This window comes from Chryseobacterium sp. RU33C, from assembly GCF_900156015.1.
Taxonomy (GTDB): Bacteria; Bacteroidota; Bacteroidia; order Flavobacteriales; family Weeksellaceae; genus Chryseobacterium; species Chryseobacterium candidae.
The window spans coordinates 1-115,343 of record NZ_FTMT01000014.1 but is presented as its reverse complement, the minus strand read 5'-3'; the positions used below and the strand labels follow the sequence as shown (position 1 = coordinate 115,343).

At 35.6% G+C, this 115,343-nt stretch carries 94 protein-coding genes and 2 pseudogenes (1 of these 96 running past the window's edge); 58 read left to right on the top strand and 38 right to left on the bottom strand.

Annotation, left to right across the window (positions count from 1 at the left end; translation table 11 throughout):
- The 19 genes from BW946_RS13020 to BW946_RS12930 form a co-directional block, all read left to right on the top strand.
- Positions 1–1,123, top strand: partial view of a polysaccharide deacetylase family protein gene (locus tag BW946_RS13020; RefSeq protein WP_076596601.1) — the 3' portion only. It extends 257 nt beyond the left edge of the window; only the last 1,123 of its 1,380 coding nucleotides appear in the window; the start codon falls outside the window, past its left edge; the stop codon is at positions 1,121–1,123.
- Positions 1,120–2,190: an ATP-grasp domain-containing protein gene (locus BW946_RS13015; protein WP_076596600.1), complete on the top strand. Its 1,071-nt coding sequence runs from the start codon at positions 1,120–1,122 to the stop codon at positions 2,188–2,190. The genes BW946_RS13020 and BW946_RS13015 overlap by 4 nt, the downstream gene beginning before the upstream one ends.
- Before the next feature lies 1 nt (position 2,191).
- Positions 2,192–2,899, top strand: coding sequence for a PHP domain-containing protein (locus tag BW946_RS13010; RefSeq protein WP_076596599.1), 708 nt, complete (start codon positions 2,192–2,194; stop codon positions 2,897–2,899).
- Positions 2,896–4,077: a lipopolysaccharide biosynthesis protein gene (locus BW946_RS13005; protein WP_076596598.1), complete on the top strand. Its 1,182-nt coding sequence runs from the start codon at positions 2,896–2,898 to the stop codon at positions 4,075–4,077. Before BW946_RS13010 ends, BW946_RS13005 begins: the two co-directional genes overlap by 4 nt.
- 692 nt (positions 4,078–4,769) lie before the next feature.
- Entirely contained in the window at positions 4,770–5,351 is a 582-nt protein-coding gene (locus BW946_RS13000) for a hypothetical protein (RefSeq protein ID WP_139326005.1), read from the top strand.
- The gene (locus BW946_RS12995) at positions 5,344–6,495 is read left to right on the top strand and encodes a glycosyltransferase (RefSeq protein WP_076596596.1); all 1,152 of its coding nucleotides are present in this window, start codon (positions 5,344–5,346) and stop codon (positions 6,493–6,495) included. The genes BW946_RS13000 and BW946_RS12995 overlap by 8 nt, the downstream gene beginning before the upstream one ends.
- A 13-nt stretch (positions 6,496–6,508) precedes the next feature.
- The gene (locus BW946_RS12990) at positions 6,509–8,338 is read left to right on the top strand and encodes a glucosamine 6-phosphate synthetase (RefSeq protein ID WP_076596595.1); all 1,830 of its coding nucleotides are present in this window, start codon (positions 6,509–6,511) and stop codon (positions 8,336–8,338) included.
- 168 nt (positions 8,339–8,506) lie between these two features.
- Positions 8,507–9,613: a hypothetical protein gene (locus tag BW946_RS12985; RefSeq protein WP_139326004.1), complete on the top strand. Its 1,107-nt coding sequence runs from the start codon at positions 8,507–8,509 to the stop codon at positions 9,611–9,613.
- A 9-nt stretch (positions 9,614–9,622) separates the two neighbouring features.
- A complete protein-coding gene (locus tag BW946_RS12980; protein WP_076596593.1) occupies positions 9,623–10,855 on the top strand; it encodes a glycosyltransferase family 4 protein in 1,233 nt (410 codons plus the stop codon).
- Between the two features lie 35 nt (positions 10,856–10,890).
- Positions 10,891–12,072 (top strand): O-antigen ligase family protein, encoded by a 1,182-nt coding sequence (locus tag BW946_RS12975; RefSeq protein ID WP_076596592.1) that lies wholly within the window; start codon positions 10,891–10,893, stop codon positions 12,070–12,072.
- Positions 12,073–12,113: 41 nt separating this feature from the next.
- Complete coding sequence (locus BW946_RS12970; RefSeq protein WP_076596591.1) at positions 12,114–12,719, top strand: sugar transferase; 606 nt, start codon at positions 12,114–12,116, stop codon at positions 12,717–12,719.
- 2 nt (positions 12,720–12,721) lie between these two features.
- On the top strand, positions 12,722–13,363 hold the full coding sequence (locus BW946_RS12965; protein ID WP_076596590.1) for an acetyltransferase: 642 nt from the start codon (positions 12,722–12,724) through the stop codon (positions 13,361–13,363).
- Between the two features lies 1 nt (position 13,364).
- The gene (locus BW946_RS12960) at positions 13,365–14,501 is read left to right on the top strand and encodes an aminotransferase class I/II-fold pyridoxal phosphate-dependent enzyme (protein ID WP_076596589.1); all 1,137 of its coding nucleotides are present in this window, start codon (positions 13,365–13,367) and stop codon (positions 14,499–14,501) included.
- Positions 14,502–14,516: 15 nt separating this feature from the next.
- Positions 14,517–15,086, top strand: coding sequence for a sugar transferase (locus tag BW946_RS12955; protein WP_076596588.1), 570 nt, complete (start codon positions 14,517–14,519; stop codon positions 15,084–15,086).
- Between the two features lie 14 nt (positions 15,087–15,100).
- Positions 15,101–15,646 carry a dTDP-4-dehydrorhamnose 3,5-epimerase gene (gene rfbC, locus BW946_RS12950; protein ID WP_076596587.1) on the top strand — a complete coding sequence of 182 codons (546 nt, stop codon included), beginning with the start codon at positions 15,101–15,103 and terminating at the stop codon, positions 15,644–15,646.
- Positions 15,647–15,741: 95 nt separating this feature from the next.
- Positions 15,742–17,043, top strand: coding sequence for a 30S ribosomal protein S12 methylthiotransferase RimO (gene rimO, locus BW946_RS12945; RefSeq protein WP_076596586.1), 1,302 nt, complete (start codon positions 15,742–15,744; stop codon positions 17,041–17,043).
- Between the two features lie 398 nt (positions 17,044–17,441).
- Complete coding sequence (locus BW946_RS12940) at positions 17,442–18,029, top strand: hypothetical protein (RefSeq protein ID WP_139326003.1); 588 nt, start codon at positions 17,442–17,444, stop codon at positions 18,027–18,029.
- A 17-nt stretch (positions 18,030–18,046) separates the two neighbouring features.
- The gene (locus BW946_RS12935; RefSeq protein WP_076596584.1) at positions 18,047–18,754 is read left to right on the top strand and encodes a hypothetical protein; all 708 of its coding nucleotides are present in this window, start codon (positions 18,047–18,049) and stop codon (positions 18,752–18,754) included.
- Positions 18,755–19,286: 532 nt separating this feature from the next.
- Positions 19,287–19,664, top strand: coding sequence for a septal ring lytic transglycosylase RlpA family protein (locus BW946_RS12930; RefSeq protein WP_076596583.1), 378 nt, complete (start codon positions 19,287–19,289; stop codon positions 19,662–19,664).
- Between the two features lie 70 nt (positions 19,665–19,734).
- Here BW946_RS12930 and BW946_RS12925 read toward each other — a convergent pair whose 3' ends face one another.
- The 4 genes from BW946_RS12925 to BW946_RS12910 form a co-directional block, all read right to left on the bottom strand.
- Positions 19,735–20,499 (bottom strand): exodeoxyribonuclease III, encoded by a 765-nt coding sequence (locus BW946_RS12925; protein WP_076596582.1) that lies wholly within the window; start codon positions 20,497–20,499, stop codon positions 19,735–19,737.
- Positions 20,500–20,586: 87 nt separating this feature from the next.
- Positions 20,587–20,964, bottom strand: coding sequence for an MliC family protein (locus tag BW946_RS12920; RefSeq protein ID WP_076596581.1), 378 nt, complete (start codon positions 20,962–20,964; stop codon positions 20,587–20,589).
- Between the two features lie 121 nt (positions 20,965–21,085).
- The gene (locus tag BW946_RS12915) at positions 21,086–22,630 is read right to left on the bottom strand and encodes a T9SS response regulator signal transducer PorX (RefSeq protein WP_076596580.1); all 1,545 of its coding nucleotides are present in this window, start codon (positions 22,628–22,630) and stop codon (positions 21,086–21,088) included.
- 132 nt (positions 22,631–22,762) lie between these two features.
- Positions 22,763–24,346, bottom strand: coding sequence for a S41 family peptidase (locus BW946_RS12910; protein ID WP_170872085.1), 1,584 nt, complete (start codon positions 24,344–24,346; stop codon positions 22,763–22,765).
- Positions 24,347–24,639: 293 nt separating this feature from the next.
- On the opposite strand from BW946_RS12910, the gene BW946_RS12905 reads away from it, so the two are divergent.
- The 8 genes from BW946_RS12905 to BW946_RS12870 all read left to right on the top strand — a co-directional run bounded on the left by BW946_RS12905 (position 24,640) and on the right by BW946_RS12870 (position 32,428).
- Positions 24,640–25,866 (top strand): HD domain-containing protein, encoded by a 1,227-nt coding sequence (locus BW946_RS12905; protein WP_076596578.1) that lies wholly within the window; start codon positions 24,640–24,642, stop codon positions 25,864–25,866.
- A gap of 71 nt (positions 25,867–25,937) precedes the next feature.
- Positions 25,938–26,969 (top strand): UDP-3-O-(3-hydroxymyristoyl)glucosamine N-acyltransferase, encoded by a 1,032-nt coding sequence (gene lpxD, locus BW946_RS12900; RefSeq protein WP_076596577.1) that lies wholly within the window; start codon positions 25,938–25,940, stop codon positions 26,967–26,969.
- Entirely contained in the window at positions 26,962–28,359 is a 1,398-nt protein-coding gene (locus BW946_RS12895; protein ID WP_076596576.1) for a bifunctional UDP-3-O-[3-hydroxymyristoyl] N-acetylglucosamine deacetylase/3-hydroxyacyl-ACP dehydratase, read from the top strand. The genes lpxD and BW946_RS12895 overlap by 8 nt, the downstream gene beginning before the upstream one ends.
- Positions 28,360–29,154: an acyl-ACP--UDP-N-acetylglucosamine O-acyltransferase gene (gene lpxA, locus BW946_RS12890; protein WP_076596575.1), complete on the top strand. Its 795-nt coding sequence runs from the start codon at positions 28,360–28,362 to the stop codon at positions 29,152–29,154.
- Between the two features lie 85 nt (positions 29,155–29,239).
- Positions 29,240–29,806, top strand: coding sequence for an elongation factor P (efp, locus tag BW946_RS12885; protein WP_076596574.1), 567 nt, complete (start codon positions 29,240–29,242; stop codon positions 29,804–29,806).
- A 67-nt stretch (positions 29,807–29,873) separates the two neighbouring features.
- Positions 29,874–30,776, top strand: coding sequence for a UDP-3-O-(3-hydroxymyristoyl)glucosamine N-acyltransferase (locus BW946_RS12880; protein WP_076596573.1), 903 nt, complete (start codon positions 29,874–29,876; stop codon positions 30,774–30,776).
- Between the two features lie 90 nt (positions 30,777–30,866).
- Positions 30,867–31,739: a succinate--CoA ligase subunit alpha gene (gene sucD, locus BW946_RS12875; RefSeq protein ID WP_002977143.1), complete on the top strand. Its 873-nt coding sequence runs from the start codon at positions 30,867–30,869 to the stop codon at positions 31,737–31,739.
- 17 nt (positions 31,740–31,756) lie between these two features.
- Positions 31,757–32,428 carry a porin family protein gene (locus BW946_RS12870; RefSeq protein ID WP_076596572.1) on the top strand — a complete coding sequence of 224 codons (672 nt, stop codon included), beginning with the start codon at positions 31,757–31,759 and terminating at the stop codon, positions 32,426–32,428.
- A gap of 105 nt (positions 32,429–32,533) precedes the next feature.
- Here the strand turns inward: BW946_RS12870 and BW946_RS12865 are convergent, their stop codons facing one another.
- The 3 genes from BW946_RS12865 to BW946_RS12855 all read right to left on the bottom strand — a co-directional run bounded on the left by BW946_RS12865 (position 32,534) and on the right by BW946_RS12855 (position 35,219).
- Complete coding sequence (locus BW946_RS12865; RefSeq protein ID WP_076596571.1) at positions 32,534–33,844, bottom strand: ABC transporter permease; 1,311 nt, start codon at positions 33,842–33,844, stop codon at positions 32,534–32,536.
- Between the two features lie 4 nt (positions 33,845–33,848).
- On the bottom strand, positions 33,849–34,760 hold the full coding sequence (locus BW946_RS12860) for an ABC transporter ATP-binding protein (RefSeq protein ID WP_076596570.1): 912 nt from the start codon (positions 34,758–34,760) through the stop codon (positions 33,849–33,851).
- Between the two features lie 108 nt (positions 34,761–34,868).
- Positions 34,869–35,219, bottom strand: a complete 351-nt coding sequence (locus BW946_RS12855) for a T9SS type A sorting domain-containing protein (protein ID WP_076596569.1) — start codon at positions 35,217–35,219, stop codon at positions 34,869–34,871.
- 119 nt (positions 35,220–35,338) lie between these two features.
- Between BW946_RS12855 and hemB the strand changes: the two genes are divergently transcribed.
- Positions 35,339–36,328 (top strand): porphobilinogen synthase, encoded by a 990-nt coding sequence (gene hemB, locus BW946_RS12850; protein WP_076596568.1) that lies wholly within the window; start codon positions 35,339–35,341, stop codon positions 36,326–36,328.
- Positions 36,329–36,404: 76 nt separating this feature from the next.
- On the opposite strand, the gene BW946_RS12845 is transcribed toward hemB, so the two are convergent.
- A complete protein-coding gene (locus tag BW946_RS12845) occupies positions 36,405–36,698 on the bottom strand; it encodes a TM2 domain-containing protein (protein WP_076596567.1) in 294 nt (97 codons plus the stop codon).
- Between the two features lie 154 nt (positions 36,699–36,852).
- On the opposite strand from BW946_RS12845, the pseudogene lptB reads away from it, so the two are divergent.
- The 4 genes and pseudogenes from lptB to BW946_RS12825 form a co-directional block, all read left to right on the top strand.
- Positions 36,853–37,578, top strand: a pseudogene (gene lptB / locus BW946_RS12840) (LPS export ABC transporter ATP-binding protein); the annotation flags it as partial.
- A 336-nt stretch (positions 37,579–37,914) separates the two neighbouring features.
- Positions 37,915–38,166 (top strand): hypothetical protein, encoded by a 252-nt coding sequence (locus BW946_RS12835; protein WP_076596565.1) that lies wholly within the window; start codon positions 37,915–37,917, stop codon positions 38,164–38,166.
- 163 nt (positions 38,167–38,329) lie between these two features.
- Complete coding sequence (locus tag BW946_RS12830; RefSeq protein ID WP_076596618.1) at positions 38,330–40,051, top strand: ABC transporter ATP-binding protein; 1,722 nt, start codon at positions 38,330–38,332, stop codon at positions 40,049–40,051.
- Positions 40,052–40,107: 56 nt separating this feature from the next.
- On the top strand, positions 40,108–41,061 hold the full coding sequence (locus BW946_RS12825) for a helix-turn-helix transcriptional regulator (protein ID WP_076596564.1): 954 nt from the start codon (positions 40,108–40,110) through the stop codon (positions 41,059–41,061).
- A gap of 161 nt (positions 41,062–41,222) precedes the next feature.
- Here the strand turns inward: BW946_RS12825 and BW946_RS12820 are convergent, their stop codons facing one another.
- Positions 41,223–41,714: a DinB family protein gene (locus BW946_RS12820; RefSeq protein WP_076596563.1), complete on the bottom strand. Its 492-nt coding sequence runs from the start codon at positions 41,712–41,714 to the stop codon at positions 41,223–41,225.
- A gap of 171 nt (positions 41,715–41,885) precedes the next feature.
- On the opposite strand from BW946_RS12820, the gene BW946_RS12815 reads away from it, so the two are divergent.
- The 6 genes from BW946_RS12815 to BW946_RS12790 all read left to right on the top strand — a co-directional run bounded on the left by BW946_RS12815 (position 41,886) and on the right by BW946_RS12790 (position 49,378).
- Complete coding sequence (locus BW946_RS12815) at positions 41,886–42,470, top strand: hypothetical protein (protein WP_076596562.1); 585 nt, start codon at positions 41,886–41,888, stop codon at positions 42,468–42,470.
- Between the two features lie 336 nt (positions 42,471–42,806).
- Complete coding sequence (locus BW946_RS12810) at positions 42,807–45,227, top strand: TonB-dependent receptor plug domain-containing protein (RefSeq protein WP_076596561.1); 2,421 nt, start codon at positions 42,807–42,809, stop codon at positions 45,225–45,227.
- Positions 45,228–45,419: 192 nt separating this feature from the next.
- A complete protein-coding gene (locus BW946_RS12805) occupies positions 45,420–45,989 on the top strand; it encodes a cob(I)yrinic acid a,c-diamide adenosyltransferase (RefSeq protein WP_076596560.1) in 570 nt (189 codons plus the stop codon).
- The gene (locus tag BW946_RS12800; protein WP_076596559.1) at positions 45,979–46,626 is read left to right on the top strand and encodes a thiamine diphosphokinase; all 648 of its coding nucleotides are present in this window, start codon (positions 45,979–45,981) and stop codon (positions 46,624–46,626) included. Before BW946_RS12805 ends, BW946_RS12800 begins: the two co-directional genes overlap by 11 nt.
- A gap of 332 nt (positions 46,627–46,958) precedes the next feature.
- A complete protein-coding gene (locus tag BW946_RS12795; protein ID WP_228402579.1) occupies positions 46,959–47,864 on the top strand; it encodes a tyrosine-protein phosphatase in 906 nt (301 codons plus the stop codon).
- A 122-nt stretch (positions 47,865–47,986) separates the two neighbouring features.
- Positions 47,987–49,378 carry a type III PLP-dependent enzyme domain-containing protein gene (locus BW946_RS12790; protein ID WP_076596558.1) on the top strand — a complete coding sequence of 464 codons (1,392 nt, stop codon included), beginning with the start codon at positions 47,987–47,989 and terminating at the stop codon, positions 49,376–49,378.
- Between the two features lie 229 nt (positions 49,379–49,607).
- Here BW946_RS12790 and BW946_RS12785 read toward each other — a convergent pair whose 3' ends face one another.
- Positions 49,608–50,267 carry an HAD family hydrolase gene (locus BW946_RS12785; RefSeq protein WP_076596557.1) on the bottom strand — a complete coding sequence of 220 codons (660 nt, stop codon included), beginning with the start codon at positions 50,265–50,267 and terminating at the stop codon, positions 49,608–49,610.
- Between the two features lie 327 nt (positions 50,268–50,594).
- On the opposite strand from BW946_RS12785, the gene speB reads away from it, so the two are divergent.
- From speB to BW946_RS12770, 3 genes are all read left to right on the top strand, one after another.
- The gene (gene speB, locus BW946_RS12780; RefSeq protein WP_076596556.1) at positions 50,595–51,452 is read left to right on the top strand and encodes an agmatinase; all 858 of its coding nucleotides are present in this window, start codon (positions 50,595–50,597) and stop codon (positions 51,450–51,452) included.
- 67 nt (positions 51,453–51,519) lie between these two features.
- Complete coding sequence (locus BW946_RS12775) at positions 51,520–52,362, top strand: bifunctional helix-turn-helix domain-containing protein/methylated-DNA--[protein]-cysteine S-methyltransferase (RefSeq protein ID WP_076596555.1); 843 nt, start codon at positions 51,520–51,522, stop codon at positions 52,360–52,362.
- Positions 52,363–52,733: 371 nt separating this feature from the next.
- The gene (locus BW946_RS12770; RefSeq protein WP_076596616.1) at positions 52,734–53,342 is read left to right on the top strand and encodes an alpha-ketoglutarate-dependent dioxygenase AlkB family protein; all 609 of its coding nucleotides are present in this window, start codon (positions 52,734–52,736) and stop codon (positions 53,340–53,342) included.
- Positions 53,343–53,691: 349 nt separating this feature from the next.
- On the opposite strand, the gene BW946_RS12765 is transcribed toward BW946_RS12770, so the two are convergent.
- From BW946_RS12765 to BW946_RS12750, 4 genes are all read right to left on the bottom strand, one after another.
- Positions 53,692–55,551 (bottom strand): CocE/NonD family hydrolase, encoded by a 1,860-nt coding sequence (locus tag BW946_RS12765; RefSeq protein ID WP_076596554.1) that lies wholly within the window; start codon positions 55,549–55,551, stop codon positions 53,692–53,694.
- A 248-nt stretch (positions 55,552–55,799) separates the two neighbouring features.
- Positions 55,800–58,568: an outer membrane beta-barrel protein gene (locus BW946_RS12760; RefSeq protein WP_076596615.1), complete on the bottom strand. Its 2,769-nt coding sequence runs from the start codon at positions 58,566–58,568 to the stop codon at positions 55,800–55,802.
- 95 nt (positions 58,569–58,663) lie between these two features.
- Positions 58,664–59,083: an SH3 domain-containing protein gene (locus tag BW946_RS12755; protein ID WP_076596553.1), complete on the bottom strand. Its 420-nt coding sequence runs from the start codon at positions 59,081–59,083 to the stop codon at positions 58,664–58,666.
- Between the two features lie 6 nt (positions 59,084–59,089).
- The gene (locus BW946_RS12750) at positions 59,090–59,578 is read right to left on the bottom strand and encodes a BON domain-containing protein (protein WP_076596552.1); all 489 of its coding nucleotides are present in this window, start codon (positions 59,576–59,578) and stop codon (positions 59,090–59,092) included.
- A 220-nt stretch (positions 59,579–59,798) separates the two neighbouring features.
- Between BW946_RS12750 and BW946_RS12745 the strand changes: the two genes are divergently transcribed.
- Together BW946_RS12745 and BW946_RS12740 are read left to right on the top strand one after the other, a co-directional pair.
- Positions 59,799–61,049 carry a dicarboxylate/amino acid:cation symporter gene (locus BW946_RS12745; RefSeq protein WP_076596551.1) on the top strand — a complete coding sequence of 417 codons (1,251 nt, stop codon included), beginning with the start codon at positions 59,799–59,801 and terminating at the stop codon, positions 61,047–61,049.
- Between the two features lie 6 nt (positions 61,050–61,055).
- Positions 61,056–61,781, top strand: a pseudogene (locus BW946_RS12740) (phytanoyl-CoA dioxygenase family protein).
- A gap of 195 nt (positions 61,782–61,976) precedes the next feature.
- Here the strand turns inward: BW946_RS12740 and BW946_RS12735 are convergent.
- Positions 61,977–64,778, bottom strand: coding sequence for a GH92 family glycosyl hydrolase (locus BW946_RS12735; protein ID WP_076596550.1), 2,802 nt, complete (start codon positions 64,776–64,778; stop codon positions 61,977–61,979).
- 93 nt (positions 64,779–64,871) lie between these two features.
- Here BW946_RS12735 and BW946_RS12730 point away from each other — a divergent pair, with 93 nt between their 5' ends.
- The 3 genes from BW946_RS12730 (at position 64,872) to BW946_RS12720 (ending at position 68,949) form a co-directional block, all read left to right on the top strand.
- Positions 64,872–67,214 carry an outer membrane beta-barrel family protein gene (locus tag BW946_RS12730; protein WP_076596549.1) on the top strand — a complete coding sequence of 781 codons (2,343 nt, stop codon included), beginning with the start codon at positions 64,872–64,874 and terminating at the stop codon, positions 67,212–67,214.
- Positions 67,215–67,546: 332 nt separating this feature from the next.
- Positions 67,547–68,653: an Mrp/NBP35 family ATP-binding protein gene (locus tag BW946_RS12725; RefSeq protein ID WP_076596548.1), complete on the top strand. Its 1,107-nt coding sequence runs from the start codon at positions 67,547–67,549 to the stop codon at positions 68,651–68,653.
- Between the two features lie 47 nt (positions 68,654–68,700).
- Entirely contained in the window at positions 68,701–68,949 is a 249-nt protein-coding gene (locus BW946_RS12720) for a NifU family protein (RefSeq protein ID WP_076596547.1), read from the top strand.
- Positions 68,950–69,076: 127 nt separating this feature from the next.
- Here BW946_RS12720 and BW946_RS12715 read toward each other — a convergent pair whose 3' ends face one another.
- From BW946_RS12715 to BW946_RS12695, 6 genes are all read right to left on the bottom strand, one after another.
- The gene (locus BW946_RS12715; RefSeq protein WP_076596546.1) at positions 69,077–69,784 is read right to left on the bottom strand and encodes a barstar family protein; all 708 of its coding nucleotides are present in this window, start codon (positions 69,782–69,784) and stop codon (positions 69,077–69,079) included.
- 24 nt (positions 69,785–69,808) lie between these two features.
- A complete protein-coding gene (locus BW946_RS12710) occupies positions 69,809–70,201 on the bottom strand; it encodes a DUF3060 domain-containing protein (RefSeq protein WP_083688868.1) in 393 nt (130 codons plus the stop codon).
- Between the two features lie 174 nt (positions 70,202–70,375).
- Positions 70,376–73,414, bottom strand: a complete 3,039-nt coding sequence (locus BW946_RS12705; protein WP_076596545.1) for a choice-of-anchor I family protein — start codon at positions 73,412–73,414, stop codon at positions 70,376–70,378.
- Between the two features lie 140 nt (positions 73,415–73,554).
- Positions 73,555–73,704, bottom strand: coding sequence for a hypothetical protein (locus tag BW946_RS21430; protein WP_170872084.1), 150 nt, complete (start codon positions 73,702–73,704; stop codon positions 73,555–73,557).
- Positions 73,701–74,354, bottom strand: coding sequence for an NAD-dependent epimerase/dehydratase family protein (locus tag BW946_RS12700; protein ID WP_076596544.1), 654 nt, complete (start codon positions 74,352–74,354; stop codon positions 73,701–73,703). The genes BW946_RS21430 and BW946_RS12700 overlap by 4 nt, the downstream gene beginning before the upstream one ends.
- A 306-nt stretch (positions 74,355–74,660) precedes the next feature.
- The gene (locus BW946_RS12695) at positions 74,661–75,173 is read right to left on the bottom strand and encodes a thioredoxin family protein (protein WP_076596543.1); all 513 of its coding nucleotides are present in this window, start codon (positions 75,171–75,173) and stop codon (positions 74,661–74,663) included.
- A 580-nt stretch (positions 75,174–75,753) separates the two neighbouring features.
- Here BW946_RS12695 and BW946_RS21685 point away from each other — a divergent pair.
- Complete coding sequence (locus tag BW946_RS21685; RefSeq protein WP_228402577.1) at positions 75,754–76,086, top strand: hypothetical protein; 333 nt, start codon at positions 75,754–75,756, stop codon at positions 76,084–76,086.
- 18 nt (positions 76,087–76,104) lie between these two features.
- On the opposite strand, the gene BW946_RS12685 is transcribed toward BW946_RS21685, so the two are convergent.
- The 4 genes from BW946_RS12685 to BW946_RS12670 form a co-directional block, all read right to left on the bottom strand.
- Positions 76,105–77,214: a heparan-alpha-glucosaminide N-acetyltransferase domain-containing protein gene (locus BW946_RS12685; RefSeq protein ID WP_076596542.1), complete on the bottom strand. Its 1,110-nt coding sequence runs from the start codon at positions 77,212–77,214 to the stop codon at positions 76,105–76,107.
- 250 nt (positions 77,215–77,464) lie between these two features.
- Positions 77,465–78,226 carry an aspartate/glutamate racemase family protein gene (locus tag BW946_RS12680; RefSeq protein ID WP_083688867.1) on the bottom strand — a complete coding sequence of 254 codons (762 nt, stop codon included), beginning with the start codon at positions 78,224–78,226 and terminating at the stop codon, positions 77,465–77,467.
- 293 nt (positions 78,227–78,519) lie between these two features.
- The gene (locus tag BW946_RS12675) at positions 78,520–81,276 is read right to left on the bottom strand and encodes a beta strand repeat-containing protein (RefSeq protein WP_139326002.1); all 2,757 of its coding nucleotides are present in this window, start codon (positions 81,274–81,276) and stop codon (positions 78,520–78,522) included.
- Positions 81,277–82,011: 735 nt separating this feature from the next.
- Positions 82,012–83,439: a LuxR C-terminal-related transcriptional regulator gene (locus tag BW946_RS12670; protein ID WP_170872083.1), complete on the bottom strand. Its 1,428-nt coding sequence runs from the start codon at positions 83,437–83,439 to the stop codon at positions 82,012–82,014.
- A 1,036-nt stretch (positions 83,440–84,475) separates the two neighbouring features.
- Between BW946_RS12670 and BW946_RS12665 the strand changes: the two genes are divergently transcribed.
- The 3 genes from BW946_RS12665 (at position 84,476) to BW946_RS12655 (ending at position 91,894) form a co-directional block, all read left to right on the top strand.
- The gene (locus BW946_RS12665) at positions 84,476–86,425 is read left to right on the top strand and encodes a hypothetical protein (RefSeq protein ID WP_076596539.1); all 1,950 of its coding nucleotides are present in this window, start codon (positions 84,476–84,478) and stop codon (positions 86,423–86,425) included.
- 603 nt (positions 86,426–87,028) lie between these two features.
- Positions 87,029–88,573: a hypothetical protein gene (locus tag BW946_RS12660; protein ID WP_076596538.1), complete on the top strand. Its 1,545-nt coding sequence runs from the start codon at positions 87,029–87,031 to the stop codon at positions 88,571–88,573.
- Between the two features lie 1,062 nt (positions 88,574–89,635).
- Complete coding sequence (locus BW946_RS12655; RefSeq protein ID WP_076596537.1) at positions 89,636–91,894, top strand: beta strand repeat-containing protein; 2,259 nt, start codon at positions 89,636–89,638, stop codon at positions 91,892–91,894.
- A 375-nt stretch (positions 91,895–92,269) separates the two neighbouring features.
- Here the strand turns inward: BW946_RS12655 and BW946_RS12650 are convergent, their stop codons facing one another.
- Positions 92,270–93,748 (bottom strand): helix-turn-helix transcriptional regulator, encoded by a 1,479-nt coding sequence (locus BW946_RS12650; RefSeq protein ID WP_076596536.1) that lies wholly within the window; start codon positions 93,746–93,748, stop codon positions 92,270–92,272.
- Between the two features lie 282 nt (positions 93,749–94,030).
- Positions 94,031–95,929, bottom strand: a complete 1,899-nt coding sequence (dnaK, locus tag BW946_RS12645; RefSeq protein WP_076596535.1) for a molecular chaperone DnaK — start codon at positions 95,927–95,929, stop codon at positions 94,031–94,033.
- Between the two features lie 462 nt (positions 95,930–96,391).
- On the opposite strand from dnaK, the gene ppk1 reads away from it, so the two are divergent.
- The gene (ppk1, locus tag BW946_RS12640) at positions 96,392–98,464 is read left to right on the top strand and encodes a polyphosphate kinase 1 (RefSeq protein WP_076596534.1); all 2,073 of its coding nucleotides are present in this window, start codon (positions 96,392–96,394) and stop codon (positions 98,462–98,464) included.
- Positions 98,461–99,345: a Ppx/GppA phosphatase family protein gene (locus BW946_RS12635; protein WP_076596533.1), complete on the top strand. Its 885-nt coding sequence runs from the start codon at positions 98,461–98,463 to the stop codon at positions 99,343–99,345. Before ppk1 ends, BW946_RS12635 begins: the two co-directional genes overlap by 4 nt.
- Before the next feature lie 75 nt (positions 99,346–99,420).
- Here the strand turns inward: BW946_RS12635 and BW946_RS12630 are convergent, their stop codons facing one another.
- The 5 genes from BW946_RS12630 to BW946_RS12615 all read right to left on the bottom strand — a co-directional run bounded on the left by BW946_RS12630 (position 99,421) and on the right by BW946_RS12615 (position 101,351).
- Positions 99,421–100,023: a hypothetical protein gene (locus BW946_RS12630; protein ID WP_076596532.1), complete on the bottom strand. Its 603-nt coding sequence runs from the start codon at positions 100,021–100,023 to the stop codon at positions 99,421–99,423.
- Between the two features lie 134 nt (positions 100,024–100,157).
- On the bottom strand, positions 100,158–100,553 hold the full coding sequence (locus BW946_RS12625; protein WP_076596531.1) for a DUF7674 family protein: 396 nt from the start codon (positions 100,551–100,553) through the stop codon (positions 100,158–100,160).
- 51 nt (positions 100,554–100,604) lie between these two features.
- Entirely contained in the window at positions 100,605–100,736 is a 132-nt protein-coding gene (locus BW946_RS21800; protein WP_262484568.1) for a hypothetical protein, read from the bottom strand.
- Positions 100,737–100,818: 82 nt separating this feature from the next.
- The gene (locus BW946_RS12620; protein WP_076596530.1) at positions 100,819–101,175 is read right to left on the bottom strand and encodes a DUF7674 family protein; all 357 of its coding nucleotides are present in this window, start codon (positions 101,173–101,175) and stop codon (positions 100,819–100,821) included.
- Between the two features lie 11 nt (positions 101,176–101,186).
- Positions 101,187–101,351, bottom strand: a complete 165-nt coding sequence (locus BW946_RS12615; protein WP_228402575.1) for a hypothetical protein — start codon at positions 101,349–101,351, stop codon at positions 101,187–101,189.
- Between the two features lie 413 nt (positions 101,352–101,764).
- On the opposite strand from BW946_RS12615, the gene BW946_RS12610 reads away from it, so the two are divergent.
- The 3 genes from BW946_RS12610 (at position 101,765) to BW946_RS12605 (ending at position 103,660) form a co-directional block, all read left to right on the top strand.
- Positions 101,765–102,778: a nucleoid-associated protein gene (locus BW946_RS12610; protein ID WP_062674158.1), complete on the top strand. Its 1,014-nt coding sequence runs from the start codon at positions 101,765–101,767 to the stop codon at positions 102,776–102,778.
- Between the two features lie 108 nt (positions 102,779–102,886).
- Positions 102,887–103,114: a cyclase family protein gene (locus BW946_RS21680; protein ID WP_228402573.1), complete on the top strand. Its 228-nt coding sequence runs from the start codon at positions 102,887–102,889 to the stop codon at positions 103,112–103,114.
- 15 nt (positions 103,115–103,129) lie between these two features.
- A complete protein-coding gene (locus BW946_RS12605; protein ID WP_228402571.1) occupies positions 103,130–103,660 on the top strand; it encodes a cyclase family protein in 531 nt (176 codons plus the stop codon).
- A gap of 89 nt (positions 103,661–103,749) precedes the next feature.
- Here BW946_RS12605 and BW946_RS12600 read toward each other — a convergent pair whose 3' ends face one another.
- The 6 genes from BW946_RS12600 to BW946_RS12575 all read right to left on the bottom strand — a co-directional run bounded on the left by BW946_RS12600 (position 103,750) and on the right by BW946_RS12575 (position 110,933).
- Positions 103,750–104,502 (bottom strand): succinate dehydrogenase/fumarate reductase iron-sulfur subunit, encoded by a 753-nt coding sequence (locus BW946_RS12600; protein WP_076596529.1) that lies wholly within the window; start codon positions 104,500–104,502, stop codon positions 103,750–103,752.
- Between the two features lie 13 nt (positions 104,503–104,515).
- On the bottom strand, positions 104,516–106,432 hold the full coding sequence (locus BW946_RS12595; protein WP_076596528.1) for a fumarate reductase/succinate dehydrogenase flavoprotein subunit: 1,917 nt from the start codon (positions 106,430–106,432) through the stop codon (positions 104,516–104,518).
- Positions 106,433–106,443: 11 nt separating this feature from the next.
- Positions 106,444–107,100 carry a succinate dehydrogenase cytochrome b subunit gene (locus BW946_RS12590; protein ID WP_076596527.1) on the bottom strand — a complete coding sequence of 219 codons (657 nt, stop codon included), beginning with the start codon at positions 107,098–107,100 and terminating at the stop codon, positions 106,444–106,446.
- Positions 107,101–107,116: 16 nt separating this feature from the next.
- A complete protein-coding gene (locus BW946_RS12585) occupies positions 107,117–108,547 on the bottom strand; it encodes an anion permease (protein WP_076596526.1) in 1,431 nt (476 codons plus the stop codon).
- Between the two features lie 20 nt (positions 108,548–108,567).
- Positions 108,568–109,734, bottom strand: coding sequence for a porin (locus tag BW946_RS12580; protein WP_076596525.1), 1,167 nt, complete (start codon positions 109,732–109,734; stop codon positions 108,568–108,570).
- Positions 109,735–109,883: 149 nt separating this feature from the next.
- On the bottom strand, positions 109,884–110,933 hold the full coding sequence (locus BW946_RS12575; RefSeq protein WP_076596524.1) for a linear amide C-N hydrolase: 1,050 nt from the start codon (positions 110,931–110,933) through the stop codon (positions 109,884–109,886).
- Positions 110,934–111,317: 384 nt separating this feature from the next.
- Here BW946_RS12575 and BW946_RS12570 point away from each other — a divergent pair, with 384 nt between their 5' ends.
- The 3 genes from BW946_RS12570 to BW946_RS12560 all read left to right on the top strand — a co-directional run bounded on the left by BW946_RS12570 (position 111,318) and on the right by BW946_RS12560 (position 115,134).
- Entirely contained in the window at positions 111,318–113,516 is a 2,199-nt protein-coding gene (locus BW946_RS12570) for an ATP-binding protein (protein WP_076596523.1), read from the top strand.
- A 21-nt stretch (positions 113,517–113,537) separates the two neighbouring features.
- On the top strand, positions 113,538–114,089 hold the full coding sequence (locus BW946_RS12565) for a biliverdin-producing heme oxygenase (protein WP_076596522.1): 552 nt from the start codon (positions 113,538–113,540) through the stop codon (positions 114,087–114,089).
- Between the two features lie 118 nt (positions 114,090–114,207).
- Positions 114,208–115,134: a malate dehydrogenase gene (locus tag BW946_RS12560; RefSeq protein ID WP_076596521.1), complete on the top strand. Its 927-nt coding sequence runs from the start codon at positions 114,208–114,210 to the stop codon at positions 115,132–115,134.
- Positions 115,135–115,343: the final 209 nt, after the last annotated feature.

Here is a 115,343-nt window from a genome sequence, read left to right as displayed (position 1 = left end):
AATTCCAAATGAAAATTTAGTTTTATTTGGAGTTTCAGAAATAGATTGGTTTATCAGGAAAGAAAATAATACTTTTACAATAAATTATGACTTCGTATCCTATATGATATGGACCCTCAATAGATTAGAAGAATACGAAGTGAAATCTGAAGATAAACATTCCAGATTTGAGTTGAAAGATTCTCATTTATTTAAAGATGAATTATATTTGCGGCCAATAGTTGATGAGTGGGTTTATTTTATTGGGAATATACTTTTAGCCTCGGGCATTGATTGCAAACAAAATAAGTTTTCTTATGAAGTAAGCCACGATGTTGATAAGATATCAAGATATATAAGTGTTCCTAAAACTAAATTTATTACACTTTTTCTTATAGATTTATTGAAAAGACCCCAATTGGCTGTTTCTTATTTGACTAACAGGAAATTTTTTTTTGATAACGAGGCTTCAAATACATTTGATTGGCTTATGGATGTTTCAGAGAAGTATGGTATCATCAGTAAATTTTATTTTATTCCGGCCAGTACTTCTTTCAAATTTGATTTTAGATACAACTATACCAATTTTGTAAAACGTCTTATAAAAAAAATAGACAATAGAGGCCATGAAGTAGGTATTCATTATAGTTATAACGCATCATCAAAATTCCGTATTAAAACAGAATGGATGAAGCTCAGAAAAATTTTATCTGAACTGAATATTCCTACAGATCTTGGAGGGAGAATGCATTATTTAAGAATTAGTTTTCTTGAAACATTAAGGCAGCTTTCCACAGCCGGACAAAAATATGACAATACATTAACCTTTCATGAAACAGGTGGTTTTAGATGTGGGACATGTTTTCCATATAAACCGTTTGATATTTATAATAAATCAATACTGAATGTAGAAATAAGACCTTTAATTGTAATGGAAGGAAGTGTTTTATATTATTCTAAAATAAATATAGATGATGATAAAGCTCTTCATTACGTAAAAAAAATAGTTCTTCAGTGCTACAAAGTTGGAGGAAGATTTTCATTACTTTGGCATAATGATGAATTTGAGAGTGAAAAAAAGAAAGAACTATACTGTCAGATCCTTGAATTCTGTTCAACCTTGAATAATACAAAGCAAGTATGAGAATTTTGATAACAGATGCAAATTACAAGAACTCTATTGCAATACAGCGAGAATTGCATAGAGAAAATATACACGAAGTTTTTGCCACAGATAAGGAAACTGTTTTTTTTACTAAAAGGTTTGGCTATTGTAAAGATTATCTTGTGGGGAATTTAGAAGAATCCGTTAAGCAGACTCAACCTGAATTTATAATTCCCGTAGGAAGTGAAGCAGTAACTATATGTTCGGAAAAGTATAGGGAATTGTGTTTGCTGCCTCCCAAAGAAAGTCTTGAAATAGCATTGAATAAAGACAAAATGGTAGTTTTAAATTTTCTTCAGGATGTCCATTATCCAGAATGTAAATTATTTTCAAATCTTGAAGAATTGAGACAATATAGTAAAGATAAAAATTGTGTAGTTAAATCGAGTAATGAAAGTTTAGCTAAATTTGACCCAATATATGTAAAGTTAGCTTCTGAATCTGAATTTGATGAAATAGAAAAATATTTGTCGGGAGGAGTAAAATTATTAATGCAGGAAAGGGTATCAGGAGTAGGCAGAGGTTTCTTTTGTATTGCTAAAGAAGGTAAAATCATTAGTTACTATATGCATGAGCGTATTAGAGAAATACCCATTACTGGAGGATCTAGTACGGCTGCTAAGTCGGTTTTTTGTGATAAAATGTTTAGTATATCCAAACAGATTATTGAGTATTTAAAATGGTCAGGCCCTCTAATGATTGAATATAAATATGATGAGTCTAACCAAAAGTATCATTTGATAGAGTTAAATCCTAAATTTTGGGGTTCGCTGGATTTATCTTATGCATTAGGATTGAATTTTGGTAGAACTTTGATAGATGCCTATTCAAAGAATGTAAACGAAAACCTTGAAAAGAAATATGAAGTTGGGGAAAAATTTTTTTGGGTTTTAGATGGAGATCTTTTAGGCTTGTTTAAAACAGGAAAGCTGCATAAAATTAAAGAATATTTTCAAACAAATTCTCATACGAATTTATTTGAAAATTTTTCCATTGATTTGGTTAAATTAATGTGGACAATAAAGAAAATTTTCTCAAGTAATTAAAATGAAAAAAGGTATCTTTCATTTTCATAGTACCTATTCCTACGATGGAATTAATACGATTGAAAATATAATTAAAGTAATAAAGGATAAAAAGCTAGACTTTATTGTATTGACAGATCATGAAACTATAGAAGGAAGCCTGGAACTTCAGAAAAAAGTAAAAGAATACAATCTGGATGTAGAGATACCAACTGCTGCAGAATATAAGACAAATCAGGGAGATGTAATTGCATTAAATATAAAGAATGAAATTACAGATATGAAATGGGAAGAGTTTTATAAAAGTGCAAGAGAACAGAATGCGATGCTAATTTTACCTCATCCCTATGACGGACATACCCAAATAGAAAAATTGGCTCAGGCTGTTGACGTTATAGAAGTATTTAACGCCAGATCATCAGTTATTAATAATTATAAGTCTTATCTATTAGCTCTAAAATATAAAAAAACTATGATTTGGAGCTCCGATTCACATATTCCTCAATCTCTCTTAAATGTAGTGGTAGGATATGAAAAAAAAGATTTAAAGTTTCATGAAGCATTAACAAATGGTGAAATTGCTCCATTATTTATAAAAAAAAGCTCAGTGTTAGATATTTTTCTCTCGCAGCTCAAGAAAGCGTATGTGAACAAAAATTTTAAATTATTTATTTACATTGTATACAAAACTCTTTTTAAGAGAACTAAAGAAGATTATTTAAATTTATGAAAAGAAAAATAATATCTTTTTTAGGCAGCAATATATTATCTCAATTAATATTACTGATTGCGGTTCCATTAACCGGAAGAATTTATTCTGATTACGAAATTGGAGTACTGTCATTTATTTTGTCCATTTCCGCTCCATTATCCTATTTTTATACTTTGTCATACAACAAAGCAATTATGTTACCAGCCAAAAGCGAGGAATATAGTATGCTGTATGCTGTTTCTATTTTTTTAAGTATAACCATCTCATTAATTTCTTTTTTCGTTATACTTATTTCAATGTTATTTTTTGATATAGACTCCTATTTTTTACTTGTTCCATTGGTTGCATTTAGCCAGTCTTTATATAGTGCGTCAAAAGATATTCTTATTAAAAAAGGATTGTTGAATGTGGTGAGTAAATCAATGATACTTAACTCTGTGTTTGCCGTTATCATTATACTTTCCGGTTATTATATAAAATTATCATACGGTATTTTAGTATTATCTTATGTGCTACCTAATTTCTTGGCTACTATATTCATACTGTTTTATCTCAAACTCCAAAAAAGGAATATTGTTTACAGAGATTTTTACAATATAATAATAAAATATAAGTCTTTCCCATTGCATCAGATGCCAGCTTATTTTATTAATACTTTCAATGCAGAGCTGCCCAGTTTCTTTATAAAACATTATTTTGGAGAAGCTATTTTGGGAAACTACTTTATGGCTTCCAAAATTGTGAATAAACCACTAAGTCTAATATCTGAAAGTTTAAATGGATTAATATACAAGGATTTGTCAGAAACCAATAAAGTGAAGCTAAATAAAAAAATGAATACCTATGTTGGATTATTATTCTTGGTTTCCCTACTGTTTGCTATTGTATATTTAATTTTTGGTGAATATTTTTTCTCTTTATTTTTTGATATTAATAAATGGAGAAAAGCATTTGATATGAGTAAAATAATAATTTTCACAACTGTTATTTCATCGTCTTTTTCTCATTATTCAAGTGGTGTATTGGTTAAAAGGAAGAATAAAATTTTTCTTGTTTGGGAGGTAATTACTACTTTAGTTTTGCTGGTTTCATTTTTTTTAGGAAAAAGTTCTACCATCGATTTATTTATATGGATTTATGTGGGAGTAATTCTATTTAGATATTTATTACTTTCTTTACTATTTAATAAGTCTTGACGTTTATTGTTATGAAGTATTTTACATTATTAATATTTTCTATTATATATAAGTTATCTTTAGATTATCTCTATGTTAATTCAATATCTGTACATTACGGATATCTTGGTTATGTAAGAGAATTTAGTCATACCATTAATAATCTTTCTTACATTGTTATAATATTTTATACTTATTTTTTTAAAAAGATTCTAGAAAAAAATACACCAGCAAGCTTAATTCTTATGGTGACATATCTTTTATACTTTTTACCCAACCTAACTTTTTGTATATATACCAATAATTTTGAGTTTTTTTTATATAGTATTTTATATTGTGCGCTTCTCTTTTTGTTTTATATAAGATACGATAATGTGAAATATTTTAAAATTTTTGACAATTCCCAATCCATGATATTGTTTAAAATTTTATTATATACTGTGGTTTTAATGATGATTATTTTTTCCGTTATATATAATGGTTTTAATATTAAATTTGATTTTGAAGAGGTATATGAAATACGCGCAAAAGTCAGTGAGCTAAATATGCCTTCCTTCATTAATTATCTCCGGCCAATATCAAGTATGTTTATTACGATTTCTTTTATGTATTATCTGATACAAAAAAATGTTTTTCTTAGCTGTCTGTTTTTCTTCTTTGGCTTAATGATGTATTCTTTTGGAGCGCATAAGACAGATTTCGTATTATTGATCATGACGATACTTATTTATTTCTTTTATAAAAAAGAATATAATAAATACCTTCTGCACGCATTTATTGGTTTCAATAGTATTTTAATCTTTTTTGTCGTATTTGGAAGTGAGAATGTTCAGATCAGTATTGCAGGTCTTTATTCAAGAACCTTTTTCACACCTACATTATTAGCCTATTGTCATTATGATTACTTTTCAACTCATGAATTACTTTACCTTCGTGAGCATTTTGGACACTGGTTCGAAACAACAGTAAATCATAAAAACAATTCCCCTTATATAATAGCAGCAACTTATTTTAACGATCCGGAAATGTCTTCCAATACGGGTTTGATAGGAAGTGATTATGCACAATTTGGATGGGCTTCTTTACTTGTATTTCCTTTTGTAAGAGCTTTTTTCCTGAGAGTATTTGATATGTCAAGCTTTAAATTAGATGCAAGAATATATTTGATTTCCAGTTTTTCTTTTGGAATTCTATTTATTAATGGTGCTTTTTTTACAGCACTTATTTCAGGAGGATTTCTGGCAGTTTGCTTTTTACTTTACTTAATGCCTAGATATACTAAAAATAATGAATAAAAAGATACTTCATCTTTCACCCACAGATATCCGATACGACAGTAGGATTTTAAAGGAGCTGAAGGCAGTCCAAAAAATTGAAAACACAACTCTGGTAGCCTATGGAATTGATGACTCTGAAGGACATAAATATGAAACAGAGCAAATACCTTTTATCAGGGTATTTAATATTGCTACAAAAAATCTTAAATTTTTACCAAGACCTGTCAGATATTTTCTTAATCTTATAGAGGCATTTATCAGGATGGTTTTTCCAGGAATCAAATACAAACCGGATGTTATCCATTGTCATGATACACTGTATTTACCTATTGCAAAAATAATTAAATTATTTTGCCGTTCAAAACTCATTTATGACGCTCATGAACTGGAATCAGATAAGGCAGGCCAATCAAAAATACTATCAAAATATACACTTTTCATTGAAAAAATGTTATGGAAAGATATAGATATACTAATTAGTGTAAGCCCATCCATTATTGATTGGTATGATAAAAATCTTGGGAAAAAGAAAAGTCTATTGATATTAAACTCGCCATTGCTTGATACTTCTCCCAGAGAAAATAGTAAAAATAATTATCTCAGAGAAAAATTTAATATTCCTGAAGGGAAAAAAATATTTCTATATCTGGGAATAATAAGTGAAGTAGGAAGAGGTGTACATTTGTATTTGGATGTTTTTCAAAGAAAAGAAGTAGATTCACACATTGTTTTTATTGGCTATGGTGAGTATGTTGATCAAATAAAAAAAGCAGCGCTTAATAACGATAATATTCATTATCATCCGGCAGTTCCGCATCATCAGGTTGTAGAGGTGTCTACATCTGCAGATGTAGGGCTTTGTCTGGTAGAAGCTGTTTCTTTAAGTGATTATTATTGTCTTCCCAATAAATTATTTGAATATGCTTTTTCAGAATTATATATTTTAGCGTCAGATTTTCCGGATATTAGAAAAATTGTGGATGAATATGATTTAGGAAAATGTAGTAGCTTAAATGCTGAAAATTTATTTGAAATTGTAAAACAGGTTGAACATTCAGATTTGGACAATAGGCTCAAAACAGACCTTTACCCGCTTAGCTGGAACTTTCAGGAAAGTGAGTTATTAAAAATGTATAATAATATTTTAAAAAATAAAGAATAAATAATAAAGACAAATGTGTGGAATTTTTGGAGTCGTATCAAAGACTCATATCAACAAGCAGAAGTTTCAAACTCTGGTAAAACATTCCGAACAAAGAGGAGTGGATTCCAGTGGTTTGATCTATTATCAAAACAATAACTATAAAGTAAACAGAGCTGATTATAGTATTGAGAAATTACTGAACAAAGTACAGCCGTATAATAATAATGTTGTATTAGGTCATAGTAGATTGATTACTAATGGTTTGGGTGATAATCAGCCCGTGGTGAGAGGAAATATATGTGCTATCCACAACGGTATTATTGTCAATGAAGAAGAAGTTTGGAGCAAATTATCAGTAAGCAGGCAGCTTAAAATTGATTCTGAAGCTATTGTAGCTATTGCAGAAGAATTTCTTAGCAATAAGGAGAATAAAATTGAAGACCTTCCCAAAGAAATACTTTCTTTATGCAGAGGTGTTATTGCATGTGCTCTTGTACTGCCGGAAAAAGGAAAATTGCTTCTTTTTTCCAATAATGGAAGCCTATATGTAGGGTACAATGAAGATAAAACGTATTTTGCCTCAGAAAATTATGGCCTTAAAATTATCGGATGTGAGAATATCAGCCAGATAAAAGATGAAGCTATGATTATTGATATTCCTGTTTCAGAAGAAAAACTGACTATAATAGATGAGAAAAGCAGAGTAGAGAATTTAATTCCTGAATTTAAATTTAATACTATTGAAGAAGGTCTACTGGAATATAAAAAGATAAATATCAAGAGATGTACAAAATGTATACTACCGGAAACAATGCCCTTCATAAAATTTGATGAGGCTGGAGTATGTAATTATTGTAAAAATTATAAACCAAGAAATAATCCGAAACCAAAAGAAGAATTATTTAAATTGGTTGAACCTTACAGAAGAAAAGGAAAAGAATTAGATTGTATCGTTCCTTTTTCAGGAGGTAGAGATAGCTGCTATGGGTTACACCTTATTGTAAAAGAACTGGAAATGAAACCTGTTACTTATACCTATGACTGGGGAATGGTAACAGACCTTGGAAGACGAAATATCAGCCGTATGTGTGCAGATCTTGGGGTAGAAAACATTATTGTTGCAGCAGATATTTCACTCAAAAGAAAGAATATCAGAATGAATCTTGAAGCATGGCTGAAGTCTCCTCACTTAGGAATGATGGCAATGCTTACTGCAGGAGATAAACATTTCTTCAGATATGTAGAAGATATAAAGAAACAAACTGGAATCAATCTTAATCTTTGGGGAGTAAATCCATTGGAAGTAACACACTTTAAAACAGGGTTTTTAGATATTGAACCTGATTTTGAAGAAAAAAGAGTGTATAGTCATGGTGCTATGAAACAGTTGAGATACCATTCTAAGAGGTTCAGAGCAATGATGCAGAGTCCAGGGTATTTTAATAGCTCACTTTGGGATACTTTGTCTGGTGAATATTATCGTAGTTTCACAGAAAAACAGGATTACTACCATATATTTGATTATTGGAGATGGGATGAAGAGCAGGTGGATAATACTCTTTTAAATGATTATGATTGGGAGAAAGCAATAGATACTACCACGACCTGGAGAATCGGAGATGGAACTGCTGCCTTTTATAACTATGTATATTATACTGTAGCTGGTTTTACAGAACATGATACGTTTAGAAGCAATCAGATCAGAGAAGGACAAATGACAAGAGAAAGAGCCCTAGAACTTGTTGAAATAGAGAATGCTCCACGTTATCAGAACATCAGATGGTATTTAGATACTTTAGGACTGGATTTTGAACGCGTGATAAAAATAGTTAACAATATTCCAAAATTATATAAGCAATAATAGATGCTAATTACAAATGCCTACTTATAGATGAAAAACGTATTAATTTATAAAATTAGGTTTATTTTTATTTTTTTGTTTTGTACCATCAGCACTTGCTTGATGGTACAAGCATCTGTAAGCAAATCATCATTAATATCTGTAGAACCTGTATTCAGACAACAAAATTTGAAAACCACAGAAATCGTTAATCTTATCAATTATTATAATGATATTTTTGCTTCTGAAACAAAAATGGCAAACTGGCCTAATGCAGCTTATGATTGTGCAGCTTTTTTGTATATTCCTGTACAATATGCTTATGATACCAAAAATCAGGATGTTATAGAAAGACTACAGGTGTTTTTTACTTATGAAAAACTACTTACCATAAAAAATAGATCAGATATAGATGATTTAAGTAAAAGAACTTTCTATTTTACAGTTTCCGAATATCTCAGAAGAAGTGGAATACGCGGTGATGCGGAAAAGACCAAAATGTTTAATTTCATCAAAAAGGAGATACTAAACTATTGGAACAATGCCTATGCAAATATTTGGGAAGCAGAATCAAGAAAATTTTACGGAGTAAAGCAAAGAGTAGAGTATCTGCTGAGTGGTGAATATAATGGAGATATGAGTTATTATAGTGCATTTACTGATCTTGAACTTTATATTATGGGAACAGGAGTGAGTCTTTCACTTATTGAAAAAGATACCTCACTTACTAATACTAGAGATTTGATTAACATTAGAAACCTCTTTTATCAGGTGATGCAGAAAAAAGTTGTATTTCAGGATAATGTATGGTATTTGCAGCCCAATGTCTGGAAAGATCATCCTAATTTTCAGGATGTAGTCCTTAAAAGAAATCAGAGTGTTAATTGGGATGCCTCTCACTTTTCAAGAATGCCGGCTTATCTCTATATTCTGAAATTAGCATTCCAGTCGGATTACACAAAATTTAACTATCTGGATAAACTTAATATATTGCTTTCAAAACAATTACTGAATAATATTGCAGTATATAATTCTACAAACGGAACTTATTCGTTCAATAATTTTGTTGATGGCAATAATAGTAACTTTAGAAGTAATCTTAAAAAAGGAGATAAGGGATTATCACCTTCTGAAGATTATACCCATATTTTCTACGGGTGGTGGAAGATGCTAAATACAAACGAGGTAAATATGATGTATGAAAAAATTTCACTCAAATACTCATTTTATTCCAATCAAAACCCATTTATCAATGAAAACAAAGGATATTTCCAAGAAATTGTAAACTTAAAATAAAATAAATAAATGAATATCTGGTTAATTTCCAAATATGCCTCACCTCCTCAATACGCAAAAGCTCCATCACGCTTATTCTATCTGGCAAGGGAATTTAAAAAACTAGGCAACGAAGCATTATTAATAACTTCAGATGCCAATCATTTTGCCAATTGTCCTGAAACTGACAAAATTTATAATGATGAAGAACAGGATGAAGTAGCTATAAGGTGGATTAAAACAAAAAAATATATCAGAACAGCATCTAAAGACAGAATATTATCATGGTTTGATTTTGAAAGAAAGCTTTTCTCTATGAAACTTTCCAACATGACAAAACCTGATGTTGTTATTGTTTCATCACTTTCGATTTTTACCATTATTTATGGGTATTATCTAAAAAAGAAATTTGGAAGTTTTTTAGTTTTTGAAATTCGTGATATCTGGCCTTTAACAATGACGGAAGAGGCTGGGTTTTCCAAATGGCATCCTCTTGTTTTATTGATAGGATTTATTGAGAAATTTGGATACAAAAAATCTGATCTGGTAGCAGGAACAATGCCAAGATTAGATTTGCATGTAGAGCAGTTATTGGGATATCAAAGACCCTTTCATTGCTCTCCATTGGGATTTGATCCTGAAAACTACTCTGAAGACTTCCTAAAAGAAAGAAATCCTTTTTTAGACATAATACCATCAGACAAAATAATTGTTGGCTATGCAGGAAGTATGGGGGTTACTAATGCATTGGAGCCTTTTATTGAAACTGTAAAAATGATGAAGGACGATAATAATATCCATTTTGTACTTGTTGGAAGTGGTGATCTTAGAGCATCCTATGAAGAAACGCTAAAAGATTGTTCCAATGTAACATTTTTACAAAGAATTCAGCAAAGTGAAGTTAAATATTTTCTTGATGCTTGCGATATTCTGTATTTGTCTACTAAAGATTCAAAAGTATGGGACTACGGTCAATCTATGAATAAAGTTGTGGAATATATGTTGGCAGCGAAACCTATTATAGCTTCTTATACCGGATATCCTTCCATGATTAATGAAGCTGATTGTGGTAAGTTTATCAACAGTACCTCTGCAGAGGATATCAAAGATGCAATCTTATATTATGGCAATATGAGTGCGGAAGAAAGGATGGAGATAGGTGATAAAGGAAGAAAATGGATTTTTGAAAACAGAACGTATCCGGTACTGGGGAAAAAATATATGGATGCTATTTTATTTCATTCTGTAAAGCAAAAGAACTAGCTTTGCACTGGCTGAAATAAAAAACAGACTTTATTTTGAAAATTGCTATTGATAAAAATTTTATTTATAAACTATTCCTTTTATCTGTTATGGTAGGAAATACCATTGCTATTTCTTTCGCAAAGCCTTTGGAAATGAATCCAAGGAGCTTTTCTATACCGTATCGGATTTTTATTATTGTATTTTCTGTATTCATAATTTATAAAGAAAGGAGAAATATTAGTTTTAAAAATATTTCATTGATAAGCCTTGTTGGATTTTGGATTTTTTACATCATCAAGCTTATATATTCGTTTAATAATTATTCTTTTAACCAGGATGTAATAATATTGGAGAATGAGGATATCTTCAGAATCTTATTTATGAATCTCCTTCCTGGTGCAGCATTATTATGTATTAATTATAATAAAGTAGATTTCAAAAGTATTACAAAGTACTGTCTCTTTATTTTATGTGGTCTTCTTGTTGTCAATTATATTTATGGATATATCAATTTAGATCATATTTTTAGTACATACTACATTATGTATGGTCATATAGGAGCCTCATTGTTTATTATTTCTTTATTTCTGCTTTTATTTTGCAAAAAAGATTATAAATCATATTTTTTATTCTTTTGTCTTTTTTTAGGGCTTTTTAATGTAATACAATCTATGGCGAGGAGTCCTTTAATTGCCATTGCTGTAAGCTCTTTTTATATGGTTCTTTTAAAAGGAAACAAGAAATATCTGTTATACGCCATTACATTACTTTTATTATTTGTAGGACTTATTTTTCTCCATGAACAATATGGAGACAGCTTAATAACAAGTTTCAACAGAATGTATAATTGGCTTGCCAAGGGAGATACCTCAAGCAGAGAACCATTATATAGAGGAGCACTTGAAATTTTTAATTCAAATCCTTTTGTAGGAGGAAGAATTTTATTTGAAGATGGAGTTCATCCGCATAACATCTTTTTAGAACTTTTAATGGCTACCGGTATTCTAGGGTTAATTATTTATTTTATAAAATTTTTGCCAGTATTCCAAAATGCTTCTATTTTCTTTAACATAAACAAAAGTAATATATACTATAAAGTTATTTTTGCTTTATTTTTGCAATATTTTACGCTCGTACAGACATCTTGTAATCTTTTTAATATACCGGAATTTTTGTACTTTAGTTCAATAATTATTGGTATTAGTTATACAGCAAAAACAAAAAGAATTGAGTAAAAGCCACCAAGTATTATGACGAACAGATCTAACTTTTAAGAATGTATAAAAATTATTTAAAGAGGTTTTTCGACTTTGTATTCTCTCTGATGGGAATTACCTTATTGCTTCCGATTTTTCTTGTTGTGATGGTAGGATTGTTCCTATCCAATGATGGGAAACCTTTTTTCTTCCAGTTAAGACCAGGGAAAAACGGAAAAATATTTAAAATTATAAAGTTTAAAACAATGAATGATAAAAAGGATTCCAACGGAAACCTTTTATCAGATGCAGAAAGATTAACACCTATAGGCTCATTCGTTCGCAAAACATCTTTGGATGAAATTCCACAGTTAATCAATGTTTTGAAAGGAGATATGTCACTGATTGGTCCCAGACCTCTTCTTGTACAATATCTGCCGCTTTATAATGAGCGTCAGGCACGAAGGCATGAAGTAAGACCTGGAATTACAGGATGGGCGCAGGTAAATGGAAGAAATGCAATATCATGGAATCAAAAATTTGATTATGATCTATGGTATGTAGAAAATATATCATTTATTGTTGATCTTAGGATCTTTTTCCTTACAGCAAAAAAAGTATTTATTAGAGAAGGCATTTCACAAGAAGGACAAGCAACTATGGAACCGTTTAAAGGAAATATTTAAAAATGAAAAAAATAGCAATTATTGGAGCAGGAGGATTTGGACGTGAGGTGAAAATGCTGATCGATCATATCAATCAAAAAGAAAAGCAATACGAAATTTATGGTTTTTATGATGACAAACACTATGATCATGATATTAATGGAGTTCCCTACTTAGGAAAGGTTGAAAAAATAAATGAAGTGAAGGAGTTCTTATGTATTGCAGTAGCAATTGGAGATCCTAAGACCAAGAAAAAAATTATACAAAGGATAAATAATCCGAATATTGAATTTCCAACGTTAATTCATCCATCAGTAATTATTGGGCAGGATGATATCCAAATTGGAAAAGGAAATATTATTTGTGCAGGTGTTATTATTACGATAAATATCGTGATTGAAAATTTTGTAATTCTTAATCTTTCCTGTACGGTAGGACATGATACGATAATAAAAAATTATAGCTCGTTCATGCCGACAGTTAATATCTCTGGAGAAGTTGTAATAAATGAAGCCGTATATGTAGGGACTGGAGCAAAAATTATAAATCTTCTTGAGATTGGTGAGAATACTATTGTCGGAGCAGGAGCAGTAGTGTATAAAAATCTTCCTGCCAACTGTACCGCAGTAGGAATTCCAGCTAAACCTATAAAATTTCACGATTAATATGAATACTAAAATCTGGTTGTCCTCACCACATATGGGTGGGAATGAACAAAAATATATCAACGAAGCTTTTGAAGAAAACTGGGTAGCCCCATTGGGACCAAATGTCAACGGATTTGAAAACGATCTGGAACAGTTTTTAGGTGGAAATGCAAAAGTGGCTGCACTTTCTGCAGGTACCGCAGCATTGCACCTTGCTCTTATCGAATGCGGAATTGTACATGGGGATGAGGTAATCTGCCAATCCATGACTTTTTCTGCTTCAGCCAATCCAATTGCATATTGTGGAGCAATACCTGTTTTTGTGGATAGTGAGCCTGTTACATGGAATATGTGCCCGAAAGCATTAAGAGAAGCTATTGAAGACAGAATTCAGAAAGGAACAAAACCTAAAGCAATCATTGTAGTTCACCTTTACGGTATGCCGGCAAAAATGGACGAAATTACAGCCATTGCTCAGGAGTTTCAGATTCCTGTGATAGAAGATGCTGCAGAAGCTCTTGGCTCAACTTATAAAGGACAGGCATGTGGAACATTCGGACGTTTTGGTATTTTAAGTTTTAACGGAAATAAAATTATTACCACTTCAGGAGGCGGAGCTTTGGTTTGTCATACTCAGGAAGATAAAGATAAAACCGTTTTCCTTTCCACTCAGGCAAGAGACAACGCACCACACTATCAGCATTCACAAATTGGGTTCAACTACAGAATGAGCAATATTGTAGCAGGAATAGGAAGAGGACAGATGGAAGTGCTTAAAGACAGAGTTTCTGCCCGCAGAGCAATGCATAATTTCTATAAGGATCTTTTCAGTAATATTGAAGGGGTAACAGTATTTTCAGAACCCGGAGAAGATTTTTATTCCAATCATTGGCTATCTGCAGTGATCATTGATCCGGAAATTACAGGAAAAGACAGAGAAGGTTTAAGATTCGCATTTTTAGAAGATAATATAGAATCAAGACCGCTTTGGAAACCCATGCATTTACAACCGGTTTTTGAAACTTCCCCTTATTATGGCGGGAATGTTTCTGAAAAACTTTTTGACAACGGATTATGTCTTCCTTCAGGTTCTAATCTGTCAGACGGCGACAGAGAAAGAATAGCAAAGGTTGTTCATGCTTACTTTGGAATTTAATATCATTTGAATTTAATGAATCAGTATAAATATTGGAAACAAGTTTTTGATTTTGTCTTCGCGGCAATATTGATCCTTTTTCTTATGCCTGTACTGATTATTTTATTTGTAATTGCAAGTTTGGACACCTCTTCCAATGGGATTTTTTTTCAGACCCGGATAGGGCAGTATGGAAAACCCTTTACCATTTTTAAAATTAAAACAATTCATGAGCAGAAGAGAACATGTTCAAAAGTAGGGCAGACTCTCAGAAAATTTAAGCTTGATGAATTTCCGCAACTGTTTAATATTTTAAAAGGGGATATGAGTTTTGTAGGTCCCAGACCTGATATCGAAGGCTATTACGATAAACTTGTCGGAGAAGACAGGAAAGTTCTGGAACTCAAACCAGGGCTTACCTGCGAAGCAAGCATTAAGTACAGAGACGAAGAATACCTTCTGAACAACCAGGAAGATCCTTTAGCTTATAATGATAAAGTATTGTTTCCGAACAAAGTAAAAATGAATCTGGACTATTTTGAAAATATGTCTTTCAAAAACGATACAAAGATCTTGTTTAAAACATTAATAACCACATTGAAATAGAGTTTTTGACTATTATGAAAATTAAAGAAACCCCGCTTAAAGACTGCTACATCATAGAGCCTACTATATTTGAAGATGAAAGAGGCTACTTCTTTGAAAAATTCAACGAAAAAAAATTCGAAGAACTTACCGGAATGAACGGACACTTTGTGCAGGATAATATTTCCAAATCTTCCTATGGAGTATTGAGAGGACTGCATCTTCAGAAAGGAGAACATGCTCAGGCAAAACTGGTTTCCTGCCTTGAAGGAAGCGTTTGGGATGTGGCTGTAGACCTTAGAGAAGATTCTCCCACATTCGGAAAGTGGTTCGGAGTAGAACTTACTGCTGAAAATAAATTACAGCTTTATGTACCGAGAGGTTTCGGACACGGTTTTTCTGTACTGAGTACCCACGCTGTATTTTCTTATAAATGTGACAATTTCTATAATAAAGAATCAGAAGGCAGTGTGAAATTCAATGATCCGGATCTTAATATCGACTGGAAGATAGAGGAAAAAGATGCCGTACTTTCAGAAAAAGACCAGAATGCCCCTGGATTTAAAGAAAAAAACTTTTAAAGTATATCCCTGAAAACCACTTTTATAAAGTGGTTTTCATTTTTTAATCTTAACTCTCCAATATTTTGTATCTTTACAGACTCAAAATCAAAACGATGCGTACAAAATCTGTAGGGAAGAAAAAAATCAATGTGGTCACTCTTGGATGTTCCAAGAATGTATATGATTCTGAAGTATTAATGAGCCAGCTGAAAGCCAATGGCAAAGAAGTGGTTCACGAAGACCGTGGGGACATCGTGGTCATCAATACCTGCGGATTTATTGATAATGCCAAAGAAGAATCTATCAATACCATCCTTGATTATGTTGATGCCAAAAACAGAGGCGAGGTTGAGAAAGTATTTGTTACAGGATGTTTATCTGAAAGATATAAACCGGATTTGATAAAAGAGATTCCTGATGTAGACCAATATTTCGGAACCAGAGACCTTCCGGTACTTTTAAAGCATCTTGGAGCAGATTATAAACATGAACTGGTAGGAGAAAGATTAACAACAACTCCAAAACATTACGCATATCTTAAAATTTCTGAGGGTTGCGACAGACCATGCTCTTTCTGTGCTATCCCGCTGATGAGAGGAGGCCATATTTCAACTCCAATCGAAAAACTGGTTTTAGAAGCTCAGAAACTGGCAAAAAAGGGAACCAAAGAATTAATTCTTATCGCTCAGGATCTTACTTACTATGGGTTGGATCTTTATAAAAAAAGAGCATTGGGAGACCTCCTAAAAGAGTTGGTAAAAGTAGAAGGAGTAGAATGGATTCGTCTTCATTATGCTTTTCCCAGCGGTTTCCCTGAAGATGTTCTTGATATTATCCGCGAAGAGCCTAAGATCTGTAATTATATAGATATTCCTCTTCAGCACATCAATTCAGATTTGCTGAAGTCTATGAAGAGAGGAACTACCCATGAGAAAACAAATGCCCTTTTAGGAAAATTCAGAGAGAAAGTTCCTGATATGGCAATCAGAACAACACTGATTGTCGGGTATCCGGGTGAAACAGAAGAAAGATTTCAGGAGCTTAAAGAATGGGTAAGAGAGCAGAAGTTTGACAGATTAGGCTGCTTTACATATTCTCACGAAGAAAATACCACCGCTTATGTGTTGGAAGATGATATTCCACAGGAAGTAAAAGAGGCAAGAGTAGAAGAAATTATGGAATTGCAGTCTCAGATTTCATGGGAAAAAAATCAGGAAAAAATCGGTAAAGTATTCAGATGTATTTTCGACCGTAAAGAAGGGAATTATTTCATCGGAAGAACAGAGTATGATTCACCGGATGTAGATAATACTGTTTTGGTTTCAGCTGAAAATACTTATATTTCCATTGGTGAATTTGCGGATGTTAAAATTACCTCTGCCGAAGAATTCGATTTATACGGAGATTTGGTTTAGCTAAATGCTTATTAATCAAACGAAAATATCATGTTTAAAATTAAATTATTAATTATAATTAATATAGAATTTTTTCAGTAGCGTATTTTTAAATGGCTGATATTCAATGTTTTGCAATTTTGCTTAATCTAGGTTTTTTAATTTTTCTTTTATAGAGTATATAAATTCAAAAATTATGTCTTAAATTTGCGAAAGAAACGATATTTTTAAATGATGTGTTTTTCAATTAGTTAATATTAAAAGTAGCTAAAACTTAATTGAAATAATTATCAGATTGTTTTAGATTTGATCTGATATTCACAAGTTGAGATACATATTCTTTTTTCGAAAATATTGATGAAAAAAATGTAATTAAAAATCTTTAAAAACTTATGAAAAAAATTTTATTAACAGCAATTATGCTTGTTGGCCTTTCGGCCGTTTCTAAGGCTCAACAGGGGCGAGTGGGGATTAACACAACCACACCTGCCGCAACATTAGACGTAGTAGCCAATACTACAGACAATACAAGACCTGATGCCTTATTAGTCCCTCGTATGACAGCAGCAGAATTATCTTCTAAGGATGACACTAGTGGGACATACGGTGCACCTCAGAATGGGGCCATTGTTTACATTACTTCTGGTACAGGTACAGGTGCAAGAAAAGTTAAAATTACAGGTCCTGGATTCTATTATTTTGATAATTCAGTTCCTGAATGGAAACCTATAGGTGGAGGTGTTGTTACAACTGGGTATACTAACGTTTCACAATCAACTTCTATTAACAAAAACGAATCAATGCTGGTTACTACGAATGTAACTATTGCAGCACCTGCAGTAGCCACTTCAGTTGCCGGAGATAAATTCAGAATCGTTGATGCTACAGGCGGTGCAGGATTTAGTGTAACTGGTGTTCATTCTAGTACTACTACTTCTCCAGCCGTGTCAGGTTCGGCGTTAGAGTATACTTTCATCAGTGGTGCATGGTATTGCACAAGTTTATAATTTAAAATAATATTGAAATGAACACAAATAAAAAAATTTCTGCTCTTGTATTATTAGCTTTTGGAATCTTTTCTAATGCACAGATCAAAACGAATAATACAATTAATGCTACCATAGGTGGAGAATCAGTTTTCTTAGACGCTTCAAGTTTCCCTTCATCAAACAACTTAGGAAAAGGGTTATCAGTTCCAAGAACAAACCTAACTACTTTTACATTTGTTACACCAGTAACTAATGCATTAAAGTTTCCAACGGCATATGATGGTATGATCGTATATAACTCTGTTGCCGGTACTACTCCTGCTACAGGTTCTGGTATTGGTGGTCAGCCCGTAGAAGTAGGTTTCTACTATTTCAGCAACCCTACGCCAACACCTGCATTCTCTTCTGCTTCAGGAAGATGGTTGCCATTAGGTTCTTCAGCAAAAGAAAATATTCTTACTACTGAAACGGTTACAAACAGACAAATTAATAGTGCACAGGTATATGGTATAAAAGGAACCTTTAATGCAACTGGTAGCAGTACTGCTGTTACTATTCCTGCTCCGGCTGGAATAACTGCTATGTATGCTATTACTATTTATAAAGCTGGTTCTAATACGGTTTATTCTAGAGAATTATATTCATATGATACAGCTACAGGAGCTGCCATTACAGGATCTCCAAGCATGTCTGTGGTTTATCCTTCAGGAACATATGATTATGTATTAGAATATTTAAAATAAAGAAAATTTCTTAATTACATAATAAAAACCAATGAGAGATCATTGGTTTTTTGCTTTTATAGATACAATGTTAACCATTTTTTATTCTTGATACGGAGATTATTAAAATAATGATCAGACTTTAAATTTTAACAGAATATATAGACGTTAAAATTTTGATCCATAAATATTGTTTTATAAGGTTGAACAGGCTGTGTTACCTGTTTTCTTCAAAGGCAGATTTTATGACTTTACATTTATTAGTATAAATTTTTAAACTTGGATCTTAACATTATGCGTTTTGTAAGTCCTTGATTTTGAATTGATTTTGAATTTTAAATTTTTAAATTATGCAATAATTAGTTAATTATGTTAACTTTTAAAGTTTTTTTTTAACGTTTTTTAACAATGTAGTCTGAAAGCCCTATTCATAGTATATGACAAAGGTCGTTAACGTTTATTTAAGGTTTTATTAACTGTCTTTAACATATTGAGTAGTTTTTTATAAAGATTCCTGATACTTTTGTCCCGTCAAAACCAATAAAAGTTCAAAATGATGAAAAGATTCATTCTCGTAATCATAATGATGATTTCAACCCTAGGTGTTTACTCATTTACAAGTAATACCTCAGATGCGAAAAAAACAAGTTATGCATCGTACTACCACGATAGATTTAACGGTAGAAAAACCGCCAGCGGAGAAATCTTTGATAACTCAAAGTTTACTGCAGCAAACAGAACGCTTCCATTTGGAACAAACGTTAAGGTAACTAACCTTAGAAATGGTAAAGAGGTTATAGTGAGAATTAATGACCGAGGTCCTTATGGTGGCCCTTCATCAAGAGCATTAGACATGTCTAAAGCTGCGTTCGATGAGATTGGAGATATCAATCATGGTACTATCCCAGTCGAATATGAAATTGTCGATTAATCTTATGATTTAAATTAAAAAAAAGCCAGCTGATTCAGCTGGCTTTTTGTATGGATGAATGTCCTGTTGATTATACATCCAATTCCAGTAATGCAGGACAATGGTCAGAATGTACAGCTTCCTTTAAAATAACGGCCCTTGTGAGCTTATCTTTTAAACTATAGGAAGTGAAGTTATAATCTAGTCTCCAGCCTTTATTTCTTTCCCTTGAATTTTGTCGGTAGCTCCACCACGTATAATGATCCGGTTCATTATTAAAGAATCTGAAGCTGTCAATCAGTTCACACTCATTGATGAAGTTGGTCATCCACTCTCTTTCCATAGGAAGAAAACCGGAAACATTCTTTAAGCCAACAGGGTTGTGAATATCGATAGCTTCATGGCAGATATTAAAGTCACCTGATATAATGAGGTTAGGAATTTCTTTTTTTAAATTCTTGATATACTCAAGGAAGTCATGGCAAAACTGCATTTTAAAATCCAGCCTCTCAATATTAGATGCAGAAGGAACATAGACTGATATAGCAGAAAATCCGTCAAAATCTGCCCGGATGATTCTTCCTTCATTATCATAGCTTTCGATACCATAACCATACTCTACATGATTAGGTTTTATTTTTGAAGCAATTCCGACCCCGCTGTAGCCTTTTCTTACTGCAGAATGCCAATAACTGTGATACCCTAATTTTTCAAGGCTTTCGATATCTATCTGATCATTTCCGGCCTTGCTTTCCTGAATACAGATGATATCCGGATCGGCAGTTTTAAGCCAGCCCAGGAAATCTTTTGTAAAAGCAGCTCTGATGCCGTTGACATTATAAGTGATTAATTTCATAAACAAAATAAATTTTTTCAAATGTAGGGAAATAAAAAAGCCGGTTTTGAATTTCAAAGCCGGCTTTTATATGTTGAATGAGTAATCTTAATTTTTAAAAACTGTTTTACCGTCTTTTGTCAGTTCTATTTGCTCGCCTTTTCCTCTCAGCTCATAATGATCATTCTTATACCATATTCCTGATGCAGGCTTTTGCCCCTGTAGTTCAATTGTTTCATTATTGAAAATTACTGTAGCTGTATTTTGGGTGTTATTGAAAGTCATGTCCAATGTTTTTCCACTGCTGTCCTTCGAAGTACTTTTTACAATTTCATCCTGAGTTCCTGGAACAGCTGCTGAATCAGAAGGCTTAGAAGCAATACTGTCTGCAGTAGTGGATGTGGAATCTGCTGCTTTCTTTTCTTTATTACATGAAGTTAAAAATAATGTTGCGAATGCTGCTGTAATAAAAATGTGCTTTTTCATAAGATTATATTTATTTAAGGTTGCCTTCTGAAATGCAAAATGAGTGCCTTAAAAAAGAGGCGGAAAAAATCATTCGATTTTTTCCGCCTTTAACCCAAAATTAAATAAACTATGAAAAAAACTACTTGGGTTCTAATACGCTGATAGGAATGATACATTCTTCCAGTGAAATTCCTCCATGCTGATAAGTTTCTTTATAGTAATTTACAAAATGATTGTAATTTTTAGGATAAGCCAGGAATATATTGTTTTTAGCAAAAATATATTTCGAACTCAGGTTTCCTTTAGGAAGGAAAAGTTTTTCCGGGTTGGTAATGGCCCATACATCACTGTCATCGTACGTTAAGCTTTTACCGGTTTTATATCTGATATTGGTAGATGTTTCTCTGTCTCCCACCACTTTACTTGGTTTTTTAACGTATACGGTTCCGTGATCTGTGGTGATAACCAGCTTATAGCCATTTTCTGCAGCCGCTTTAATGATCTTCAATAAAGAAGAATTTTCAAACCAGTTGAAGGTAAGAGAACGGAAAGTCTTATCATCACGGATCAGCTGATCTACTATGTGATTGTCTGTTTTCGCGTGTGACAGGATATCAATAAAGTTGTATACAATGACCAGGAGGTCATTATTTTTATGCTGATTGAAATCATCGTAGATCTTTCTTTCAAAATCAGCATTCAGTACTTTAAGATACTTCATCGATTTTGATGCAAGACCAATTCTTTTCATTTGGTCTTCCAGGAAATCACGTTCAAATTCATTTTTATTTCCTTCTTCATTATCATTGAACCATTTATCCGGAAAACGTTTTTCAATCTCGGATGGCATTAATCCCGAAAAGAAAGAGTTTCTTGCATACTGTGTTGCCGTAGGAAGAATACTATAGTAATAATCTTCCGATATTTTATTGTAATATTTTGTAAATAAAGGTTCAATTACTTTCCACTGGTCATAACGAAGGTTGTCTACCATCAGTAAAAGAACTTTCTCTTTTTCTACTTCAGGTTTCACTTTTTCCTTGAAAAGTGTATGGCTCATCATGGGTTTATCCGAATCTGTAAGCCAGTTTTCATAATTTTTCTCAATGAATTTAGCAAACTGAATATTCGCTTCTTCTTTCTGAGACTGCAGAAGATCTGCAAATTCATTGTCTGCTACCTTATCAAATTTGATTTCCCAGCTAAGGATCTTTTTATAATACTCAGCCCATTCCTGATACGTTCTCAGGTAAGAAAGCTCCATCGAAAGGTTTCTGAATTCCTGCTGGTATTGTAAAATTGTTTTTTGTTCAACCAGATTATCCTCCTGAAGGTTTTTCTTTAAGGAAAGTAATATCTGATTAGGGTTTACGGGCTTTAATATATAGTCGGCAATCTGGGAACCGATAGCCTCTTCCATAATGTGTTCTTCTTCGCTTTTGGTAACCATGACAATTTTTAAGGCATTATCTTTTTCCTTAATCATAGGAATAGCCTCCAGGCCGGAAATACCCGGCATATTTTCATCAATTAGCGTTAAAGCAAATTTTTCTGAATCCATAAGCTCCAAAGCCTCGTTCACATTATTTACAGGGGTTACCTGGTAACCCTTTTTTTCTAAAAATACGATATGAGGTTTAAGTAAATCTATTTCATCATCAATCCATAATATCTTTTCTGACATAATTTATTTTTTACATGGTTATAGTATCAAAATGTTGACCAATTCCTTTTAAAATCTCACAAAATCGAAAGATTAAAAGTTAAATATTAGTTAAATGAAAATACGGTAAAATAATTCACATTTTCTATCCATTCAATCAGTGGTTTTTATATACTCCAAAGCCTTTTCAAGTACTTCATCTTTTCCGTTTTTTATTCCTTCTATACTTGGTTTTATCAGGATATCAGGAATAATTCCGATTCTTTGAGTCTCTCTGCCATCAGGATAATAAGCACCAAGACCTGTAAACCGCGTATTAAGATCAGCAATTTTAAAGACAATAACATCTCCGTTGGCTCCCGAAGTATTACTCCCGATAATTTTCGCCTTAGGATGCTGTTTGAGCATCATTGTTGTAGTTTCTGCCTGGCTTTGCGTATTCTCATCTACTAAAACGATGACATTTCCTTTATAGTATTCAGGATTTTTTCTGCCGGTGACATTTTTTCTGCTGTAGAATTTGCCGGGATAGCTGGTATCAGGAAAAGTAAACTGATAATAAACCGAGGGGTTAGGAAGAAGAAGGTAACTTAATGGAATGATCGTTTGTCTGGGATAATTCCTAAGATCAAAAATAATGGATTTGGCAGATTTTAAGCTGCTGTACATTTCATCAAGATCTTCCTTTTCTATAATTCCCATATTCACGTACCCAATTTTCTTTTCATTATCCATAAACTTCCATTTTTTCAGAACCGGAATTTTTTCATGAATAATATCCTTAGTAAGGTATGTTCTGGTTTTTATTTCCAGGTTTTGACCTTCTCTTTCAATCTTTACGGAAATAGAATCATTGTTGCTGAAGAGAAGCTTTTCTTTTATTTTGCTGACTTTACCCCATGAGTTGGAAGCGGGTACATATTTTCCCAAACTGTTGATCACTTGCGGAATAGTTTTTCCCTCAATATCATAAATGACATCTCCCGGATGCAGAGGACTTTTATGTCTGAATCGAGTGGTATTAATTTTTGTAATCACTAATTTCCCCTCAGCATAGGAATATTCTACCGGGATTTTTCGCTGACCATACAAATTAAGTTGAATTTCTTTTGACGAAATATAGGCGTGTGAGTCATCCGTTTTAGTGACCAGCTCTGCCAATGCCAAATGAAAATTTTCATCATTATCAATCATTAGAAATCTTGGGATCATTTCTGTAAGGACATCATTCCAGTTCTGATCGGTTTCGTATTTATAGGGAAAGAAATATTCTACGTAATTCCAGTATCTGAATAACTCCAGTAAACTATTCCTTTTAGAAGTAAATTTAGAACCATAGGATTTTTCATTCCTGAAATATATTTTTCTTCCACTTTTTCCAATATAGTGATTGTCTTCAAGATTCCTGTTGTTTTCAATATAGCGGAGGCTTTGAGATACATCATCTGAGAAAATTTGCGAATTATCTATCCAGCGCAGATCAAAATTTTTAAGGAAATACACTTTCTGATCTTTAACTGAACATTCTTTGCAGCGCGGGACTTCTCCGAGGCTTTCAATCCATTCGGAATACAAATTATTGAGAGATTCCTTATCTTTAATATTTTCAAGTTCATTGATCTTTTGAAAAAGCTCCTTGTCCCAGTTCAGATTCCCTTTGGCTACATGAGGGTGGTAATATTTTAAAAATCCCCAAACTCTGCACAGAGATTCCAACTTCTGAGTCTCAGTGATCATTTGTGCGGAAAAATTTAAACTTAAGAGTAATAAAAGAAAAAGAGAATGTTTTCTCATTAAAGGTTGTAGCGTTTTCTCTCAAAGATAATCCTTTAATATAACAGACGCAAAAGGCTTTCAAAAAATATTGAATTGAAAAAAAATATCCGGAAGAAAATTTCTACAATTGATATGATGATGTTTTTGATGAGAATATTGGGTAGATCAACGGCTTATGCCAATATTTTAATAGTAATTTAATGAAAGGCTAAACTTTAAAATGCCTAACTTTGTTTACTAATACTGACGTTTCAATGCAGAATAAGCTAAAAATCATCAACGATCCCGTTCACGGATTTATAAAAATACCACACGAAATTTTATTTGATATCATTGAGCATCCCTACTTTCAGAGATTAAGAAGAATCGGGCAGACCGGGCTTTTGAACCTGATATTTCCAGGGGCTACCCATACAAGGTTTCACCATGCTCTTGGAGCAATGCATCTGATGTTTACCGCGCTGGAAACATTGAAGCAGAAAGGAGTGAAAATTTCTGAGGAAGAAGAAAAAGGAGCGATGCTGGCCATTCTGATGCATGATATTGGTCATGGTCCGTTTTCACATGCGCTGGAAAGTATGCTGATGGATGACTGGCATCATGAAAACCTTTCTTTATTATTGATGAATAAACTAAATGAAGAATTTGAAGGTCAGCTTTCAATGGCTATTGAAATGTTCCAGGGGAAATATCACAGAAAATTTTTCAATCAACTGATCTCTTCCCAATTGGATGTTGACCGTTTGGACTATCTTAAAAGAGACAGCTTTTTTACAGGAGTGTCTGAAGGAAATATTAATACGCAGAGAATTATTTCTATGATGAATGTCTGTGAAGAAGGCGAACTGGTAATTGATGCAAAAGGGATTTATTCCATTGAAAATTTCCTTACGGCCAGAATGTTTATGTACTGGCAGGTATATTATCATAAAACTTCAGCTTTGGCAGAGTTTCTTTTGGTGAAAATCCTTGAAAGAGCAAAGTATCTGATTTCTCAGGGAGCAAAACTTCCCGCAACGGATAATCTGCAATATTTCTTATACCGTGAAAAGAGTGCTGCGACGGATGAAGATATAGAGCGATTTACAAAACTTGATGACAATGATGTGATCCAGGCAATGAAAGAATGGCAGAATTCGGATGACTTTGTTTTGTCGTATTGGTGTCAATGTGTAATTCAGAGAAATCTGCCTAAAACCATTATTTCATCACATCCATTTGACCAGGAAATAATTAAAGAAAAAATAAAAAAGAGCAATGAACTTTTCGGAATTGATAATGGTAATGAATTGGTTCATGAAATTAAAAGAAGATTACTGCCTTATCATGCAGAGAAACAACCCATCTATTTACTGCATAAAAATGGCAGGAGAACAAGGCTGCATGAGTCGGAAGATCAGCTTTTATCAGGGTTGATTGTAAATAAAACAACCCGCTATATCCTTATGTTTCCAAGAGATATCTCCATACTGGACTCTTAAAGAATATTAAAATTTACGATCTGAAACTAAAACATGTTTGCAAATTATAGAATTTCTTATCTTTGCAGAATATGGAATTTACAGCTTCGCAAATTGCAAGTTTTATTGACGGAAAAATAATAGGTGACGAGAACGCACTTATTACGGGAGTTTCACCAATTGAAAATGGGGAATCAGGACATCTTTCTTTTATAGCACAAGATCGGTTTTCTCATTTTTTGGACAGCTCAAAATGCTCTGTTATCATCGTTTCGGAAAAACTTCTGGAGAAAAATCATTATAACCCTACCTTAATCGTTGTAAAGGATGCCTATCTTTCTTTTCAGATTCTGATGAATTTATATCAGGAAATGCAGGGAAGAAAAGAAGGTATTGAGAATGGTTCATCTATTCATGACTCAGCGGTCATAGGTGATAAAGCCTATATCGGAGCATTTACCTATGTTTCCGAGAAAGCTAAGATAGGGGAAGGATCACAGATCTATCCACATGTATATATAGGAAAAGGAGTGAAAATTGGTAAAAACTGTAAGATAGACAGTGGTGCCAGAATTTACGACTACTGTATTGTTGGAGATAACTGTGTAATTCATTCCAATACCGTAATCGGAGGTGATGGTTTTGGTTTCCAGCCAACAGCTGAAGGCTTCAAAAAAATACCACAGCTTGGAAATGTAATTATTGAAGACGATGTAGAAATTGGTTCAAATTGCAGTATTGACAGAGCTACCATTGGCTCTACTGTCATCGGAAAAGGAACCAAAATTGACAATTTGATTCAGATTGCCCACAATGTGAAAATTGGTCAGAACAACGTAATTGCTGCACAAGCAGGAATTGCTGGTTCTACAACTATCGGTGACTGGAACCAGATTGGTGGCCAGGTAGGCGTTGTAGGACATATCAAAATAGGAAATCAGGTGAAAATTCAGGCTCAGAGTGGCGTGAATTCCAGTGTTAATGACAGAGAAACATTGTATGGTTCACCCGCAATCAGTTACAATGACTATTTAAGGAGTTATGTTCATTTCAGGAACTTACCTGGAATAGTAAACAGAATAAATAATCTTGAGAATAACTCAAAAGATAATACTAATGAGTGATATGCAAAAAACACTTCAGCAAGAGGTAACTCTTTCTGGAATTGGCCTTCATACGGGTAAAGAAGTAAAACTGACCATTAAACCTGCTAAAGAAAATACAGGTTTTGTATTTGTAAGAACAGACTTGGAGGGACATCCTCAGGTAGAAGCTGATGTAAATTATGTTGTAGCAACTGAAAGAGGAACTACATTAGAAAAATTAGGCGTAAAAATTACCACTTGCGAACATCTTTTGGCTGCCCTTGTTGGCTGCGATATTGATAATGCAATTTTAGAAATGGATGCCTCTGAACCTCCTATTTTGGATGGATCCTCAAAATACTTTGTGGAAGCAATCGAAAGTGTTGGAGTAGCAGAACAAACCATTGCAAGAGAATATCTTGTGGTAAAAGAAGTTCTTACGTACAGTGATCCGGCTACAGGTTCGGAAATCACCATCATTCCTTCAGATACTTACGAAGTTACTACTATGGTAGATTTTGGGACTAAAGTATTAGGTACTCAGAATGCTACTCTTAAAAATATTTCAGAATTTAAAGACGAAATCTCATCAGCAAGAACATTCAGCTTCCTGCATGAATTGGAAATGCTTTTAGATCATGGTTTGATCAAAGGTGGAGATATTTCCAATGCAATTGTATATGTAGATAAAGATCTTACTCCTGAAACAACAGAAAAATTAAAGAAAGCCTTTGGAAAAGATAATGTATCCATCAGACCAAACGGTATTCTTGATAATCTTAATTTAAACTATCCTAATGAAGCAGCAAGACACAAATTACTGGATGTAATTGGTGACCTTGCTCTGGCAGGAGTAAAAATAAAAGGTAAAGTTATAGCCAACAAACCGGGACACTATGTGAATACCCAGTTTGCGAAAAAACTAAACCGCCAGTGGAAATTGCAGAAAAAGAAAAACGTTCCTGATTTTGACCTGACAAAAGAACCAGTATTCGATATCAACGGAATTATGAAGCTTATGCCTCACAGACCTCCGTTCTTATTGATTGATAAGGTTCTTGAACTTTCAGACTCTCACGTTGTAGGTTTGAAAAATGTAACAATGAACGAACCTTTCTTCGTGGGACACTTCCCTAAAGAACCTGTAATGCCTGGAGTTCTTCAGGTAGAAGCATTAGCACAGACAGGAGGAATTCTTGTATTGGCAAGCGTTCCGGATCCTGAAAACTATTCTACTTATTTCATCAAAATTGATAAGGTGAAATTCAAGAGAAAAGTAATTCCGGGAGATACACTTATATTCAAAATTGAATTGATAGAGCCTATCAGAAGAGGAATTGTGCATATGCAGGGGTATGGATATGTAGGAGATGCAGTAGCAGTAGAAGCAGAGCTTATGGCTCAAGTCGCAAAAAATAAAGTTGATTAAATGATTCATCAATTAGCAGCCGTTGATAAACGTGCGAAAATCAGCAAAAATGTAATCGTAGAACCTTTCACTACCATTGCAGGGGATGTAGAAATAGGAGAAGGAACATGGATTGGTCCTAATGTAACCATTATGGATGGCGCAAGAATAGGAAAAAACTGTAGGATTTTTCCCGGTACCGTAATATCTGCAATTCCTCAGGATCTGAAATTTGATGGTGAAGATACCCAGGTAATTATCGGTGATGACACAACAATCAGAGAGTGTGTTACCGTAAACAGAGGGACAAAGGCTTTGGGATATACTAAAATAGGAGCGAACTGCCTTATTATGGCTACTTCGCATATTGCCCATGATTGCGTTATTGGAGATCACGTTATCATTGTAAACGGTTGTGGTATTGCGGGACATGTGGAAATTGGTGATTATACCGTAATGGGAGGTCTGTCAGCAGTTCACCAATTTGGTAAAATCGGAAAACATGTCATGATTTCCGGAGGTACTCTGGTAAGAAAAGATATTCCGCCTTACGTAAAAGTAGCAAGAGAGCCTATGTCTTATGCTGGTATTAATTCTGTGGGTTTAAGAAGAAGAGGATTTACGAATGAAAAGATCTTTGAAATCCAGAAAATCTACAGAGCCATCTTCCAGATGAAAATGAACGTTTCCCAGGCTATTTCCCATATTGAAAAAGAAATGCTTCCAACGGCTGAAAGAGATGAAATCTTACAGTTTATTCAAAACTCACCAAGAGGTATCGTAAAAGGGTACGGAACCGGTAAAGAGAGTAATTAAGAGAAATGCTAAAAAGCAAATTTGCAAATCTGCCTGTTTGCTTGCCAGCCAATACAATTTAAGTAAAAAAAGATAATATATATTAATGGCAACAAGTAACGATATCAGAAAAGGTCTTTGCATCGAGTATAGCAACGATATTTTTAAAGTAATCGAGTTTCTTCATGTAAAACCAGGAAAAGGACCTGCTTTCGTAAGAACAAAATTAAAATCTGTGACTAACGGTAAAGTAATTGATAATACTTTCTCTGCAGGACACAAAATTGATGAAGTAAAAGTAATCACCAGAAAATTCCAGTATCTGTATGATGATGAAAACGGATTCCACTTCATGAACAATGATGACTTTTCTCAGCTATACATCAATAAAGAAATGATTGAGAACTCTCAGTTTATGAAAGCTGGTGAAGAAGTAACCATCATTTTGAAAGAGGCTGATGAAACTCCACTTTCTGCTGAACTTCCACAATCAGTATACCTTGATGTTATCGAAGCTGATCCGGGTGTAAAAGGAAACACGGCAACCAATGCCCTTAAAAACGCAATCGTTGAAACAGGAGCAAGAGTAATGGTTCCTTTGTTCATTGAACCGGGAGACAGAATTAAAGTAAGCACTGAAGACGGCAGCTACTTAGAAAGAGTAAAAGAATAAATAAAATTTACATAAATTCGGTTTGCATCAGCACTCCGAATTTTGTTTTATAAGAAAATCTATTGTTATGAGATTCCATTCTCCGCAAAAGCTTAAAACGATTGCAGATTTAATAGGCTCAGCATTTGTAGGGCCGGAAGATTTTGAAGTATTGGGCACCAATGAAATTCACATGGTAAAACCAGGTGATATCGTATTTGTGAATCACCCTAAATATTATGACAAAGCATTAAACTCTGCAGCCACTATTATTTTAATTGATAAAGAAGTAGACTGTCCGGAAGGCAAGGCACTTTTGGTTTCTGATGATCCTTTCAGAGACTTTAATAAAATCAATACCCATTTTACCAGAATCTATAATTTCACGGAAGAACTTCACGACGTGGAAATAGGAGAGGGTACAAAGATTCACTCTTCAGCAGTGATAGGAAATAATGTGAAAATCGGGAAAAATACCCTTATCTTCCCTAATGTTGTAATCGGTGACCGTACGGAAATTGGTGATAACGTCATTATCCAGTCCAATACAGTGTTAGGAGGTGATGCATTTTATTACAGAAAATTAAATGGAAATTTTGATCGTCTGATTTCTGTGGGAAATGTTATCATTGAAAACAATGTGGAGATCGGTAACGGCTGTACCATTGACAGGGGCGTTACAGACTCTACCATCATTGGAGAAGGTTCCGTTTTGGATAACCAGATTCAGATCGGACATGATACCGTTATCGGGAAAAAATGTCTGATTGCTTCTCAGGTAGGAATTGCGGGATGTTGTATCATTGGAGATGAGGTGACATTATGGGGACAGGTAGGAATTGCTTCCGGTAACAAAATAGAGTCAGGATCAGTACTTTTAGGAAAAACAGGGGTGAACAGAGATCTTGAAAAAGGAACCTATATCGGGATGTTTGCAGAAGATTTTAAAACTTATCTGAAAAAAGAAGTAAAACTGAGAAATCTCAAATAAACAATTCCAAAGGTTTTATCCAAAATCAAAGAAATTTAAGTAAATTTGTGAGCATTAATAAAATAATAAATAAATTAAAACAACAATAAAATGTCAATTTTAGTAAACAAAGATTCTAAAGTAATTGTACAAGGATTTACAGGGAACGAAGGAACTTTCCACGCTGGTCAGATGATTGAATACGGAACAAACGTAGTAGGTGGTGTTACTCCAGGAAAAGGAGGCAGCGAGCACCTAGGAAAACCGGTATTTAATACAGTAGCTGACGCGGTTGAAAAAGCAGGAGCTAACGTAAGTATCATTTTCGTACCACCGGCATTCGCAGCAGACGCTATCATGGAAGCTGCTGAAGCAGGAATCAAAGTAATTGTATGTATTACTGAAGGTATTCCTGTAGCTGATATGGTAAAAGTAAAATCTTATATCGCGGACAGAGACTGCAGATTAATCGGACCAAACTGCCCTGGAATCATTACTTCTGAAGAAGCTAAAATTGGTATTATGCCAGGTTTCGTTTTCAAAAAAGGAAAAGTAGGGATCGTTTCAAAATCAGGAACACTTACATACGAAGCTGCTGACCAGGTAGTAAGAGCAGGTTACGGTATCTCTACTGCAATCGGTATCGGTGGTGACCCAATCATTGGAACAACTACAAGAGAAGCTTTAGAGCTATTTATCAACGACCCTGAAACTGAAGCTGTTGTAATGATCGGTGAAATTGGTGGAGGTCTTGAAGCTGAAGCTGCAAGATGGTACAAAGCAAGCGGATCTACTAAACCGGTTGTAGGTTTCATCGCTGGACAAACTGCTCCAAAAGGAAGAACAATGGGACACGCAGGTGCTATCGTAGGTGGTGCTGAAGATACAGCTCAGGCTAAAATGGAAATCATGAGAGAAAACGGTATCAACGTTGTTGATTCTCCTGCTGATATTGGTGCTACAGTAGCTAAGATTCTAGGATAATATAAAACCCACAACATATGAAAAAACTTTTATTAGCCTCTGCTTTAATGCTCTCTGCTTTATCATTCGCACAAGTGCAGTGGAAAAGTACAAGATTTGGAGTAACAGGAGGTTTAAACTACTCCAGAGTATCGAACGCTCACAATCCTTCAGGCCCAAGATACACTTTCCAGGCTGGAGCATTGGCATTGATTCCCGTAGGAAATGCAAATCAATTCTTTATCCAGCCTGAAGTTCTGTACTATGGTGCAGGAGAAACAGGAAAAGATAAAGATGCTAAAGGTGCAAGCGGTTATGACGCTTTATATGCTAATAACTACCTGAGTGTGCCTCTTTACTTCAAAGGATATTTTTCTGAAGCAGAATCAGAATTCTTTGGATTAATAGGACCTAGATTTAACTTCTTGCTGAGCCAGAACGTTAAAGATGCTCCTGTAAGCAGACCTTATTATGATCCGGATGTTACTGATCCTAACCAGCCGGCAGGCGTTAATGGTAAGGCGAAGAGCTTTAACTGGGGACTTGGACTGGGTGTAGGATATAGCTACAAAAGACAACTTGAAGTAGCCGTAAAATATGACTTAGGTCTTGGTGATACTTACCCTGGTCTTAAAAAAGAAACTAAGGGTACTGATAAGAAAAAATCAGAACAGGTCATTGCACTTACTTTAAGCTATATATTCAAATAGAATATTTCAGAATATAAAAAATCCCGGAAATTCAATTTTTTCCGGGATTTTTTTATTACAAACCTTAATAGAATAAATGTATTGATCAATTGGCCTTTTTACTTCTTACCCCTTAATCCACTTCCAAAGTTCTTTTAACGTAGCTTTATTCCCATACATCAAAATCCCTACACGGTAGATTTTTCCGGCAAGGAAGATCATAAAAATAGTGGTTGCCAGCAATAATGTAATAGACAATGCAATCTGCCATGCAGGAACCCCGAACGGAATTCTGGCAATCATGGCAACCGGTGAAGTAAACGGGATGATGGATAACCAGAAACCTAAAGGACCTTCCGGATTGTTCATCAATGTAAAACTCCCATACATTCCTAATGTTAATGGTAAAATAGCAAATAAAGTAAACTGCTGTGTTTCAGTTTCGTTATCCACTGCAGAACCAATAGCTGCATAAATAGAACTATAGAAAATATATCCTAAAAGAAAAAATACGATGAATACAAAGATGATTAGTGGGAAGTTCAACTCCAGCAAACTATGTGAAATCTGAGTCGCAAGTTGTCCCATATCCAGTTTACTTGCAATCTCTTCATTTCCACCCGGAATATTCTTCTGAAGAGGAGAAAAGCCTGTATTGAGTACCAATGCACCTATAACAGACATGGTAATCCAGATCAAAAACTGGGTCAGTGCAACCATGGTTACTCCCAGGATCTTACCCATCATCAGTTCAAAAGGTTTTACAGACGAAATAATGATCTCTACAACACGGTTATTTTTCTCTTCAAGCACACTTCGCATTACCCTTACCCCATAAATAATGATGAACATAAAAGTAACATACATCAGTACCATACTTAATCCGGATTTCACTCCAAAAGCAAGATCAGAATCCTCTTTATTGTTATCTGAAACATTAATGGTTTTTAAAGTAAAGTTTTTATCAAGATCATTTAATTGAGTTTCCTGAATACCCAGTTGCTTTATTTTTTCTTTTCGGACAACATTGCTGATATCAGATACAATTTGCTGTTTGGTATCAAACCCTATCTTACTGTTGATAATCAGTCGGGTTTCCTTTTCAAGGCCATCAAAATTCTGATTTTTCAATTCAGGAAGAATCAGGATGCCGTCCAGAGATTCATTTCCTTTTAAATTGTTAATCTTGGACTTTTCATCTGCTGCAGAAACAAAAACGTAGTTTAATTTATCATTAGATTTAAGCTGATTGGTAAACAATCCGCTTTTATCAACCACTTCTATAATACTGTGTGACTCATTCGCTTTAAACATTAATCCTACAACTGCTCCGAAAGCAATAATCAAGACAGGGGCAAGAAGGGTTAATATGATGAAAGACTTTTTCTTAACCTGGGTAAGAAACTCTCTCTTGGTAATTAAAAAAATATTATTCATAAAATTAAGAATGGTTACTTACAGCATTAATAAACACTTCATTCATACTGGGAATTCTTTCGTCGAATGATCTTACTTTACCTACCTGTACAAGATCCAGAAGAACTTTATTCTGGCTCTCTTCATTTTTCAGGTCAAAAGAAACAAGATTATTTTCATTGGATAGGTTGAAGATCTCATGTTTGTTTCTGAAATTTTCAAACTGATCACTGTTTACCTCAGAAAGCGTAATCCCAAAAATATTTTTCTTGAATTTTTCCCTTACATCAAAAACCCTTCCGTCAATAATTTTCTTTGAATTGTTAATCAAAGCAACATAATCACACATTTCTTCCACACTTTCCATTCTGTGGGTAGAAAGAATGATGGTTGTTCCGTTATTTTTAAGGTCGATGATCTGATCTTTGATTAAATTGGCATTCACAGGATCAAAACCTGAAAAAGGTTCATCAAGAATCAATAAATGAGGCCTGTGAAGAACAGTAACTACAAACTGGATTTTTTGAGCCATTCCTTTAGAAAGTTCGGAAAGCTTTTTCTTCCACCATTGGTCGATGTTCAGTTTTTCAAACCATTTTTTAGCTTCGTTCAAAGCATCACTTTTGCTCATTCCCTTCAGTTCTCCGAAATAGAGGATCTGGTCACCAACAGTCATGTTTTTGTACAGTCCTCTTTCTTCAGGCATATAGCCAATATCTTTAATATGGCCTGGGTTCAGTTTTTTACCATTGATATGGATTTCTCCAGAATCTGCCTGAGTAATTTGGTTAATGATACGGATGAAAGAAGTTTTTCCGGCTCCGTTGGGACCTAAAAGGCCATAGATACTGCCTTTTGGAACATGGATGCTAAAATCATCCAGGGCGACCTTTTTTCCGGCATTATAGGTCTTTTTAATATGTTCAGCTTTTAGCATTAAATTGTTCTTTTTTACTATTAGTATGAAAAAGTCCCGAAAGTTACGGAAATATTAAAACAGATTTAATGTAAAAGAAAAAATCCTGATGATTATCAGGATTTTAATTTATTGTTTCACGATTTGAGTAACTTTCTGCGTGTTGTCACTTAAAATATATCGGATCATATATTTTCCGGGCTTTAATTTTTCAATATTAATCTCTCCGGAGTTCATATTCACCGTATAATTGGCGACCTGCATACCCAAAATTGAATAAAAAGTCACGGTTTTGATTCTTAAAGAAGAATCTTTTGCCTTAATAATAAGGAAATCCTTTGCAGGATTTGGATAGGCAAGCAATACACCATCATCCGCCTTTTGAGTGGTGGAAGCCGGCTCTCTCAGCTGAGCTTTTAAATTGTTGGAAAACCCAACAAAAGTGCCTGCAAATAGAAATAAAAGTAAAAGTTTTTTCATCAAATTTATAATTTCTCGAATATATGTAACAAATGTAACAAATTCTACAATTTCATACAATAGTTTATTGTAGAACTTATATTAAATTTGTAGAAACTTATTCAAAAAGTATTCCAAAAATGATACATTCAAGAAATAGAAGACTTAGAGTTAATGAATCTATCAGAAGTCTGGTAAGAGAAAATGTGCTTACAACTGATGATTTTGTAATGCCGATCTTCGTAATGGAGGGCGAAAACAAGCAGGAGGCAATCCCGTCTATGCCGGGAATTTTTAGGCGGAGTATAGATTTAACAGTGAAGGAATGTAAGGAATTATTTTCTTTGGGAGTGAAAGCTGTCAATTTGTACATGAAAGTGTCAGAACATCTGAAAGACAATACAGGAAAAGAAGCCTGGAACAAAGACGGCTTGATGCAGAACACCATCAAAGCAATCAAAGATGCCGTTCCGGGAATGATTGTAATGCCGGATGTAGCCTTAGATCCTTATTCAATCTACGGACACGACGGAATCATTGAAAACGGAAAAGTTTTAAATGACGCTACCAATGAAGCACTGGCAAGAATGTCAGTATCGCATGCAGAAGCAGGAGCAGATCTTGTGGCACCAAGTGATATGATGGATGGCAGAGTAATGGTTATCCGTGAAGCATTGGAAGAAAGCGGATTTACAGATGTAGGAATTGTTAGCTATGCTGCCAAATATGCAAGTTCTTTCTATGGACCTTTCAGAAGTGCATTAGATAGCGCACCGAAAGATGATATGGAAATTCCGAAAGATAAAAAAACGTATCAGATGGATTTTCACAACACCCGTGAAGCCATGAATGAAGTATTTAAAGATATTGATGAAGGAGCAGACGTAATCATGATTAAACCGGGTCTTCCTTATCTGGATATCGTTTCCAAAGTACGTGAAGCTATTGATCTTCCCATCGCAGTATACAATGTAAGTGGAGAATATGCCATGGTAAAAGCTGCTGCTCAAAACGGCTGGCTGGATAATGATAAAACGATCCTTGAAAGCTTGACATGTTTCAAAAGAGCAGGAGCAGATATGATCTTTACTTATTTTGCAAAAGAAGCGGCTATTTTATTGAATAAATAAGATTGCGTGTATTAAAATAAAATTCCGGCTGTTCTGAAAAGAGCAGCCGGAATTTTTATGATGATATTTATAATTCTTATAACCAGCCTTTTTTTTCATACACATACGTATCATCGAATTGTTTATCGCTCATAAAAAGATATAAAATACCTTCGATAAAAGGAATAACAGAGGCAGCACCAAAAGTAATAACATTCAGCACCAATTGAATGATTCCCTCTTTTGTATAACCCAGATAAAATTTATTTAAAGCCAGCCATCCCACAAGAATTCCCAATAAAGCGGCAGGGATTTTCTTTTCTGAACGGTAAGGAACATTGCTTTGCTGGTTTTGCATATTTTCTGTTTTTGTATATCCGTAATTTTCCATTGCTTACTATTTATAATTGTTTGATATATTTACTATAAGTAGATGAAATTGAAGAAAAGTTACAATGGGTTTGGAAATGAATAAGTTTGCATTTAACCTAAACAAGTTGATATTAACCTATAAGTGAAGTTTATATTTTTGATATATTTGCCCTATGATTTTACGAGGAGAAAACTTAATCAAGGAATACGGTCCTAAAAAAGTTGTAAAAGGCGTTTCTGTACAGGTTCAACAGGGAGAAATTGTTGGTTTGCTGGGTCCGAACGGAGCAGGAAAAACCACATCGTTTTATATGATTGTAGGGTTGGTTAAGCCTACTTCAGGAAAAATTTTTCTGGACAAGCAGGAGATTACTACCGATGCCATGTACAGACGTGCTCAAAAAGGAATCGGGTATCTGGCTCAGGAAGCTTCGGTTTTCAGAAAACTGTCTGTAGAGGAAAATATTATGGGCGTATTACAGCTGACCAAGCTTTCAAAACGTGAACAGCAGATCAAATGTGATGAACTGATTGAAGAGTTTTCTTTACAGCACGTTCGTAAAAACAGAGGAGATCTTCTTTCCGGGGGAGAAAGACGTAGAACAGAAATTGCACGCTGTCTTGCCACAAGCCCGAACTTCATTCTTCTGGATGAGCCTTTCGCAGGGGTAGACCCGATTGCTGTAGAGGATATTCAGAAAATCGTAAGAAGCCTTGTTGATAAAAATATCGGAATTCTGATTACCGACCACAACGTACAGCAAACCCTGGCGATTACGAACAAAACCTATATTATGTTTGAAGGAAAGATCCTGAAAGAAGGACTTCCGGAAGATCTTGCAAACGATCCGCAGGTAAGAGAAGCCTATCTGGGTGAAAACTTCGTGTATCAAAGTATTTTAGATAAACCTAAAAAGAAGAAATATGCTTACAATATCTGGGCTGGTAACTTTGATTCCAAAGCACAGCTGCAGGCATTTGTCAATGAAAATTTCAGTCAGTTTGATGATCTTAGATTATTACATGGCTTTGAAGAGATCAGCTTTGCTACCTTAGCAAATTCTGAAATTGAGCATATTTTTAATGAGGTAGTGGATAAGAATGCCAACAACTCATTTGTTTTGCAGAAAAAGGAAATTAATTCCCAATACTCTTTAGAACAGGCAGAAGCAGAGTCTAAAGAAGCCAGCAGAAAAGAACTTCATTACCTTACAACTTATTTGTTTGAAGGATAAATGGATCATCTTTATAAATATGAAGATTTTCAAGTAGGAACCAAAGTTTTTTTGGATAATGAATACGGTATTATAGTAAATGTAAAGTTTCATAAAAATTCAACCGTAGTTCGTTGGGATACATCTGTAGAAAATGATTTTGAAGATTGGTCAGGAATGTGGGGATCTTTTGTACAAATGGGGGGAAAGGTTATTGACCCATGCCATCAATTCAAATACATAAATGACGATGGCACAATGAAAGATTTTTAAATAAATCCTAGATGATCGGTTTAATAATAATTCGTACCTTTTTCTTTTGAAAGCGGTACGTTTTTCATTTAAAATGATTTTTATGGCTAAACCTTTTAACAGAACCGTTACCTTATTCGGAATCTATAAACAGCTTGTCCCATTCATCAGACCTTACAGACCCATGATTTACGGAACTTTGTTTCTTACTTTTCTGGGAGCTCTTGCAGCGCAGGTTAACCCGATTGTTCTGAAATACACGGTGGATGAAGTCACTAAACTTACGCATCTTCCACATCCGATGTCAGAGGGAATTCATATTCTCGTTATCATTTCCATTATTTTACTGGGGAAAGAACTGTTAAATATCTTCATCAACTTCGGGCAGAAATTTTATGGCGAAAAAATCAGGATTAATGTAAGCTCCGTGTTGGCGCAATCAGCCATTGATAAGATTTTAACCTACAGAGTCGCTTATTTTAATGATGAAAACCATGAATCCGGGAAATTACAGATCAGAATCGATCGTGGAATAGAAAGTCTTACCAGATTGGTTCAGAACTTTTTTATTGATATCCTTCCTCTTTTTTCCAATGCCATTATTGCCCTCATCATTATGTATATGCAGAATGTGTATGTGGGACTGGTTTCTACGATTATTGTTCCGATCTATTTCTACATCAGCTCCCTGCAGGCCAAAAAACTGGGCGGAGTAAGACGCCAGCTTAGAAATCAAAGAGAAAAGAAGACATCAGGACTCTTGAACCTGATTAATTCTATTATGGTTATTAAAAGCTTTGTCCGTGAAAAATTTGAAGGGAAAAAACAATATGACCTTCAGATGGAGCTGATGGAAAGTCAGATGATCACAAGGAGAACCAATTTTATTTATGATGGTTTAAAAACGTTCATTGAACAATTTGGAGTTGTTTTGATTATCCTTTTAACTGTTTATCTGGTGCTTGATCAGCAGATGACTATCGGTGCTATCATGCTTCATATTATGCTTTTTAACAATGTCTCAGCGCCTATCCGTCAGCTTCACAGAATTTATGATGATATGAATGATGCCATGATTTATGCCGAAGGGTACTTTGATATTCTGAATGCAGATCATGAAACAGAATCCAACGGAAGCTTTGTAGAAAAAGAAATCAAAGGAACTTTTGAATTGAAAAATGTTGATTTCACTTATCCCAATGGTACGAAAGCTTTACATAATGTTTCCATGAAAATTGAAAACGGAAAGACGACAGCTTTGGTAGGATTGAGCGGTGCGGGAAAATCAACGGTGATCAATCTTTTATGTAAATTTTATCTTCCGGATTCTGGAGAAATCCTTCTGGACGGAGTAAACCTTAATGAATTTGATAATACTTTTCTGAGAAGTGATCTGGGGCTTGTACTTCAGAGAAATCATATCTTTCAGGGAAGTATAGAAGATAATATCCGTTACGGCGATATGAATGCCAGTTTTGAAGAAATTCAGGAGGCCGCAAAAAAAGCTTATCTGCATGATCAGATTATGGATCTTCCTGAAAAATACCAGCATGATGCCACTCAGCTTTCAGGAGGACAGCAGCAGAGAATTGCCATTGCAAGACTTTTCCTTAAAAATCCTCCAATCATCTTTCTGGATGAACCGACAGCCAGTCTGGATGCCATTGCCACAGAACAGATCAAAAACTCTCTGGATGCCATAAAAGAAGGAAGAACGGTGATTATCATTTCCCATTCACTATCACAGATTCTGGATTCAGATATCATTTATGTGATGAAAAAAGGAAGAGTGGTTGAAAATGGAACTCATGATGAACTCTATAATAAAGAAGGAACTTACCGTGAGATTTTTGATGCCTCCGCCCGCAGTCTGAATCTTGATAAACTCGTTAATACCTTTAAATAAAAAAGCTGTCCCTCATAAGTTATACTTCAGAAAAGAATTTTTAGTTTTGTGATATAATGAACGACCACTATCTTAAAAAACTCGATCGGGTAACTGCCATTCTTACCCAATTACAGTCGAAACCTGTTGTTCGTGCTCAGGATCTCGCTGAAAAATTCGATGTTAGCATCAGAACCATTTACCGTGATGTAAAAACTCTGGAAAATGCAGGGATTCCTATTGTGGGCGAAGCAGGGAACGGCTATTCTTTAATGGAAGGGTATAAACTTCCTCCGATTATGTTTACCAAAGAAGAAGTGTTAAGTTTCATTACCGCAGAAAAGCTGATGCAGAAATTTTCCCACCAAAGCTTAGGGAGCCATTATCAGGCTGCTATGGAAAAAGTACGTTCGGTACTGAAATATTCTGATAAAAATCTGATTAAAAATATTGAAAAGCAGATTGATGTTTTCAGTTTTCATACGGATTCCGGAGATTCACTGAAAAACGTAATTCCTATTATCCTGGAAAGTATTGCGGAGAAAACCCAGCTCAATATCAGATATAAGACCGTAGATGAGAGAGTAAGCAACAGAACTATTGAAACGGTCGGGATGTTTTTCGAATTTAATATTTGGTACATCATGGCATACTGTACCTTGAGAAAAGATTTCAGACAGTTTCGTATCGACAGAATTCTGGAAATTTCAAAAACACAGAATCCTTTCCTGCAGGAATATGGGCAGGTGAATGATTACCGTAAAAAAGCCAATGGAAATAAAGTCAGAGCCAGACTTTTAGTAGATAAAAAAATAATGTCTCATCTGGTAAATTCTAAAAAATATTACGGATTGATAGAAGAAGTAGAAACCGAACATGGGATGGAACTCACTTTTGAAACAGAATGGATCAATGACGGATTTCCCCGCTGGCTTGTTACTTTTGCAGATTATGCAACGGTTCTTGAACCGGAAAGTCTTCGTACAAGATTAAAAGAACTGCTTCTGAAAATGACAGAAAGGCATCAATAAAAACCCCAACAAGACAGCTGTTGAGGTTTAAAAGACTTAATTGAGGCAAATAAATGAAATGGTTTGATTAAAAGGCAAAATTGCAACTAAATACAGTGTTGTGTGGCAAAAAAGATATCTGTTTTGTTTACCCTTTCTGCAATTTTACCCTTTCGCTTTTATTAGAATCTCTCCCAGAAGAAAGGAGGTTCAATTCCCAAAGCTCTCAGATAAACATAACCTTGTCCGCGGTGGTGAACTTCGTTGTCTATAAAATAAAGAATGTTCTGATACACCGGAAATTCATATTGTCCGAATAAATTGAAGGTTTCCTGAAAACGCTCTTCAGAAATCTGATTGAAATAATGATTGATCACTTCAGTTTCTTCATCCCATTTTTTCAAAATTTCTTCCTTGGTTTTCGGATTAAAAGCTTCTTCACTGTAAGCTTCCACATTTCCTTCCACAATTCCTTTTAAAGCAGGCCCGCCAATGCTGATCAGTTCTACTGCAAGTTTTGCAAATGGTCTCATTCCGCCTACAGAAAATTCAAATAACTCTTTTTCCGGAAAAGATTCAATGACTCTTCTCGTCAGATTTCTGTGTCCCTGCCATTCGTTTAATACCTGTTCAGAAGTCATGAATTGTTTAGTGGCTGTTGCTGTAGTTGTCATAATGTATTTGTTTTGTTTGTTCTTGATACAAAGGTAAGAGAGGGAAATGACAACAGTTTGTCAGTAGTATTTTTCATATTTAAAAAATATTTTTTTCTTTGTTAAAATATCCTGACCTATTTTTACGTTAGAAAAGAGGATATTAATAAAAAAATCGCTATTATTAGAATTATGAAGAAGTATATTTTGCCTGTTATTGCAAGTTTTTTATTATTATCATGCAATAAAATAGAGGAAAAAATTGACCAGACTGTTCAGAAAACAACCGAAACTGTACAGCAAAAAACACAACAGGTTGTTGAGGAAACAGTAAAAAAAACTGTAAATGAATCTATTAATTCTATAACCAATTCCGAAGATGTTAAGTTCAATACCGTTTTCCCTGATACTGGAACTTCCATTGTTTCGGAGGAAAAAGGGAAGAAAATTAGAATTCCCGGAAGACCTCAAGGATATATTTTTAAATATAAAGCTGATATTGCAGTATTACTGCCATTTTTGGAAGGTCAGCCAACATCGGATGAAAATAAATCTGATAAAACTGCCAGAAAGATTGATGGCCAGAATATAATTGATAAATTAAGCTTTATATCAAAATTTCTTCCTGACAATACTTTTGATACTAAGGTTCTCGAGGAGCTTAAATCTGACAAAAATATTCAGTATTATAAACTGAAAAGATTTCCTAACAGTAGTACCATTATCTACAACCCAAAAAATCAGACCATCATACAATACGTAGAGGTAAATAAATAATTTGGATATGGCCGGTTTCTTCCGGCCATTTTTTGCGGCCATTCACTGCGAGCCATAAACGAAGCAATCTCAATTTACTGAAAACTACTTGCCAGTAAGAATGAAATCATGTTTATTTCTGATGATAACTAATTAATTTTTTTTATACAAATACGGCGTTATTGATTTATTTTTTTTCATGATGTTAATAAATAACTTTATGTTTTGCAGATTAATTATTGTTTTTACGAAATGGTATAATTTTCGCAAATATGAAATTGTATTTTTATTATATTTTCAATTTTTATATTTAATGTTGATTTTTTCATTAGATTTATTGAATAATTAACAATTGACATGAAAAATAATTTATTTAATGGAAAAATCTATGCATTAGTATTAAGCGGAGCTGGTGCAATGGGATATGCTCAGGACAGCATAAAACAAAATAAAATAGATGAGGTTGTGGTTACCACGGGTAGAACCAAGCCAAGAACCATCATTACCTCAGCAATTCCTATTGACAATATTTCTGCCGTACAATTAAAATCCACTGGGCAGGCAACTTTTGATAAAGCTTTAACCTATGCCGTTCCCTCTTTCAATTCATCACAACAAACTGTTTCTGATGCAACGGCTCATTTTGATCCTGCAGATTTAAGAGGATTAGGGCCTTCCAGAACCTTGGTTTTGGTGAATGGTAAAAGAAAAAATCAAAGTGCTTTAATTTATGTAAATGATACCCCCGGAAAAGGTGAAGTGGGTACAGATCTGAAAAGTATTCCTTCAGCAGCCTTACAAAACGTAGAGGTATTGAGGGATGGAGCATCTGCACAGTACGGCTCTGATGCTATTGCGGGAGTTATTAATATTATTCTTAAGAACAGTGTTGGAAAAAGTACAGTCAATCTTTTTTCAGGTATTACTTTAAAAGGAGATGGTTTTAATATCGGAGCAGATTTTAATACAGGAATCAAAGTAGCAAAAACCGGAAGTCTGAATCTTACATTCGGATTTTCCTCTCAAAATAAAACGAACCGTGCAGGTTCTGTTACAAAAGATGAACTTTTTGGGGTGGATAATGCCTGGACTCAGGCTAATCCTGGTTTAGGAATGATTATAGGGCAGCCGGAAACAAAAGTGGCCAATATGTTTGTCAATTTTGAATTGCCAACAGGTGAAACAGGTAAATTTTATGCTTTTGGGGGTACCACTTACAGAAACGGGACTAGTTTTGCTTTGTATAGAACACCCTACTGGGTAGCTTCAGATTTTGGTTTATTAACCCCAAAAGGACAGCCTTACAACGGATTTCAGCCGGAATTTAAAACAGATGTTTATGATTATAATTTAACTTCCGGATGGAAAGGTATGTTTGGTAAATGGAATTTTGACGGGAGTGCCACCTTTGGCTCTAATGCAGTAGATTATATGGTAGGAAATACTATTAATACGTCTTTGGGTGCAAATTCACCAACCCGTTTTAAGGCAGGTGGCCATCAGTTCAGTAATATTATAGGAAATATAGATATCAACCGGGATTTTGGTGCAATTGTTTTAGGTGCCGGAGCTGAAGTGCGCAATGAAAATTATCAGGCAAAAGCAGGGGAAGAATCATCTTATATAGGGAGTGGTGCAGAATCATTTCCCGGACTGCAGCCTCAAAATGAAGTCAATAAAAACCGTCAGAATATGGGAGCTTATATAAATACTGAATGGGATGTTACGAAAGACCTTCTGCTTGGAGGAACTGTGAGATATGAAAACTTCAGTGATTTTGGAAATAATGTTTCCTGGAAAGGAAATGCAAGGTATAAGCTGCTGGATGATAAATTAGTTTTCCGCGGATCTGTTTCTACAGGATTCCGTGCACCTTCATTACACCAGATTTATTATTCCAATGTTCAGACCAAAATTACAGGAAATACAGTAGCTAATCAGGGGACATTTAATAATGACTCTCAAATTGTAAGATCTGATCTTGGGGTGCCTAAATTAAATGCTGAAAAAGCCTTTAACATTACCGGGGGATTGGCCGTAAAACCTTTTAAAAACCTTACTATTACAGCGGATTATTATAGAATAAAAATCAAAGACAGGGTGCTTTTCTCAGGAGATATTGGGTACAAAACGGGTGCTCCGGGAAGTCCGGATCTGACAAACCCTGTGGAAGTCATATTAAACAATAACAAAATAACATCCCTGAAGTTTTTCACCAATGCTGTCAATACAGTTACTCAGGGAGTGGATTTCGTTGCTAATTATTATACTTCTGCTATTGGGAAAGGAAGATTGGGCGTTATTGCTGCTTTTAATTATAACGAAACTAAAATAGTAGATAATATTGCCGTTCCGCCTATTTTAGCTCAAAATGATTATTCAGAAAATTTCTTTGACAGAAAAGAACAATCCAGGATTATCTCTGCAAGACCAAAAACAAAAACGATTCTGAGCCTTTCTTATGATATTACAAAGTTTAATTTTAACTTAAATAATACGTATTTTGGTTCTGTTACCTGGCAGCACGCCACTGATCCTGCCAAAGATCAGACGTTTTCCGGTAAGGTAGTTACAGACATCGTTTTAACCTATAAAATAACGAATGATCTTAAAGTTTCCGGAGTGGTAAATAATTTATTTAATATTTATCCGGATGTAATAGACAGTAAGGGAGACGTGGTAACAGATCTTGGAGGAAGGTTCAGATATCCATGGGAAGTAAACCAGTTTGGATTTAACGGAACAACTTTTCAGTTCAATGTTAATTATACTTTTTAATCTTAAAATAAAGAAATGAGTATTGCTTCGTGATGCTTACTAAAGAGCAGCTATTCCAAAAATATAAAAACCCATCTGGGCAGATATTAACTGACATTAATTTCTAGTGTCAGTTTTATTTTTTCAGATCGAATAGGAAGCTATTACTACATTTTACTTTTTACATTGTATAAAAAAAAGTATTTTAGTCCTATGAAAATTTATACAAAGACAGGAGATAAAGGTCAGACGGCGTTATACGGTGGGACAAGAGTTTCCAAAGCCAGTGCCAGAGTAGACAGTTATGGAAATATAGATGAGCTGAATTCATTTATCGGGATTGCAAAAAGCCATATTGAAGATGAAGAAGTGCTGAGACAGCTGAAGAAAATACAGTTTGATCTGTTCACTGTAGGTTCAGAGGCAGCAACACCTGTGGATAAGCTGATGCTTGCCAATGGGAAATCCCGTCTTCCGATCATTATTTCAGAAACAGAAATTGAAGAGCTGGAACAGTGGATGGATGCTTTTGACGAAAAACTGGAACCGCTTCAGTATTTTATCCTGCCGGGTGGTGGAAAATCTGCAACTTTTCTACATGCAGCAAGAACCATCTGCAGAAGAGCAGAACGTTCATTGGTTTTTCTGAATGAATCAGAGGAAGTACGTCCCGAACTGATTAAATATTTAAACAGGCTTTCAGATTATCTTTTTGTGTTGGCCAGATATATTTCAAAACTGAACAGCGAACCGGAAGAATACTGGAATCCGAATGAAAGATAAAGCATTACTTTTCATCAACGGAGATGCTCCAAAATTATTACCCGATCCGGAAAATTATGGTTTAACTGCCTGTACAGACGGTGCTTTCCATTATTTGAAAAGAATGGGATTTCCTTTGGATAAGCTGGATTTTATATCGGGTGATTTTGATTCGCATTCCGGATCAGATGAAGATATGTATCAGGAGAAATTCATCCTTACACTGGATCAGGAAAAAACAGATTTTCATAAAGCGTTGGAAATCATTCTGGGAAAAGGCTTTTCAGAGGTTGATGTTTTTGGAGGAAGTGGAGGTGAACAGGATCATTTTCTGGGAAATCTTACTGTTGCATATACATTCAAAGACCAGCTGAAAATAAAGTTTTATGACGGGTTTTCAGAATATTATTTTATTCCCAATCATTTTACACTGAAAGGAGTGAAAAATAGAATGATTTCTATTTATCCGTTTCCATCAGTGAATAATATAACAACAAAAGGTCTCAATTGGCCGCTGACCAATGAAAGTCTAAGCATCACTTCAAGAATAGGAACCCGAAATTTTGCCGTTGAAGATGAAGTTTCCGTGGAATATGAATCAGGAGATGTTTTGTTTTTTGTAGGAATGAAGGAGATAGAATATCCGGCAATCTATTAAGGTGATTATTATCAATAGAAACGAACCTTACCATTTAAAAAAAAGACTGTGATTAAACACAAATGGCACCAATGTTTTTCACAAATAACACGAATTCTTATATCAATAGAAACGGGCCTTATCCATTTAAAAAAAAGACTGTCATTAAACACAAATGGCACCAATGTTTTTCACAAATGGTACTAATTTTATATCAATAAAAACGGGTTTTACCTATTTAAAAAAAAGACTGTCATTAAACACAAATTACACCAATGTTTTTCACAAATGGAACGAATTTATACATCAATAGAAACGGGCTTCAGCCCGTTTAATAAAAATAAATACATCCATTGGCTTTAGCCAAAACCTATCAAAAACCATTGAATAAACTAATCAAAATATCAGTTTTCATCATTTCATTGTGCTGTATTTTCTCATGCAAAACACAGCATTTTGAAACACCCGAATATGGAAAAAATGAAACTCAAAAAGTAATTCATGTCAAGAAAGTTGCCAATTTCCGGACGGTAGGAAACATCAAAAATATAGACGGCAGGACATTGAAAGAAGGAAAACTGTACAGGAGTGCTCATCTAAATAAACTTAAAAAGAAATCTTTTGACGCTTTTGAAAAGCTGGGAATCAAAGAAATTATTGATCTTAGAAATTCCAGGGAAATTGCTCAGAAGCCGGATCAGCTGCCATCAGAAAGTGTTTACAGAAATTTCTCGGCATTTGAAGATGAAGGAGATCAGCTGGCTCAGGCCAAAAAACTGGTCCTTAAAGGCAAAGTGAATGCATCTGATGCAGACAAAAGAATGATTAATTTCTACCGTGAGTACGTTACTGAAAATCCGGAAACGATTAAAAGGATTATTACGGAGATTCTGGAATCTGAAGATCCTATCCTTTACCACTGCACAGCAGGAAAAGACAGAACAGGAATTACGACAGCATTAATTCTTACGATTCTGAAGTTTGATAAAGAAACTATTTACAACGAATATCTTTTATCTAATAACTACAGGAAAGATCTTATACTGAAGAGACTTCGTCTGGCCAATAACCTGCATTTCCTTTATCCAAAGATGGATCTGAAGGTGCTGGAAAAACTGAGCTGGGTAGAAAAAAGATACCTTGATGCTGCATTTGAAGAGATCAACAAAAAGTATGGCTCCACAGATGCTTATATTAATGAGGTATTAGGGATTTCAGACGCCAAAAGAAGCGGGTATATTCAAAAGTTTACCTATTGATTATTAGAGATAAATTTTTGTAAGATTTAATATTGGGTCCTAAATTAAAATTATAACAATTTTAACACCTAAAAATGAAAGTTTTTTAGCAATTTTGCATTTCTTAATTCACTTGTTTAGAAATGAAAATAAAGTACTCGGAACTTATTGATCAGACATTGTACTTCCCTACAGAGGAATTTAATGTATCTGAGAACAATTTGTTGTTTCACGACGTTCCACTAATGGACGTAGTTGAACAATTTGGCACTCCGCTAAAGATTAGCTATCTGCCGAGAATTTCTCAAAATATTCAGAAAGCGAAAAGCTGGTTTAAAGAAGCTTTTGAAAAAACCGAATATAGAAAGAATTATACCTACTGCTACTGCACAAAATCCAGTCATTTTAATTTTGTATTGGAAGAAGCATTGAAAAATGACATTTCAATAGAAACTTCTTCTGCTTATGATATGGATATTGTAAAGTCTCTTTATGAAAAAGAGAAAGTAGATAAAAATATTGAAGTCATCTGTAATGGTTTCAAAACTGATGATTATCTGGCAAAGATCTCAGATATGATCAACAGCGGTTTTGAAAATATTACTCCGATTCTTGATAATTACAGAGAATTGGATAAACTTACGGAAAGCATCGATTCTACCTTTAATATCGGAATCAGAATCGCATCAGAGGAAGAGCCGAAGTTTGAATTCTATACCTCAAGATTAGGGATCGGGTATAAAGATATTATCCCTTATTACAGTCAGAAGATCGCAGAACACCCGAATGCAAGATTGAAAATGCTTCACTTCTTCATCAATACAGGGATTAAGGATACTTCATATTACTGGAACGAATTGTATAAATGTCTGCGTGTATATGCACGTTTGAAGAAAATCGCTCCTGAAGTGGATTCACTGAACATCGGTGGTGGTTTCCCAATCAAAACTTCTCTGAACTTTGATTATGACTATCAGTATATGGTGGAAGAAATCGTTTCTCAGATCAAGAAATTCTGTGAAGAGGAAGGAGTGGAAGAACCTAATATCTATACTGAGTTCGGAAGCTTTACCGTAGGGGAAAGCGGGGCGAATCTTTATAAAATCATTTCTCAGAAACGTCAGAATGACAGAGAAAAGTGGAATATGATTGATTCTTCTTTCATGACCACTCTTCCTGATACGTGGGCTATTTCAAGACACTTTATCATGCTTCCGCTTAACCGTTGGGAAGATACTTATGAAAGAGTTTTCCTTGGAGGATTAACTTGCGATTCAGATGATTATTATAACTCGGAACAACATACCAATGCCATTTATTTGCCTGTTTTCAGTGATACAAAACCTTTGTATATCGGATTTTTCCACACTGGGGCTTATCAGGAAACCATCGGAGGGTACGGTGGAGTACATCACTGTCTGATGCCTCAGCCGAGACACGTCCTGATTCAGAAAGATGAAAACGGTGAACTGAAATATGAGATTTTCCGTGAAAAGCAGGAACCGGAAGATGTATTGAAACTTCTTGGTTATTAATAATTTTATGGTCAGTAGAAATGGGCTTTAGCCCATTTACAATCAATAGAAAAGTCAATTGGCTTTAGCCAAAACTTATAGAAAACAAAAGAGGCTGTCTCAAAAATGTCATTCTGAACGAAATGAAATGTAGTAAAGAATCTCATATGTTTGGTTATCAATGAGATTCTTCCTTCGTCAGAATGACAAAAGCCAGATTGTTTGACTTTTGAGACAGCCTCTTTTTTGTTTAAAAATATTTTGAAATTTTATCCAGTTCCAGATCTTCATAATCTGAAACTACCGTATCAGCCAATGTATAATCCTGATTTTTAGAATGTGGACTTCTGTATGCAGCGCAGAAAATTTTTGCTCTGTGGGCTGCCAGAATTCCGTTGGTAGAATCCTCAATCACCATACAGTTTTCAACAGGTTCATCCGCCATTTCTGCCGCCAGTAAAAAAACTTCAGGATGAGGTTTTGATTCCTTTAAATCCGCCCCGCTGATCTTTCCACTGAAATATTGCTCCAGACCGAATTTTTCAAAAACCATATTGATGGTTACCATCGTAGCAGAAGATGCCAGAATCAGCTTGAGTCCATTTTCGTGATAATGCTCGATCAGTTTTCTTACTCCCGGAATTAAATCAAATTCGTCATCATTATAAAAATAATCTTTGAAATGAGACCTTTTGATTCCTGCAATGGATTCGTAAGTCTGATTTAGATTAAATTCCTTAATCAGAGTTTCAGAAACTCTTTTAGTAGATGCTCCGGTAAAAGAGGTGTAAAGCTCTTCGGAAACAGCAATTTCCAGTTCATCAAACGTTTTGAAATAAGCTTTTCTATGTAATGGTTCTGTATCTACAATCACACCATCCATATCGAAAAGAACAGCTTTTAAAGGCATATTATGAGTTTTGTACAAAAATAGGAAATTGAGTTGAAAAGGGAAAACTCAATAAGGCAGGAAGTCTGAAGAGGGAAGCAGGAAGTTATTCTATGAAAAATTTCAATATATCGATAATAAATAGATTGAAGGTATTTGTTAAATTGAACTCAAAATGATTCTTTAAACATTCATTACTTCCTTCTTCTGGCCTCCGGCTTCCTGGCAAATATTCAAGGATAATTATCATTTACAAACTCTCCGACGCTCTTACTCTTCAACTCATAAATCTTCGTATCTTTGTGGTCAATATTTCAATTTTAAAACATTAAAATTTTTAAATAAAGCATGAGAACATACGCAGGAATTCCCGAGGAAAACGCAACACTAGAGAATTCGAAAGTAATGTTGGTAACTGTTCCTTACGATGGAACTTCAACATGGGGTAAAGGAGCTGATAAAGGTCCGGAATTATTTTTAAACGCTTCTGAAAACATGGAGCTTTATGATATTGAAACTCAAACAGAACCTTATCTACAGGGAGTTTACTTAGCTGGTGAAGTTTCTGAAAATTCTTCTCCTGAAGCAATGACAGAGGCGGTTTATCAGAAAACAAAAGAACTTTTGAACAATGAGGGTAAATTATTTACTCTTTTTGGAGGAGAGCACTCTGTTTCTATCGGTTCTATCCGTGCGGTAGGAGAGAAGTTTGAAAACCTTACTGTTCTTCAGTTGGATGCTCACACAGATTTACGTCCTGAGTTCCACGGTTCTACTTCCAACCATGCTTGTGCAGTGTTTGAAGCTAATCAGAAGCATAACTTAGTACAGGTGGGAATCCGTTCTATGGATGCTGAGGAAGCTGAATATTTACCGGAAGGAAGAGTATTCTTTGCTCACGAAATCGCAAACAACGAGAACTGGATCAATGATGTATTGGAAAAAGTATCAGGAAATGTGTATATCACTATTGATTTAGATGCTTTCGATCCTTCAATTGCTCCATCTACAGGAACTCCTGAGCCAGGTGGATTACAATGGTATCCAACGTTGGAATTATTAAGAAAAGTATTTGAAAAATGTAACGTAGTAGCATTTGATATTGTAGAATTAATGGATTCTCCAATGGCTAAGCCAACGGCTTTCCTTTCTGCGAAGTTATATTACAAAATGCTTGCTTACTACGATATTTATAACAACAACTAATTCCGCAAGAATCGGATTTTTTCTGCCGTATATTCTTTGGAAATTTGTGAGGTAAAATAACAATACAATGTCCACACAAAGTCAGATAGATTATAACAGAATTGCCAAGGCGATAGAATATATCCGGAGCAATTTCAGGCTTCAGCCAAGTTTGGAGGAAGTGGCAGAGAATATTCACCTGAGTCCGGCCCATTTTCAGAAGATCTTTACAGATTGGGCAGGAACAAGTCCGAAAAAATTTTTACAGTTCATCAGTCTTGAACATGCTAAAAATTTATTGAAGGAAGAAAAGGCAAGTTTGTTTGATACCGCTTATGAGACAGGACTTTCCAGTACCAGCAGGCTGCATGATCTGTTTGTGAAAATAGAAGGAATGTCTCCGGCAGAATATAAAAACGGAGGAAAAAGTCTTAGTATTCATTACAGTTTTTCCGAGAGTCCTTTCGGAAATATCTTAGTAGCTTCTACAGAAAAAGGAATCTGCTATATGGCTTTTGAAGATAATAAAGAAAAAGCATTCGGGGAACTGAAACAGAAGTTCCCCAATGCTTTTTTTATTGAAAAACTAGATACTCTTCAAAAGAATGCATTGTCCATATTCGATAAAGACTGGACAAAACTCAACACCATAAAATTACATTTAAAAGGAACCGATTTTCAGCTGAAAGTATGGGAAAGTCTGCTGAAAATTCCAATGGGAAAATTGTCTACATATGGTAGCCTGGCAGAAAAAATTGGAAATCCTAAAGCTTCCAGAGCTGTTGGAACGGCTATTGGAAGTAATCCGGTTGCATTTCTTATTCCATGTCACCGCGTGATTCAGTCTACCGGGCATCTTGGCGGCTACAGATGGGGAAGTGATAGGAAACAGCTGATTGTTGGTTGGGAGGGTTCACAAATGTACTCGTAACGTATTTTTACCACAAAAGATACAAAAGGATTCTTCTTTTATTAAGTTTTGGCTAAAGCCAATGGATTAGATTATTTTTGTTAAATGGGCTAAAGCCCATTCCTATTGATATAAAATTCGTGTCATTTGTGAAAAACATTGGTGCCATTTGTGTTTAATGACAGTCTTTTTTTAAAATGGATAAGGCCCGTTTCTATTGATATAAGAATTCGTGTTATTTGTGAAAGACATTGGTGCCATTTGTGTTTAATGACAGTCTTTTTTTAAAATGGATAAGGCCCGTTTCTATTGATATAAGAATTCGTGTTATTTGTGAAAGACATTAGTGCCATTTGTGTTTAAATATAAAAGCATTTAATTAAAAAGTTATGATGAGTCTCTTCGAAGAAATATCCGATTATCCCCTAAATATCCTTCCACACGATGGAACTGTTCATTATTACGGTAAGGTTTTCTCCAAAGAACAATCAGATTTTTACTATGATTATCTGCTCAGCCAGATTCCATGGGAAAACGATGAGGCATTAATCTTTGGAAAATTGATTGTAACCAAAAGGAAAGTAGCCTGGTTTGGAGAGAAAGCTTTTGAATATACCTATTCGAAAAGAACAAAATATGCCCAATTCTGGACTCCCGAATTACTGGAACTGAAGAAAAAATGTGAAGAAGTTTCGGGCGAAACCTACAATTCATGTCTGCTTAATTTATACCATGACGGAAGCGAAGGCATGGCTTATCACAGCGATGGTGAAACAGATCTGAAAAAGCATGGAGCAATTGCCTCTCTGACCTTTGGAGCGGAAAGAAAGTTTTTATTCAAACATAAAACAACCAAAGAAAAGGCAGAAATATTCCTCGAAAACGGAAGCTTGTTAATTATGAAAGGAACCACTCAGGACCACTGGCTGCACAGACTTCCTCCCACTACAAAAGTGAAAACACCCAGAGTAAACCTTACCTTCAGAACCATTGAGGAATAATTTTTAGGAATAATTTTATCCATACGTTTGTCACTCCGTAGAGTCTCAAATGATGCTGATCTAATGATGCAGACCTCACGCAGATTTTAAAGAATTGAGCTTTTCATCTCCATCAATAGAAGTGGGCTTTAGCCCACTTAAACAAAAGAATAAATTCGTCCGGCTTTAGCCAAAAGCTAAAAACAAAAACTTCAACTCCTCAGAAATAAAAGAGGCTGTCTCAAAAGTCAAACAATCTGGCTTTTGTCATGCTGACGAAGGAAGAATCTCATTGATAACCAAATATATGAGATTCTTCACTACATTTCATTTCGTTCAGAATGACACTTTTGAGACAGCCTCTTTCAATTTATTTTAAAACATCAGCTTCAATAGAGCTGTCATCATATACTTTAATAAATGCCTTGGTGTAATCCTCTTTATTGGCAAAATTCGGATTATCCATAAATTTCTGCGGGTTGATTGCGAAAAGCGGAAACCAAGTACTGCTGATCTGAATCTGGATTTTATGTCCTTTTTTGAACGTATGAACCACATCCTGAAGTCTGAAATTAACAGCCGTTTTTTGGTTAGGAACCAGAGCTTCTCCCTTTTCTTTGGTATTTCTGAATCTTGCAGGCATGATCTCACTTCTTACCATCTGGTGATAGTTGCCATAGATAACACCTTCTTTCTTTTCTGCAGGTTTGAAATCTTCAGGGTAAACATCAATTAATTTTACGGCAAAATCAGCATCTGTAGAAGTGGATGCAATATTCAGTTTAGCCATGATCTCTCCGGCAAATGTAATATCATCAGTCAGTACATCGGTAGTAAACGTTAATACATCTGGTCTTCCTACAGCAAATCTCTGGTCTTCCGACATATAATTTTTTGGAGTGAAGCCATTAAAATCTTTTAAGTGATCTGAGCTTAAAACAGGATTGTTAGGATCACTGTAATATTCAGAATATCCTTGTCCTGATGTTTTTTTCAAGGTTTTATCAGCCAGATAGAAGTTCACTTTCTGAGCATTTTTCGGTGGGTAAGAAGCAAATTCCTTCCATGCTTTAGCACCGGTGTCATACATTAATGCTTCAGGAAGTCCTGCGTCTTCTTTGGTATTGCCTTTCAGATAATGATTGAAGAATTTTGTTTCAATATTTTTCTGATAGTACGTAGCAATGCTGTCGCCAAAATAAGTTTCACTGTGGAAGTGTTTTCCCTGCTCCTGAGACCAGCCGCCATGAGAGAATGGTCCCATAACGATGGTGTTTTTAGCTTTAGGACTTGTTTTTTCGATAGTTTTATAAATATTCAATGGTCCTGAAAGATCTTCTGCATCAAACCATCCGCCGACAGTCATTACAGCATGGCTGATATTTTTCAGGTGAGGAAGGAGACCTCTTTTCTGCCAGAATTCATCATAGTTGGTATGATTCATAATTTCTGTCATGAAGAAGTTATTCTTGTAATATTTTTCATATCCGTCTTTCAGCGTACCCATATCTCTGTAGAATTTTAATCCATCCTCAGAAGTCTGCTTAATGAAAGAATCCATATACCATGCCTGTTTTTCCGGTTGCGTTTTCTGAACACCAAAAACCGGGAACGTTCTGAAGTATCCCAGCATAAATCTTCCGTTGTGAAGGAAATCGTCATTCCAGAAATCGGAAATAGGTGCCTGTGGTGAAGAAGCTACCAAAGCCGGGTGCTGTGACAACGTTCCTACAGCGGTATAAAATCCGGGATATGATGTTCCAAACTGGCCTACTTTACCATTGTTTTCTTTCACATTTTTCAAAAGCCATTCGATGGTATCGTACGTATCTGTACTTTCATCAACATCTTTTTTGGTTTTACGCTCCACCTGTGGTGTCATATTGGTAAAAGTACCTTCACTCATATATCTTCCGCGTACATCCTGATACACGAAAATATACTTGTCTTTCATCAGATAAGTGTTGGGACCTACCTTTGTTTTATATTCACTCTCTCCGTAAGGGGCAATGCTGTAGCAGGTTCTCTGCATCAGGAACGGGTATTTGTTCTTGTTCGATATATCTTTTGGGATATACACTGCTGTGAAAAGTTTCACGCCATCACGCATTGGAATATAAAATTCTTTCTTGGTGAAATTGTCTTTAACGAAATTGTCTTTCTGTTCCGTTTTCTGAGCTTTTCCAAGAATGAAAAAAAGAATACATAATACTGAAATATGGATTTTCATAAAAAAAATTTGATGCTAATTTAAAAATAAAAACACGGTTATTGAATAAAAGACATTAGTATTTATTGGAATGTGTTTATGCTAAACCACCCCGTCAAAAATTCTTTGAATTTTCGCCACCCCTCCGGAGGAGGGGAATTTTACATCTTCAGTGGTGATTGTATTCAGGGTTCAATTTTGTTTATTCATAGAAATAGCCGGAAAGATCCGGCCATTATCAAAAATATATATAAAAGTATAGTGTTGCTTTACTGCGTCTTTTTACCTGCAAACTTATTCAGTTTCATGCTGATGGAGAACATGATGTATCGTTTCAGGATGAGGTCTTCACGGTCTTCAAAATAAGAATCGGTAATGGTTCTTCTCACGCTTTGATTTTGATTCAAGACATCGTAGATTTTTACCTTTGCCGTAAACTGTTTTTTATAGAATGAATATCCAAGGCTGGTATTCCAGAAGTAGAAATCCTTTTTGAAGCCCGGAGCAATATTGGAGTTGGTATTGTATTCAAAATCATTTCCAAATACAAATCTGCCCTGCAGCATATAATTCGTCAGTTCCAGTTTTAAGGATTGATTGGCTGTATTTACATTCGTTATATTGTAATTGGTATAATTTGAAAAATTGTATCCAAGTCTGTAAGAAGGCTTAATCGTCATTTTATCTTTAATTTCATAGGTAAGATTAAGTCCAGGGTTAAGACTATATGTTTTGCTGGTAAAAGCCTGTCCGTCTATAAAACCATTATTGTAAGCATAATTCATGGTGAATCTTGGATTGATAATAAGTTTATTATTCTTCCATTTCAATACTTTACTGAAACCTCCGCCGGCATTGATGCTTTTATTTCCGCTTACATTGTCGTAAGTGATCACCTGTTTTCCTGCATTATCATAGGTAGAAAAATTGATGATGTCATTATTTCTGTACGTAAAACCAACGTTGAAATAGTAGCTGAGATCTTTTACTTTATTATAATTATTGAAATACAGATAAAGATTGTTGGTCCAGGTATTTTTCAAATTCGGATTTCCCTGATAGCTAATTAAAGGATTGGATTCATCTTTATAGGGAGTCAGTTGTTCTGCTGTCGGAATGGTGAAGTTGGAATAGTTGTAAAAGTTTAAAGTTTTTCCTTCTGACAGTTGATAGTAAAGGTTCACATTATATTGGGGCAGTACAAAATTTTTCTGCAGATCATATTGCTGACCGTTATAGATTGAATTTACTTTCATATCTGAAATATCAAGGTTCATGGAAGCCCAGAAATTCAGTTTCTTTTTGCTGAGTTGATAAGTGAACTCAGGAGATATCTGATTAACTCTTTGCTTCATATTGTTGGATAAAAGCTGATTGAATTTAGTGTAATCTCCGGTTGTATTATCAAAATCATTTACATTTCTCAAATCTCTGGAAGATCTTGTTTCGTATTTTACTTCAAAACTTACACTGGAAGAATCGGAAACAGGTTCCGTATATCCTGCAGTGAAATTGAAACTGCTGTTCTGATTTTTATTTTTGGCTAACTGATCCCTGTTGTCTGCCGTTGTCCCACTGGGTTGATAGAAAGTGTTTTGGGACTGGTTCAGGTTATCCCTTCTGGATTCTGAAATGGAACTGTTCATATTGGCTGAAATGGAACGGCCTTTTTTCTTAAACTTTCTTGAAAAGTAGAGGTATGGATTGAATGAACTGCTTTCCGAATCATTACTTGAATAAGCATTACTTTCATTCACAAGTTTGCCATTATTTAAAGTAGATGAACGTGAATTATTAAAATTAAAACTGCTGTTTTTCGTAAATCTTGGAGAAAGATAGATGCTAGTCATAGAATCCAGCTTGATTTTAACCGAAATATCAAAACTGTATTGTTTGGATTCATTTTCTCCATTGCTTTCAGAACTGGTCTGAAGGGTGTAAGTGGGGAGAAGTGTAGATCTTGAAACTTTAGATCTCGTTTCCATATTGGAATCGGAATGCATCAGGCTGAAAGAATCCAGGTCAGCATCTTTTCCCAGCTTGTCACTATAGTTTAATCCAATGGTTGTAGACCTTTGAATACCTTTTGCACCGCCACCCTGGCTATAGTAAGTCACATTTCCTACCGTTGAGACAGATCCTCCCTGCATCATCCAGGCATTCCGGCCATTTCCCATACTGTCAAAAACCTCATCCCTGGAAAATCCCTGTGAATTGATGTTATTGGAAGAAGCCAATAAACTTATTTTCGTATCCCCTTTAAAATAACTCGCCAGTCCGCTTGCTTCATATCGCTTGTCTGATCCATAGCCTACCGTAAGTCTGGTCAGCAAACCTTTGTTTTTCTTTTCATCAATATTAAAGTTGATGGTGGTATTCTGAGATTTGGCTGCTTTTCCGCTGAGTTCTTCCTCTTTTGTTTTGGTGGTGGTAAACTGAATATTCTTAATAATATCTGCCGGTAAATTCTGAAGGGCAATTTTCCCATCTTTATCAAAGAAAGGTTTTCCATTAATCATAATTTGGTCTACTTCTTTGCTATTCACGGTAATTTTTCCCTCATTGCTGATTTCCACACCGGGGATCTGCTTCAGAAGTTCCTCAATTTTACTGTCAGGGCGTACTTTGATCGCTGCAGCATTGAATTCAATAGTATCTTTTTTGATTTTTACCGGAGAAACGGTGATTTTTACTTCATCAATTGTATTCACAATCCCTTGTTTCTCAAGCTGAATATCTCCAAGCGATAATGACTGATCTATTTTCTCAAATTTTTTTGAATAGGAAGATAATTTATCAGCATCAATTTTAAGAATGGAAGGTTCTTTCATATCATCAATCTTCAGCGAGAATTTCCCTTCCCTATTGGTAGCCGTATAATTGATAATGGATGAATCTTTTTCTTTTAAAAGATAGACGGTGGCATTTTCTATCGCTTTCTTTTCAGAATCTGATATTTTTCCGTCAATATGTAGTTTTTGGGCGTGCAGAATAATGACTGTGAACATCAAAGTCAATAGCAACAGAGTTTTCTTCATTAGTTTTTTTTCAGAGCCGTAAAAATATAAAAACATCCCAAAGCTGGGATGTTTCTATGCTTTTTTTGTGAAAATTTATTATTTTTTAATAAAAATTATGCTCTTAAATATCTTGAGTAAGCATATCCTTCCTGGCCGTCAGCATTTTTTACTTTCCACCAATCATCAGAAGTTTGCTCAATAAGAGTCACAGAAGAGCCTTTGGCAGCTTTACCTACAACGGCAGCTTCAGTAGAAGGTTCTTGTCTGATATTAAGATTAGACTCTTCAGTAGCCACTGTTAAAGAAGCTCCTGAAGCAAGACCTGCAACCTGTACATCAATATTGATATCTGAAGCAGAATAAGTAGAATCAATAGCTCCCAGAGCATTCCATACCGCATCTTTAGCCGCAGTGTTGGAAGCATTTCCGGAAACGTAAAGAATTCCGTCCTGCTCCTGAACCTGAAGGTTGGAAATCCCTGCAGACTGTGCCGCTGAAACTACGCTTGAATATTTATCTTGTAATTCGCTCATCTTAAATTATTTTACAATTAGGTTGTTGTTATACTTTCCGATTTTCAAAGCATCTACAGATTCTTTGATTTTTCTAGCCTGTAAGCCGGAAACATTTCCTGTAAGAGTAAGCTGTCCGTTTACAACTTCTACTTTTACAGAAGGGAAATCCTTCACCGCATCCTGAACTTTTTTCTGAACAGCAGGATCTACAGCAGAAGTAGTTTCCACTGGGGCAGGAGCAGGGGCAGCTGATATAGTAGACATATCCATTACGTCTTTTACTCCGCTAATTGCTTTTAGTTTTGCAATCATCGCATCTTTCGACTGTTGATCTGCAAAAGTACCGCTTAAGTGAGCTACACCTTCTTTTACTTCCACAGAAGCATTGGGATTAGAAGTTACTATAGTTGTAGCCTGAGTCTGAAGGTCGGCATCAGAAACTTTCTTTTTACAAGAAATAGCACCGAAAGATACAGCTACAGCTAATGCAGCCATTGCAATAGTTTTTTTCATATTGTATATTTATTAATGTTGTTATACACTCAAATGTAATAATAAAATTTGTACCAAAAGAATAAAAATTCAATAAATGTTTCTTAATTTTTTTACAATATTTTCTAAACCAAGGAATTAATTTTTTGAGATTAAAAACTTAATGGAAAAATTATCTCTGTAGAAGAAAATCTTCTGCCAATTGAAAAACCATTATATTTGCGCAAATTGAACTATATATATGAAAGGACAGAATAAACTTTTTATAGCAATTATCATAGCACTTCTTCTGGGTGTAGGAATTGGAGGTATTGTACACGTAAGCTATCCGGATAGTGCAGAACCATTTTCTAAAAATATAAAACTGTTGGGAACAGTTTTTATCAGATTGGTACAGATGATTATTGCTCCATTGGTTTTTACAACATTAGTAGTGGGGATTGCCAAAATGAGTGATATCAAAATGATCGGAAGAGTAGGTACAAAAGCCATGCTTTGGTTTATTTCAGCTTCTCTGATTTCCCTTTTTATCGGACTGATCCTCGTTAACTGGCTGGAGCCGGGACATGTTACAAAATTACCAATTCAGGATGTTGCTTCTGCTGATGAACTTCTTAAAAGCAGCAAAAGTTTTTCCATGGAAGACTTTGTAAAACACATGATTCCTAAAAGTTTATTTGAAGCCTTTGCTACCAATGAAGTATTGCAGATTGTTGTATTTGCGTTAATGTTCGGAGTTGCACTGGCTAATTTAGGAGAAGAATATGCTAAACCTGTAGTAAAGCTTTTTGATATTATTGCTCATGCTATTCTTAAAATGGTAGGATATATCATGTGGTTTGCGCCGCTTGGAGTATTGGGAGCTATTGCAGCCGTAGTGGCCACCAATGGTTTTGAAATCTTTAAAGTATATGCTATTTATTTAAGAGACTTCTTCTTTGCTATAGCTGTTCTTTGGCTGGTGCTTTTATTGGTAGGATATTTTATCTTAGGAAACCGTCTTTTTGACCTTTTAAAAAGAATTAAAGAGCCATTATTGATTGCTTTCTCTACTACAAGTTCAGAAGCGGTATTCCCTAAATTGGTGGAAGAATTAGAAAAATTTGGATGTAACAGCAGAGTGGTATCTTTTATCTTACCTTTAGGATATTCGTTCAATCTGGATGGAAGTATGATGTATATGACATTTGCTTCAATCTTTATTGCCCAGATCTACGGAATTGAAATGACTCTTGGACAGCAGATCACCATGCTTTTGGTATTGATGCTCACTTCAAAAGGAATTGCAGGAGTTCCGAGAGCTTCTCTGGTGATTATCGTGGCAACCTGTTCAATGTTCGGGATTCCGCCGGAAGGTATTGCTTTAATTTTACCAATTGATCATTTCTGTGACATGGGTAGAAGTATGACCAACGTATTAGGAAATACACTGGCAACTACAGCCGTTTCAAAATGGGAAGGACAATTAACAGAACCATTAGACAAAATTTAAATATCAATGAGTTTAAAAAACTTAGAAAATCATAAAAGCCATATTGAAGAATATGGCTTTGCTGTTATCAATAATATGTTTTCGCAGAAAGAGTTAGAAGACATCAGCCATGTTCTGCACAATGTAGACACTTCCAAAGAAAACTTTAGAAAGTCTTAAGATCTTTTCGCCATAAGACAGTTTTTAAAAGAAGTTCCGGAAATCAAAGACCTCATTTTTAATGGAAATATTCAGAAAATAATCAAGGAAATTTTCGGAGAAAAATATTTTGTGGTCAAAACTATTTATTTTGATAAGCCTGAAACCTCCAACTGGTATGTAGCTTATCATCAGGATCTGACTATTTCTGTAGATAAAAAACTGGAACTGGATAACTTTGGTCCATGGACTACCAAACAAAATCAGTTCGCGGTACAGCCTCCACTGAATATTCTGGAAAATATCTACACCATCAGAATTCATCTGGATGATACCGATGAAAATAACGGAGCATTGAAGGTAGTTCCCAAATCTCATGCAAAAGGCATTTACAGACCCGAGACTATTGATTGGGCTGTAGAAACAGAAGAAATCTGCAACGTTAAAAAAGGAGGAATTATGTTGATGAAACCTTTAACGCTTCATGGTTCCAACCGAACCACCAACGGAAAGAAAAGAAGAGTCATTCATATCGAATTTTCTGATATAGAACTTCCCGAAGTCCTGCAATGGTCTGAAAGAATGAATGGATAAAAAATCGCCCTTTCAATTTTAGAAGGGCGCATTTTTTATGGTTGGAAGCTGGGTGCTGGAAGAAGGAAGTTTCTGAAAGACTAAGTACTAATATTAATCTATTTATTAAATTTTTGAAAATCAAATTCTTTTACAAATGGACTATAGGAAGTAATTTGTCAAATAGAAACCTCCATCTTCACTCTTCCATCTTCCTTACTTAACAGTAATTTCATCAATAAAGATATAAGCATCACCACCTGCTCCCTGGTGCCATTCCGGAAGTTTTCCGAAATAGTACGCTTTTACTTTAACGTATCGGGCTTCGGTAGGAAGAATTTCTGTAGAAAAGTTTTTGACCTGTACTTTTTCGTCTTTAGGATCAACATCGTTGTCGACGGTTTTCAGAAGGACAAAATCTTTTCCGTTCATGGAGGCATAATATTCTACTTTTTTAGGCATCAGAATCCAGGCTCTGCTGTCCTGAAGGTAAGTGGAAGATAATGATTTTATGTTCTGAGGGGATTTAAGATCAATAATAGCTTCAAAATTTTGGCCCTGATAACCATGCCATTCACCCTTTCTCCAGTTAACATCTCCTCTGATTCCGTCGATAAGAGCAAGGTTTCCGGTAGCGCTGTACTGTGGAGTTACTTTTGACAGGATATTAATATCCCAATAATTAGGTCTTCTGTTGAAATGAGCTGTGGTTACAGAACTTTTTTCGCCGTTTCTTTCAGCATAAGCCATTACCTGAGTGGTTTTAGTGATGGAGAATGGTCCTTTATAAGTTGAGAACGTCTTTCTTTTATTGCTGTCACTGTCATCCATTGTCATATAATATATCTTGTCATTTGGGTTCAATGGAGTGATTTCAACTTTGGTAGAAAAATCAAAAATTCTGTCTGCAGCAATTACTGGTGAAGCGGTTTGTTCAGCATATTTAAAATCTTTAGCAGGTTTTATATTTTCGAATCCTAATTTTTTAAGTTCAGCTCTGCCGGTATTTTTAGTAATTGTTCTTGTAGTGCCGTCTTCAAGATGAATTTTAATTTCGTCAAAATAGGGCGTTGTGGTTTCCCATTCCGGTAATCCCGGGGTTACAGAATAAATTCCCATGGAGCTTAAAACATACCAGGCACTCATCTGGCCGCAGTCTTCATTTCCGATGAGGCCGTCAGGTGTATTTTTATAAAAATGATCAAGAATGTATTTGATTTTGGCATCTGTTTTTTCAGGCTTATCTACAAAATTGTACAGATAGGCAATATGATGGCTTGGTTCATTTCCCTGTGCATACTGTCCCATTAATCCTGTAATGTCTACCTGTTCTCTTCCTGTTGTTTTATCAGGAGCAGTAAATATGGCATCAATGAACTGTTCGAACTTTTCTTTCCCTCCATGAGCTGCAATAAGCCCGGGAATATCCTGCTGTACAGAATAAGAGTAATGCCACGAATTTCCTTCCGTATAATTGTTGTTGACTTCTCTTGGATCAAAAGGTTCATACCAGTTTCCGTTTTTTCTAGGCTGCATAAACCCTGTTTTAGGATTGTACAGGTTTTTCCAGTTCTGAGAACGTTGCATGAAATACTGATATTCTTCTTTCTTGCCTAAAATTTTTGCCATCTGAGCAATACACCAGTCATCATAAGCGTATTCTACAGTTTTGGAAACACTTTCATGTTCGTCATCTATGCTGATGTAATGATTCTGTTTATAAGCATTCAATCCAAAAATATCCTGCATTGCCGATCCTTTGGCAGCCTGAAACGCTTTTTCATAATCAAATCCCTGAATTCCTTTCGCCATAGCATCTGCAATCACAGAAACAGAGTGGTAGCCAATCATACATTCTGTTTCATTTGAAGCCAGCTCCCATACCGGAAGTTTTCCTCCATGTTCGTATTGTTTGATGAAGGTATTGATAAAATCAGCAGTTCTTTTTCTGTCGATTAAAGTCATCAGCGGATGAGCACCTCTGAAGGTATCCCAAAGGGAAAATACGGTGTAATAATTAAAACCATTGGTGGTATAAAGCTTGTTATCTCTGCCTCGGTATTTTCCGTCAACATCCATATTAATGTTTGGTTGTGTGAAAACATGATAAAGAGCGGTATAAAAAACGGCTAATTTGTTTTTATCATCAGATTTCACCTCAATTTTGGAAAGTTCTTTATCCCAATTCGTTTCTGCCTGTTTTTTTACAGCATCGAAATCTTTCGATTGTCCTTCTGCCAGCATATTCTTTTCTGCACCTTCATAGCCTGTAGGAGAAATAGCAACTTTTACATTGATCTTTTCTCCTTTTTTAACATTGGTGGAGAATGCCAGGGCAAGCTTTGTTCCGGTAAAAAGATTGTTTTCCTGTTTTCCGTTAGCCTCTTTTTTTGAAATTTTCATCGGTTTTGAAAACTCAATTCTGGCATAAATATACTGGTTGTTGGCCCATGCTTCGCTTCTTCTGAACACTTCAATCGTTTTATCATCAATAATCTTTACTTCACCTTCCAGAAGTTTATCTCTGTGGTTAAGATCTAAGATAATATTGGCATTCCCGGCATTGTTAAATGTGTATTCATGATAACCGACTCTTTTTGTTGTTGTAAGACGAACATCAATATTGTTCTTACCTAACTTGACAGCATAAAATCCCGCTGTTGCTTTTTCATTTTTATGCGAAAATTTTGAAGAATAGTCTTTGCTGTTCAGGCTAGGATTTCCCATGGTGGGCATCAGCATAATGTCTCCGTAATCTGAAACTCCTGTACCGTTCAGGTGGGTATGAGAAAAACCATAGATCACAGAATCCGAATAATGATATCCGCTGCATCCGTCCCAGCTGCCGTCTATTCTTGTATCCGGAGAAAGCTGCACCATTCCGAAAGGAACAATAGCACCCGGAAAAGTATGGCCATGGCCTCCGGTTCCGATAAACGGATTAACATATTGGGAGTAATTCTGTGCAGAAATAATTTGGGTAATAAATAGAGAAAATGCAATAAGGCCTTTTTTCATGTTCTGATTTTATGAAGCGAAGATATTGAAAAACAGTAAAAGTGATGTAATAAAAGATAATCACGGTTTGTCTTATTAAAAACGATATAATTCATGAAGAAGATAGTACTTGCTGTGATCATACTGCTGCCAGCCGTTGCCTTAGCTCAAAGGATAACAGGGAAAATCACTCAAACCGGAAATCCTGTTCCTTACGTTGAGGTAATTGCGGTCAAAAATCAGAAAAAGCAAACCGTTATTTCGGATGAAAAAGGAAATTTTTCACTGAGACTTTCAGAAAACGGAAACTATAATATTACGCTTATCCGGGATGGTATTGAAATATCCAATCAAGATATTGCGATCAACGGAACAGTAAAACAGGACTTTTTTATTGAAAAAAAGAATGAAAAACAAATCGAAGGGGTTACACTTACTGCCAGAAAAAAACTGATCGAAAGAAAAGCAGACAGACTGGTTTTCAATGTATCCAACTCTGTTGCCTCACAGGGAATGGATGCGGCGGATGCTCTTGCGACAACTCCTTTGGTAAAAGTAGATGATCACACCGGTGTTTCCATTGTCGGGAAAAGTGGAGTAGCAGTAATGATTAACGACAGAATTCTGAATTTATCTGATGCAGAACTTGTCACCTACCTGAAAAGTCTCAGATCCGAAAATATTGAAAAAATTGAAGTCATCACAGCACCTCCCGCCAAATATGAAGCGCAGGGAAACAGCGGCCTGATTAATATTGTTTTAAAGAAAAATCAAAACCTCGGGTGGAGTGGAAGTTTTACCAGCAGTCTTCAGCAGCAGACCTATACCGGGACTTCAAACAGTGTAACAGCCAATTATCAGAATGAAAAACTTCGTACTTCATTAAAGCTGAGGCAGAATAAAAATGAAAAACATTCCTATGAAAACTATTGGATAGAAGGAGCAGACGGCCTTAAAAGTAATGATAACAGAAGAGATTTCGGAGATGGGCTTGGAGCCAATTTGAGTCTGGATTATCTGCTTAATAAGAAGTCCAATATCGGATTTATTTATGATTTCGGTTTCGGACATTCCAATATGGATATCAGGAATACTTCCAACTATTTTCAGAATGGGATTTATACGAATACACTTCTGACTGATGCGGAGCACAGAGCTACGGCGAGACAACATACTGCCAGTGCTTATTATGATCTGAAATTCGGAAAGCAGGATCATAAGCTGAGTATTACCGGAAATTATTTTTCCAACACTCCCGAAAGTATTATTGATTTTGCTACTACAGAAAATTCAGGAGATAAATTTGTAGTAAAATCACCGTCTATGGTAGAGTATAAAATTTATTCCGGACAGGCGGATCTTACACTGCCTTATCAGTTTGCAAAGACAGAAACAGGAGTGAAATTCACTAATTTTGATAATAATTCCAGTATATTCTATCAGAACTTAACGAACGGACAATATATCACAGATCCTCTGAAAAGCAATGAATTTGAATATAACGAGAAAAATTATGCAGCTTATATCAGTTTTGAAAAATCATTCAGTGAAAAATGGTCTGCAAAAGCGGGTTTACGCTATGAATATTCTGTGGTGAACGGAAACTCTTTAACTTCCGGACAGCAGACTGAAAACTCGTACGGAAAATTTTTTCCTACGGCCTATATCAGCTATAAAAGCAATGAAAATCACACTTTTAATATGAATTATTCCAAAAGAATCAACAGACCGGGATTCCGGGCGATTAATCCATACCGCTGGTACATCAATATCAATTCTTATTTTACCGGAAACCCTTTCCTGAAGCCTTCTATCAATCATAATTTTGAACTTTCCTATGTGTATAAAGGAAAATTATCGGCATCAGCGTATTTTCAGAGAACCGTAGAAGCATTCGGTCAGTTGGCCAATCTGAAAGGGGAAAACAGGGTAAGTACTTTTGAAAACTATTACCATCAGAACAGTATGGGAGCTTCGCTTACCTATTCTGATACTTTTTTCAAAAAATGGGAAGCCAATTTTTCTGCCAATTATTCTTATATGAGCTCAGATGTCTTTGCAACGGATGCCCTTTCCAGAAAAGGAAATAGTTATGATTTCGATTTTCAGAATAATATATCGCTCAACGCCGGAAAAACAGTACAGTTTATCTTAAATTACTGGTTCCGTCTGCCTTCCAATTCAGGAAATTCCTATATGAAGTTTGCAGGAAATCTTACCTCAGGTCTGAAGCTTAATCTTATGGAAAAAAGCCTTCAGCTTAATGTATTTGTTTCAGATATCTTAAAGCAGGGGAAAAGTCTGGGTGAAATTTATTATACCACAGGAACTCATTCTTACAACAATTACTACGATGCCCGAAGACTTACTGTATCAGCAACCTATACTTTCGGAAATAAAAAAGTAAAAGGAACGGAACGCAATGTAAGGTTTGATGAGAAAAACAGAGCCAACTGATAATCCGTATTCATATTTTTAAAGTTTTCTTAAGTATTTTCATACACAATTGTGCATTATCAATGTCCTGCTGGGAAGCTTTTGAAGGATCACCGGCGAGGTCATACCATTTGAACTTTATATTCCAACCATAGAAATTCCTTTTGGCTATGCCTATTGGGAAGGATAATGGCTTGTTTTCATATCAGCTGTTTTCCAGAGTTGGCGTGGTATCAGAATAAAAAAACAGAATAAGAAATTTTTAACGATCTGATTTATCACCTGATATTATAGATTTTATTGATTCTAAATTACCGAAAAAATCCGTAAATTTGTAAACAATTTATATTTATATGTTGACGAAAGAAAAGGTTCAGGAATTCCTTAAAGAAATAGAAGTAGACGATTTGGTGAATAACCTTCAGATTATGGGTAACGATGTTTATATCGACATGACTGCCCATTCGCCTGCCATGCACGAAAAGAAAAAGCTGGAGGCTGCCATGAAACAGGCTTTTGCCAGTGAGTTTGGAGAAGACATTCATTTAAAACTTAAAATCGTTTCTCCGGAGCCTAGTGAAATTCAGCAAAGTCAGATCAAAGGAAAACAAATTCCGGGAATTCAAAATATTATCGCTATTGCTTCCGGTAAAGGAGGAGTAGGGAAATCTACCGTTTCTGCAAATATAGCAGTAACGCTTGCTAAAATGGGCTTTAAAGTAGGATTATTGGATGCCGATATCTATGGTCCTTCAGTGCCTACCATGTTTGATACAGAGGGGCAAAAACCAATTTCTGTAGAAGTAAATGGTAAGAATCTGATGAAGCCTATCGAGAATTATGGGGTAAAAATGCTTTCAATAGGATACTTCTCAGGAGCCAATCAGGCTGTAGTATGGAGAGGGCCAATGGCATCAAAAGCTTTAAACCAGATGATCAGAGATGCTGCCTGGGGAGAACTGGATTTTTTATTAATTGACCTTCCTCCGGGAACAGGGGATATTCACTTGTCAATTATTCAGGAAGTGCCGGTAACAGGAGCGGTCATTGTAAGTACACCTCAGCATGTTGCATTGGCAGACGTAAGAAAAGGAATTGCTATGTTCCAGATGGAAAGTATCAATATCCCGGTTCTTGGTTTGATCGAAAATATGGCGTATTTTACACCGGAAGAACTTCCTGACAATAAATATTATATCTTTGGAAACCAGGGAGCACAATATTTAGCGGAAGATCTTGGAATTCCGGTATTGGGAGAAATTCCATTGATCCAGAGCATCAGAGAAGCAGGAGACGTCGGAAGACCGGCAGCGCTTCAGGAAGGATCTAAAATTGCAGATATCTACACAGAAACTGCCAGAAAAATGGTAGAAAGTTTAGTGGAAAGAAATAAAAATCTTCCTCCTACTGAAGCGGTGAAGATTTCCACGATGGCAGGATGCTCACCAAAAGCAAAATAATAATAATTTCAATAAAATTTGAAAAAACCGAATTGAACTGAAAAAATATGGAAACAAACATAACACACGAAGATATCGTAACAAGAGTAATGGAAGCTCTGGAAAGCATCAGACCGTTTTTGAATAAAGACGGAGGTGATATTGAGCTTATTGATGTGAAAGATAATCAGGTGTTTGTGAAACTTTTAGGTAACTGTTCCGGATGTTCATTGAATTTTTCAACCTTAAAACTAGGTGTTGAAAATACAATCAAACAACATGCTCCGGAAATCGAAAAGGTAATCAACGTAGAGTAAAATATATCTGAGATATTTTTATGAGACAGGCTTTTTTTAAGGCCTGTCTTTTTATTTGCATATTTAGTCTGCTAAGCTTCCCAAACCTGACGGGTTTTAAAAACCCGTCAGGTTTCCGATGATAAAATCAGTTCAGGAGAACTTTTATATTATGATCTTCAAAAATCTCAACGATTTGTTTAAACTTTGTTTTCAGTAATTTTTTACTTTTTTTATGATTTACCCAATGGAGTTCTGAAATAGATTTTATCCCAAAGCCACCACTGAGACAATCAGAAAGGGTAGGTAAATTGCGTCCGAAATATCCTGTGATTCCATGGATTTCTTCTCCAAGTGTGCAGAAAAAACCATCTAAGCTGTGAAATTCATTTCCATCAATTTGAATGTTAATATTTTCTCTGATTATTTCAGGTTTACAAAAATGTAAAGAATAAACAAGCCATCCCTGAAGTTCGTCTTTTCTAAAGTTTTTCCAGATATTTTTTTCAATCATTTCATTATTGAGTTTCATATCAGTAGCTTTTTGATATCCTTTAGGCCTAGTCCATGCAAAACCATTTAAAATGATATTTTTTTTGGATTTGCTTATTTTTATATTACTGATAAAAGTACCCGATATAATATTATTTTCCTGATCAAGGTTGTAAATGAAACCATTGTTTTCATAAATTTCAGAGGCATTTTCTATAGCAGAAATAAGACTGGGTACGTTATGAACATTCATTAGTCTTACTTTTTTATAAGCAATAGGGTTAGCTCCTTCAATATTCTTTACCTGATCTATTAATGTGATAATTTCAGGACAATTTCCAGTATCTAATGCAAATCCAAACATGCAATGAGGCTTTTCTAACTATGTTTATTGTTTTACAACCTTATTTCCTACTCCCGTAATAGAAACATCCGGCTTTCCCGATTTTGTTCCGGAAGTTCGGTAGTAGATCATATTGCCGCCGCCTTCCATGGAAACTTTATCCACTTTATCGATGTATACTTGATTACCTGTTCCTGAAACCGTAATTTTTTTAGCACTTCCTTTCACTGTTAAGGTGTTGTCACCACCTTCTACCTCAACAACGCCTCCATTGAGAGTGTAATTGAGCTTGTGGCCCACACCTTCTACATGTACAACCTTATCGCTTTCTGTTTTTTTTACCCCTTTTGTAGATTCTGCTTTTCTGGATTGTGAAAAAGCAGTAGCTGTTCCCAGCAGCAGGAAACAAAGAATTCCTGCAGTTTTAATATTTTTCATTGTGAATTGGGTTTTTGTTCAGGATAAATATAGATATAAAATGCTTTGTTCAGGCATTTCAAAAGTTAAATCATTGTAAATAAAAAGTCTTCATACGCATATTCTAGATTCAATAATAAAAAAGCTTCGGATTTTCCGAAGCTTTACAATAGAATGGCGTGTTATAATATATATTTACTTTACAATAACTCTCTTGATCTGTCCTTCCGAAGTTTTTACAAGATAAACTCCAGTAGAAAGATTGGAAGTGCTTATGGTTAAAGCATTCTTTTCCTTTCTGATTAATTTTCCGGACATATCGTACAATTCATAATTCTGTTTTCTGTTGAAATAAAGCGTATTTCCTTTGTTGACAGGGTTTGGAAATATATTGAAGGTCGCCTGTTCAGCTTTTATTTCACCAGATCCAAGTGTTGCAGGCGTGGCTACTTCATACATGGATAAAGTTCCGCTGATTTCATTGGCAATAATCACATAGCCTTTATGGGTAGTCGTATTTTCAGGAGCGATGTAAATGATTCCTTCTGGACCATTATCTCCTCCGTATGCGGAGGTAGAACGCGAATTCTTATAATCTGTAAAAGTAGGATTATTAGGATCTGTAATATTATAAACCATAACACCTCCTGTTCTTTCTAATGTAATAAAAGCATAAGTCTGCCCGTTGATATTTCCTAATGCCACCCCTTCCGGTTCAGGACCTTTAGCACGGCTTCGGTTTTTGACAGCATTGGATTCATTATCCGCATTGAAAATTAAGGACTGATAAGCTGCAATATATCGTTCAAACTGATCACCACTATCGTAGACAATCTGCTTGGTATCTGCATTGAAAATGGAGAATGAACGAGCTCCTAATGCTGCAATTTCTTCAAATTCTGTATCTCCGTCTGTATTTCCTGTCGCAGAGGAAACCCTGAATCTTCCAAGATTATAAGATGCTTTTAAGATGCTTGAATTAGGGAAAGATACAGGGTCTAAAGTATAATTATTAGCTCCCACAGTCGTTCTTTCGCTGAATCCTGAAAGATCTTTTTCATCACCTTCATTAGCGGTTACAATATAGTTGGTGTTTCCTACCTTATAATTTTGTACTGCATCCGGTACATAATAGGCTTTTACCGGCCAGTTGGAAATTAACACCTCACCATTATTGTCTGAAGCATCCAATCCGTTACCCGGAATGCTCATGTCTTTTTTGCCCAATCCCCAGATGCCTGTGATCGTTTTGTTAGCCAGATTAATCTCAGCAATCGCATTGTTTTCCTGAAGCGTAACCCATGCTTTCTGACTGTCGGCACTGATGGTGACATATTCAGGCTCCAGATCCTGAGAAAGGGTATTATTCGTTCTTACTTTTCTTAAACCGGTAGCTGTTAATGCTGCTATCTGAGAATCAAAACTATTGAAGTTAAGAGTCGTTACATTACTTTGGGTAAGGTTTCCGACACCTCCGGAAATGTCAATGATACTGATGGTACCTTCAGGATCTATCGTATAAGCATCATTAGGCTCACCTTCGTTTGCCGTAACAACTTTGGTCCCGTCAGGGGAAAATGTTACCATGTCCGGTAAAGCTCCTACAGTTACCTGCTTTAGGAAGTTACCGTTGATGTCAAAAAAGACTACAGATCCATTTTGCTGAGGATCAGTGTTAGGAGATGCGGCTGCAATGATTCCGTTTTTCACGGCGATGCTTGTAATACCTCCATAAGGAGCCATATTCACTGTTTTTATGACTGAGGGTATTGAAGGATTACTGAAATCAATAATATCAAAAACATCCGTAATGGAGCTGATCGTAAATAAGCGTTGTGTTGACGGATCATGAACTACAATTTCCGTAGAACTGTTATTATTTCCTGAAGGATCAAAACTTAGGAGATAATTCAGCTGAATCTGATGGGAAGGAACCGGAGCCGGTTTATCATTGTCTACAATATAAACGGTTGCAGAATTGTCTCCTGAAATAGTTGCTCCAACAGGATTTTCAAGACTCACAACAAAATATTCGGCCTGCTGTTCTGACACTGTGTCATCAATAATAGGGATATTAACGGTATAACTCGTTGTAGACGGAGTGATGTTAATAGTCTGATTGGCCAGTGTAAAATCATTGCTGTCTGCTGTACTGAAAGGTGTTGGTTTTACAACAAGGTTTACCGAAGAGGTCGAAGGATTGTTGATATTAATTTTTAATGTAAGATTTCCGGCATTTTCATTGACTTTGACGAAATTCTTTTCCAAAGAAATTGTAGTTCCGGCAGTGGTAAAAGTACTGGAAGTAACAGCCGTAATTCCATTATCATTAAAATCTTCTACCATATTGGGTTTAAGAGCTAAATAGTAGGTTTGCCCTGGCACAAGTCCGGAAGCAGGAATTACCGTAATGGTATTGTTAGTAAAAGTCGTGGTGAAAGGAACTTGTGTACCTGAAGAATTTCCCAGACGGAAATCTATAAGATTCTGTGCATTAGAATTATTGATTGCGGAATTATCTGTTAATCTTATATTTTCATTAAAAGATAACGTAGGGTTTACAGTAGTTGAAGCATTATTAGTACTATTAGCAGGAAGATAAGTAACCGTTGGTGGAGTAGTGTCAAGACTACCTGCAGGAGTAGCATCTACTGTAAAGTTGTCAAAACGGTTATTTCCTCCTGTTCCGCCTCCGGTTGCAGAAAATTCTACTTTCAATTTAAAATTAGGATTGTTATTCGCTAACTGTATAGCAGAAAAATCAAGAGTTACAAGCTGTGGATCGGCATCCTGAGGACTCACAGTCTGGAATGGTATAAAAGTATTTCCGTCTGTGGAGTAAGACCAGGCCTGTGTACCCGCTCCCTGGCCGGATCTTCTGGTCGTGAACTTAATAATGACATTATTGTAACCTGTTGTAGGAAGATTAAATTGCAAAGCTCCTCCAATCGGATTATTAAATCTTAAGTGGGTGCCTGAACCATCACCATTTCTGGCATTTAAATTTTGCACGCTGAAATTCTGTCCGGTACCGCCGGCAAAATCAATTATACTTGTACCTCCTGCTAAAGCTGCAAGAGAACCATTCACCATAGTAGAAGTGGGTGTGGTAACAGTAGCCGCAGAAGTATTATTGTTAAAATTCCAGTAATGAATCAGTGTCTGCCCGAAAAGACTGCTCTGAAAGAAGAATGTGGCAATTACAGACCCTTTTAATAGGTAGTTGTTGATCATTTTTTGTTTCAATTAGATGAATACAAAAATGAACTTTATGTTTCGCAATTATTTTAATGGAATTTTAAGAAATGTTTAAAAAATAGGTTTATTTCCGATAAAGATAAGATGATATTCGAATGAGAAATTTCAGAATGAGATTATTTTCCTGATTTTCCGGAAAAGTTTAAAATCCTTCCTGATTTATTTCCTTCCAAAGGATGTTTTTGCATATAAAAATATCCTGAAACAGCATTCACAAGCAACAGTACAAAAATAACCAGAACAATTCTTTTTAACATGCCTCTCATAGTGCTAAATTTTTTATATCTCTAATTTCTAAAGTAGATGTAGGGTATCCTTTTTGTGTCACATAGATCATTGCTCTACCCACCTCCTGTAAAGTTAATGATTTTGACTGAAAAAATACTGGGAAAATCCAAATAAAAGGTTTAAAAAACCATTTTACATTGGTTTGACCCTCAACAGGTTTCATAAATCCGGGACGGAAATTATATGTGCCTCTGAAATTCATTCTTTTCAAATCATTCTCCGTTCTGCCTTTTACGCGTGCCCACATCAGTTTTCCGCTCTCTGTACTGTCTGTGCTTGCCCCGGAAACATAGTTGAACACCATTTCAGGATTTTGGTTCAAAACAGCTTTTGCAAAATGAAGGGTTGTATCGTAAGTAATTTTGGTGTAGTCTTCTTCATTTATACCTATACTGCTGATTCCTGCACAGAAAAAACAGGCATCATACCCTTTCAGTTTTTCATCATGAAGGGCGATTGAAAGAAAGTCAGGGATAAGGTATTCTTTTAACTTGGGATGTGTTTTTCCAGAGGGCTTTCTGCTTATGCTCAGGATTTCAGAAACTTCTGGATTTTCAAGACATTCCATTAAAATACCTTCACCTACCATTCCTGTAGCGCCTGTAAGAATTATTTTGATTGGGTTCATTTGCTTTGCTATTGATATAGGAATGACGGATAGGGATGGAGATTTACTTTAAAAATTCAGAAAAATTTTATAAAGATAAAAGATAAAAGATAAAAGATAAAAGATATGGTGTTAAAATTCAATAGGGGTGGGCTTTATCCATCTTTAAAAATGACAAATAGCCAAAACTTAATAAAAGAAGAGACTGTATAGATTGCTTCGTCGCTTCGCTCCTCGCAATGTCATTGCTGGAAATAGATGCCAAAATAAAAAGTGTCTAACTTTTTGAGGGCAGTCCAGAAATTTCCCAGGGATTTTAGTTAGTTATTATTTTTTCACAAATACTTTCTCTATGGCCAGTGATTCTTCAGTACTCAGTTTTGAGGCTTTCCCCAGTTTGGCAATAAAAGTATTTACTTCTTCCGGTGTGGCTGGTGATCCCAGATTTTCTTCTTTATCATCAAAAGAGTCTGCCAACACTTCTCCCTTTGGGTTTAGAATTACCCAGAAAGGAAGTCCTGCATTTCCGCCTTTATATTTATTCATCAGCTCTTGTCCACCAGGATTTTCAAGGCTTTTCTTATCTCCTCTTTCCTGAACGTCTACATAGGCTGTGACAAATCTTTTATTAAAAACGGGCTTGGTTTCCGGAAGATCCATATTCTTTTCCATTGTCTTACACCATTTGCACCAGGAAGCATGGAAAACAAGCAAAACATTTTTATTTCCAGCTTTAGCTTCTTTAAAAGCCTTATTTAATACAACATCTGCTTTTTCCTGTGCTGCGCCCAACTGAAACAATAACAGGGTTACAATGATAATAATTTTTGAGTATTTCATTCTGATTTTTTTGTTTAAAACTTACACGAATTTAGATATTTTTCCTATCAATATAACTTCATATTTTATTAATTTATCCCTTTTTAGTCATAATAGCTTCGACAGGCTCAGCCTGACAACGCTCAAAAATTCGGGTTGGTATTCGGCTTGTCACCGTGAGCCTGTTGAAGGGTTCTCAATAAGAAAACCTTTGTTAATCATTAATCCCGAGTATTAATTAAAAGGATAAGTCAATTTATTTAAACATTTTGTAATTTAGTAAGCCCTAAGTTCCAATTTCCCCAAATAATTGATATAAGAAAACACTCTAACCAGAAAGTATATTCTGAACCAGGACGGATCATCAGATACATTTTATTCTGGTGTCAACATGAAAATGCAGAAATTCTGATTACAAAAATATTTTTATAATGAAACCGGTCTGGCTGTAACCATTACTTCAGGACAGTTCCATCAGCTAAAATCTGTTGAATGAGAACTTACAGCACTGGAATTTACGCTGGATTTTTTCTGTAAAAGTGACAGTGATATTGAACTTATCTTCCACAATGGCCTCTTTTGTCATTTTGGGATGAATGAAATGATCACTGTACAACATCCTGAATTTTTCTCTGAAACATTGAATACTATTGAAAAAGAAATCCAGGAACAGCCTTATCAGTATCTGATCTCTACACATTCTCTGGTTAAACTGCTCCTGATAGAAATCAACCGCAGTAAAATTGCCCATGGTAATGAGATCTGGAAACCCGATGCTTTATTTTTAAAGTTTCTTGAAAGTGTAAGAAATAATTTTAAAAATAATTATCAGGTCTCTCATTTTGCTGATCTTCTCGGCACTACTGAGGCCAAACTGAATGAGATTTCAAAACTCAACCACAGTAAACTTTCACCGTGGTTTTATAATTTTTGAAAAGATAAGATTGAATTATTATTTCAAAATTCTTTTATCACCTGATATTAAACTGAAGTCTATTAGGGTCTTTTTCTTTCTTATAAGATCCACCAAAGTCTGCATTAAAAAAGTGAGAATAATATATAATAAGATAAGTAGGGATACATATCCAATTTCATGCTGTCTGTATCCGAAAATACCTTTTCCCCATGAAATCAGTATCCATTGGATCATGTACATTGAAGTTAAATTTTTACTGCAGTATTTTAGGATCCGCATAAAGCTATTTTCTTTAACATTGACTGTAATAATATTAATCAGCCATAAAAGCAGTAAAGTCCAGCCTGCAAAATAGACAACGCCTCCGGGCCCCATATGATAAAAGCCATTGTAATGATAATCTCCATATAGAAAAACCAACGGTGCTCCTACCACGATGAATAATAATCCCACATAGAGCATATTTTTAAATAGCTGATTGGTATGGTAGTTCAGTTCCTGAAACCATTTCCCGAAGAACATTCCGATGATGATAAAAGCCATCCATGGAAAAACAGGGAAATAAACATAGGCAGGATAATCAGTATTGAAAAGTAAATCCAGAATATAATTGATCACAGGATAATCCGGATTAATTCCGCTTACCTCTCTGGATATTAATGCAACAAATAAACCTATAGCCAACATGATATACTTATTTTTCACATACTCTCTGATAAATCCGACGAACAATAAAGACATCCCCGCAAGCTGTAAAATATCTCCCAACTGTACCAGATATACGTACTGCTGCTCTATAGGCGCATGCCATCCGTATTTTTGAATAAAATTATCGGGAGCAAAATTAAAAATCACAGGGATCATAAACTTCATAAAGTTCATAAACAGACCCGCAAATACCAGTAAAATGCCCCGTTTTAAAGCACTTATAAGGCTTTGATGGCTGGAAGTCATGAAGGTGATTCCCATACAGATCAGAAAAATAGAAGTTCCCCTTCCGAGAAAAACAATAAAACTGCCGATAGCTGTCTCATATTGTGATTTTACATTCGCATATACCAACAAGGTATGTATAATGATCATTCCGATAACACTTATACCTTTTATTACATCAAGAGTAAGGATTCTTTTGCTTTGTTCTTTCATAGTATTTAGTAAGAATTGTGGATTAAATGGATAAAATTGTATTAATTATATTTATTTATTCTAAATAAAACCAAATATACAAATTAAATACACTTCTCATAATTCATGCCTCAATTTTCATAAAATATTACTATTTTAAATCTTTATTAGCAGTAAAGAAGAATCAGGGCACATATTCTCTCACTCCCGGATATGTAATTTTTCTATGAACCATGCAAAACTAAACAATTAATACTCTATAAATAAGTATTTAAAAATTAATTCCAAGAATAAAATCCGCTCCCATTTGAGCGTGTAATAATGTAGTATTGAACACCGGTATTTTCAAATCATTCTGTCCTACAATAAGAGGGAATTCTGTACACCCCAATATAATACCTTCAGCTCCCATTGCTTCCAGGATTGCAATTTGATCCAGGATATATTTTTTTGTTTCAGGTTTAAAAATACCGAGTGACAGTTCTTTCTGTATAATCCTGTGAAGCTTTTTTCTGTCTTCTTTTTTATCAGGCACTATCATATCAATGTCATATTTTTCTTTAAGGATTTTCTCAATAAATGGTTCCTCCATGGTAAATATTGTCCCAATAAGCCCAACCTTACGGAGTCCTTTCTTTTTAATACCAAAGCCTATCGCATCTCCGATATGCAGTATGGGAATCATGCTATCTGCTTGTACATCATGATACACTTTATGGGGTGTATTTGCACAAAACATTGCGGCAGATGCTCCGGCTTTATACAACTGATCACAAGCTTCAATCAACATTTTTGCTATTAGATCCCAATGATCCGATTGTTGTAATTGATGCATATAATACTGATTTAGATTTACTAATACAAGAGGAGGATTTGTATTATTACTAAAATGATCGTTTATTGTTTGGTTCAGGTGAACATAATATTCAAGCGTCGAATGCCAGGAAAGACCTCCAATAAGACCTAATTTTCGTAACATAGGATGTTGCATATTTTGATGATTTTCTCTAGAACTTGTATTGTAATCAAACATAAATTAATTGAAGTGTTTTTTATTTTTATCTTATGAATATTCCCTATAATCTTTTAGATTATTCGTTCATAATACCAATTACCTGAAAAATAGCTAAGGTATTTTATTGCAGATCCTATTCTTAATGAATAAATAAGCTATACTCAAAAGTATAGCTTATTTTAAACATCCTGAAAATGATCACATTAAAAATCTATATTACAGATTTTCAACATTAAGAAATCCTTATTTTTTTCTATTTTCCCAAATTAAAAATCTGAAATTGTTTATGTTTTATTGATAAGATTTGCTACTTATTTTCCTAAATAAACAAACATATTTACACTTAAGCTTTGCGGCTGTATATTGATGGACTGCTGTGCTACACCACCGTTTACACTATTAGTAGTAAATGTATGGTTGTGCGCATCTTGAGCCAGTACATTAGTATTACGATTGTCCTGCTGTCTCCAGCCAGTACCTATTTTCCCTGCTAAAAATGTACGTGATTCTACGTTGTCTGATGGCTTACCATTATTATAGATAATATCATATCTTATACTCGGAGCCGTTGAACTCGTTGATCCTGACAACTGGAAATCAGGCAACTGATTTCTTGAAATTTTGCGGTTGTTGCTGCTGTTTACACTTCCCAGTCTGGCATTATCCTGCACTAAGTAAGAGTTGGTAGCATTAGGAATATATGATGCAAAGCCTAAAGAATTTGCTGCAGCTCTTTGGGTTGCGGTCAGATTACCTACTGGTCTTCCATCTAGTTTTACCCATCCGTTATGATCAGCATTTGAAAAACTGGGCTTAACATCGCCAATATTTTGTGGGACTGCTCCCGCAGTTCCTCCATCTGTAGATCTCCAGTAAGAGTTACTGAATACAAACTCCAATGCTTTTCCATTAGGAACGGTAACCCCGTCCAGTGTTGCCCCGAATCCGCCAGTGGTATTGTTATAGACAATTAATCTTTGCCCTGGGTTGGGAGCAGCAGGAGCAAAAATTGCCACATTGGCTGTAGCAGCTCCGGTAATCTGTACCTGGCTCACGTTGGCAGGAACGGTAACCGCATTACCAGCAACGGCTAAAGCAGTTTCACGGTTGGTAATAGCTCCATTCACATCAAGTGTAGTTCCGGGAGAGGACATATTCATACCTACTTTTCCTCCAGAGGTAACAGTTACTCTTGCTATATTATCAGTCGTAAGGTTTAGATTGTTCGGAGTAGTGGTTCCTATATAACCTGTCCCTCCACCAATATAGGTTTTCAGATTAACTGTGCCGTTGGTATGATTCAAACCAAAACTATTATCAGGGGTACTGATAGTAAGTTTGGTATCAGGAGTAGTGGTGCCGAGACCTACACGGTCATTGGCAGCATCCACTGATAAGGTACTTCCATCCACAGAAAATGCATTGGTCTGTGTTCCTGTAAAGGCCAGGGTATTGGCTCCCTGTGTTACCGTTCTGTTCCCTGCAAGAGTACCGTCTGCGGTATAGATATTAGTAGGGGAAGTTCCAGCTGAGCCTCCATCGGTAGACCTCCAGAATGAGTTACTGAAAACAAATTCCAATGCTTTGCCATTAGGAACAGTTATGCCATCCAGTGTAGTTCCAAATCCTCCTGTAGTATTATTATAAACTATCAGTCTCTGGCCGGGGTTGGGAGCAGCAGGTGCAGAAATGGCAACATTGGCTGTAGCAGCTCCGGTAATCTGTACCTGGCTTACATTGGCAGGAACTGTAACACTGTTGCCTGAAACAGCTAATACAGTTTCACGGTTGGTAATGGCTCCATTCACATCCAGTGCTGTTCCGGGGGATGCTGTAGCAATTCCTACATTTCCGCCCACTGGATTCAACACTAAAGGAAGACCTGTAGCAGCAGTTTTGTTCTGACTTGAAATATAAGATCCAAAGGGAGAGTTGGTATAGGTTCCGAAGTCCAGAGCATGGCTGGTGTTTCCATCAATTCTAAGCGTGGCATTGGTATTGGCTGTACCTAATGCTGAAGGTTGGGCATTAATACCTGTAACCACTAACTTATTGGTGGGAGACACCGTTCCTATTCCCACTCTTCCGGAGTTAGCATCTGTAAGGTACATCAGCTCGTTAGGGGTTTGACCAACACTAAAAGACAGGTAACGATTACCTGTTGCTGTTGTTGTGGAAACATCACCAAAGTTAATACGTGAAATAGGTCCTGTAGATGCAGAAGAAGAAGACTTCATATTGATCCCGAAATTTTCTGCACGATTACCATAGCTGAAACCATCCTGTCCAACATTAATTTCTAATGCATTTTTAGTCTGGGCTGTTGTAACGGCGGCATTAAGCAGCTGGCTGCCTTCTACGTGTAATTTGTTTGAAGGGGTTGTGGTACCAACTCCTAAACGGTCATTGGCAGCATCCACAGATAAAGTATTTCCATCTACAGAGAATGCATTGGTCTGCGTTCCTGTAAATGCCAGGGTATTGGCTCCCTGTGTAACAGTACGGTTTCCTGTAAGAGTTCCGTCTGCGTTATAAATATTCACAGAAGAAGTTCCAGCTGAGCCTCCATCGGTAGACCTCCAGAATGAGTTACTGAAAACGAATTCCAGTGCCTTGCCATTTGGAATGGTAACGCCATCCAATGTTGCTCCAAATCCACCTGTAGTAGCATTATAGACAATAAGTCGCTGACCGGGATTAGGAGCAGCAAATGCTGAAATGGCCACATTGGCTGTAGCAGCTCCGGTAAGCCGTACCAAACTCACATTAGCAGGAATATCAACCGCATTACCAGCAACGGCTAAAGCGGTTTCACGGTTGGTAATAGCTCCGTTTACATCTAAAGCTGTACCTGGAGAAATTGTACCAATTCCGACATTTCCATTGGGAGACATTATCAAATCATCCTTAGCCTGAGCGGCAGAAGGCACTCCGGTTGCTGGATTATTTTTTAGCCCATCAACACTAAATATTCCCTGAGGATTACCTGTATTAATCCCCACTTGTGATCTGACCGCCAGTGAAAACATAACAAATATGCCTGTTAACAATAATTTTTTTTTCATCATTTGTGTATTAATTAATTTAAATAAATTAGTTAGGTATTAAAAAATCATTTATGTTGTAAATAGTGTCATAGAATTAAGACAGTGCAATATTAGAACACTTGAAATAAAATCCAAACTCCAACCCTACATCATCCCTACATCACGATACATCATTCATACATTATATCTTAAATATTCAAAAACTCATATAAAAAAACATTCCTAATTCAAATAATCTATATATTTAAAATAACCTACTATCTAATTATAAAAATTACAATGAATTGTTTATTGATTCCTTTTTTATCGATAGTTAATAATATCAAAAAAAGGTTATTGCTTTTTCAAAATCACAGAAATAAGGAACAACTAACCTCCAAAATAATAAATGACAAAATTAACGGGCTAATGTGCCTGAAGTAAAGGGGCGGAAAGTAAAGTTCCGAAATGATACTGTACATCTCTTACCATGCAAAAAAGAATCATTTTGGTTAATAAGAGAATTATTCTCCATCTGCTTAATAGTAATAATTATGGAAAAAACTAAACAACTATATTCTTTTTATGATCAATCCATTAAAAATTCTAAAACTTATACCATAATATAATCAGAAAAAGAAAAGTATTAAGTTCCTTGACAATAATTCAGATGAAAAACGGTGTTATAATGCATGGACAGCATCACAAGTTCCCGGACAAAAAGAAATCCCCAATATAATCCAAAACTGAATAGCTTTGTAGTGTTAATCAAAATTTTTATAGCTCAAATATAGATCTGAAAAAACGATACAGATCAGTCTCAGCTTCCAGATTTAGTTTTTTTCGTATCCTATACTTTTTTGTCTGTACAGATCTGTGTTCCATAGAGATATACTGAGCAATTTCCTTTGACGAAAAACCCAGCCATATCATGGCGCAAAAAGATAAATCAGATTTAGAAAGATTAGAATTTATTTTTAACAACTCATTACATAATTCCGGATATGCTTCCTGAAATTTAGGAAAAAAATCAGTTTTCTTTTCTTTGGCAAGCTGGATGATATTTTCATAATTTTCATTGAGCTTTCTTTTCAGATCTTTCGTTTCTTTTTCTATTTCAGAAATTATTTTTTCGCTTTCCATGAGCTTCTTTCTCTTCTTTCTTATACGTAAATAAAGGTAAATGGTAACTAAAATAATCAACAATATTGAAATACTACTATACCATAAAGTGGCATTATTTTGATTTTTAAGTTGAACCTTTTCATTTTCGCTTTCTTTATTCAATCTGTTAATGGAAAGATCTATGGCTTGGTTTTGGTTGGCATCCAAGCTGTCTTGCAATGAGATCGATTTATTAAGATATTCATTTTCTTTATCAGAATTTCCTTCTTTTTTATAAAGTGTAGACAATTCCTTATAATTGTTAAGAATAATTGCCGGCCTATTAACCTGCTTTGCAAACTCTGTAGACCTCTTAATTACATCAATGGCCTGGCTATTTTTCCCCTGACTTTTCAGAAATGTTCCATAATTCTTTAAAACAACAGCCCTCTGATATTTGTTATTTTTGAAATTTTTGGTTTCTAAAAGTGCAAAAGCTTTTTGAAAATAATACTTCGCAGAATCAGGTTTCACGTCAAAAAAAGTGTAGTGCTGTGCAATATTAGCTACATCCAGTGGGTTCGCATCTATTTTCATTGATTTATGAAGATAAATAATTGCAGAATCTGGTTGATTCACCTTGTACATGTACACAGATCTGGTTGAATAGACGTAGCGTAAAAACAGACGGCATTCACGGTTATTTCTGTTTAACTTTAACCCATAGTTCATAGCTTTTGAATTATATCCCAAAGCTAATTTGCTTACATTCATCTTATTATAAACTTGTGCGTACTCAGCATTTATTTTACCTATAAGAAAATCATTTTTGCTTTTCTTAGATATATCCTCAGCTTTGTTCAGGTATTCTAATCCCTTCTTTAAATCTTCTTTAAATATAAATCGGTTGGCAATATTGGCATATCCCATTGCCTCTCCTTCACGATAATTAATTTGAACGGCTATTTTTATGATCCCTTTATTCCAACGGATGAGATCATCATCAGAAATTCTCGTTCGGAGTACTTCGTTTGTTTTTATCAATAAAGAATCAATATCATTTTTCGTGTATTGCTGTGAAAATAGCTCAATGCAGAACATTAAGAAAGAAAATAAAATTATTTTTTCTATTTTTTTTAAAAAAAACATAATAACTAGTAATTACTTAAAATAACAAAATTTCAACAAAATTTCAATAACATTATCATGACAAGCGTATCAGATCAGCATATTCAAAATAGGTAAACCACAAGTGGTAAAAGATTGAAAATAAACACATTAAATACATTAATGTGTTATTCCGCAAAATATAATAAGCTTTGAATCTGCATATTACTTTTTTTGCAAAATCCGGAATCATGTAAGAGCTTTTCATAGAATAATTAATTGCAGTTTTATTTGGTAACACTGAATTAGGATTATTTTTATTAGCCCGGCAAGAATAGATAAAATAATTATAAGTAAATAAAATGCTTTTCTCATATAAGTGAAATGTTTGTGTATTTTTCAGTAAGGTTAAGAAAAATGCAGAAAAAGCACATGATAATATGATACATCAAAAATACAACATCATGCATTAACGCGATAAAAAGACGGATTCTTAGTTGCCAATTTTTTGTTAATGTTTTGAATTTCATTAAAGCAAAGGAAATCCAGCTGTGGAAATCTTAAAAAACGTTCCATATTTCAACAGGATTTTATTGCAAAAATAGTACAGGGAGCTTACTGAATCATAACAACACATCAAACAATGAATAGATCAGTCAATACCGGAATAGTTCAAAATTATCTTTGCAATCAATTTATATTTTAGTTTTTTAAGTGAATTATTAGAAACACAATAAGATAACTGAGAACATACAGCACACAGAAAATAAATCACATTCATACGTATTAATTTATTAATAATTTTTCCATATATCAATCTTCTTTTTTTAACAAAAATACCATATGATGTATGTAAAATGTATACATATTGTACCTATGATGTATATATAAATCAAATTACAAACTCCACCAGGTATTACTTTTGCCAGCTGATTTAAAAATGAAATAATGCATAAGCATATTAGGACATTCAACTTCAATGATAGAACTATCAACACAAATAAATATTAATTTAAATTTATTATATATTATGAAAAAAAAATTATTACTAGCAAGTGTGCTCACTACTTTTTCATTGGTTGCAAAATCACAGGTGGGGATTAATACATCAACCCCTGGCGCAACTCTTGAAGTAGCAGCTAAAAACAGCACAGGTACAGGTCCTGCAGTGGAAGGCCTCCTCATCCCAAGAGTAGACAGACAAAAAGCTCAGAGTATGACCGGAGTTCCGTCATCAACATTGATCTATGTAAATAATGTAAGTACAGGAACACAAACCGGGACTGCTTTAAATATAGATGTTGTAGGATACTATTATTACAATGGAACAGCTTGGGTAAAGCTACATAATCCGGCAAATACTGTAACAGGTAATATTTATAATACAGACGGAACTCTTACAGGCAACCGTACTGTTACACAGGGAGCTAATAGATTGGCCTTTACAGGGACACAGACTAATGCATTTTCTGTAAACGGGAAAAACCTTTCTGTGGATGCCGCGAATAGCAGAGTAGGAATTGGTACCATAGCCCCTTCTTCTTCCCTGTCTGTTCAAAATAACGCAGGAGCAACAACCAATACCATTTCTGCGGGAATTGAGAATTGTGGTGCTCCTTGTGCACAAGGAGTATCAAGAAATATTACTTTGTATAATTTAAATGGTACCGGTGGCCAGTTTGCTGAGCTGGGTTTTATTCCATCAACATCTGAAACAGGACTTTCCGGGGCCAGCATTACAGGTATTGACCGCGATGCTGCCAACAGTTATGCCGGCTTACAGTTTTCCACCAGAAATGCTACAGACTTTGCACCAAGACTGACTATTAAATCCTCAGGAAACATTGGTATTGGTACAACGAATCCTACCAATAAGCTTCAAATTGAATCCGGTACAAGCGGAGCATTAAAGATTGTAGACGGAACACAAGGTACAGATAAGGTTTTAACCTCTGATGCCAATGGAGTGGCAACATGGAAAGTTTTACCGGCTGCACCTGCATCTTCCAACATTTATAACACGGATGGCACTCTGACAGGAAACCGTACCGTTACACAGGGAGCCAGCACCCTTGCCTTTACAGGAACACAAACCAATGCATTTTCTGTAGATGGAAGTACCTTATCAGTGGATGCGGCCAATGACCGTGTAGGTCTCGGCACCACTACTCCTGATACCAAACTTACTATCAGTACCCCTGATAATAGCTTCGGTTTGAATCACACCAATGGAACGATCAATCTGAAAACCTATATTGGTGGAGGATCGGGTTACTTGGGGACTACTACTTCAAATAATCTGAATCTGATGGCAAACAATAGTGCAAAAGTGGTAATTACTCCTTCCGGGAATGTAGGGGTAGGGACAGGCATACCGGACAGCTCTGCCTTACTGGATATAAGCTCCAGCAATAAAGGTCTTTTGTTACCTAGAGTATCTCTTTCCTCCACATCGGATGCCAGCACTGTTCCCGCACCAGCAAAAGGGCTTCTGGTCTATAACAATAATACAGCCATGTCACCTCAGGGAGAAGGAATTTACTATAACGGAGGAACAAGTTCAGCTCCTGACTGGGGGAAAATAGGACCTGTTTCAAAAATGTACTTTAAATACTACACCTTTACAAATCCAAATGGAGATTTTGTATCTAATTTTGATACCAAAATACCAGTAAATAAATATACGGCTATTGTTGTGGGATTTGACACCAACAATCATAGCTCCACCGATGCCGGCTTTAAAGGTAACGGTTCTACCAGTTTTGATTTTCAGGTGCCGGATATCTATACCTTTTCGCAGAACGGAACCTGGAGAATATATGCTGATGTTCCTAATGCAACTACTTCATCAGGAAGTACATTCGTATGGGGAATCAGATTGCTGATCATTTCCAACGAACAAATGACCACTTTGGGTGATGGTGGTTATAATCTTGGAGGCAGCAGTACCGGAGCAGCGACAGCTTCACCTGTTCCATAGTAGTAAAGAATAAGATAAATCAGTCTACCGGAATATATCCCAAACAATAAATCCTCTTCAATAAGTATTTTGAAGAGGTTTTTTTATTATATAAAAAAAATTGAATATGAATTCTAACAACACAGTTTTTTAAGATTTAAATAGAAAAGGTATAACAGATTAATTATTTCACATAAAAAGGATAAAAAAATACTGGAATAATGCATATATGATGTATATGCAATATGCACATGATGCATGTTTGCTGTACGTGTAAAATATACTACAATCTGGAATAAGCGTTAGTTTTGCTTTAATAAAATCCAAATCACAAAAATAACAACAAATTCATTTATATTCAGGTTCAGATGATTCAGCCTTTTTCAATATAATTTCTGGCCTTAGTTATTTTCTTAAGCTTAAGAAATTTCATTCATATGATTATGTACAATGAAATCAATTACACCAAAAATTCATTTTACAAATATCAAATATTACAAATTAAAACTATAGCCTATTACTCAATATATAAATATAAAACATAAGGATGCTCTGCAGTTATTACAGAGCCTTTGATCGATAAAAGGAGATCTTAGTTTAATTTAAATTCAAATACCATACATTATGAAAAGAAATTTATTATTAGCAGGCTTGCTTACCACCTTTTCTCTGGTGGTAAAATCACAAGTGGGAATTAATACAGCTAATCCTCAGGGAGTATTCAATGTTGACGGGTTAAAAAATAATCCAGCAACAGGAGTGCCTACGGCCGCTCAGGCTAAAGATGATCTGGTAATGACGTCTAATGGTAACATGGGACTGGGTCTTACCGCTCCCGGTACCACATTGGATGTGAACGGAGCCATTACCAACCGTGAAACCGCTTTACCCGTTGCTGGTAATACCGTTTCAGTTCCTGCTAATGTGAGTTTGGTACGGCTTACCGGCACTGCTACAGGAACAGTAACCATTACGGCTCCGGCAGCTCCGAATGCCGGTCAGAGACTGATAATTTATAATAACACTACTGGAGGATTTGGGGCTACGCTGGATGGCGTTACTGTTCCTAACGGCAAAGCGTTGGAGTTTGTTTTCAGTAATTCATTCTGGAGGTCTACCGATGGAGGCTCAGCTGGAGCTTCTCCCACTAATATCTATACAGCAGACGGTACTCTTGGGGAAAACAGGGTGGTTACTACCGCAGGAAATTCACTGGCTTTTACAAACGGAGCCAATAATGTGACTATTGGAACGACTGGGACTGAAGGTATTGTTGCAGCAAAAGGTTCTTCAAGAGGATCATTTCTTGCCAATGGAGGCGCTGCAACTTTATCGGTGTATGCAAATGATAATGGAAAAGCAATAGTCAGTGCTTATGGAAATAGTACCAGCTTGGATATGGGATCCAGCACAGCAATTCCTGTTAATGTTTTTACCAATAACACCCAAAGAATGACCGTTGATTCCGGGGGAAATGTGGGTATAGGAACATCAACTCCACAGGAGGATCTACATGTAAATGGTACTGTTCAGATTACCAACGAATTAAATGTAGGAGGCACAGCCTCCACTGCGGGAAATCCTGGTACTGCAGGCCAGGTTCTTAAATCCAATGGTCCTGGAGTTGCCCCTTCATGGCAGACTCTGGCCGGTGTTCCGAACGCCACAGGAACTATAATTGCTGTAAACGGCCAGTTTATAGTAGCTCAGGAAATATCCGTACAAATGGCCAATGACTTTATTATAGCTGGTGATCCTAGTGCCACGTCCGCAGTATCTGTGGGAAGTTTAACCAATGAAATTATAGACAACGAAAACCTATATACGGGTACACTTACCGGCAATTCTTTTAAAGTATCAGCTGATGGGATCTATCTGGTTACAATGAATGTACAACTATGGGTAGATAACAACACGGGTGGAACAACTCCAGTAATAGGAATATGGGATAACGGAACCAACCGTTGGGTTGCCCGGGTTAATGACTATTATTCAGCAGCAGCAAAACAACTACAAACTTATACTTTAATTACTTCGATTCCGATGTTTGCTTCAACTACCTATTCATTCAGAGGTGCAAATACTGAAAACACAATATGGAGGTCTCAAAGTCTGGGAAGTACAGGTCAGGGTCCTGTCACACAGGTTTCTGTGAAAAGGCTAAGGTAAGAATTACGAAACAGATTCACAGATGGTGAGAACATTTGAGAACGAATTCAAATCTTACAATTCTCAGAAAAATATCTTGTAAAAAAAACAGGCAGGAAAGCAACTCAAAATTGCTGTTCCGCCTGTTTATAACTGGTATAGCATCTTCATTTCCTCATTAAAGAAGAGCATTCTGCCCGTTATAAATACTTTGATTATAGACAATAAGGATACGCTGTATTTCAATTTTTAAAGAAAGAATAAGCTATTATTATTTTAAGGTATACTACCAGACAAAGTATTTTTAATTTTATTTATTTGTTGTTTCATACCATCAATACTTCTTCCCTTTAGCACTGATTATATTAATAAATTACTAGGCTTGAGTATTACTAATTATAATCCTGGAGACAGCAGTACCGAAGCTGCAAAAGCTTCATCCGTTCCATAGCAGTAAAGAATAAAATAAATAAGTCTACCGGAATATCCAAAAAAAAAATTCTCTTCAAAATACTTATTGAAGAGAATTTTTTATTATCTAAAAAAAAGAAATTGAGTATGAATTCTAACAATACCGCTTTTTAAGATTTAAATATAAAGAGAAAAAAGTTACAATAGATTAATTATTTCACATAAAAAGGATAAAAAAAATAAAAAAAATATAAAAATAACACAAGTTGATGTATATAAGATGTATATATAATGCACACATGATGCATTTTTGCTGTATGTGAAAAATATAATACAATCTGCAATAAACCTTAGTTTTGCCTTATAAAATTTAAAACAGGAAAATAATAATAAATTCATTTACTCAGGTTCATATAATATTTTCAGCCTTTTTCAATATTACTTCTGACCTCAGTAATTTTTCTAAAGCTTAAGCGATTTCATTCATATGGATACGTAACAATGAAATCAATTACACCAAATACTCATTTTAATTAAAACATTCAATACTACAAACTAAAACTATTACCCTATTAGTCAATATTAAATATAAAACATAAGGATGCTCGAAGTTAATATAGAGCTTTTATAAAAGAAAATCTTAGTCTAATTTAAATTCAAATACCATACATTATGAAAAAAAATTTATTACTAGCAGGATTGCTTACCACTTTTTCATTTGTGGCAAAATCACAGGTGGGGATTAATACAACCAATCCTCAGGGAGTATTTAACATTGATGGGTTAAAAAATAACCCAACAACCGGAGTACCTACAGCCGCTCAGGCTAAGGATGACCTTGTGACAACTTCTAATGGTAATCTGGGACTGGGCCTTACCACTCCGGGTACCACATTGGATGTAAACGGAGCTATTACCAACCGTGAAACTGCTTTAGCCGTTGCTGCTAATGCGGTTACTGTTCCTGCTAATGTGAGTTTGGTACGGCTTACCGGAGCTGCTACAGGAACGGTGGCCATTTCTGCATTTGCTGCTCCTAACCCTGGTCAGCGACTTATTGTCTATAACAATACTACAGGTGGATTTGATGCTACGCTAGACGGCGTTACTATTCCTAATGGGAAAGCGCTGGAGTTTGTTTTCAGTAATTCATTCTGGAGATCTACCGATGGAGGCTCAGCTGGAGCCACTCCGGTTAATATTTATACCGCAGACGGTACACTTGCAGGAAACAGAGTGGTTACAACTGCCGGAAATTCCCTTTCTTTTGCCAATGGATCCAATAGCGTGTCCGTTGGAACAACGGGTACTGAAGGTATTGTGAGAACAAACGGCTCTTCAAGAGGATCGCTTTTGGCAACCGGAGGAGGCAATAGTTTAACAGTGTATGCGGATGATAACGGAAAAACAGTGATGATGACATCCGGTAATAACACAGGGATGGACATAGGCGCATTCTCAGCAGATCCTGTAAATATTCTTACCAATAACGTAAGGAGAATAACTGCTGATTCCGGAGGAAATGTAGGAATCAATACAACTTCTCCCGGAACAACTCTTGATGTAAATGGAGCTATTACCAACCGTGAAACCGCTTTAGCCGTTACTGCTAATGCCGTTACTATTCCGGCCAATGTGAGCCAGGTACAGCTTACCGGGGCTGCTACAGCAAATGTAGCTATTACGGCACCTGCTGCTCCCAACCCCGGCCAGCGACTTATTGTCTATAACAACACTACAGGTGGATTTGGGGCTACACTGGACGGCGTAACTGTTCCTAATAATCAAATACTGGAATTTGTTTTCAGTAATTCATTCTGGAGATCTACCGATGGAGGCGCCGTTGGAGCCACTCCGGCTAATATTTATACCGTAAACGGTACTCTTGCGGGAAACAGAGTGGTTACAACTGCCGGAAATTCCCTTTCTTTCACCAATGGATCCAACAGCGTATCTGTTGGAACAACTGGTACTGAAGGTATTGTAAGAGCAACCGGCTCTTCAAGAGGATCATTTGTAGCCACCGGGGGCAGTGCTGCTCTAAGTATGTATATAAATGATAGTGGAAAAGCATTCGTTACAACAACAGGCAACGGTACTGGTATAGACATAGGTGCAGCCACAGCAGATCCTGTTAGTATTATTACCAATAACACACAAAGAGTTCTTATAACCAGTACCGGAAGTATAGGAGTAAATACTCCCACTCCCCATGCATCTGCTATACTGGATCTCAATGGGATCAACAGGGGATTTCTGCTGCCGAAGGTATTATTAACATCAACAACAGATGCCGCTACTGTTCCCACTCCTGCGAACGGACTTTTGGTTTATAATAACAATTCATCAATGGCCCCTTATGGAATGGGAATTTATTACAATTCAGGAACATCTGCAGCTCCAAGATGGACTAAACTAGCTCCTCAAACAACTGATTATCAACTTTTAGATGTTTCTACAGATGTTGCAACAGTTCCGGTAGATCAGGTAGCAGTAGGTATTGGTAATATTGTAGATAATATAGATCTTGGCTTATCTCTTCCTGTTACAATTCCAGCTAATAGCACAGTTAAAATTGTGATAGATTATAATGTTCCAATAGGTACTACAAATTCGGGTACAACTCAACGTGGTTACTATGGGGTGCGATTTCTAAGAAATGGAGTAGAAGCGCAAGAAGGATCAAGAAAATTTACAGTTACTGAAGGATCAAGTACTCCTGTTGGTTCCCAAATGATTTCCCTCTCTGGAAAATTTTTCGAAACCTATACCAACACCAATGCTTTTCCTGTTACAGCAACCTATACTTTAAACGGATATGTTGAAGGTACAAACTTTCCAGTTAGGTTTAATATGTGGTCAGCCTCAGGAGCAAACTTTAACTGGGGTAAAGCTACAATGGGTGCTACACTTTTTGCTAAAGATAATTAATATAAAAGATCAATAATTACAATTAATAAGAACTCTCGAAGCAAGCTTCGAGAGTTCTTTATTTTATAGATTTAATAAATACAATATTTTAACTTTATTGACTTATCCTTCTAATTAATTACCCGAGATTACTCATTAACAAAGGTTTTCTTATTGATAGCCCTTCAACAGGCTCAGGGTGACAGCTCAAATACCAGCCGAAATTTTTAAGCTTTGTCAGGATGAGCCTGTCGAAGCTATTATGACTAAAAGGATAGGCAATAAGTTTATATAAGAAATCATTGGGTTTTACTTTTTGGGGATAAGCTAATATCATATCCCCCTTCAAAAGGGCAAAAAGTAAATACAATATGATTTAAAACAGATATCATTTCATTAATTATCTACAAGAGACTTAAGGAATTGATATAGGTCTATATCTGATCCGAGGTTGAGTTTTTTTCTCAATCTGCTCTTTTTTATTTGTACGGATCTGTGCTGCATAAAAGTAAACTCAGCAATGTCTTTAGAAGAAAATCCTAACCAGATTAAAGCACAGAATGCAAGATTATCTTTAGTTAAATCCGGATTGATTGCTAACAGTTTTTGAGAAACATTCGGATAAACTTCATGAAACTTTTCCAAAAAGCTAATATCATTATTTTTAGCCAATTGAATTAAATCTTCATGCACTCCTGAAATTCTTCTCTCCAATACTTTAGTTTCATCTTCTTTTCTGGAAATTATTTCCTTGCTTTCTAATATCACCTTCTTTTTTTTATTATTCTGATAATATAAATAGACCAGTAATACTAAACTCAAAGAAACTACAACGCTGCTATAGATGAATACTGTTTTTTTGAAAGATTTATTTTCTTCTGTTTTTTCTCTTTCTATTGTTTTTATAGACAGATCTACTCCTTTGGTTTGTGAGTTTTCCAAGCTGTCTTTTAATTTTATATAATACTCCAGATATTCTTTTTCCTTTTCTAAATTTCCGGCATTTTTATAGCATGATATTAAAAGCTTGTATATATTTTTAGTATGCTCAACAGTTTTTAATTTTTTATTGTACTGAAGAGCCTGATTTAAATATACAATTGCCTTTTCATAGTTTTTTTCCTTAAAAAAATATTGTGCATAGTAGTAATAAAATACAGATATCTGATAGCTGTTAGGTTCATGTTTGTTTGTATTTATTATATCCATTCCCTGATCCAGATAAATTTTAGCTGAATTTTGACTGGGTTGATATTCGATATAATGATTCGCAATTTTAGAGGTTGCACTTAAGCTTTCATATAATGAAGATGATTGCTTTAAATAATAGAGCGCTGAATCCAGATCTTTTTTCTCATAAAGATAGTTTGCCCGTGAAGTATAAACGTAAGATAAAAATTTTTCCTTTCTATCTTTATCCTCAATTTTATTTCCATAATACCCTGCTTTCGAATTATACCTCAGACCTGTATCGTACAGTTTCATAATATAATAAGCCTGTGAATATTCCTGATAGAGCTTAGCAATTGTAAAAAAATCAATCTCATTTTCGTTTTTATGTAATATGCTCTCTGCTATATTTAGATTTTTTATACTTTCTTCTGCATTTCCTAAATTCCAGCTTTGATTTGCAATATTAATATGAGCCCAAATTATTCCTCTCGCATAATTTTCTTTTTTCATTTTTTCTAACATCTCCTTATTCCAAAGAATAATTTTTTCTCTCGGGATATTATTTTTGCCCATTTCTTTAGGTTTATTCAAGAGAATCGAATCATACTCTCTATATTTTAGATTTTGAGAAAATAACAAAACAGATGAGAAAAAGAACCCAACAACAGTTAAATGTTGAAATATATATTTAAAGTATTTCATTGAATGCTAAAATAAAAATTTTTTATAAAAAACCACCAAATCAATTAAATATGAAACAAACTTAGCGTATAAGAATATTTTTATCAATCATATTGATTTAAATTTACATATTTTTAATCTTATTCTGAATATTATTTTATTAGATTCATTGAAGTTGGGAAATTTGTGAACCGGATATGGAGTAGAATTTGTAACAAAAAATGAAAAGTCTGTGTATAAAAAACCGCTTTAAACGAATGTTTAAAGCGGTTTTTATTATTTGTTAGTATTGGTAATCAATAATTATTTTACTTCTTCGAAGTCTGCATCCTGTACATCTTCAGCTCCGGCGTTTCCACCTGCGTTCTGAGCTCCTGCACCCGCATCAGCACCTGGCTGTTGACCTGCTGCATATAATTCTTCAGAAGCGGCCATCCAAGCTGCATCTAACGCTTCAGTTTTAGCTTTTACGTCATCAGCATTTTTAGCTTCGAAAGCTGTTTTTAATTCTGTGTGAGCTGCTTCGATTGCTGCTTTTTTGTCAGCAGAAAGTTTTTCACCGAATTCTTTCAATTGCTTTTCAGTCTGGAAGATCAATCCGTCAGCTTTGTTGAAGATTTCAACTTCTTCTTTTCTCTTAGCATCTGCTGCAGAATTTTCCTGAGCTTCTTTCTTCATTCTTTCGATTTCTTCGTCAGAAAGACCTGAAGAAGCCTGGATTTTGATAGACTGCTCTTTACCAGTTCCTTTGTCTTTAGCAGATACGCTTAGGATACCATTAGCATCAATATCGAATGTTACTTCAATTTGAGGAACTCCTCTTGGTGCTGGTGGAATATCCTGAAGATCAAATCTACCGATTTCCTTGTTATCATTGAACATTGGTCTTTCACCTTGCCCTACTCTGATACTTACAGCCGGCTGGTTGTCAGAAGCTGTAGAGAATACTTCAGATTTTTTAGTTGGGATCGTAGTGTTCGCTTCAATTAATTTAGTGAATACAGAACCCATTGTTTCGATACCTAAAGAAAGTGGAGTAACGTCAAGGAGTAATACATCTTTTACATCACCTGTCAATACACCTCCCTGGATTGCTGCACCAATTGCTACAACCTCATCCGGGTTAACACCTTTAGATGGTTTTTTACCGAAGAATTTTTCTACTTCTTCCTGGATGATCGGGATTCTTGTAGAACCACCTACCAGGATTACTTCGTCGATATCAGAAGTTGATAAGCCAGCATCTTTTAATGCTTTCGCAACAGGCTCCATAGATCTTCTTACAAGATCTGCAGATAATTGCTCGAATTTAGCTTTTGTTAAAGTCTTCACTAAGTGTTTAGGACCTGTAGCTGTAGCGGTGATATAAGGTAGGTTGATCTCAGTCTGAGGAGAAGAAGATAACTCAATTTTTGCTTTTTCAGCTGCTTCTTTTAATCTTTGAAGAGCAATGGCATCAGCTTTTAAATCTACCCCTTCTTCAGCTTTGAATTCGTCAGCCATCCAGTTGATGATCACATCATCAAAGTCATCACCTCCTAAATGTGTATCACCGTTTGTAGATAATACTTCGAATACACCGTCTCCTAAATCAAGGATTGAGATATCGAAAGTACCACCTCCAAGGTCATATACTGCAATTTTCTGATCTTTATGGTTTTTATCAAGACCGTACGCTAATGCTGCTGCTGTAGGCTCGTTGATAATTCTTTCCACTTTAAGACCTGCAATTTCACCCGCTTCTTTCGTAGCCTGTCTCTGTGCATCGTTGAAGTAGGCAGGAACAGTAATTACTGCTCTTGTTACTTCCTGTCCAAGATAATCTTCAGCAGTTTTCTTCATTTTCTGAAGAGTCATTGCAGAAATTTCCTGTGGAGTATATTCTCTATCGTCGATTTTTACTTTTACAGTATCGTTTGGCCCGGCAACTACTTTATAAGGTACTCTTGTGATTTCAGAAGCATCATCTTTAAAGTGTGTTCCGATAAATCTTTTGATAGAGTAAACCGTTTTTGTTGGATTCGTTACAGCCTGTCTTTTTGCAGGATCACCTACTTTTCTTTCTCCGTCTTCCGTAAAAGCTACGATAGAAGGAGTAGTTCTTTTACCTTCTGCGTTAGGAATTACAACAGGGTCTTTACCCTCCATTACAGCAACACAAGAGTTGGTTGTTCCTAAGTCAATTCCAATTATTTTACTCATAATATTTTATATTTTTTCTATTTTTAATTTTATTTACACTCTCAATTTCTCAATATCTGTACCATTTGAAAAATTATGACAAAATGACACAATAAAAATAAAAACCCTGATAAAATGGGGTTTCGTATGATTCAATATGGAAATTTTTTCCTGCAAAAATTTATCAGAATGCCACCAATAGGACTTATAGTGCTTTTAACTGTTATTTTGAGATTTTTTCTTATGGTTTTCTATATAAAAACCATAAACTGTCATGGCTCATCAGATATATTCTATCATTTTCTCCATAAAAAGAAGATCTTATCAATATCAATCGTACAAAAACACACAGATTATCAATGTGATTACCATCAATCTCATCGGTTAATTCACCAATCTTCAAAAATTAATCAAAGTTTAACCTAAGAAATAGAGGAAGAATCTTTGCGAATTATTATTTTTGATAAAACATACACATTTAGAATGTCAATACACTTTAATCCCCGAGATATTACATGGCTTGCCTTTAATGAAAGAGTTTTACAGGAAGCCATGGATGAAAAAGTTCCCTTACATTTAAGAATACGTTTCCTTGGAATTTTCTCCAACAATTTAGATGAATTTTTCAGAGTGCGTGTTGCCGGATTAAAGCGTGCCATGGATTTCAAGGAAAAAGTAATTGCTGAATCGTTCTATCAGCCGCCCAGCAAAATCCTTCAGCGAATCAATGAAGTTGTAATGAGACAACAGCTGAATTTCGATAAAACATGGAAAAAGATCCAGACCGAAATGGCTGATCATAAAGTTTCCATTAAAAATTCCAAAAATCTGACTGCAAAACAAAAAGAATTTGTCAGAGAATATTTCGATGAAATAGTAGAAGCCAATGTGATTCCGATTCTTCTTCACGAAAATACGCCTATGCCCTATCTGAGAGACAAAAGTCTTTATCTGGGAGTAGCCATGAGAAAAAAAGACTGGCAGTATTCCAGTAATTATGCAATTATTGAAATTCCTTCCCGTTTTGTAGGAAGATTCGTATTGCTGCCAACGGAAGATCCTGAAGAAAGAAATGTAATGCTGTTGGAAGATGTGATTACTTTCAATCTGCCCCATATATTCTCTTATTTCGGGTATGATGAATTTGCGGCCAATGCATTTAAAGTAACAAAAGATGCCGAGCTGGATCTGGATAATGATATCAGAACCAACTTCGCAGAAAAAATAGAAAAAGGACTTAAAAACAGAAGAAAAGGGAAACCTACCCGTTTTGTTTTTGATAAAGATATGGATAAAGCCCTTTTGGAGCTCCTTATCAGAAAACTGAACCTGACTAAAAAAGACAGTATCATTCCCGGAGGAAAAATTCACAATTTCAAACATTTCATGGATTTCCCCGATGTTTTTGAAAAGTATGAAAGACCTGTGGAAAGAACTTCTTTTACCCATCAGGCTTTTGAACATGGAGAAAGAGTGACAGATGTTATTTTAAAAGAAGATGTACTTCTTACTTTCCCTTACCACAAGTACAATCCGGTGATTGATCTTCTTCGTGAAGCTGCTATGGATCCGGATGTAAAATCAATACAAATTACAGCGTATCGTCTGGCAAGCAGCTCAAAAATCATTAATGCTCTGATCTACGCTGCCAGAAATGGTAAAGAAGTAACGGTAATGCTGGAACTTCAGGCAAGATTTGATGAAGAATCCAATCTGAAATGGAAAGATATGCTGGAACCTGAAGGGATTACCGTTCTTGTTGGCATTCCTAATAAAAAAGTACACGCTAAACTTTGTGTCATCAAAAAGAGAGCACACAATAAAACCATACAGTACGGTTTTGTAAGTACCGGGAATTTCAACGAAAAAACAGCCAGAATATATGGTGATCATCTGCTGCTGACTGCTGACCGCGGCATCATGGCGGATATCAATAAAGTCTTCAATGTATTGAAAAAACCGAAAGATGACTTTATTCCTATTTTGAAAACTTGTAAAAATTTATTAGTTTGCCCTCAGTTTATGCGTGAAAAGATTGTTCACCATATTGATAAAGAAATTGAAGAAGCCAAAGCAGGCCGAAGAGCAGAAATCATCGTTAAAGTAAATTCAATGAGTGATCGTGCTCTGATTGAAAAAATATATGAAGCTGCTAAGGCCGGGGTGGTAACCAGAATGATTGTAAGAGGTATCTATTGTGCCGTAAACCAAAAGGAATTCAAAGAAAAAATAAAAGCCATCAGTATTGTAGACGAATACCTGGAACATGCCAGAGTAATGTATTTTTACAATAAAGGGTCCGAAGATATGTACATTTCTTCAGCAGACTGGATGACAAGAAACCTTGATTACAGAATTGAAGCAGCCGCTAAAATTACTGACAAAAACCTTAAGAAGGAATTAAAAGAGATTCTGGACATACAGCTTAAGGATAACGTAAAAGCAAGGATTTTAGACAAAAAACTGAGCAATGAATACGTAAGAAATGATAAACACGAATGCCGATCACAAATAGAAACCTATAAATATTTAAAAGCTAAAACAAGCAAAAAATGAAGATAGCAGCGATAGACATAGGGAGTAATGCAGCCCGCCTTCTTATCAATGAAGTAAAGATCAATAACAGAAAGCCTGAGTTCATCAAGCTAAACCTTCTCAGAATTCCCCTGAGACTGGGAATGGATGTTTTCACCATAGGAAAGATAGGTCCGGAAAGAGAAAAAATGGTCATTGATTCCATGAAAATCTTCAGTGACCTGATGAAAATATATAAAGTAGACCACTACAGAGCCTGTGCTACCAGTGCTATGCGTGATGCTGCCAATGGTAATGAAATTATCAATCTGGTAAAAGATACCTCAGGAATCAATATCGAAATTATTTCTGGTGATGAAGAAGCCACTTTGATCTACGAAAATCATGTTGCAGAAGGTCTTGACAAAGAATTTGCCTATTTATACATTGATGTGGGCGGCGGTTCTACGGAGCTTACCTTTTATGAAAACGGCAAAATGGTTTATGAAAAATCCTTCAATATCGGAACGATCCGCCTTCTCAACAATCTTGTTACAATGGACAACTGGAAAGAAATGAAGGATGAAATCAAGAAAAATATTGTCAGTAAAAAACCAATTGTTGCCATCGGATCAGGAGGAAACATCAACAAAGTATTCTCTATGAGTAAAACCAAAGACGGAAAACCTATGTCTTTGTCTCACCTGAAAAAGGTTTACAAAGAATTCAATGAACTTTCCGTAGAAGAAAGAATGACCAACTACAATCTTAGAGAAGACCGTGCAGACGTACTGGTACATGCACTGGGAATTTTCAACAATGTGATGTCATGGTCTGATATTAACAGAATTTTTGTTCCTAAAATCTCTGTAGCAGACGGACTGATCCATAATATTTACAGTCAGCTGCAGCATAAAACATAATCATAAGCAATACTATTGAAAGCCAGCCTAAAATTTATTGAAGGGATTTTTTTATTATATAAATTAATGTATTGATTATAATTCTTTATAAGAATATTCAATATTGGTCCATAAAACCTGATCTCCTGTTTTGATCATTTCAGAAGGAGTGGTAAAAATATTTCCAAAAATATTTTCGTATTGAGTTGTCCCAAAATGAGCGCTTTTAGTAATGAATAGTGCGTCATGGTCATTTCGGGGTACTTTTTTAACGTATCTGTATGTTCTTTTTAAAGTGAACAAGGAGGTGTTTTTATTGAAATCACCAATATAAGATGGTTTATTATTGTTATTTTCTTTGATTAATACGGAGTCATTTACGATGGTAAAACTATAGGTGAAATCTGTAGTTGAGTTTTCTGGTAATAATTTTATCGTTTTGTTTTTAAGATCAAGGGTTATTTTTTCCCAGGCAGGTTCCTGGTACATACTCCAGTAATTGTTGAGATAAGATTCGTCCGGTGTAGATTTTTCTCCGTTTGATCCTTTGTACAGCACTGTATTTTTTACAGTATAGCTTTTAAATTGAAATGAGTAAACTTCTTTATCAACAGGTCTCGGATCATCAATTATATTATCGTTGTTTTCGCACGATATCAATGACAATGCCATCATCAGGGCATAAAAAGAGTATTTCATGGTATATTTTTATAAAAAGAGGTTTCACGCCTACTAGTGAAACGGAATAGAGTGGAAATTATAATTTAGCAAAAGTAAAAAATAAAAAGGTGAAAAGGTAAATAAACACTTACCTTTTCGCCCTTTAGCTTAATTTATTTTCCAAAATACATCTGATCCTGCTTCTGCTGTTCATTATAAATGATCTGGAAGCTGACAGGCATATATTGGTAAAGAAGTTTCCAATGTTGGATCTTTGCATGTTTTTTGAAACTTTCGAAAGATCTTACAAACAGGTTTTCAATCATGGTTCTTACATAAGAATTCCCGTTTCTGTAGATCCAGTCCATCAGTTTGATGTGATGGGCAATGATATTGATCTTTGATTCCTGCAGCAGGTGCTTCAGATAATTCACGGTAGCCTGCATGATTCCGGCGAAATTGTCCTGTACAGACAACTGGGTGATCTCATGGCGAAGTGGCGGATAGAAAAATTTTAAGTATTCAACAGCTATTTTTTGATTAATAGTTTGCATTTGTACTTTCATCATAATTAAGAATTTTTCAAACACTTTATATTGCAGCTAAATGTATACCAAAATTTAAAGACAGGCTGCAAAAATAAATACTCCTACGATCACGGCGATGTGAGTAAGCAATATCTCTGTATTGTGTCTGTTAGTAGTGGTTTTCCAGGTTTTCCAATCTGAAATTCGTCTTATTTTGTTTTTCATAATCTGTTGATTGTGAGTTATTTTGGTTTTTGTTTAATTTAAACACTTTGTAATGAAACGGATGAACAATGTAACAAAACATTTATATGCCGTGGCTGTAAATTTGTCTTGAATACACCTTCTGAAGGTTGTCAGAAATATGACTAAAAATCACTTTTCTGTATTCTTCACTGCAGAAAGCGGTACAATTGTCCAGAGAATAGATAAAAGTGGTCTCAATAGCATTTTTTAATATCGTATCTCCGTCCGTGTATATTTTGTCCATTTTCTGTAAACTTCTGAACAGCAGATTTCTGTCATTTTGGCGGATCATATTTTTAATACGCTCCGTGAAAGTGCGTATGATGCTGTATGAGTTTTGAATTTTAATTTCTTTTATTTCCCTTTCAAAGTCGGGAACCACATCGGTGATTTCCTTTACGGCTTGTAAATAGTTCATCGTATTATATGTTAATGGTGATAGTATTCGAGCATTTTGATGAAGGCACCAAAAATAAAAATGGTTAAAAAAGCGAAAAAGAGCATATGATAAGGTTTCAGCCATTTTGGAGTTGCCGGGCCTCTGCTTTTTAATCTTCTGAGCTTGTCGATTCTGTTTAAAGTTTTTAAGTCCATTTTTCTATGTTTTCAAATCATGATGCCAATGGTATTCCGTTAGAAATATGTATTGTTTAAATTATTGATATTTAAATCATTATGATTTTGTTGCTGAGTTTTTAAAACAAAAAAGCATGTCAAAATGATAAGGGTCTTATCAATTTGGAAATGAAAGACAGAAACTTATGCTATCTACCATCACAAATGAACGACGGAGAATTCCTTTCCCTCAAAGATCAAATAATTTGGTTTTTTGTCATTCTGACGAAGGAAGAATCTTATTGAAATTCAATTTTATGAAATTCTTCACTACATTTCATTTCATTCAGAATGGCAGAGGGTGGTAACAATAATGTAGTACAAAATGACATTTTTTAGTTTTCGCAGTAAGGATAAGAATGAATATCTTTGCAGTCCAAATATTCAGAAAAATGTTTTCAAAAATAATAGTACACAGAGTCGGAAATAAGATCAACGGAGATTCGCTGACACTTTCCCAGGAGGAATTGAAGCTGGAAGAAGGAATGGCAGAAATGCTTGAAGACTACTTTTTAGGTTCTTTTAAATCGGAAGAAACTTTTCATTTTTACAGTGATACTTATCTGGTGAATAATCCGGTTTACAGCGCGGTATCTGAGATTTTTGATGATAAATCCAAGTTTATCTGGGAATCTGAGAATATTGCCAAACACCTTTTTGAAGCGGCAGAAAATCCAAGAGTTCAGAGTGGAGAACTTTTTATTGTTCTTTTTGAAGATGAAAGTGACCGTCCTGACAGGGTGGATAAAATCGGGATCTTTAAAACAGAGAAGAGAGAATCTTTCCTGAAAATAAATCCTGCAGAAGAAACATTTGATATTGAAAAAGACCAGGGAATCGGGTTATCTAAAATTGATAAAGCGGCTTTGATCTACAACAACAATAAAGAAACAGGATATGTACTTTCCGTAGTAGACAACAACAAAAACGGAGATATGTATTACTGGTTCGAAGATTTCCTGAAAGTAAAGCAGCGTGATGATGAATATTTCCACACGCAGGAAGCTCTGATGGTGTATAAAGATTATATCACAAAACAGCTTCCCCAGGAATTTGAAGTTTCCAAAGCAGATCAGGCAGATTTCCTGAATAAGTCTATCAATTTTTTCAAGGAAAAAGAAGAGTTTAAGCTGGATGAATTTGCCAATGAGGTATTGGGAGATGAGCATGTGATTGAAAGTTTCGTGAACTTTAAAACAGACTACGAGCAGGATATGCAGGTGAATATCGCTGAAGAATTCCCGATTAGCGAAGCAGCGGTAAAAAAGACGCAGAGACACTTTAAAAGTATCATTAAACTGGATAAAAACTTTCACATCTACATCCACGGAGACAGACAAAAAATCGAAATGGGTGAAGATGACAAAGGAAAATATTACAGACTTTATTTCGAAAAAGAGGTATAAAAAGAAATTTACGTTCCATAATAATATCATAACTTTATTACTATGTTGTAACCAGGAATAAAGTTATGATCATTTCATGGAAGCATAACATATGTTAGTCTATGTCATATGAAAACAAAAATTGTCGATTTAACGAAACCTATTCAGTACAATGCAGGAGACCCATGGTTCATGAGGGTGAAAATCAAACATAAAGCCCATAGAAAATCACATTGGTTGATTCGTCTGGCGTTGAGGCTTCCGTCAAGGCTTTTTCCTAAAAACTGGACAGGCTGGGCAGATGACACCATCAAAAATATGGGACTTCATGCTACAACACATATTGATGCTCCCTAGCATTATGGCCCTGTAGTGGAAGGAAAGCCTGCTAAAACGATAGACCAGATTCCGCTGGAGTGGTGCTATGGAGACGGAATTGTGATCGACTGTACACATAAAGAAGATTTTGTGGCCATCACCGTAGATGATCTGAAAAAAGATCTCGACAAAAACGGAATCACCATACAGGAAGGAAATATTGTGCTGATCAGAACTGATCGTGATAAAATGATGGGTACTCCTGATTTTGTAGAAAAAGGAACAGGAATGAGCAAAGAAGCTACAGAATGGCTGATTGATCAGGGCGTAAAAGTAATGGGAATTGACCAGTGGGGCTGGGATCTTCCTCTAAAATATATGGCTCAGAAAGCTAAAGAACTTAATGATCCGGAATTCTTCTGGGAAGGCCATCGTGTAGGCATTGAAAAAGAATATTTACACATCGAACAGCTTACGAACCTAAGTGCATTACCTCCATCCGGATTTAAAATCTGTGTTTTTCCATTGAAGATTGTTGGTGGTTCTGCTGCTCCGGCGAGAGTAGTCGCGATGATGGATGCATAGAAAGAATTTTTTCACCTCTAAAAAATAAAAAAGGCGGATTTGAAATTAATCAAATCCGCCTTTTTGTCTGTTACTATTGTGTTTCCAGCTTAATTCTTCTTCCTTAAAAATAAGGCTCTGTTATACTCAAAATTCATTCTGGCAATATTCAGTACAGAAATTCCTTGTGGACATTCCACTTCGCAGGCTTCCGTATTGGAACAGTGCCCGAATAATTCCGTATCCATTTGGGCAACCATATCCAGCACTCTCTTGCTTCGTTCTTCTTTCCCTTGAGGAAGGAGTGCCATATGGGTGATCTTTGCAGAAGTGAATAAAGCTGCACTTCCGTTTTTACAGGTGGCAACACATGCTCCACACCCGATACACGCAGCAGAATCAAAAGCTTCCTCAGCCGTCTGGTGAGTTACCGGAATGGAAGTAGCATCAGGTGCCTGACCTGTATTCATCGATACAAAACCTCCTGAAGATATAATTCTGTCAAAAGCAGAACGGTCTACTTTTAAATCTTTTTTCACCGGAAAAGCTTCAGAACGGAAAGGCTCTATCAGAATGGTTTCCCCATCCTTAAAAGACCGTAAATGAAGCTGGCAGGTAGTTGTATTTTTCAATGGACCATGGGCAATGCCGTTAATCATCATCCCACATTGTCCGCAGATTCCTTCACGGCAGTCGTGATCAAATTCTACAGGCTCATCCCCTTCAATGATCAGTTTTTCATTTAATGTATCCAGCATTTCTAAGAAAGACATGTGAGAATTCAATCCTTTCAGGTCATAACCTACCAGTTTTCCTTCACTTTTTTTGTCTTTCTGTCTCCATATCTTAAGATGTAAATCCATAATTTTCTGTTTTTTATTTGTAACTTCTTACCGTTGGCTGAATCTCTTCAAAGATCAGAGGTTCTTTAATCAGTTCAGGTTCTCCATTTTCACCTTTCCATGCCCATGCAGAAATAAATTGGTATTCCGCATCATTTCTCATGGCTTCTCCATCGGGAGTCTGAAATTCTTCTCTGAAGTGAGCTCCGCAGGATTCATTACGGGTTAAGGCATCGTAGCACATCAGTTCTCCTATTTCGAAATAATCGGCTACACGGCCTGCTTTTTCCAGCTCGGTATTCATTTGATCTCCCTGTCCGGAAACTCTTACGTCTTTGTAGAATTCCTGTTTCAGTTTTCGGATTTCCTGAATGGCATATTTCAGGCCTTCTTCATTTCTGGCCAGCCCGCAGTAATCGTACAGGAGTTTTCCTAATGTTTTGTGGAAATAATCAACGGTTTTAGTTCCTTTGATATTGATAAAATCATTGATCTGGTTTTTAACTGCTTTTTCAGCCTGTTCAAATTCAGGAGTATCCGGTGAAATTTTCCCGGTGTGAATTTCATCAGCCAGATAATTGGCAATCGTATAAGGAGCAATGAAATATCCGTCTACAGAAGCTTGGAGAAGGGAATTTGCTCCCAGTCTGTTGGCTCCGTGGTCGGCAAAATTAGCCTCGCCTAAAGCAAACAATCCCGGTACGGTAGTCATCAGTTCATAATCTACCCAAAGTCCGCCCATGGAGAAGTGGGCAGAAGGGGAGATCATCATGGGTTCTTTATACGCATCATATCCTGTTATTTTAAGATACATATCGAATAAGTTTCCATATTTTTCCTTGATCTTATCTTTTCCCTGTTCCTGAATTGCTTTTGAAAAATCAAGGTATACTGCATTTTTCAAAGGTCCGATACCGAAGCCGGCATCAATTCTTTCTTTGGCTGCACGGGAAGAAATATCCCTTGGAGCAAGGTTTCCGAAAGCCGGATATCTTCTTTCAAGATAATAATCCCTTTCATTTTCAGGAATATCATTGGGAGGTCTGTTTTCTCCTTCTTTTAACGGAACCCAGATTCGGCCGTCATTACGTAATGATTCAGACATTAAGGTGAGTTTAGACTGATAATCTCCGGATTGAGGAAGCGAAGTAGGGTGTACCTGAATCCAGCTTGGAGAAGCCATTAATGCTCCTTTTTTATGGGCTCTCCATATGGCAGAGCCGTTACATCCCATGGCAAGGGTAGACAGGTAGTAGATTTTTCCGTAACCTCCGGTTGCTAATATTACAGCATGGGCTGCATGTCTTTCAATGTCTCCTGTGTCTAAATTCCTTACGATAATTCCTCTGGCTTTACCGTCAACAGTAACCAGATCCAGCATTTCATGTCTTGAAAACAATTGTACAGAACCTTTTCCAACCTGTCTCATTAAAGCCTGATAAGCACCCAGAAGAAGCTGTTGTCCCGTTTGTCCTCTCGCATAAAAAGTACGGCTTACCTGAACTCCTCCGAAGGAACGGTTGTTCAGATATCCGCCATATTCCCGGCCGAAAGGTACACCTTGTGCAACAGCCTGGTCGATGAGGTTCAAAGAACATTCTGCCATTCTGTATACATTGGCTTCACGGGCTCTGAAGTCTCCTCCTTTCAAGGTATCTACAAACATTCTGTAGACACTGTCGCCATCGTTTTTATAGTTTTTGGCAGCATTTACACCTCCCTGTGCTGCCACGGAGTGCGCTCTTCTCGGGCTGTCCTGAAAACAGAATGATTTCACATTATAGCCCATTTCTCCCAGAGAAGCTGCAATTGAGCTTCCCGCCAGTCCTGTTCCAACAACAATAACATCCAGCTTTTTACGGTTGGCAGGATTAACGAGTCTTGCTTTCTTTTTATAATTTTCCCATTTATTTTCCAATGGGCCTTGTGGTATTTTTGAATCTAAAATCATGACCGTTCTGTTTATTGGTAAGTAAAGTATACATAGATGGGCATCAACGCAAAACCTACACAGATAATGATTGAATAAGCAATTCCGATAGTTTTGAACCATTGTACGAACTTAGGATGATATAATCCCAGAGTTCTTACAGCACTGTGTATTCCATGAATCAGGTGATAACACAAAGCGATCATTGATAAAACATAAATGATAACGTACCACCATTCTTTAAAGACATTCACTACCAGGATGTAGAGATCTTTATTTCCGTTCTCATCCAAAGGAGGATTTCCGAATTTGTAGATATACCAGAAGTTCTGGAAATGGATCACCAGGAAAATCAGAATGAATGTTCCGAGGATTCCCATATTTCGGGAAGCCCATTTGCTGGCTCTTCCGCGTCTGTCAGACTGATAACCGCCACCGGATTTTTTATTCTTTAAAGTAATAATCAGTCCGTCTACAGCATGCAGAATAATACTGGTATACAAAACGTAAGAAACTATTTTGATGACTATATTTCCTGATAAAAAATGCGAATACGCATTAAACTGCAGGTGCGCCTGCTCTTGTGGAAGGAAAAGCTGAAGATTTCCAAGGAAATGAATCAACAGGAAGAATCCCAAAAAGAGTCCGGTAAGGCACATCAGCATTTTTCTTGACAGTGTTGATAACATATTTTTGATTTTATGATTAATAATATCCTAAGACTTTCATCCACAATCCTCCTACAACCATATAAATGATTAATAGAACGATTCCTATTTCAAGACCTCTGAGCCACCAGACCTTCAGATCTACATATCCGCTTCCGAAGAATACCGGAGCAGGACCGTGGCCGTAATGAGTCAATACCCCGTAAATTGAACCCATGAAACCAAGCATCATCGCCAATAACATAGGAGGAATTCCCAAAGAAACGCCTACACCCAGCAAGGCTGCATACATAGCGGCTACGTGAGCGGTAGCACTTGCAAAAATATAGTGACTGAAAAAATAGACTGCAATAATAACCGGAAAGGCTACCTGCCAGCTCAATCCTCCGATCTGTACTTTGATCAGGTTACTGAACCAGCCAATGAAACCCAGTTCATTTAAAGAACTTGCCATCATTACCAATACGGCAAACCAAACGATAGTATCCCATGCTCCTTTTTCACTTTTTACATCTTCCCAGGTTAATACTGAGGTTAACAATAATAAGGTTAATCCGATGAACGCTGTTGTGGTAGCATCAATGGAAAGTGCTCCACCAAATATCCAAAGGACTAATAAGATAAAGAATGCCAGCAGCATCAGCCATTCGTTTCTGGAAATAGGTCCCATTTCTTTTAATTTCTCAGCCGCCATTTTCGGTGCATCTCCTGTTTTTTTCAATTCAGGCGGATACAATTTGTACAATACCAAAGGAACTACAAAGAAAGCTACCGCACCGGGAATGAAACCTGCTGCTGCCCATGACATCCATGTAATATCAATACCAAGGTTAGCTGCAAACTTCTGACACATCGGGTTACTCGCTGTCCCGGTAAGGAACATGGAAGAAGCAATGAGGTTCATATAATAGCTGTTTAAAGTCAGGAATGATCCTAATTTTCTATGGGTTTCCGGCTTTTCCGGAACAGAATCAAAGCTTATCGCCATAGATTTCATGATAGGATAAATAATCCCACCACCTCTTGCTGTGTTACTCGGAATGGCAGGAGCCAGACAAACATCAGCAAGTCCTAATCCGTAAGCCAGTCCCAACGAGCTTTTCCCAAAAACTCTGATGAATAAAAATGCGATGCGGTTTCCCAGTCCGGTTTTGATAAACCCTCTGGCAATAAAGAATGAGATCCCGATCAGCCAGATTACTTTATCTCCAAAACCAGACAGTGCTTTGGTAATGGATTTTCCTGCATCTCCCGGTGCAACCACCTGTGTGAGGGCTGTAAAACCAATGGCCATCATACACATAGTTCCCATTGGAGCTGCTTTAAGGATGATTCCTAAAATGGTTGCCGCAAAGATGGCAAACAGATGCCAGGCATTCTCTGCAACACCTTCCGGAGCAGGAATGAACCATATGATTAACGCAACAACAAATGTGATCGCTACGTTTTTGATATTAATTTCTTTCATGATACTAACTATTTAATCATTTAAAATCTACTTTGTACCTGGACAATGAATAGATTGTTATTGTATTGTGATGTGTTTTCTACCTGATGTTTGTAGCGATCAAACTGTACTCCCAGCTGAATTCTTGCGCCGTAATTTTTCAGGAACTCCAATCCGAACATTGGGGTAATCGTTTGTCTTGGGTTAGAAGCCATTCTGAAATTGGTATCAAGATATTCGTAGCGGCAGGATAATTCGAAGGCACTAAGATTTTTGTGATTGATTTCATATCTTAGGTTCGGAAGAAAATAAGCGCCACGGATCAGATATTGGTCTGGGTTATCAGATCTTAATTCAGGTGCAATAGAATTATACAGAACGTGGTTGGTTGCCTGTTTGGCTTCCAGCTGCATATCAAGACTCCATTTAGGATCAAAATGGATCAGTGAACTCAGGTCTACACCCAAGGCATATACTTTTTTGCTGAAAACTTCTCCAATACCGCCATTCAAACCTACATTGAAGTTGTATTTTTTCGATAATCCGAAAACAAGGCGGGTAGAATACTGCTTTCCGTTGTCATTATCATTGACCTGATTTTTTCCATTTCCATTTACTACCGAGACAGCATATTGGAAAGGAATTTCTCCTAGTTGAAGCTGTCCTGTAGCAGACATTCCGATCTGGAAACTTGTCCATCCCAGTTTTCCAAATTCGGTATACTGATTAGACCAGTCTAAAGATTTAATAATATCAATAGGATAAGTCTCTTCAATACCAAACCAGGGCCTGAACTGTCCTACGGTAATTGCTAATTTAGGATTGAAAGTGTACTTCAGATAAGCGTTTTCAAGAACTCTGCTTTTGGGGTCATTTTTAAAATCGGCAAGGTTGGCCAGAACAACAACTTCTGTACGTTTGCTGATCTGTGCCCGAACCTGAACTCTCATGTACTTGAGCATGAAATTATTATCAGTTCCGGAACCATCAGTGTGGTGAAGTCCGTTTACATCAACATCTTTACTCATCCCTACAAGATAACGCGCCTGAAAAAGGCCTTTGATCTGCAGCTGCGGATATTTTACATTATCTTTTTCCTGTGGAGGAGGTGTAGTCTTCAGAGAATCCTGACTTTGTGCATAAGCGGATAATCCGCAGGCCAGCATGCACAGGATCAGGCTTTTCTTTTTAATCGAAAAAAAGGCCATATCTATTTTGTTTTTTTATTGTGAATTTTATTGTGCCACAACTGCTTGCTTGCCTCGTCAATATTTGATTTTCAGAATATTGTTTAATTGTAACGTGGATTGCTCAGGATATTATCTGCTAAGCACGAGCATTTTTTGTGGTAAAATATCTATTTTAATCCTAGGAACGTAAACGGTGCAGACTCTTTAAACTCCGCATTGGATTTTCCGTTATAGGTGCGGTTGTTGCTAAGATCCAGCTTCATCACTTTTCCTTTAGGGCTTAGATCAAAATCTTTAAGATCTACCCAAAATGTGTTGGGAGTGAAAACCGTTTCAAAATAATACACCAGATTTTTCTGATCCGAAACAGAACGCCATCTTGTAGAGGAAATATTAGGTTCTGTAGCAGACGTAATCCCGTAAGGAACAGAACAGTTTCTGATTACACTGAAAACACTGGCTACTGCTGTGCGGGTGTCTGCAGTCTGAGGAATCGCATTGATATAATATGACGCTCTTACGAAACGGTCTGCTGCTCGATTGGTTCCCGGAAGCATTATCGTTCCCGGAATACCTTTCCAGTAATTATTAAGAGCTAACTGTTCTTCAAATACAGGAGAGTTGGTCATTACCGTATAAGATGGATCATGATGAATAACCAGTTTTCCGTCAATATATTCAAATACAGCATTGTCACCTGAAGCGTCAGAAATGGAAAGATGAACGGTTGTAAATCTTTCTGTTCCCGGAATATAATCACTCACAATAACGAAAGGTTCTTTGCGTGAAAATTCTACGGCTTCTTTTACTGTCGCGAAATTATCAAGATAATATTGTGCCCATAATGAAATGGCTACTCCCTTTTTGCTTCCTTTTCCATCGAACTTTGGGTATTGAGATTCTCCTAACCAAAGCAGGTTGGCAACCAGCCCTTTTTCGTTCATCCCGTCTGCTGAAGCAATGTCCCATGAAGAACTGATAAGACTTCCATATTTGGCGGTCCATTTTACAGATTTGGGGCCTACCTGTCCGTTGCGGTCAATTCCTTTGGGTAACACCCATAAGTTGGCGGGAATCTCATCACGCCAGTCCATAGAACGGGCTGTGATAACAGTGTTTTGAGGTCCTTTGTAAACGACTCTTGTACAGGCTTCGGATGGATTCCATAATCCTGTAGAGAGGATCAGAGAAAATAAAATTAATGGGAACTTTTTCATAATAGTATTATTTGAATTTAAATTTCTTTTGTATTGAATTTATTGTGAATAATTCAATGGATTCTTGCTGTATTCATTATTTGGTGATATAAATTTAGCGAAAATTGTCTAAATAAAACAATTAATAAGGTTAATAATATGTAATCCATGTTATGAATCATGGTTAAAGATGAAAAGGTTTGATTATTAGATTTTTTTTTGTATATTTAAAAGAAATGACATAAAAAATGGGTAGAAATAAAGAATATCTTAATAAGTTTTTATGTTTTTTTTGATGGGGGATTTCCCGTAAATGCTTGTCGGAAGGGTATCTAATTTTAGATACCACAAAGTAAAAAGGTGTTCAAAAAAAAACTATATTTGATAGACAGACTGAAAAGATATATGAATTTTATAGAATGCCATGAAGAACCTATCCATATTCCGGGTTCTATACAGAGTTTTGGTTATTTAATTGGCATTGATGCACAATCCCACATCATTACTTTTTTTAGCAGGAATATTGCGGATCTATTTAAAATCGGGAGTTCAGAAGAACTGTTCGGAAGAACGCTTAATGACTTTCCTGAAAGTTTTCAAAGCATTATTGATTCAGAAATCTATACTTCACTGGACAAGTTTACCAAACGTAAGAATGAAACGTATTTCGATAAAATTTTTATAAATGATAAAGAGTATCATTTTTCTGTTTTCAGAAGTGAGCTTTATATCTTTCTGGAGTTTGAAGAGGTGATCATTAATCCCAATAAACGAATTTCCAATAAGTATGATAACTTTTACATCATTGACAATGAAAAGGAACTCTGGAATCATCTTCTGGAAACCCTTTCAAAGGTGGTAAACTATGATCGTATGATGGTCTATAAATTTATAATGGACGGCTCCGGTAAAGTGATTGCCGAAAGAAAAAATGAGGATATGGAAAGTTTCCTTGGGCTGCATTATCCTGAGTCTGATATTCCGAAACAGGCACGTGATCTTTATTTAAAGAAAAGGAAAAGAATTTTCAGCAATGTATATGCGGATAATGTTCCTGTTGTAAGCAGAATCCCAGACAGTATTGATCTTACTTTTTCAGCATCCAGAGGGATGTCACCAGTTCATGCGCAGTATCTGAAGAATTCCGGCGTAGCTTCAAGTTTTAGCGTTTCCATTATTATTGATGATCATCTTTGGGGATTGGTAACCTGCCAGAATGTAGCACCTAAGCATATAGATCTTGAAGACAGGGTACAAGCCGGAATTTTTACTACGCTTGCTGCTAATGCCTATTCATCTTTTAAATCTAAAAACGAACTGAATTACCGTTTGGAGCTGAATGATAAAATATCTCAGTTGAAAACAGAGTTTTTAAAACATCATAACCTGTTTGATTCTCTTATTGAATGTAAAAAGGAGATCAGAAAGTTACCTGAAGCAGACGGGCTTGCCATTGTTTCGGATGAAAATATAATAACAGATGGCAATACTCCTGATCTGAGAAGTATCGGAAGAATTGCACAATGGGCTCTTGGTAATACCCAGGATCATATCTATATGAGCAGAAATTTTCTTAAAGATTATGATAAAGAACTTGAGCTGACTGAAAATACAGCAGGAATTGCCATCTATTTTATTGAAAGGGATAAAAATGAAATGCTGATCTGGTTCAGAAAAGAGTTTGATGAACATATCAACTGGGCAGGAAATCCGGAGAAAAAAGTAAGTGTATTTTCTCAGAATGGAGAAGAAAGGCAAATGATATCACCGAGAACTTCATTCCGTATTTTTACAGAAAATATTAAAGGCCATTCTAAAAGATGGAATTCCAGAAGTGTTGATGCAGTAAAGGCAGTAAGAGATTTGATTTTGGAAACTTCTCATAAAAATTATAATGCTATTAAAAGACTTAATGATGAGCTTAAAAAAGTGAATGAGGAACTTGACAGTTTTTCCTATACAATCTCTCATGACCTGGGAACTCCTCTCACTGTAATGAAACTGAATGCACAAATGCTTCTGGGAAATCTTGCAGGTGATTCTGAAAAAAGTAAAACCAAGATCAATTCAATTATTGAGGAAATCGATAATATGGCAGAAATGATGCATGATGTACTCCAGCTCAGCCGCGCCAAACACAGTGAAATCCAGCTTGAAAGTCTGAAAACAGCCCATACGATTGAGAAAATTTCCGAAAATGCAAAGATAACCTATGGCAGTCCCAACAGTGAAATTATCATTAAAGAATGCCCTGATGTATTGGCTGATAAAACCATGCTTCATCAGGTATTTTTGAATATCATCAACAATGCTGTGAAATATTCTTCCCATAAAGATCTTCCAAAAGTGGAAATTGAAGGAGCTGAGGATGGGCAGACCATTATTTACAGGATCTCAGACAACGGTATTGGTATTCCTGCGGAGGAAAAACATAAGATGTTCAAAATCTTTAACAGGATGGATAATGCCAAGAAATTCAAAGGAAACGGAGTAGGATTGTCTATTGTACACCGCATCATGAGAAGATTGGGAGGAAATGTAGATTTTGAAAGCAACAGTGAAGGCACTTCCTTTATTTTAACGTTCAAAAAGCCTTATATTTGAGAAACTTTTAAAACGTTATGTATGGTATCAGAATATCTTAAACAGAATACAGCAGGTTATCACGATGCGGCAGAAAAACTTTTTAATTCTGAAAAGATTTTCAACAAAACCTTCACTTTAGAAGATTATAAAAAAATCATTCATACCAATTACCTGATGCTTCTTCACAGCGAAGATAAAATATTCGGCAGCCTTTCTGATAAGTATGCAGAAAAACTTCAGCTTGATGAAAGAAAGAAGCTTTCCCTTATTGAAAAAGATCTGAAAAGTCTGTCTCTCGAAAATCAGGAAGTTTCTCATCCTCTTGAATTCAATAACGAGCATGAAGCACTTGGAGCGATGTATGTGATTGAAGGATCTACCCTTGGAGGAAATGTAATTGCAAAACAGCTTTCTAAAACGGAGGGTTTTGATGAGGTTACTTTCAACTTTTTCGGATGCTATCAGGAGAATACAGGGCCAATGTGGAAAAATTTTAAGGAAATTCTGGATACTGAAGTTGCTGAAGAAAACTATAATGATGTGCTTTCAGGGGCGAAAAAACTCTATACGTTTTTACTGAGCGTCAACTAATTTATTTTAGTTCTAATTAAATTCCTGAAAAATTGCGCATTTTTTCAGGAATTGTTAAATTTGGAGAGTTTCAAATTTAAACTTAACTAACAAAAAATAATTTTTAAAAAGTAACAATATGAAAGTAACTGTAGTAGGTGCAGGCGCTGTAGGAGCAAGCTGTGCAGAATACATCGCAATGAAGAACTTCTGTTCAGAAGTAGTTTTGGTAGACATTAAAGAAGGGTTTGCTGAAGGGAAAGCAATGGATTTGATGCAGACAGCATCTCTTAACGGATTTGATACAAAAATTACGGGTACAACAGGAGATTACAGCAAAACTGCAGGTTCTCATGTAGCAGTAATCACTTCAGGGATTCCAAGAAAACCTGGGATGACAAGAGAAGAATTGATCGGTATCAATGCTGGTATCGTGAAAGAAGTTACTGAAAACTTAGTAAAACATTCTCCGGAAGTAATCATCATCGTGGTTTCTAACCCAATGGATACTATGGCTTACCTTGTTCACAAAACTTCAGGTCTTCCTAAGCACAAAATCATCGGAATGGGTGGTGCTTTAGACTCTGCAAGATTCAAATACAGATTAGCTGAGGCATTAGAAGCTCCAATTTCTGATGTTGACGGAATGGTAATCGCTGCTCACAGTGATACAGGTATGCTTCCACTATTGAGCAAAGCGACAAGAAATGGGGTTCCTGTAACTGAGTTCTTAAGTGATGAGCAACAAAAATATGTAATCGAAGAAACTAAAGTAGGAGGAGCTACGCTTACTAAATTATTAGGAACTTCAGCCTGGTATGCTCCAGGTGCAGCAGTTTCTGTAATGGTTCAGGCTATTGCATGTGACCAGAAGAAAATGATTCCTTGTTCTTTAATGCTTGAAGGTGAATACGGACAAAACGATATCTGCTTAGGTGTTCCGGCTATCATCGGAGCAAACGGAGTAGAATTAATTGTAAACGTAACTTTGACTGCTGAAGAGCAATTGAAATTTGCTGAAGCTGCCAATGCAGTAAGAGAGGTGAACGGAGATCTTAAATTTTAATGATTACAAGCTTTTAAGCAGGTAGTAAAATAGATAAAATCTGGCTGTTTTCAAATTTGAAACAGCCGGATTTGTTTTATGAATATTGGAATGGTGGAAAGTTTTCATTTGAAAGACACTATCCCACAAAGTGTGTAAGTTAAAAAGTCAGGGCTTGGATTTTATAATCTGAGCCTTTCTTCAAAAATAAGCATAAATTGGTTGAGAAC

Coding starts and splice junctions, on each gene's coding strand:
- rimO (WP_076596586.1), top strand. CDS start 15,742: ATGCGTACAAAATCTGTAGGGAAGAAAAAAATCAATGTGGTCACTCTT.
- BW946_RS12575 (WP_076596524.1), bottom strand. CDS start 110,933: ATGAAAAAGTTCCCATTAATTTTATTTTCTCTGATCCTCTCTACAGGA.
- BW946_RS12660 (WP_076596538.1), top strand. CDS start 87,029: ATGAAAAGAAATTTATTATTAGCAGGCTTGCTTACCACCTTTTCTCTG.
- BW946_RS12785 (WP_076596557.1), bottom strand. CDS start 50,267: ATGCCTTTAAAAGCTGTTCTTTTCGATATGGATGGTGTGATTGTAGAT.
- BW946_RS12765 (WP_076596554.1), bottom strand. CDS start 55,551: ATGAAAATCCATATTTCAGTATTATGTATTCTTTTTTTCATTCTTGGA.
- BW946_RS12825 (WP_076596564.1), top strand. CDS start 40,108: ATGAACGACCACTATCTTAAAAAACTCGATCGGGTAACTGCCATTCTT.
- BW946_RS12725 (WP_076596548.1), top strand. CDS start 67,547: ATGTTGACGAAAGAAAAGGTTCAGGAATTCCTTAAAGAAATAGAAGTA.
- BW946_RS12760 (WP_076596615.1), bottom strand. CDS start 58,568: ATGAAGAAAACTCTGTTGCTATTGACTTTGATGTTCACAGTCATTATT.
- BW946_RS12965 (WP_076596590.1), top strand. CDS start 12,722: ATGAAAAAAATAGCAATTATTGGAGCAGGAGGATTTGGACGTGAGGTG.
- hemB (WP_076596568.1), top strand. CDS start 35,339: ATGATACATTCAAGAAATAGAAGACTTAGAGTTAATGAATCTATCAGA.
- BW946_RS12615 (WP_228402575.1), bottom strand. CDS start 101,351: ATGGACTTAAAAACTTTAAACAGAATCGACAAGCTCAGAAGATTAAAA.
- BW946_RS13015 (WP_076596600.1), top strand. CDS start 1,120: ATGAGAATTTTGATAACAGATGCAAATTACAAGAACTCTATTGCAATA.
- BW946_RS12685 (WP_076596542.1), bottom strand. CDS start 77,214: ATGAAAGAACAAAGCAAAAGAATCCTTACTCTTGATGTAATAAAAGGT.
- BW946_RS12600 (WP_076596529.1), bottom strand. CDS start 104,502: ATGGATTTACATCTTAAGATATGGAGACAGAAAGACAAAAAAAGTGAA.
- BW946_RS12855 (WP_076596569.1), bottom strand. CDS start 35,219: ATGAAAAAACTTTTACTTTTATTTCTATTTGCAGGCACTTTTGTTGGG.
- BW946_RS12670 (WP_170872083.1), bottom strand. CDS start 83,439: ATGTTCTGCATTGAGCTATTTTCACAGCAATACACGAAAAATGATATT.
- BW946_RS12925 (WP_076596582.1), bottom strand. CDS start 20,499: ATGAAATTAATCACTTATAATGTCAACGGCATCAGAGCTGCTTTTACA.
- BW946_RS12735 (WP_076596550.1), bottom strand. CDS start 64,778: ATGAAAAAAGGCCTTATTGCATTTTCTCTATTTATTACCCAAATTATT.
- BW946_RS12960 (WP_076596589.1), top strand. CDS start 13,365: ATGAATACTAAAATCTGGTTGTCCTCACCACATATGGGTGGGAATGAA.
- efp (WP_076596574.1), top strand. CDS start 29,240: ATGGCAACAAGTAACGATATCAGAAAAGGTCTTTGCATCGAGTATAGC.
- BW946_RS12930 (WP_076596583.1), top strand. CDS start 19,287: ATGATGAAAAGATTCATTCTCGTAATCATAATGATGATTTCAACCCTA.
- BW946_RS12915 (WP_076596580.1), bottom strand. CDS start 22,630: ATGTCAGAAAAGATATTATGGATTGATGATGAAATAGATTTACTTAAA.
- BW946_RS12705 (WP_076596545.1), bottom strand. CDS start 73,414: ATGATCAACAACTACCTATTAAAAGGGTCTGTAATTGCCACATTCTTC.
- BW946_RS12835 (WP_076596565.1), top strand. CDS start 37,915: ATGGATCATCTTTATAAATATGAAGATTTTCAAGTAGGAACCAAAGTT.
- BW946_RS12755 (WP_076596553.1), bottom strand. CDS start 59,083: ATGAGCGAATTACAAGATAAATATTCAAGCGTAGTTTCAGCGGCACAG.
- BW946_RS12895 (WP_076596576.1), top strand. CDS start 26,962: ATGAGTGATATGCAAAAAACACTTCAGCAAGAGGTAACTCTTTCTGGA.
- BW946_RS13010 (WP_076596599.1), top strand. CDS start 2,192: ATGAAAAAAGGTATCTTTCATTTTCATAGTACCTATTCCTACGATGGA.
- BW946_RS12815 (WP_076596562.1), top strand. CDS start 41,886: ATGAAGAAGTATATTTTGCCTGTTATTGCAAGTTTTTTATTATTATCA.
- sucD (WP_002977143.1), top strand. CDS start 30,867: ATGTCAATTTTAGTAAACAAAGATTCTAAAGTAATTGTACAAGGATTT.
- BW946_RS12990 (WP_076596595.1), top strand. CDS start 6,509: ATGTGTGGAATTTTTGGAGTCGTATCAAAGACTCATATCAACAAGCAG.
- BW946_RS12675 (WP_139326002.1), bottom strand. CDS start 81,276: ATGATGAAAAAAAAATTATTGTTAACAGGCATATTTGTTATGTTTTCA.
- dnaK (WP_076596535.1), bottom strand. CDS start 95,929: ATGAGTAAAATAATTGGAATTGACTTAGGAACAACCAACTCTTGTGTT.
- BW946_RS12715 (WP_076596546.1), bottom strand. CDS start 69,784: ATGTTTGGATTTGCATTAGATACTGGAAATTGTCCTGAAATTATCACA.
- BW946_RS12920 (WP_076596581.1), bottom strand. CDS start 20,964: ATGAAAAAGCACATTTTTATTACAGCAGCATTCGCAACATTATTTTTA.
- BW946_RS12980 (WP_076596593.1), top strand. CDS start 9,623: ATGAATATCTGGTTAATTTCCAAATATGCCTCACCTCCTCAATACGCA.
- BW946_RS12745 (WP_076596551.1), top strand. CDS start 59,799: ATGAAAGGACAGAATAAACTTTTTATAGCAATTATCATAGCACTTCTT.
- BW946_RS12955 (WP_076596588.1), top strand. CDS start 14,517: ATGAATCAGTATAAATATTGGAAACAAGTTTTTGATTTTGTCTTCGCG.
- BW946_RS12665 (WP_076596539.1), top strand. CDS start 84,476: ATGAAAAAAAAATTATTACTAGCAAGTGTGCTCACTACTTTTTCATTG.
- BW946_RS12560 (WP_076596521.1), top strand. CDS start 114,208: ATGAAAGTAACTGTAGTAGGTGCAGGCGCTGTAGGAGCAAGCTGTGCA.
- BW946_RS21680 (WP_228402573.1), top strand. CDS start 102,887: ATGAAAACAAAAATTGTCGATTTAACGAAACCTATTCAGTACAATGCA.
- BW946_RS12995 (WP_076596596.1), top strand. CDS start 5,344: ATGAATAAAAAGATACTTCATCTTTCACCCACAGATATCCGATACGAC.
- BW946_RS12565 (WP_076596522.1), top strand. CDS start 113,538: ATGGTATCAGAATATCTTAAACAGAATACAGCAGGTTATCACGATGCG.
- BW946_RS12910 (WP_170872085.1), bottom strand. CDS start 24,346: ATGATCACTGAGACTCAGAAGTTGGAATCTCTGTGCAGAGTTTGGGGA.
- BW946_RS12870 (WP_076596572.1), top strand. CDS start 31,757: ATGAAAAAACTTTTATTAGCCTCTGCTTTAATGCTCTCTGCTTTATCA.
- BW946_RS12610 (WP_062674158.1), top strand. CDS start 101,765: ATGTTTTCAAAAATAATAGTACACAGAGTCGGAAATAAGATCAACGGA.
- BW946_RS12590 (WP_076596527.1), bottom strand. CDS start 107,100: ATGTTATCAACACTGTCAAGAAAAATGCTGATGTGCCTTACCGGACTC.
- BW946_RS12940 (WP_139326003.1), top strand. CDS start 17,442: ATGCTTGTTGGCCTTTCGGCCGTTTCTAAGGCTCAACAGGGGCGAGTG.
- BW946_RS12830 (WP_076596618.1), top strand. CDS start 38,330: ATGATTTACGGAACTTTGTTTCTTACTTTTCTGGGAGCTCTTGCAGCG.
- BW946_RS12800 (WP_076596559.1), top strand. CDS start 45,979: ATGAAAGATAAAGCATTACTTTTCATCAACGGAGATGCTCCAAAATTA.
- BW946_RS12655 (WP_076596537.1), top strand. CDS start 89,636: ATGAAAAAAAATTTATTACTAGCAGGATTGCTTACCACTTTTTCATTT.
- ppk1 (WP_076596534.1), top strand. CDS start 96,392: ATGTCAATACACTTTAATCCCCGAGATATTACATGGCTTGCCTTTAAT.
- BW946_RS12805 (WP_076596560.1), top strand. CDS start 45,420: ATGAAAATTTATACAAAGACAGGAGATAAAGGTCAGACGGCGTTATAC.
- BW946_RS13000 (WP_139326005.1), top strand. CDS start 4,770: ATGACGATACTTATTTATTTCTTTTATAAAAAAGAATATAATAAATAC.
- lpxD (WP_076596577.1), top strand. CDS start 25,938: ATGGAATTTACAGCTTCGCAAATTGCAAGTTTTATTGACGGAAAAATA.
- speB (WP_076596556.1), top strand. CDS start 50,595: ATGAGAACATACGCAGGAATTCCCGAGGAAAACGCAACACTAGAGAAT.
- BW946_RS12625 (WP_076596531.1), bottom strand. CDS start 100,553: ATGATGAAAGTACAAATGCAAACTATTAATCAAAAAATAGCTGTTGAA.
- BW946_RS12860 (WP_076596570.1), bottom strand. CDS start 34,760: ATGCTAAAAGCTGAACATATTAAAAAGACCTATAATGCCGGAAAAAAG.
- BW946_RS12580 (WP_076596525.1), bottom strand. CDS start 109,734: ATGGCCTTTTTTTCGATTAAAAAGAAAAGCCTGATCCTGTGCATGCTG.
- BW946_RS12770 (WP_076596616.1), top strand. CDS start 52,734: ATGAGTCTCTTCGAAGAAATATCCGATTATCCCCTAAATATCCTTCCA.
- BW946_RS12595 (WP_076596528.1), bottom strand. CDS start 106,432: ATGATTTTAGATTCAAAAATACCACAAGGCCCATTGGAAAATAAATGG.
- BW946_RS12570 (WP_076596523.1), top strand. CDS start 111,318: ATGAATTTTATAGAATGCCATGAAGAACCTATCCATATTCCGGGTTCT.
- BW946_RS12630 (WP_076596532.1), bottom strand. CDS start 100,023: ATGAAATACTCTTTTTATGCCCTGATGATGGCATTGTCATTGATATCG.
- BW946_RS12810 (WP_076596561.1), top strand. CDS start 42,807: ATGAAAAATAATTTATTTAATGGAAAAATCTATGCATTAGTATTAAGC.
- BW946_RS12730 (WP_076596549.1), top strand. CDS start 64,872: ATGAAGAAGATAGTACTTGCTGTGATCATACTGCTGCCAGCCGTTGCC.
- BW946_RS12935 (WP_076596584.1), top strand. CDS start 18,047: ATGAACACAAATAAAAAAATTTCTGCTCTTGTATTATTAGCTTTTGGA.
- BW946_RS12970 (WP_076596591.1), top strand. CDS start 12,114: ATGTATAAAAATTATTTAAAGAGGTTTTTCGACTTTGTATTCTCTCTG.
- BW946_RS12720 (WP_076596547.1), top strand. CDS start 68,701: ATGGAAACAAACATAACACACGAAGATATCGTAACAAGAGTAATGGAA.
- BW946_RS12880 (WP_076596573.1), top strand. CDS start 29,874: ATGAGATTCCATTCTCCGCAAAAGCTTAAAACGATTGCAGATTTAATA.
- BW946_RS12820 (WP_076596563.1), bottom strand. CDS start 41,714: ATGACAACTACAGCAACAGCCACTAAACAATTCATGACTTCTGAACAG.
- BW946_RS12750 (WP_076596552.1), bottom strand. CDS start 59,578: ATGAAAAAAACTATTGCAATGGCTGCATTAGCTGTAGCTGTATCTTTC.
- BW946_RS12635 (WP_076596533.1), top strand. CDS start 98,461: ATGAAGATAGCAGCGATAGACATAGGGAGTAATGCAGCCCGCCTTCTT.
- BW946_RS12790 (WP_076596558.1), top strand. CDS start 47,987: ATGAAAATAAAGTACTCGGAACTTATTGATCAGACATTGTACTTCCCT.
- BW946_RS12700 (WP_076596544.1), bottom strand. CDS start 74,354: ATGAACCCAATCAAAATAATTCTTACAGGCGCTACAGGAATGGTAGGT.
- BW946_RS12845 (WP_076596567.1), bottom strand. CDS start 36,698: ATGGAAAATTACGGATATACAAAAACAGAAAATATGCAAAACCAGCAA.
- rfbC (WP_076596587.1), top strand. CDS start 15,101: ATGAAAATTAAAGAAACCCCGCTTAAAGACTGCTACATCATAGAGCCT.
- BW946_RS21685 (WP_228402577.1), top strand. CDS start 75,754: ATGATCACTGTACAACATCCTGAATTTTTCTCTGAAACATTGAATACT.
- lpxA (WP_076596575.1), top strand. CDS start 28,360: ATGATTCATCAATTAGCAGCCGTTGATAAACGTGCGAAAATCAGCAAA.
- BW946_RS12585 (WP_076596526.1), bottom strand. CDS start 108,547: ATGAAAGAAATTAATATCAAAAACGTAGCGATCACATTTGTTGTTGCG.
- BW946_RS12695 (WP_076596543.1), bottom strand. CDS start 75,173: ATGAAATACTCAAAAATTATTATCATTGTAACCCTGTTATTGTTTCAG.
- BW946_RS21430 (WP_170872084.1), bottom strand. CDS start 73,704: ATGAGAGGCATGTTAAAAAGAATTGTTCTGGTTATTTTTGTACTGTTG.
- BW946_RS12680 (WP_083688867.1), bottom strand. CDS start 78,226: ATGTTTGATTACAATACAAGTTCTAGAGAAAATCATCAAAATATGCAA.
- BW946_RS13005 (WP_076596598.1), top strand. CDS start 2,896: ATGAAAAGAAAAATAATATCTTTTTTAGGCAGCAATATATTATCTCAA.
- BW946_RS12710 (WP_083688868.1), bottom strand. CDS start 70,201: ATGAAAAATATTAAAACTGCAGGAATTCTTTGTTTCCTGCTGCTGGGA.
- BW946_RS12905 (WP_076596578.1), top strand. CDS start 24,640: ATGCAGAATAAGCTAAAAATCATCAACGATCCCGTTCACGGATTTATA.
- BW946_RS12775 (WP_076596555.1), top strand. CDS start 51,520: ATGTCCACACAAAGTCAGATAGATTATAACAGAATTGCCAAGGCGATA.
- BW946_RS12650 (WP_076596536.1), bottom strand. CDS start 93,748: ATGAAATACTTTAAATATATATTTCAACATTTAACTGTTGTTGGGTTC.
- BW946_RS21800 (WP_262484568.1), bottom strand. CDS start 100,736: ATGAAAAACAAAATAAGACGAATTTCAGATTGGAAAACCTGGAAAACC.
- BW946_RS12865 (WP_076596571.1), bottom strand. CDS start 33,844: ATGAATAATATTTTTTTAATTACCAAGAGAGAGTTTCTTACCCAGGTT.
- BW946_RS12620 (WP_076596530.1), bottom strand. CDS start 101,175: ATGAACTATTTACAAGCCGTAAAGGAAATCACCGATGTGGTTCCCGAC.